Here is a 115343-nt window from a genome sequence, read left to right on the forward strand (position 1 = left end):
CGGCCATGGAGCGAGAACCAACGTGTGGAATACATACTGTGGTTCGAGCTCCGAGGCAAGCGCCGAGCGATAAGCGAGGAAAAGGCGCCAGGGACGGCGCCGACAGCTTGCCGAGGCGGACCGATTCCGACCGGACAGGAAGTCCGGGCGGAAGCGGGCCGGGCAAGGCGTCCCCCGCGAGGGGTACCCCGTGAGGCGTGCGTAGCCCGCGAAACCGTATCCCGCGAAGGCAAGGCTCTTTGGCACAGGATACGTTGCAGTAATTATGGAACGGAGAACTGAGTGGGTTTTCTGCTCGACTCGTTGAGGGACTCCCTCGCTTTGATTGCGACGGGGGATCCGGCGTTCACGCACGCGGTGTGGATGTCCCTGTACGTTTCGTTCTGGTCGATCATTTTCGCTTCACTCATCGGTATCCCGGCGGGGCTCGCGGTCGGGCTTTCGGAATTTCCGTTGAAGCGGAGCGTCATCACCGCGCTCAACAGCCTGATGGCGGTCCCGACGGTGCTGATCGGACTGTTGGTCTACGGGTTCATCAGCCGGCAGGGGCCTGCCGGGGGGCTTGGCCTCCTGTTCACCCCATCCGCAATCATCGCCGGAGACGCGTTTCTCGCCGCCCCGATCGTGGCCAACCTGGCGTTGAGCTCGGTGCGCGGCGCGCATGCCGCCATCCTTCCCACCGCGAAAACATTGGGCGCCGACCGGTTCCAGAGCCTGTTCATGCTAATGTCCGAGATCAGGTTCGGGATGATGGCCGCCGTGATCGCAGGGTTCGGCCGGGTCGTTTCCGAGGTCGGCGTTGCGATGATGCTTGGCGGGAACATCCTCGGTTACACGAGGACGATGACCACAGCCATCGCCCTGGAGACCAGCAAGGGGGAGTTCGCCCTGGGGATCGCGCTGGGGATCGTGCTTATGGGGGTCGCGCTGGCGGTGAATGTCATATTCCAGTTTCTGCAGAAGAGGTAGCTGTGGATCCTCTCTTCTTTCTGGAGGCTGTCGGAAAACGGTACGGGGACAGGGAAGTTCTTTCCGTCCCTTCGCTGGAGATCCGGGAGGGGAGCTTCCTGCTCCTCACCGGCCCGAACGGCTCGGGGAAGACCACGCTCCTTTCGATACTTGCTTTCCTGCTCCGTCCGACGGCCGGAAAGTTGTTCTACGCGGGGAGGCGCGTGGATTGGAAGGGGCGGTCCCTCGTGGCGTTGCGCCGTGAAGTGACGCTTCTCCACCAGTCGCCATACCTCTTCGAGGAAACGGTCGACTCCAATGTCGCTTACGGCCTCAATGTCAGGGGAATCGAAGGCGGGAACCGGAAAGAAAGGGTTGACGAAGCGTTGAAAATGGTAGGATTGCAAAGGTTCGGGGACCGGCGGGCACGCGCGCTGTCGGGAGGCGAAATGCAGCGGGTGGCCCTTGCGAGGGCCCTTGCGATTTCGCCCCGCGTTCTCCTTCTGGACGAGCCGCTTGCCAATGTGGACCGTGAGAGCGCGGAAGTGATCCGGGGGATCATCTCCGGATTACCCGCCCGCGGAACCACCGTTCTCATGGCTACGCACGACCCGGACCGGACAGGTGGGGGTAACGGCGGCTTCATACGCCTCGAGGAAGGGAAACTTTCCCAAGGGCGATGCGGGGCCGGCGGATTCGACGACAGGAAGATGAATGACCGAGCGGCTTCGGATGACGACATTCGACGAGGCTAAAGACCTGATCCTTTCCCGCGTCTCGCCGCTGGGGCGCGAAAGGGTCTCAATCTCCGCGGCGGCCGGCAGAGTGCTCGCCGAGGAAATCCGCGCACCGTGGGACATGCCGTATTGGGACAACTCCGCCATGGACGGCTACGCCGTCCGGAGCGTCGATTGCGCCGTGCCTTCGACGCTTACGATCACCGGATACCAGGCGGCCGGGGATGCAGTAAGCCCCAGGGTCTCCCCCGGCTGTGCCGTCAAGATAATGACCGGCTCCCCCATCCCGGAAGGGTGCGACGCCGTCGTTCCCTTCGAGGAAACGGAAGAGTCCGGTGGTTTCGTGAAGGTGCTTTCACTTGCAAAGCCGCGCGCACACATAAGGTTCCGCGGAGAAGACGTGAGGGCGGGAGACCTCGTCATCCCCGCGGGGACGGTGCTCCGCCCGCCTGAAATCAGCATGCTGGCGTCGTTCGGCAGGGCGTTCGTCTCCGCCTGCCGCCGGGCAAGGGTAGCGGTGCTCTCCACCGGCGACGAGTTGGTAGAGCTCGGCGAACCGCTTTCCCCGGGCAAGATCATCAACAGCAACACCCATTCGCTCGCCGCCGCCGTCGAGGAGGCGGGCGCCGTGCCGGTGCTTCTCGGCATCGCCCCTGACGACAAGGAAGCATTAAGGGAGAAGATCGAGGAAGGGCTCAAGGCGGATATCCTTGTCACCTCGGCCGGGGTGTCCGCGGGCGACAGGGACTTCGTCCGCGAAGTGATGTCCGAACTTTCCGTGAAGGAGGTTTTCTGGAAGGTGGGCGTCAAGCCGGGGAGTCCAACGGCTTTTGGAACGAAGGACGGCAAGCTCGTATTCTCATTGCCCGGGAACCCGGTATCTTCACTCGTTACCTTCGAGGTTTTCGTCCGGCCTGCACTCCTTAAAATGATGGGGCATCCGGATCCGCTGAAACGTCTCGTCAAAGCGACCCTGAAGGAGCCCGTCCGCAAGAAGGCGGGAAGGGTTCATTTCTTCCGCGTCCGGGTGTGTGTGGAGGACGGGGAGTATGCCGCCCTGACATCGGGAGACCAGAACACCGGCATACTGCGTACGATGGTCCAGGCCAACGGGATAGCCGTCCTTCCGGCGGATCGAACCGTCTTCGAATCGGGCGAAAAGGTTGACGTTTATCTCCTTTACCAGTCAACATCCCCTTGATTGGCCGACTGCCGGACTATCCCCGAAAAAAATTCCTTAAAAGCAGCGATTATTGATGTTTTTTGTTCCATCGGTGTAATAAGATCCAATTGAAGTTCGGCCACAGGGAGTCCGATAAGATTACCGGTCTGAATTTTTCCGAGCCGTTCCGATTCTTGCATTGAATAGTCGTAATAAATCTCAACGAAACCCGGCGTGCCGCCGCCCTGTCATTCGGCAGCAGGATAAGCAGCGATGAGCGAATTGCAGATAATGGCCGCCCGCAAGACCCGCGTAGATCGATATATCCTTCTCGCCGCCCTGGTCTGGACGGCGCTTGTCGGCTCCGCCCTTCTGTACAATGTCCGCGAATACCGGAGCGCTATCCGCGACATTGCGCGTTCGGAAGCCCGATCGAGCATCAACAAGGATCTCGTATACCACCGTTGGGCATCGACGCATGGCGGGTTGTACGTTCCCGTTACGAAAGATACTCCGCCGAATCCTTACCTGTCGGGCCGCGGCGAGCGCGACGTCCGGACGCCTTCGAACCGCCTGCTGACCCTGATAAATCCGGAGGAGATGACGCGCCAGGCCCATGAGCTGGGCCTGGAGCGGTACGGGTTCCGCGGGCACATAACGAGCCTCAAACCGATCCGCCCCGGGAACGCCCCGGATCCATGGGAGGCCGAAGCGCTCCGTGCCTGCGAACACGGCGAGGCGGAGGTAAGCTCCGTCGAAACGATCGAGGGCAAGCCCTTTCTGCGGTTGATGCGTCCCTTTGCGGCCGAGCCGCACTGCCTCGCCTGCCACGGAGGGCAGGGATACAAGGAAGGCGACATCCGCGGGGGGATCAGCGTGTCCGTTCCGCTCGAACCGTTTGAGGGCGCGATGGCGGCGCAGCTGCGGACGGAATCGACCGGATACGGTCTTATGTGGTTACTCGGACTGGCGGGCATCGGCGCGGGGGGCTTCCGCATCCGGAAACAGATTCGAGAGCGCGACAGGTCCGATGAAGCGCTGCGCGACGCGCACCAGCGGCTTACCTTCAATATCGAGCGTATGCCGATGGGGTACATCGTGTGGGGAAGCGATTTCAGGGTGCGGGAGTGGAATCCGGCGGCGGAAAAGATCTTCGGGTGGTCCGCCGAAGAGGCCGTCGGAAGGCATTCCTACGAGCTGATCGTTCCCCACGAAACCCAGCCGGTTATGGATATGGTCTGGGCGAAACTGCTGGATGGGGAAGAGCTGATACACTCCGTCACCAAAAACCTGAGGCGGGAAGGAAAGGAAATCCGGTGCGAGTGGTTCAACGCCCCCTTGCGCGGCGCTGACGGAAGCTTGATAGGCGTGATTTCCATGGTCCACGACATCACGGAGAAGGGACGGCTCGAGCAGCAGCTTCAGACTGCGCAGCGGATGGAGACGGTGGGGACGCTTGCCGGCGGCATCGCGCACGATTTCAACAACGCGCTGACGGGGATACTCGGATTCGGCCAGTTGCTGCGGTTGAAGATGGCCGGGGATCAGAAGGTGACGGGCGATCTCGACGAGATAATGCGCTGCGCCGAACGGGCCGCGACGTTGACGAGGCAGCTTCTGACATTCGCACGGCGCCAGGTGATCGAGCCTGTCAACCTGGACCTCAACGCAGCCGTCGTCGACCTCATGAAGCTCATCGGGAAACTGGCGGGGGAGAATATCGAGGTAAAGGGGGTCTTCGCCGAAGGCGTTCCCACCATCCGCGCGGACCGCGCCCAACTCGAGCAGGTGCTCGTAAACCTGTGCCTGAACGCCCGGGACGCCATGGCAGCCGGGGGTGTCCTGACGGTGAAAACCGGAGAGATCACCGTCGATGAACCGTACATCGACCGGCATCCGTACGCGAAGGCGGGACGGTATGCGTCGCTGGAAATTTCGGACACCGGGACAGGCATGGACGAAAAGACGCGCGAGCGCGTGTTCGAGCCGTTCTTCACCACGAAGGCACCGGACAAGGGGACGGGGCTCGGGCTGGCGATGGTGTACGGGATAGTGAAGCAGCACGAAGGGTTCATCCACCTGTACAGCGAACCGGGGAAGGGAACCACTTTCAAGGTATACTTTCCGGCGGTACAGGCTGCCCCGGACGCCATCAAGGAAAAAAGTGCGGAGCCGCTCCGGGGCGGGTCTGAAACGATCCTGCTGGCGGAGGACGAAGATACGATCCGGACGCTCGCGGAACGGATTCTCAGGGAGTACGGTTACACGGTGCTGACGGCACGGAACGGGGAGGAGGCGATCGAGACCTTCCGCCGGAACAGAGGAATATCGCTTGCGGTGCTGGATGTCGTCATGCCCGGAATGGGCGGCAAGGATGCCTTCGAGGCGATGCGCGCGGACAAGCAGGAGTTGAAGGCCATCTTCACGAGCGGTTACTCGGCCGACGCGGTGAAGGAATCGTTCGTCATGAAGCCCGGCATGCTTTTCCTGCCCAAGCCGTACACTCCCACCATCCTGGCCCGGAAAGTGCGGGAAGCGCTCGATTCCCCCTCGATTTGATGACCGCGCGGTTTCCGGCGGCGCGCTCCTGTACCCGCTGCCTTGTATCTATCTCCGTCTACAACGCCTCGCCATGACCCCCGGTGAGAAGAGAACCGGCTGATGCGCGTCCTTATCCAGCGCGTAAAGAGCGCCTCCGTTTCCGTGGAGGGGAAGGTCCTCGGGCAAATCGGAAAAGGGCTTCTCGTCTTCGCGGGATTCAGGCACGGAGACGATGAATCGCGCATTCGGTGGATGTGCGAGAAGATACTGCGCCTGCGTATATTCGAGGACGAGGCCGGGAAGATGAACCTTTCCGTCGCCGAAGCGGGCGGGGGGATCCTCGTCGTTTCGCAATTCACGCTCTACGGAGACGCGTCGAAGGGGAACCGCCCCTCGTTTACGGAAGCCGCCCCGCCGGAGATCGCCGAGCCTCTTTACGACGAAATGGTCCGCCTTCTTCGGGAGGTGGCACCGCTGCCCGTGGAAACCGGCGCGTTCCGCGCCGTGATGGCCGTATCGCTTGTGAACGACGGCCCGGTGACTATTCTTCTGGAGAAGTAGCGGGCTCGGCACGCCTCACGGGGTACCCCCTTGCGGGGGACGCCTTGCCCGGCCGTCCATGGCCGGGCTGCGGCTCCGTAGCTCCTTGCTCCGCCCTCCCTGGCTCTCGCTTCGTCGCTACAGGCCCCCGCAAGGGGTACCCCGTGTCGGCGGCTCGCCCGCGTTGAGGTCCGACCTTAGGACCCCCCTGCCCGTATGGGGCATCTTTTTCCGTATACAACGTTTGGTTTGTCACGCCTGCCGGTTTTGTCACCGAAAAATATTGCAAGTTCTTCTCAACTCGCATATAGTTATTAGCAGATGATAACATACGGACAGGTCGCGATCTGATGTCACTTGGCAAAGAAACAGGTCTTGAAACATTACTCGACCTGGATGGAATTACTTATCGGCTCGATAATGGTTACTGGGTGAAGTTCGAGGCGCATATCGTGCAGACAACAGAGAAAAGACCTCACGGTGTTTCGTATTCGCTTACGCTCCATGACCGTTACAACACCAGGGTCATCGGGTTTGACAATTCACACGGATGTCCGCCGCCACGTCGCAAGAAATTCGGTGGGCGAAAGATTACTTGGGATCACCGGCACCACAACGAAAAAATCGTCCCGTATGAATATGAATCGGCCGCTCAACTCATCGAAGATTTCTGGTCAGAAGTGGAAAGCATCATTGGAGGAGACGCGCCATGACACGTAAGTACATGAAGGTCGGAATTATGTCCCGCGAGGATTTCAAGAAAAGGACCATCGGCATCGCCAAAGGCGAATACAAGCCGCGCAAGGACGAGCCGAAAATCTGGTTTGAGTCCATCCAGTCGTTTGCCCAGGTGCTAAGCGACGACAACCGGCTTCTGCTACATATTATTGAAGAGCGGAAACCAAAGTCGCTCCGTGAATTGGAAGTGCTGTCCGGTCGAAAGAAAAGCAATCTATCCCGTACCTTACACACTTTGGCGGGATACGGCATAATCGATTTAGTGCGGAAAGAGACACGAGAACTGGAGCCGCATGTCAAGGCAAACCAATTCTCTTTGGAGATAGGTCTGCCCCCGGTATGTGGCTTTTGCAGGTAATGAGCAGCCTGGTCACCATACTTCCGGGGCGGTAGCGGGCGCCAAATCTCCGATTCCTAAAGCCCTGCCCGATTGGGGCAGACCTTCCAGATTTGCAACAAAATTATTGTGTAACACGTTCGTTGCACAAAGATTGGCACTACCTGCAGGAACAACCCAACCGATTGTTGAATTAAATCTAATAACGCCGTAAGATGCAGCATATTGAAATCCCGGGTGGTTTAACTCAAGCGGTTGAGGTTTTTCAGACCACCTTCTTTTTATCCACCAATCTGGCGAGGGATAAATTTGTACCGTCGCCCGCCGAAGCTCGAGGCCGACTACGCCTTGCAAGTCCTTAAGGCGGTCTTTCGGTCCGCCAGCGTCCTTGTAGGGACACTCGTTCTACTCCTGCTGCTCACCTTCAACTGGACCAGCATGAGTCTGTACGAAATGACTAAAGGAGAGTTCAGCCTTCGCCAACTTGTACCCGTCGCTCTCTTCCTGTTACTTGCTCTTGCACTCCTCCTCAAGGCCCGCAAGGTTTCCCTGCATGGAACATTCATTGTTGATGAGAAAGCCGATCCACAGAAATGCCAGGCCTTGATCGTCTTCTTGAGCCCACCAGGAATGGACAGTAAGTGGTTGGAAGGACGGCAGGCCGACGAGATCCTGAGCGGAATCCACGATGAGCTAATTCGCCAAAGGTTCGATGGGCCTTGGAGAATGCCGGTCGAGGCAATCGCTCATCATCTGGAATGGTTGGACACAGTCGTTGTTATTCCGTCGGCGGATGCCGAGAAGAGACAAACCCAGCAAGAAACGGCATCGTCGGCGCACTTGCTTGATAAGAAGAAGACTGAGCCGGGCACATGGCGCGATATGGACCTGTTCAGAAAAACGATCGAACTTCTCACCGGTAGACAAAATCGGCCCCGGATCATGACAATCGGGGAGATCGACGACAGGTGGAAGGCAGGCGTCGATTTCGAGAAGGTTGGAGATCTCATCAATGCCGTCGAGCAGGCTTACGATTGGCTCAACGAAAACGGCGCCGCCGATTACGAAATCATGGTCGATATCACCGGGGGCCAGAAGGTACCCGCGGTTGCCGGTGCCGCCATGGCCCTTGGTGTGGGGAGACGTTTTCAGTACGTAAGCCGCCGAGACTATGTGGTGCGATCTTACGATGTGACCTATAGGCCTTCCGTATGACGATTTTCGATAAGAGATGTTACGAACAGCAGTGGTGATGCCCGATGGAGAGGTTCCCATGAAAAGGGTCGAATTCATGCTTGAATTTGTCACACCCGGTTTTTTAGGGGGCGCGGACAACAAGACCACGTCGGAGTGGCGTGCCCAGTCGATTAGGGGCCAGCTTAGGTGGTGGATCCGGGCTGTGGCTGGGGGCTTTTACAAGGGAGACATCGCTAAGGTCCGCACAGTTGAGGATACCCTTTTCGGTACGACGTCCTTGTCTTCGGCGGTTCGGGTAATCCCGACAGGGCCGCCGCCGAAGGCTGTGAAGAATGGTGGTGAGTGTGTTTGGGGTAATACCATAGACGAAAATGGGCTCGCCGGGAGGTGGGGAGACTCAACCGCAGAAACGAAAGCCAGGCTCAAATTAAGAGGCAAATCAAATTCAATTTATTATCTCGGCTATGGTGTGATTGTCTGGAATAAGGAAAAGAAGTTCGTGGAATATGTCCGTAGCAGGATTGAAGCGGGCAACAGGGCCAACTTCATCTTACAAATCCAGCGGCCTGCCTCCGAGTGCTTCGAGTTGCTTGCGAAGTCAGTCCGGGCATGGCTTTTCCTGGGAGGTATCGGCGCCAAGAGCCGGAAGGGGTTCGGCTCGATGTGCTGCACGGATGTATCCAACGACATTTTGGGGTCAAAAGGCAAGTTTATTCCCTCAAACATCGGAGAGTTCAAGGAGGGACTCAAGGACATCTTGGAAGGCATACGTAATTCAGGAACCGGATCGGCTTCTGTAGAGGCTCCATGCGAGTGGTCGCATTTTTCACCTGCCTCGATGGTTTGCATCGGCAAGACATCACACAATAACTGGGTAGACGCCATGATGGCCACCGGAAGCTGGCTGATCGCTTTCCGGCGCCGCTACGGTTATCCAAACGACGCCAGAACTTGGCGCGGGAATAATATCGGACAGGATTACGATTGGGCGGCTCCGAATGGAAGCAAACGGCGCGGGAATATTCCCGATCGTTCCGGATTTGGTTTGCCGCTTCCCTTCGGGATGGGGGGTGAGACCGTCACCTGGATGAACGTCGGAGGGGGTGGTAAGGAAGTCGAGGACAATCGGAGGGCCTCGCCCCTTCTCATACATATCGCGAAGTTGGGAAAAGACTATTACCCTATTTTCACCTTCCTGCCCGCCCGCCTTGTGCCCGAAGGAGCTATGCTTGGATTCAAAAACCATTCTTCCTCCTTCACCTTCTCCGAGACGAGCAATCAACGTTCGGTCGGCCGTCATTTCCTCGATGACTTGGTGGTGAAAAAACTTGTCGAGGAGGTGCGTTGATGTCGGGCAAGCCATCACTGATGACCTTCTCCATAGGCCCCGTCCACACTTTCATCGCCCAGGCCCGTCGGGTGGCCGACCTCTGGGCGGGAAGTACCATACTTTCCCATCTCGTTTCGACGGCAATAAGGGTGCTTCTTGAGAGGGGCGGCGAGATGGTTTTCCCCTGCATCAGCGAAAAGGGACGAATTCCTACCGGCCTTCCCAACCGGTTCGTGTGCCGTATCCCCTCAACGGAGGCAGGAGACGTAGCTAAGGCCATGAAGAAATCCGTCGAGGTGGAATGGACAAGATTGTCGGTAGAGGCCGCCAGGATCCTTGCCGAAATCGGTGTGCTGGGAACGTCCACCGTTCCCGATCCATTCCAGGAACAGGTTTCGCAGGCGATCGAGGTGGCTTGGTCATGGGTCGAGCAGGATGAAGGAAACTACGCTGGTGCCTCCCGGAAGGGAGCCGCGCAATTTGCCGGAGCGCGGATGTTTCGCCCCTACACGCAAGACTCCGAAATCGGTGTCAAATGCGCCGTCTGCGGCGAAAGAACGGCACTCCCCGATGGCGTCGGGAAGAACGTCCGGGCTGCTTGGGAAAAGGCGGAAGCCGCAAGCAAAGGCAACAAACGCGAGAGGTATTTCAGGAAGGACCAGACCCGTCTTTGCCTTGTATGCGCGACGAAAAGGCTGTATCCCGTCACCGGTGGAAGCGGCAGGGACGCCTATTTTTCCGCATTCGATCGGTTCGAGCCGCAGGAAGATGGTCCAAACGGAAGGGAAGCGAGGCAGCCCTATTTCGCCGTTGTTTCCATGGACGGCGACAACATGGGGCGTGTCCTGGGATGGGATGCCTCCCGGGTTCATAACGTCGAAGGATTTCACAGGAGAGTATCCGAGATTCTTACCGCCTTTGCGGAAAGGCTTAGGACTGCGGGGTCACCGGAACTGAACCTTGCGACATTGAAATACACGCCGAAAGGGGATAAGCCCCCTCAGCTCGTTTATGCCGGTGGGGAAGACATCCTGTTCATCTGTGGTCCGCGTGACGCCCTGCCGCTGGCAAAAGCCATAAGGGAAGAATACCGCCGCTCCTTCGATGGGGATTCCGATCTCCGGGACTTGGTGAAGGACGCGGTGAACATCCGGAAGTTCACCATATCAGCTGGAATTCTCTTCGCTCACACGAAACATCCAGCGGGCCTCGTCTTCCGGGATGTCCAGGATCTGCTTTCCCGGAAGGCCAAGGATGAGGAAGGGCGCGACGCCGTGGCTATTCGGCTCGACAAGCGGGGTGGAGTTCCGGTCGAGGTTGCCTTCAAGTGGGACGGGGATGCGGGCGGTCGTGCTTGGCCCGAAGCGCTTGAAGGAATCGTGGATTGCCTGGTTGAAGGGACACTCTCATCCGGAAGGACCTTCGACCTTAGGGAGGAGGAGCGGATACTATCGGCCATTTTCCAAACACCGGAGCAATGGAATAGCTGGCTCACGGAAAAGCTGTCCCGGGGCGAAGGGAACGGTGCTATGGTCGAGCGCCTGGCGGGACTCATGGGGCCTTTCTTTATTGGCGGGAAAATAGAGGCCCTGCGCATCGCGCGCTTCCTGGGAAGGGAGGTTGGCCAATGAGCGGGGCGGGATGGAAAGCATTCTCGCTGCATCCTGACGATCTCCTATTCTTCCGCGACGGGAAACCATCCGCCAGGGGAGAAGACCATTACCTCCGCTCCCTCTTTCCACCAAATCCATCCACGTTGTACGGGGCGCTCCGCACGCGGCGTCTCATGGATGAGGGCATTTCCCTGGATGGCCTTGACGAAGTCGCCTGGAGAAGTATGGGTTCGGCTCTGCGGATGGAGTTGGGTGAATGGGGGGGATTCGGAGAGATGACGATCCGAGGGCCGTGGTTGGTCAAGGACGGGAGCGTCCTGCTCCCAGTGCCGGCGGATCTGGGTCTGGTATTCAAGGAGAAATCTGGAAAAAAACAGACGGGAATTAAGTTTGCTGAAGTGCAGATCCCGGCCTGCGAGCGCATAGAACGGATGGTCCGTTATCGGCCGGTTGACGTTGATCGCGGGCGTTGCTCTCATCCTCTTGCGCTCATGACGCCGTTCTTCTTGGAAAACGGAAAATGGGAGGAAGTGCCTGGAGACATCGAACCTGAAATGTCATCGGGCTGGTTCCTGAAACCGGAAGGAATAATCCGATGGATGGACGGGATACTTCCCGACAAGACGTCGCTTGTCCACCGGACGGATCTCTGGCTCGAAGAAATGCGGACGGGCGTGGGTCTCAAGGAATCCGAGCGGACCCATGAAGAGCATCAGCTTTATACCTTCGGACATATACGGCTCAAAACGAATGTTGCCCTCGGTTTCGAAGTCAGCGGCAGTGGGCTTGCTTTCGGCGGGCACATCCGCATCGGGGGAGAAGGGCGGACAGCAAGACTCGATGACGGCCCGCTCTTCCCGTTTACGAAGTCGATGACGGTGGAAAGAACGACACGCAGAGTTGCGGTTTGTCTCGGGACTCACTCCCTTACCCGTACCGGCGTTTATTTTCCCGGATTCTCGGAACGAATCCTGAGCGGGAGCGTGGGCGGGATCCCTTGTCGGTTGGTCGGAGCGGTCGTAAAAGGGCATGTCCTCGTCGGTGGATGGGACCTTGCCCGAAAGGAGCCAAAGTCTCTGCGCCGGGCAATCCCTGCCGGTTCCGTTTTCGTTTTCGAGACTACTGGCGAAGAAGCTTCGACGGAATCGGTGGCGGCGATCTCCGGGTGTAACTTTTCGGATGCATTTCCCGGGAACGGGAATCTGAAAAAGCAGGGATTTGGCCTCGCCTTAGCGGGGGCAAGCCTTTAACCAGGAGGAGGATATAAGGATGGGCGGAAAAACGTTCGGCCCCATCGGGGTCCTGGGTCTTTACACGGAGACGGCGCTTCATTGCGGCGCCGAGAGTGGGTTGGGATATGTTGATCTTCCCGTACAGAGGGAGCGGCACACCAACTTTCCTGTCATTCCGGGGTCCAGCATCAAGGGCGTCCTCCGGGACGAGATGAAGGGGAAACCGGGTGACACGGGGAAGCTGAGTGACGAAGAGGTGAAAAAGTTTTTCGGTTCAGAGGACGCCAAGACGCCCGGCTCCGTTTCCTTCGGCGACGGCATTGTAGCGGTTTTCCCAATACGTTCGACGGGAGTGCCGTTCCACTGGGTGACATGTCCTTTCGTCCTGGAGCGGGTCTTCCGTGCCATGGGTACCGCGTGGACGGAAAAGGGGACTCCACCGAGGGACAAGGCATGGGGCAAGGGAAATGGAGAGTTGTTGCTCGAAGAGATCCATGTGGTGAAGGATATTTCAAAAGCTGCTCTATTCAATGGCGGTAAAGGCCAGGGGCTGGGTCTTCTCCTTTCGCTTCTTCCGGCCTCCAATGAATATCAATATACCAGGGACCAGTTCCTCGACCGGCTCCTCGTGCTCAACGATGAAGACTTCGGCGAGCTTGTCGATACGGGGACGGATGTGGTGACGCGGATAAAGCTCAACGCCCTCGGGACGACGGTGAATCTCAAGGAAGGCGTGCATCCGGAAATAAGCAGGAAGGAAAACCGCGAGGGGAATATGTTTGTGGAGGAGCTTGTTCCGCCGGAATCCCTATTCGTCTGTCCTCTGCGTGCTCCCGCCGATACCGCATTCGATTCCCAAAAATTACCCGTTGTCATCCGGCTGGGGGGCGATGAGACAATCGGCCGGGGTGTCACGCGCGTGACTTTCAGATAAGGCGTTTGGAGGTTATGAGCATGATGACGAGAGAGCAGAAGCGTGCCCGGTTCGCTCTGGAAAAGATTCAATCGGTGGCAAGTGGCACTGACAAGGTTAAATACAAGACCCAGCTTCTCAAGTTGCCGGGCCGGTTGCACAGCAACGGGCTGGGGCAGACAGTGGCGTTCTACCTGTCGGCAGGTAAAGACAAGCCCGAGGCGAAGATATGCGGATGGCTTGGCGAATGGCTGAAGCCGCATGTCTATTCCAAGGAATGCTTCAAAGAAGGGAAATTGATTTGCTGGATAACCGGCGAGGGTGTGCAGGCGGGGCCAGATCTGGATCCGGAGGATTTGTACCGGAGGGCTTCGGTGGAAGCCCGTGCGCTGTCGTTATGGCTTAAACGTTTCGCGGAAGCTTTCCTGGAGGAATAGTTCATGGGACGACTGCCGTTGCCACGCAATATCGCCCGGTGGCTGGATTTATCGAATTACAGGGGTAACTTGTCGCTCCTGTTCGACAGGGGGATGGACGGCTATGGGCAGGAATGGGGGATCCGCAAGGCCGACCCAAAGAAGGGGGAAGAGGAGGGGCGAAAGAAATTCCTCACCGATTTTGTCGAATCCTTCTCGAAAGCTCCCCTGCCCGAATACGATGCTTTTATCGCCAGGAGGCATGCTTCCTTTGAATTTGGGGTTAAGGCTGGCGGTTTTTCCGCGAAAAGAGTGGAACTGAAGTCCGGGAACAGGTTGGTCATCGGGTTGGGACTTCCTCATCCCACCGAGACAGGATTCCTTTTCGACCGCCTCACAGGTTGCCCCTACCTACCGGGGTCGAGTGTGAAAGGGATGCTCCGTGCGGCCGCGGGCTTGACGGCTGAGGGGAACCTCGAAGGCGATACTGTTTTCTGGCGCTACCACCAGCGACGGATATTCGGCTCCGATAAGAGTGATCCTGCGGGTCTCGCGAAAGGGAGGATGGTGTTTTACGATGCCTTTCCCAAGAAATGGCCGCGTCTTGCGATAGATATCCTGACGCCGCACTATCCTGGGTATTACTCGGGAAAGGGGAACCCTTATCCGGGCGATTGGGAGAGCCCCCGGCCCATACCTCTCATCACTATCGAGGCCGGTGCGACGTTCGTCTTTCATATAGAGTCCATCGAACGGGAAGAGAAGGATAGAAAACAAGACGAATTAGCCGTGGAAGGTTTGCTGACCGTCGCGCTCGATTGGCTCGGGATCGGCGGCAAGAAGTCCGCCGGATACGGGATGATTTGGGAGAAAGTCGAGACTCCTGTTGCGACAGGAAATTAGAGCTCAGGGAGAACGGCTGGAATGCGGCAGGCAGTTCGGAGCCGCACTTTACATCGGAGCCCAACTCGACAATTGGACGATGGTGAAGGTATTCCAGATGAACCCGGCGACAAGGCAGTACGAATTCTGGGGTCTGTTGCAGAAATAGGGGAGACTGTCCTTGATCCTCGACCTGTCTCTCGGCAATGCTGATCTCTACAGGGGGCTGAAGATCGAAAACTTGGCCGGCAAGCTTACGTTGCTGGATCATCCCGAAAAAGCCATCTCTGTGATTGCCTCCAATCTCAAAGGAATGGAAATCGACAACAACGAAGTCGTTCTCACCGGCGGCATGGCCATATGGGTCTATCTCGTGGTTTTCCATTTTCTGCACGGGAGGACGAAGCGGATCTACTACGAGGATGGCAGGGGAAACCGAATCTTGGTTGCTGCACATGGATAAGTTCAGACCAATAAATCCGGATCAAGATTGTACCGATGACGGGCTGACGATTGAAAAGGAGAGTTGATGGGGGAGTCGTGGGATGCCCGACTTAAGTTCCAGCGCTACTTGGCCGTGCTGCGCTTCACACGGCCGGCGGTCTTCCACCACTTTCAACATGGGGCTGTAATTCGGGGTACAATCAGTTCAGCCTTAGGCGTACATTACTTCCCCCATGGACTTATCCCATTTGCCTGCGAATCTGGTCGGGTCCGATTTGAGGTCGGTGAGAAGTACCGTATCGGCATCACTGTGGTGGGCATGGCAGAAAAAGGGAGGTCCCTACCAGATCGCCTTTCGGAAGGACTTCGCCGCATCGGCCGGGAAAAGCCATCCCATAGAGGGCCTCTTCCGGTCCTCGGAGGCAACTTCAATCTACTCTCCTTCGAGCCCATACCGCCGCCCGATCTGGCAAGAGAGCAGGAGGCACTGGCTGGCCGAACTCAGATCACGCTGCGATTCCTGTCACCGTTTCGCCTCGAGCGTCCCCAGGAATTTATCGTCAAGGGAGCAAAATACCTGAACCAGGAATGCTTTCCACCGCAACAATTCCTTTCCCGCCTTTGGAATCACTTATTCAATCTGGAAAACGGTCGGTACGCGACAATAGAAGAGATAACTTCCTCCTGCTTACCCGTTCCCGCCGATGTACGCACGGATCCATTGAACCTCCAATGGATAGACATACCGGATGACGGGAAGCCGGCGAGGAAGCCGGAACAACCGAAGGGCATTACTCTGGGTGGCATTGTCGGCAGGGTTGTCTTTACCGGTTTATCCGATAACTGGAAGGAAGCTATATCTCTGGGGCGGCATCTCCACGTTGGGAAGAGCACTGCCTTTGGACAAGGGCGGTACATTATCGAGGAGGTTGCTGAAGGAGTTTCCGATCCTTTCCGACCTTCTGCCTCGTTGCTTGAAAGGGTTGCCGATCCCAACATGCTTGACAAAGCGTTGTCCCATGTCCTGAGCCGTCCCGAGGCCCCTGGAGTGGACAATGTCTCATGGAGTGATTTCGCTCTGTCCCGAAACTTCCTCCTCGAAAATCTCTCCCGGGATCTCCTGGAGGGAAGGTATAAGCCTTCTCCTCTCCTTTGGTCCGTTGAACCTAATGACAACGGGCGGTTGCATGCTTTTGCCACTCCTACCGTACGCGATCGAGTGGCCCAGCAGGCGGCGTGCGAAGTGTTGGGACCAGCGGTGGAAATTCTATTGGAAGACTGCTCCTATGCTTACAGGAAAGGTTTCTCCCGGAAGGGAGCGGCACAGGCTGTTTGGGAAGCGCACGAGGAGGGGTACCGGTTCGTTCTCGACGCCGACATCACATCACTTTTCTATTCGGTTGATTGGGAACGCCTCTTCGGCAAACTCGACGCACTTTTTCCATTCGAGCCGTTAATCGGGATCGTCAAGGAATGGATTCGGGCACCGGTCATCTTTGAGGGGAAGCATATCGAGAGGACCAGAGGGCTTCCGCTGGGGCCGGACATCTCTCCGCTCATAGCGAAACTATTTCTAAGCGAATTCGAGGATGAGCTGTTAGGGCGGGATTTCCGTATTGTCCGCCAGGACGACTTCGTCGTCCTATGCAAGGACATGGAAGCAACACGGAAGGCAAAGAAAGAATCCGAGGAAGTCCTCACGCGGTTGGGACAAAATTTAATAATTGGAAAGAAAGACGCTCGCTCATTGGACAACGAATTCCCTTTCTTGATCAACAGTATTTGCTGTTCCTCTGCGTTTGTGAACGGCATAGATACTGAAATAATTTCTCAACCGCCATGTGACTCCCTTGTCCCTTCTTCGTTATGGCTGGCGCAGGTTCCACTACAAACCGTCAAGATCTTGTCGCCTCGGAAGAGCGCTGCAACACGTCGTCTGAAAAAGAAAGAGGATAGTGTTTAACGGTATTACCGGCGATCGCGTAAACCGTTAGGTTATGCATGGAATCAGGAAGATTTTCCGGCAAACTATTTTCATAAGGATTGGCAAGAATGTTCTTTGACAAGTGAAGGACATCACGAAAGGCCGGATAGGGATTGCGACACGAATATCTCCGTTGTGTTGTCCGTGTCCGTCCCGGAGGAAATCACGAAAGGCCGGATAGGGATTGCGACAGTGCGACGTTATCGCCAATGGATGCGGATACGGAGGAGGAAATCACGAAAGGCCGGATAGGGATTGCGACTCGATAAACATTCTGGGTCGTTACCGGCGCGCACCCGAGGACATCACGAAAGGCCGGATAGGGATTGCGACTTGACCCCGATCACTTCGTTCCAGTACGGTATCCACGGTTTGAGGAAATCACGAAAGGCCGGATAGGGATTGCGACTGATCCCGTATTGCCCCCAAATCGATGGGTGGTAAGGAGGAAATCACGAAAGGCCGGATAGGGATTGCGACATATCAACCCACCATTGGAAAATATCCATGTCATTTTGAGGAAATCACGAAAGGCCGGATAGGGATTGCGACCTTCACCTCCACGGGTTTCCAATCGTACCGTTGGGCGGTCATGGAGGAAATCACGAAAGGCCGGATAGGGATTGCGACTGAAGTCCACTCCCGGATTTGGATCGAACTCGTTGTGGAGGAAATCACGAAAGGCCGGATAGGGATTGCGACGACGCGGTACGCCACTTGCCCGAGCTTCGCGGCGGGAGAGGAAATCACGAAAGGCCGGATAGGGATTGCGACCACACCTGCCCCTCCAACTCGGCAATGCGGGCGTCTTGAGGAAATCACGAAAGGCCGGATAGGGATTGCGACTTTGTGTTCCAGAGAGGAACCACACAGAGCACACAGTGTCAGAGGAAATCACGAAAGGCCGGATAGGGATTGCGACGGGCGTTAGCGGCTGTCAGCAACGCGGGACGTATTGTGAGGAAATCACGAAAGGCCGGATAGGGATTGCGACCACAATCCGCCAACCCTTCGCGTCGTAATCCGGCTTGGAGGAAATCACGAAAGGCCGGATAGGGATTGCGACGGACATCGTTCCCGGAAGGAAAGGGATAATTCCCTTGCCGGAAGCGGGTTTGTGAAGGGTGCGGAGGACATTACGAAAGGCCGGATAGGGATTGCGACATGCGTCCATCCGGCGCATCTGACCTGCGACAGAAGACAGGAGGATCAACGAAAGGTTAATAGGGATTGCGGATTTTACAGGTGATAACGTGATGTGGACGGTAGCGGCCCGGTGACTATTCTTCTGGAACGGTAGCGAGGTAGCGGTCGATGCCGTCCGCCGCGAGGCGGCCGTCGTCGATGGCGCGGACGACCAGGGACGCACCCAGCTTGGCGTCTCCGGCCGTGAAGATTCCGGGGGTTGAGGTCATCCGGTTTTCGTCCACCTGGATGTTTCCCCGCGGGTCGATCGCAAGGGAAAAGTCGTTGACCAGCGGGCCGTGCTCCACGTGGATGAAGCCCATCGCGAGCAGCACGAGGTCCGCGGGCAGTTCGAACCCGGAGCCCGGGATCTCCCGGAAGTTAGAGCGGCCGGATGCGTCGGGCGCAGACAACTCGGTCCGGACGCAGCGAAGTTTGCTTACATGCCCGCCTGTGCCCATGAATTCCTTCGTGGAAACGCTCCAGGACCGCTCGCAGCCTTCCTCCTGGGCGGAAGATGTCCGGAAGACGTTGGGCCATGTCGGCCACGGGTTCGTCGGCACCCGCTCGTCGGGGGGCTTCGGAAGTATTTCGATCTGGTGGATCGACGACGCCCCGTGGCGCCTGCTCGTCCCGATGCAGTCCGAGCCGGTGTCGCCGCCGCCGATGACCACCACGTCCTTTCCGGCTGCGTTGATTTCATCGAGGGCCGACGGTTCCCCGCCGATCCGCTTGTTCTGCTGGGTCAGAAATTCCATAGCGAAGTGGATGCCTTTGAGGTCCCGCCCCGGAACGGGAAGGTCCCTGGGAACCGCGGCGCCCGTGGCGATGAGGAGGGCGTCGTAGGTCCGGCGAAGGTACCGGGCGGAAATGTCCTTCCCCGCGTTGACGCCCGTTTCGAAGACGACCCCTTCGGCCTTCATCTGCTCCAGGCGCCTGTCGATGATCCATTTTTCGAGTTTGTAGTCCGGGATGCCGTAACGCAGCAACCCGCCGGCTTTCGGCGCCTTCTCGAATACCACCACGCCGTGCCCCTTGCGGGCGAGCTGCTGGGCTGCCGATAGCCCCGCCGGGCCCGAGCCGATTACCGCCACCTTCCTGCCTGTCTTGAACTGCGCCGGTTCCGGGACGATCCACCCCTCGTTCCATCCCCGCTCGACGATCTGCAGCTCGATGTGCTTGATCGTCACGGGAGGCATGTTGACTGCCAGGGTGCAGGCCGGCTCGCAGGGGGCGGGGCAGACCCTCCCCGTGATCTCCGGCAGGTTGCAGGTGTTGTGGAGCAGGTCGAGCGCTTTCCTCCATTGTTTACGGTAGACCGCGTCGTTCCACTCGGGGATCCGGTTTTTCACCGGGCAGCCGAGGGCGTGGCAGAAGGGGATGCCGCAATCCATGCACCGGGACGCCTGTGCCTCCAGTGTCTTGCGCGGAAGCATCCCGTCGATCTCCACGAAGTCCCTGATACGCTCGGCGACGGGGCGATAGGGAGGATTCTCGCGTGGGAATTCCAGGAAGCCGGTCTGCTTACCCACGGTACACCTCTTCGGTGGCCGAAAGGGTTTCGGCCTCGTGGAACTCTTCGAGCTGCATCCGCTCGAGGACCTTACGGTAATCGACGGGCATGACCTTGACGAAGAGCGGGAGGCGCGATTCCCAGTCATCCAGGATCATCTTCGCGCGGGCGCTGCGCGTGTAACGGAGATGGTTTTCTATCATCGTCCGGAGCTGTTTCGCATCCTCGGGCGCCCACACGCTTTCGACGTCCACCATGTCGAGGTTGCAGCGGGTGTCGAACAGCTCGGTCTCGTCGTAGACGTAGGCGATCCCTCCGCTCATCCCCGCCGCGAAGTTGACGCCCGTGCGGCCGAGAACGACGACGATGCCGCCCGTCATGTACTCGCAGCCGTGGTCGCCCACCCCCTCGACGACCGCTTTCGCCCCGCTGTTGCGCACGGCGAAGCGCTCGCCCGCCACCCCGTGCAGGTAAAGCTCGCCGCCCGTCGCCCCGTACAGGACGACGTTGCCGGCTATGATGTTCCTGTGCGGCAGGAAAGCTGCGCCGGGAGGCGGCGTGACGACGATCCGGCCGCCGGACATCCCCTTTGCGAGGTAGTCGTTCGCGTCGCCCTCGACCCGGATGGAGATTCCAGGTGCGAGGAAAGCGCCGAGGCTCTGGCCCGCCGAGCCGGTGAAGCGCAGGTCGATGGTGCCTTCCGGCAATCCCTGAGCGCCGAATCGTCTTGCAACCTCTCCGGACAGGCGGGTCCCTACCGTCCGGTGGACGTTCCGGATCGGCATCGCGATACGGACGGGCTGCCCTTTCACGAGAGCGTTCTCCGCCTGGCGTATCAGTTCGACGTCCAGCGCCGAATCGAGGTCGTGCTCCTGCGGCCGTATGCGGCGGCGCACTCCGTTCTCCGGATCGCCCGCCGGTACGAGGATCGGTGAGAGATCCACCCCTTTCGCCTTCCAGTGGTCGACGGCCTGCTGCACTTCGAGCATGTCCACCCGCCCCACCATCTCGTCCACCGTCCGGAAGCCCAACTCCGCCATGATCTCCCGGAGTTCCATGGCGACGAAGCGCAGGAAACGCTCAGGGTGCTCGGGCTTCCCGGCGAACATCGCCCGCAACGCGGGATCCTGGGTCGCCACGCCGACCGAACACGTGTTCATGTGGCATTTCCGCAGGAGGATGCAGCCAAGGGTGACCAGCACCGACGTTCCGAACCCGAACTCCTCGGCTCCCAGGAGCGCCGCGACGGCCACGTCCCGTCCCGTCTTCAGCTGCCCGTCGGTCTGTACGACGATCCGGTCGCGGAGCCGGTTGAGAATAAGCGCCTGCTGCGTCTCGGCGAGGCCGAGCTCCCAGGGGAGCCCGGAATGCTTGATGGAAGTGAGAGGCGACGCCCCCGTGCCGCCGTCGTGGCCGGAAATGAGGACCAGGTCGGACTTCGCTTTAGCGACACCCGCAGCGACCGTCCCGACACCGACCTCGGAAACGAGTTTCACGGAAACTTTCGCATCGGGATTTGCCGATTTCAGGTCGTAGATGAGCTGCGCGAGGTCTTCGATGGAGTAAATATCGTGGTGCGGCGGCGGGGAGATGAGCGTCACTCCCGGCGTCGTGTGCCGGACCCGCGCGATCTCGGCGCTGACCTTGTGGCCCGGGAGCTGGCCCCCCTCTCCGGGCTTCGCCCCTTGCGCCATCTTGATCTGCAGTTCGTCGGCGTTGATCAGATACTCGATGGTGACGCCGAAACGGCCCGAGGCGACCTGCTTTATCTTCGAGCGGAGACTGTCGCCGTTGGACAGCGGAACGTACCGCGCGGGGTCTTCCCCCCCTTCACCCGAGTTGCTCCGCCCGCCGAGCCGGTTCATCGCGATGGCGATCGTCTCGTGGGCCTCCTTGCTGATCGACCCGTACGACATGGCCGCCGTGACGAAGCGCGGGGTGATCTTCTCCACCGGCTCCACCTCGTCGATGGGCGCCGGCTTCATTTTCCGGAACCGGAAGAGGGAGCGCAGGGTAGCCCGCTGGCGGGATTGGTCGTTCACGATGGCGGAAAATTCCTTGTAGACCTTGTAGTCGTCGGTCCGCACCGCCTGCTGAAGCTTGTAGATCGCCTCCGGCGGCCACAGGTGCTTCTCTCCGCCGACCCGCGTCTGGTAAATCCCGCCGGGATCGAGGAGCCGGGCGACCGGACCGCCCTTCGGCCAGGCGCGGCGATGGCGGGCGTTCGCCTCCATCGCGATCTCGTCGAGCCCGATCCCGCCGATCCGCGATGCGGTGCCGCAGAAATACCTGTCGACGACGGCGCGCCCGATCCCCACGGCCTCGAATATCTGCGCCCCGAAATAGCTCCTGATGGTCGATATGCCCATCTTGGAAAGAATCTTAAGAAGCCCTTTCTTGACCGCGGTGACGTAGGCGTCCACCGCGTCTCCGGGCAGGAGAGGCTTTTCGAGCAGTTCCCCCTCCGCCATCGCCCGGACGGTCGAGAAGGCCACGTAAGGGCAAACGGCGTTCGCCCCGTATCCGACGAGAAGCGAATAGTGCATGACTTCCCGCGCTTCCCCCGTTTCCACGATGATCCCCGCGTGGGTACGCAAACCCCGGCGGATCAGGTGATGATGAAGCCCCGAAGTGGCCAGCACCGCAGGAATCGGCGCCCGGTCGGGGCCGATGTTCCGGTCGGTCAGCACCAGGAGGGTCGCACCTTCCGCAATGTGCTTGTCCGCCTGCACGAACATGGCGGCCAGGGCCGCCTTGAGCGAGGCTCCATCACCCTCGGCCGGGAAGAGAATGTCTATCTCGCGGGTCACCACGTCCGGGTGGGACGCGTTGCGCAGCCGGACCATGTCCTCCGGCGTGAGGATGGGGTGGGGGATCTTCAGCATCCGGTAGTGGGCAGGCGTCTCGTCGAGGAAATTCTTCTCGCGTCCGACGAAGGACCGCAGCGACATGACGAGCTCCTCGCGGAGCGGGTCGATCGGCGGGTTCGTGACCTGGGCGAAGAGCTGCTTGAAATAGTTGTAGAGCAGGTGCGGCCTGTCGGAAAGGACCGCCAGCGCCGCGTCGTCCCCCATCGAGCCGACCGGCTCCTGCCCCTGGGACGCCATCGGGGCGATTATCAGCCGCAGGTCCTCTTCCGTGTAGCCGAAGGCGTGCTGCTGCTGCATGAGAACGTCCGGATCTTCCGGATGGATCTCCGGCGGAGCGAAGAGTCCCCGCATCTCGATCTTGTTGTCCTTGACCCAGTGGCGGTACGGCCTCTGCCGTGAAATCTTCGCTTTTATCTCGTTGTCGGGGACGATCCGCTTTTCCTTGAGGTCGACGAGGAACATCTTGCCGGGCTGCAGCCGTCCGCGCTGGACGATCTCGTCCGGGTCGAAGTCGAGCACCCCCGTCTCGGAGGCGAGGACGATCAGGCCGTCCCGTGTAACCGTGTAGCGGCAAGGCCGCAGGCCGTTCCGGTCCAGCGTGCCTCCGATGTAACGGCCGTCCGTGAAAACGAGGGCCGCCGGGCCGTCCCAGGGCTCCATGAGGGCCGAATGGTACTCGTAGAACGCCCGCTTGTCCTCGCTCATCTGGTACTTGGGGCCGAACGCCTCCGGCACCATCGTCATGACCGCGTGCGGCAGCGAGCGCCCGGCCATGACGAGCAGTTCGAGCCCGTTGTCGAAGATGGCCGAATCGCTCCCCGATTCGATCAGGACAGGCCGGATTTTCTCGATGTCCGCACCGAAGAGGTCTGAGGCCATCTGGGCTTCCCGAGACCGCATCCGGTTTATGTTCCCCCGCAGCGTGTTGATCTCCCCGTTGTGCGCGAGGAACCGGAACGGATGGGCGAGATGCCACGTCGGCAGGGTGTTGGTGCTGTACCTCTGGTGGACGATGGCGAACGGACTCGCGAACAGGTCCACTTCGAGGTCCGGGTAGAATTGCGGAAGCTGGGACCCGGTGAGGAGCCCTTTGTAGACCAGCGTTCTGGAAGAAAGGCTCGAAATGTAGAACTGGCTGTAATCCGCGTCGTCCCGCCCGCCGATCGACTTCTCCGCGAGACGGCGGATCACGTAGAGTTTCCGCTCGAATGCATCGGTTCCGGCATTCCCCCTGTCGAGGAAGCATTGGGAGATCTCCGGCTTCGTGCAGCGGGACAAATCCCCCAGAAGTCCTTCGATATGAGGCACTTTTCTCCAGCCGAGTACCGGGTGCCCTTCCTCCCGTGCGATGCGTTCCAGCGTTTCGATGCAGCGCTGCGCGAGCTTTCCGTCGGAAGGGAGAAACACCATGCCGACCGCATAGCTTCCTTGCGGGGGAAGGGCGAAAGGAAGTCCGGCGAGCCGGAAGAAGGTGTCGGGAATGCGGACGAGGATGCCCGCGCCGTCGCCTGTCGACTTGTCTCCCCCGATTGCGCCCCGGTGCTCGAGATTGACGAGGATCCTGATTCCCTGTTCGACGATCGAGTGGCTCGGCTCCGCCGAAAGCGTTGCGACGAATCCGACCCCGCAGGCGTCATGCTCCAGCGAGGGGTCGTACAGGCCCCGGCGTCCGGGCGTCCCGGCCGCGTTGCGTTCGAAATAGTCGTTTCCGTCAGTCAATATGCCGGCCTCGGTATGTGAAGTTGGAATCTTTCATTATAACCGCGATATCTCCACTGCGCCGGGAAACCTCCATTTGTAGGTTGTTTGGCGACCGGGAAAGCATAATGCGGCGATTCCTTTCGACGGGAACAATGATACCACACCGGATTCCCGGCGTAGCGGATGATGACGTCAATTTTCCGCCGCACCCGTAAAATCCGGTTTTCAACACACCGGATCTCTGTTACTATTCAATTTTTTTTAGAACCAAACAGGAATCGTATGCAGCTGCTTTCCCTTTCGATCAAGCTTCGGCCAGCCTATGTCGCCAGGGATGCCGCTCCCCTCATTCGTGGGGCAAGGAAGGGAAGATGACACCGTCCGCGTCTCCGGACATCGTCGTATATATCTGCTGCAACTGCATTGCGAAGGAGGCCCGGCTTCCCCGGCAGTGGCAGGAGAACGGCGCGCACGTGCTTGTGCGGGAGATGCCTTGCAGCGGGAAAATGGACGCCCGGTATCTGTTACACGCGTTCGAGGGCGGAAGCCGCGGACTTTGCGTGGTGGCGTGTCCCAAGGGCGAGTGCCGCCTGGCCCAGGGAAATTACCGGGCGGAGATCCGCGTCGGCGTCGTCAGGCGGCTTCTCGCCGAGATCGGCGTCGAGGCGGAGAGGGTCGAATTGCTGCACGTATCCCCGAACGATCCGCCCGACCGGCTCGAGCCCGTTCTGCGTGACGCGGTGCGGCGTATCTGCTCATTGGGGGCGATAACTCCTTCAGCACTTAATTCGGCGGGCAAGGCCGACAGCGCCGGGTCCGCACCGGGCGGGTGACATGGAAACGGAAAAGACCGATTTTCAGAAGCATATAGAATCCGGGAAACCGGTCCTCCTTGCGGAATTGTCTCCTCCCAGGGGAGCCGATCCCGCCCCGTTGCGCGCCGCCGCCGGGCTCTTCGCGGGGAAGGTGCATGCAGTCGGCATCAACGACAACCGCGACGGAGTCCGCATGTCCGCCCTGGCCGCCGCGTCGCACGTTCTCGCCGAGGGGGTCGAGCCGATCCTTCACATCACGACCCGGGACCGGAACCGCATAGCGCTGGCTTCCGATTGCCTTGGCGCGCAGGCCCTGGGCGTACGCAACCTGCTCTGCGCCACGGGAACGCACCAGACCCTCGGTCCCTTCCGCCGCGCGAGGAACGTGTTCGACATCGACCCGATCCAGATGCTCGAAATGATCGAAGGGCTTGCCCGCGATGCATCGCTGTTGGGTGAGGACCGCATCGACGGAGCCGGGCCGTTCTGCCTGGGCGCGAAGGCCTCGCCGTACGAGGACCCGATGGGGCTGCAGGTCATCAGGCTTGCGAAAGCCGTTGCCGCCGGCGCGAAATTCATCATCACCCAACCGGTATACGACATCGAAAGGTTCGAATTCTGGTGGGCGGAGGCGACCCGGCGCGGCCTGCATGAAAAGGTCGCCGTCATTGCGGGAATCCGCCTGCTGGCGAACGCGGATTTCGCGCGGACATGCGCCGCAAGGCGCCCCGATCCGAAGATCCCCGCCGCGCTTCTCGAGCGCATCACGGCGCCGGGAGACCGGAAAGGTCAGCGCGACGTCGGGGTGGAGATCGCCCTCGAGACGGTCCAGCGTCTTTCCGGCCTCAAGGGTTTGCGCGGTTTCGAAGTCCGCGTCGACGAGGACACCGACCTCGCCGTCGAATTCCTGGAGAGATCGGGTCTGGAAATAGACCAGGAATGGAAATCGGCGCAGCGTGCCTGATAAATACCATATCCATACGGAACACGCCCCGCCCCGTTTCCGGCCGGTGGGGAAGTTCGGCATCGTGGATTGGCGGGAGGACTGCGCGGGCTGCCACAACTGCGTGAAGCGCGCCTGCGCCTACGGGTTTTACAAGGACGAGGCCGATACCCTGCACGGCGAGATCGGCTACCTCGATTACATCTACCAGTGCAAGGGCTGCTTAAGCTGTGTGCAGGACTGCACGAAGGGAATCCTGACCCGCGTCCTCAATCCCGAATACAACCGCATCGGTGACTCCTACTACACGCCTTCCATCGTCCTTTCCACCTGGTTCCAGGCCGATTCGGGCCGTATCCCGGTGTCGGGGGCCGGCTACGGCGGGCCGTTCACCGGTTCCGGGTTCGATTCGATGTGGACCGACATGTCGGAGATCGTGCGGCCCACGCGTGACGGCATCCACGGACGGGAGTACATAAACACTTCCGTCGACATAGGGCGGAAGAACGACCACCTGGTTTTCGTAAACGGCGAATTGGCGGCATCCCCGCCGTTGCTGGAGATCCCCCTGCCGGTGATTTTCGGGGCTCTCCCCGCCCGCTGGCTCCGCGGAGCGGCGCCGGAAGCCGTTTCCGGGGCGGCTGCCGAATTGGGATTGATGTCGGTCGTGCCCGGCAACCTGGTTCCGCGAGGCCGGTCCGTCGAATCCGAAAAGATCGTCCCCCTGCTGAACACTCCGGAATCCCTTTCCGATCCGGCATTCGCGGCCGCGGAAATGATCATCGTCCCGGACCGTCCCGACATCGGCGCCGTGCGGGCCGCGCTTAAAGACAGGAACGGGCGGCAGGTGGTCGCCATCGCCCTTAACGCCTCGGCGGGCACGGCGGAGCGGGCCGTTGCCCTGACGCGGGAAGGAGCCGAAGTCCTTTTCCTTGTTTTCGATTCCCACGGCCGGGAAACCGCTCCAGCCGGGCCGCGACATATGCGCGACGTCCTGCGCGAAGTGCACGTCGCGCTGGTCAAGGACGGGACGCGGGACCGGGTGACGCTTATAGCCTCTGGGGGGATCGCCCAGGCCGAACATATGGCAAAGGCGATCATCTGCGGAGCGGACCTGGTGACCGTCGACATACCCCTCATGATCGCATTGGAATGCCGCCTTTGCGGCGAGTGCGACCGGGGAGAGCCATGCCCGGTCGCCTTCGACGAGATCGATCCGAAGTTCGCCGCGCGGCGGATGACCAACCTGATGGGGGCCTGGCATTCGCAGCTACTTGAGCTGATGGGCGCAATGGGCATGCGGGAGGTGCGACGGATGCGCGGCGAGGTCGGCCGCTGCATGTTCTTCGAGGACCTGGAGCGGGAAATCTTCGGTCCGTTGTTCGGGACGCGAAAAAAGGAAGGTGCGAGGGCGTGAGCGCCCCCGGTGCGAAGATGGCGGAACCCGGCTCGGCGTCTCTCCGCATGCCCGAGGAATTCCTCGACCGGCGCGGTTACGCGGATGTCGCGCGGGACGTCCGGCCCGCCCTGCCCCGCTACAGGAACGAGATCGGGAGGTTCAGCGTGCATCGGGCGTCGAACTGCATCGCCTGCGGCCGCTGCGTGGAAATCTGCGCGCACGACGTCCACAAGCGGCCTGAAGGGTACCGGCCCGTCACCCGCCCGCTGGATTACCGCTGCATCGGCTTCGACTGCGCCGGCACCGGCGCATATTGCATCGACGCCTGCCCGCAGGGGGCGCTGTCGCTCGCGTCGAACCCGGCGTTCGATACCCTGGGCGACCGGCGCTGGACGCCGGACCTGATCGCGAGCACCTGGCGGATGGCAGAAACGGGTCATGCGCCGCGACACGGAATGGAATGCGAGACGGGGGGAAGCGGCGGCGGTTTCGACCGGATACGCATCAGGTTCCCGGAAGCTCCGCCCGCAGGCCTTCGCCGGGAGGACATAAGCACGAAGCTGCTGCTCAACCGCCGGAACGACTCGCGGCCGCGGCTTGCGATCGACGTCCCCTGGTACGGCGGCGGCATGTCGTTCGGCTCGACCAGCATCAACACGATCCTTAGCCGCGCCCGGACCGCCAAGGCCTGGAACACCCTGACCTGCACCGGCGAAGGGGGATACGTCGACCGGCTGATCCCGTACGCCGGGCACGTGATCACGCAGGTGGCGACGGGGCTTTTCGGCGTGCGCGAGGAGACGATCCAGCGGGCCCCCGTCGTCGAATTCAAGTACGCCCAGGGGGCCAAGCCGGGGTTGGGAGGCCATCTTCTCGGAGACAAGGTGACCCCGCCGGTCGCGGCGATGCGCGAAGCGGTAGTGGGATTCCCGCTGTTCAGCCCCTTCCCCTTCCATAGCGTCTACTCCGTGGAGGACCACAAGAAGCACATAGACTGGATCGCCCACGTCAACCCGCGCGGGTTGATCTCCGCAAAGGTCTCGACGCCGGTCGACGTGGACATGGTGGCGGTCGGGTCGTACTACGCGGGGGCGCACATCGTCCATCTCGACGGAAGCTACGGCGGCACCGGCGCTGCGCCGAACATCGCCAAGAAAAATATCGCCATGCCGATCGAATACGGGATCAGCCGGGTCCACAGGTTCCTCATGGCCGAGGGGATACGCGATTCGATCACCGTCATCGCCAGCGGCGGCATCCGCACGCCCGCCGACATCGTCAAGGCTATCGCGCTCGGCGCGGACGGAGTCGTGATAGGCACGGCCGAGCTGATCGCGGTGGGTTGCATACGCTGCGGAAACTGCGAGAGCGGCTGCGGCTGCCCGCGGGGGATCACCACCACCGCCACCGGCTACTGCGACAAGGTTTCCATCGATTGGGGGACGCAGCGGCTGGTCAACCTGTACAACGCGTGGCGGGAAATGCTGGTCGATATCCTTTATAGGCTGGGATTGGAGTCCGTCTCCGCCCTGCGCGGCCGGACCGATCTCCTTTTCCATCTCGATTACGAGCCGGGAGACGGGGAATGAACCGCACAAATCCGCCCGCCGGGAGAACCCGCATCGACCTGCCTGATGCGCTTCTCCGCGCACGCGCGGAATTCCGGCCGGAAGGTGAGTGGCGCAGGACGCCGCCCGAGGCGGAGGGGGGCTGCGGAGTCACCGGTTTCGCATGCACCGTGCCGGTCCGCGGCAAGCACATCTACGAGCCGTCGAAGCAGATGCGCAACCGGGGAAACGGCAAGGGTGGCGGCATCGCGGCCTGCGGTCTCGTGGCCGAGGACCTCGGCGTCACACCGAAAGTGTTGAGTGAGGATTACATACTCCAGGTCGCTCTTCTCGACTCGGCCGCGCGCGGCGAAGTCGAGCGGAAATACGTCGAGCCGTTCTTCGATATTGACCACGGCGGTCTCATTCCGACGGTGGACGACTACCGGGAAGTGCCGTTGCTCGAGGTCCGGCCGCCCGACGTCGCACGGTACTTCGTCCGGCCGAAGCCCTGCGCGCTCGAACGGTTCGCCGTCGAGAAGGGGTTGGAGGGCCTTTCCGAAACTGAACTCGCGGAGGAGTTCGTCTGCCGGAATTCGCTGCGGCTGAACAGGGAGTTCTACGCCTCCCTCGGAGAGAAGCGCGCCTTCGTCATGTCCCACGCCCGCAACCTGATCATCCTGAAGATCGTCGGTTACGCGGAGGCTTCGGTCCAGTACTATCGCATGGAGGATTCGCGGGCCCACGTATGGATCGCCCACCAGCGCTTCCCCACGAAAGGGCGCGTCTGGCATCCGGGCGGCGCGCACCCGTTCATCGGCATGAACGAGGCGCTGGTCCACAACGGCGACTTCGCCAACTATCACTCGGTCTGCGAATACCTCGCGCAGCGCAACATCTTCCCGCAGTTCCTTACCGACACGGAAGTATCGGTCCTTCTCTTCGACCTGCTCAACCGCGTCTACAAGTACCCGCTCGAATACATCATCGAGGCGATGGCTCCCACCACGGAATTCGATTTCGACAGGCTGCCCGAAGAGAAGCGGCGGATCTACCGGCAGATCCAGGCGATGCACATGCACGGCTCGCCCGACGGCCCCTGGTTCTTCATCATCGCCCGCAGCCTGGCGGCGGAGGGGAAGTTCCAGCTGATCGGGATCACCGACACCGCGATGCTCCGGCCCCAGGTGTTCGCGCTCCAGGAAGGGGAGGTCTCGATCGGTCTCATCTGCTCGGAGAAGCAGGCGATCGACGCGACCCTGGCGAGCCTGGCGACCGAAGACAAGCGCTTTACGCCGATCGCCGACCGGTACTGGAACGCCCGCGGAGGCAGCCATACCGACGGCGGCGCGTTCGTCATGACCGTCTCCCCGGCTGAGGGCGGGAACGGCGCGGGGTATTCGTTGTCCGTCGCCGACAAGTTCGGCACTCCGCTTTCGATCGACCGCGAAAAGGAACGCTGCGACCTTTCGGCGCCCTGTCGCCTTCCGGACGAGACGCGGAAAGAGGCCGCCCTCATCGCGCAGGCGGTCGCCGATCGCGCCCCGAAGGTCCTGTTCGAGCACCTGCGAGGCGCGGCCGCCGGATGGGACTTCGACCGGCTCCGCTGGTTCGCCGGAGAAATCGCAAAAAAAACCGCCTTCGAAGCGCCCTCCGTCGGGATCGAAGCGCTGACGCTGGCGATCGACCGCCGCTACCCGACGGGCCGCAAAAAGAGGAGCTCCGTACTGACAATCTTGCGGAACGCATTGGAGGAGATCTTCTCGGCGCAACCGCTCTTCGGGGAAGGCGCCGCGGAAGGGACCTGCCGCAGGATCACGTGGAAGACGCGGGACCGGCTGCGCGGCCCGTCGGGAGCGGAGACCACCCTGCTCATGGATGCGAGCGGTTTCGAACCCGAGGGACCCGATTGCGACGCAACGCTGGCGGTGCGGGCCTATCGACTGGGATGGCGGCATCTTGTGCACTTCAACAGCCGCGGGACGCGCTTCCACGCCGCCGGGTTCGGCCCGAAAACGGACGGGCTGCTCGTGGAGTGCTACGACAACGCCGGAGACTACCTCGCTTCCGGCATCGACGGGCTTACTGCTGTCGTCCACGGCAATGCGCAGGATCAGCTCGGCCAGATCACGAAGCGCGGCAAACTCGTCATTTTCGGCGACGTGGGGCAGACGTTCCTCTACGGCGCCAAGGGCGGCGATTTCTACGTGATGGGGAACGCCGCAGGCCGTCCGATGATAAATGCCGTCGGGAAGCCTCGCGGAGTCATCAACGGAACGGCGCTCGATTTCCTCGCCGAATCGTTCATGGCGGGTAATCCGCACGAAGGAGGCGGTTTCGCCGTCGTCAACGGCGTCCGGTTCGACGAAGACGGAAAGGTCATCCCGCTGGATACGCCGTATCCGGGGAGCAATCTGCTATCCCTGGCGTCTGGCGGCGCGATCTATATTCGCGATCCGCACCGGACGCTGGTTCCCGAACAATTGAACGGCGGGAAGTACGGGAAGCTTTCCGAGGCGGACTGGAAGTTGATCCTTCCTTATCTCAAGGAGAACGAAAGGTTGTTCGGCGTAGAGGTGGAACGGGACCTCCTGACGGTGGACGGAGCCCTGCGCGATCCCGGTGAGGTCTACCGGAAGGTCATGCCGGCCAAGGACGCCGAGGCGGAGTTGGAAATGGAAGGGTTGGGCGCGTAGCGATGGCAGACCCGATCGTCTGGAAAGCCTCCGCGTTTCTTTCGGAAGTGGAGCGGCGCAGCGGGACGAAGGTCAGCGCCTGTTTCCAGTGCCACAAGTGCTCGACCGGCTGCCCCGTAGGCCCGGACATGGATATTCTGTCGAGCCAGGTTATGCGGCTGATCCACCTCGGGCAGGAACGTAAGGCGCTCGAATCCCGGGCGATATGGCTCTGCGCCTCGTGCGAGGCATGCACCACCCGCTGCCCGATGCAGGTCGACATCGCCGCCGTCATGGATGCGCTGCGGCAGATGGCGGTGGAGATGAAAGCCCGAATTCCCGACGCGCGCGGCGAGCAGTTCAATCGTTCCTTCCTGGGGAGCGTCCGCCGCAACGGCCGGGTATTCGAGATGGGGATGATGGCCGCCTACAAACTGCGGAGCGGGGATTTCCTGAGCGACGTGGAGAAGACCGGGCAGATGCTGGCAAAGGGAAAGCTCTCGCTCCTGCCGAAGCGGAGCGGAAGCGCCGCAGAGGTGCGCGAGCTTTTCCGGCGATCCGAGGAGGAAGAGAAGAAGCGATGAAGTACGCCTTTTTCCCCGGGTGCAGCCTCGAATCGACGGGATGGGATTTCGACCAGTCCACGCGGGCGGTCTGCCGTGCATTGGGGATCGGGCTGGAGGATATACCCGGCTGGACCTGCTGCGGATCGACGCCGGCGCACGCGACGAATGCGACTTTAAGCGTAGCGCTGCCCGTGTTCAATCTCCGGAAGGCCCAGGAGATGGGATTGCCGGTTCTGACCGCGTGCGCTTCCTGCTATTCGCGCCTTCGCACCGCGAACCATGCCGTGCGAACCGATCCGGAAGAGCGGAGCCGCGCCGCGAGGGTAACCGGAAAACCGTACGACGGCGGCGTGGAGGTCCGGCACCTGCTCGACGTGCTCGTCAACGACCTCGGTATCGACGCCATCCGGGAAAAGGTTCGGCGTCCCCTGAGCGGACTCAAGGTCGCCTGCTATTACGGGTGCCTCCTTACCCGGCCGCCGGGAATCGTCGCCTTCGACGACGCGGAGCACCCGAGCGGCATGGACAGGCTGCTCGGAGCGATCGGCGCGGAAAGCGTGGAGTGGCCGTACAAGACGGAGTGCTGCGGGGCATCCTTGTCGCTTACCGGTTCGGGGGTCGCGCACCGTCTCGCTCATCGGCTCCTTTCGATGGCGCGGCAGGCAGGCGCAGAGGCGCTGGCCGTCGCCTGTCCCCTGTGCGAGAGCAACCTCGACCTGCGGCAGGCGGACGCCGTGAAGGCGCATGGACCGATACCCGAAACGCCGGTCCTGTACGTCACGCAACTCCTGGGGCTTGCCCTGGGACTGACGAAGGGGGAAGTCGGGCTCGATGCCCTGTTTGTCGGCGCCGATCGGCTTCCGGCGATCGCGGGGATCGATGCAACGGCGGCAAGGGGAGCGGCCCGATGAGCGCCGACAAGGTGAGCGCGGAAAGGAGCCGTGGAAACGTGATCCCGCTGAAGGGCGGCGAAAACGAGCCCTATGGAGCCGTCCTTGTCTGCGGTGGAGGGATCGCGGGCATCCAGGCGTCGCTCGATCTTTCCGCTTCCGGATTCCGGGTCTACCTGGTGGAAGAGAGCCCGACCATCGGCGGGGGGATGGCCCGCCTGGACAAAACGTTCCCGACGGGCGACTGCGCCACCTGCATCATTTCCCCCAAGCTCGTGGAATGCATGCGTGACTTGAACATCGAAGTCCTTACGATGTCGGACGTGGCCGCGCTGGACGGAGAGGCGGGCAGGTTCCACGCGACCGTTCGGCGGCGCCCCCGAAGCGTCATCCCCGAAAAGTGCACCGGCTGCGGCGACTGCTGGCAGAGCTGCCCCGTGACGAACGTCCCGGAGCCGACGCCGCCTTTTTCGCCGTCGCAGGCCATGGACGCCGAAGGCGCCGCCCGCCTTCAGCCGATCTTCGACCGCCACCTGAACGAGCCGGGGCCGCTGCTTCCGATCCTGCAGGACATCAACGACGATTGGGGGTATCTCCCGCGTCCGGTCCTCGAGCGGGTGGCGGGGCACCTTGCGGTGCCGCTCCCCGAGATCCTGCGCGTGGCGAGCTTCTACAATGCGTTCAAACTCGAACCGGCGGGGAGGCACACGATAGAGGTATGTCTCGGCACCGCCTGCTTCGTCCGCGGATCGGGATTGCTGCTTGAACATATCGAGCAGGAGCTGGGCATCCGCGCGGGAGGCACGGACAAGGAGCGGCGATTCACCCTGAACACGGTCCGCTGCATCGGCTGCTGCGCGCTGGCGCCGGCGATGCGGATCGACGGCGTGACCTTCGGCAGGATCCGGCTCAACATGGTGTCGAACATACTGGAGCGCTTCGAATGAGCGTCCCCGTCCGCGTCGAAAAGGACCTTGACCGGATCGGCACGGCCGGGAAAGCGGCGCTTTATCCGGAGCGGCTCAAGATCCTTGTCGGCTCCGCAACGTGCGGTATCGCGGCGGGAGCACGCGAGGTCGAAGCGGCCGCGCTGGATGCGGTAAAGGAATTCGGGCTGGACGCAGTCGTGGCGCGGACGGGATGCATCGGTTTCTGCCAGCGGGAGCCGCTGCTGGATCTGTTGCCGCCGAACGCGCCGCGGATCAGCTACGGCAACATGACGCCGAAAAGGACCCGCGACCTTATCGAGGCATATGCCACGGCCGGGGATTTGAAAACGAAGCTCGCTCTGTGCCGTATCGATGAAGAGGAGCACGTCGCTACAGGCGAACGGCATGTGTACCCCGCCTCTTCCAACGGAGCGGGCGCGATTCCCGCCTGGTCCGCCCTCGGGTTCTACCGCATGCAGCGCAGGGTGATCCTGCGGAACTGCGGCACGATCGATCCGATGGAAATCGGCGAGGCGATCGCCCGCGGAGCGTACCGCGGAGCCGCCGGGGCCATGACGCGGATGACCCCGGAGCAGGCGATAGCCGAAGTGCTGCAGTCCGGACTGCGCGGCCGCGGCGGCGCCGGTTTCCCCACGGGGCGGAAGTGGGAATCCGCCCGCCGCTCCGCATCCGATATCAAGTACGTAGTATGCAACGCCGACGAAGGCGATCCCGGCGCATTCATGGATCGGAGCGTCCTCGAGGGGGATCCGCACGCCGTCATCGAGGGAATGCTCATCGGGGCGTATGCGATCGGCGCCCGGGAGGGGATCGTCTACGTTCGCAGCGAATACCCGCTTGCGGTCACGACGATCCGGCATGCCATCTCCGAAGCGGAATCGCTGGGCCTGCTCGGCGACGACATCTTCGGCAGCGGATTTTCCTTCCGGCTCAAGGTGCGGCGGGGGGCCGGAGCGTTCGTCTGCGGAGAGGAAACGGCTCTGATCGCCTCCATCGAGGGCCGGTCGGGCGAGCCGCAGCCGCGTCCCCCGTATCCGGCGGAGAAAGGCCTCTGGGGGAAGCCGACCGTCATCAACAACGTCAAGACGTGGGCGAGCGTGGGCCCCATCCTTTCCCGCGGCGCGGCGTGGTACGCCGCCATGGGCGCCGAGCGCAACCGCGGGACGACGGTCTTCTCGCTGGTCGGGGCCGTTAAGAACACCGGGCTGGTGGAGGTTCCGCTCGGCATCTCGCTCAGGGAAATGGTCCACGAGATCGGCGGCGGGATGAGCGGAAAACGGCCGCTGAAGGCCATACAGACCGGAGGACCGTCCGGCGGCTGCCTCCCGGAGTCGCTCATCGATCTGCCGATCGATTACGAGAAGCTTGGCGAAGCAGGGTCCATGATGGGATCGGGCGGCATGATCGTGATCGACACCGGGACATGCATGGTGGACCTGGCGCGGTTTTTCCTCGCCTTCACCGCCGACGAGTCCTGCGGTAAATGCGCACCGTGCCGCGAAGGAACACGGCACATGCTGCGCATCCTCACGCGGATCTGCGAAGGCAAGGGTGATTCCGGCGACCTTGCGCTGCTGGAGCGCCTCGCGACGACGGTCCGGGCGGTTTCGCTTTGCGGGCTGGGGTCCACCGCGCCGAACCCGGTATTGACGGCGCTTGCGTATTTCCGGCCGGAGTTCGAGGCGCATATCCTCGGCAGGAAGTGCCCAGCGGGCGTCTGCCGTGACCTGATCACGCTGCGGATCGACGAGGCTGCCTGCACCGGCTGCGGGGAGTGCGTGAAGGTCTGCGCGCCGAAGGCGATCCGCGGTGAGAAGAAGCAGGCCCACGCGATCGACCCGGCTGTCTGCTCGCGGTGCGGAGCGTGCAGGAGCGTATGTCCGAAGGAGGCGGTGGTCAGTGCCTGATCCGGGCCGCATAACGATCGTCGTGGACGGCCGCACGGCTGAAGTGCCCCGGTCGGCGACGGTCCTCGATGCCGCGAGACAGGCGGGCATTTCCATCCCGACGCTCTGCCACGCGAAGGGGCTGTCCCCTTACGGCGCCTGCCGGGTCTGCGTCGTCGAGATCGAATCGCCGCGCGGCGGGCGGCTCGTCGCGTCCTGCGCCTACCCGGTCGAGGAAGGTCTCGTAGTCCGGACAGATACCGGGCTGGTGCGGTCTTCGCGCCGCACGGTGCTCGAGCTGCTGCTTGCCCAGGCCCCGCAATCGGCCGAACTTGCGGCGTTCGCCTCGGGGCTCGGGGTCGAATCCACCCCGCTGGAACGCACGGAGACCGGCAAATGCATCCTGTGCGGACTATGCGTACGCGTGTGCAACGACCTGATGGGCCGTGGGGCGATAAGCCTGTTCGGACGGGGCCCCGGGCGGAACGTGCGCACCGCCTATTCGGAGCCGACCGACCAGTGCCAGGCGTGCGGAGCCTGCGCGTTCGTCTGCCCCACAGGCGCCATCGACCTCGCAACGATCACGTCGCGCCGCCCGCGTCCTCATAAAACGAACCACGATCAGCATCTCACGGCCCGTCCCTGCATCGACCTCGCGCATCCCCAGGCCGCGCCACGCGTACCGTTCATCGACCGCGACGCCTGCGTGCATTTCCGTACGGGGGAATGCGGGCTCTGTTCCACGGTGTGCCAGGCAGGCGCCGTCGATTACGATCAGGCGGAAGAGACATTGGAGCTCAAGGTCGGCGGCGTCGTGCTGACTCCGGGCTTCGAGGCGTTCGACGCGACCCGGCGGGGCGAATTCGGTTTCGGCTTCGCGCCGAACGTGCTGACGAACGTGCAGTTCGAACGGATGCTGTCCGCTTCCGGACCCACGCGCGGACACCTCGTCCGCCCGTCCGACGGCACGGCGCCGAAACGGCTGGCGTTCATCCAGTGCGTCGGCTCGCGCGACGCCGGCTGCGACAACGACTACTGCTCCTCGGTCTGCTGCATGGCGGCAACCAAGGAGGCGATCCTCGCAAGGGAGCACGAGCCGGGGCTGGAGGTCACGGTCTTCTTCCTCGATCTGCGCGCCTTCGGCAAGGATTTCGACCGTTACTACGAGCGGGCAAGGAAGCAGCTCGGGGTCCGGTACGTCCGTTCATTCATTTCCCGCACCTACGTGATGCCGGGGACGAAGAACCTGCGTCTTGTCCACATGACGCCGGGGGGGAAGCAGAGCGAGGAAGAGTTCGACATGGTGGTTCTCTCCCTGGGTCTCGAACCCGGCGCGTCGCTTGCGGAACAGGCGAAAGCCCTGGGAGTTGCGCTCAACCGCTGGGGCTTCGCGCAGACCGGAGAGCTTGCGCCGCTGGATACGACACGTCCCGGCGTCTTCGTCGGCGGCGCTTTCCAGGAGCCCAAGGACATACCCGACACCGTCATGCAGGCGAGCGCCGCGGCCTCCCGGGCCATGTCGCTGCTGGCCCCGGCACGCGGCACGCTGGTGCGGAAGAAGAGCTATCCGCCGCAGCGCGACGTCACCGACGAGCCGCCGCGGATCGGCGTGTTCGTATGCCATTGCGGAAGCAACATCGCCTCGGTCGTCGACGTGGAGGCGGTCGTGCAACGGGCGGGGGAATTGCCGCACGTGGTGCTTGCCGAGCACAACGTCTACGCCTGCGCGTCGAACAACCAGGACCTGATCAAGGAAAAGATCGCGGCAAACGGCCTTAACCGGCTCGTCATCGCCTCGTGCACCCCGCGTACCCATGAACCGATATTCCGCGACACCATGCGGGACGCGGGGCTTAACCCGTATCTATTCGAGATGGCCAATATCCGCGACCAGTGTTCATGGGTGCACTCGGCAACCCCTGAGAAGGCAACAGCCAAGGCGGTCGACCTTGTGAGGATGGCCGTGGGGCGCGCGGCGAGGCTCTTGCCGCTGAACCAGGAGACGGTACCGGTAAGCAGCGGCGCCCTGGTCGTCGGAGGCGGAATCGCAGGCATGACCGCGGCGCTTGCTCTTGCCGAGCAGGGGTTCCGCGTTCACCTTGTGGAAAAAGCCTCCCGGCTCGGCGGCACAGTCCGTGAGATCCACCGCACGATCGGACGGGACGACGTCCAGGCGTTCCTCGACAGGACGATCCAGCGCGTGAAAGCCGGCAGGCTGATCACGGTCCATCGTTCCGCCTCCGTCGTCAAGGTGGAAGGGAACGTGGGAAGCTTCACCTCCCGGATTTTCGCGAACGGACAGAATATCGATATCCGGCACGGTGTGGTGGTGGTAGCCACCGGGGCTACGGAGAAGAAACCGGAAACCTATGGCTACGGCAGGTGCGACAGGGTGCTGACGCAGCTGGAGCTGTCGGGCCGGCTTGAACGGGGAGAGATCGACCTATCCCCCGGCTCCACGGTGGCCATGATCCAGTGCGTCGAGCAGCGAAGCGGGGAGCGGCCTTACTGCAGCCGGGTCTGCTGCGCCACCGCGGTCAAGAATGCCCTTCTCCTGAAGGAGAAGTTCCCGGATGCGCGGATCGTGGTCCTTTACCGCGACATGCGGACCTACGGATTCCGGGAGGCGGCATACCGCGAAGCGAGGGAGAAGGGGGTCCTGTTCGTCCGGTACGAGCCCGAGCGGATGCCCGAGCTGACGAACGGCGGGAAGCTCGATCTGCGTGTCTTCGAGCCGACCCTTGGGCGCGATCTCCGGATCGAGCCCGACCTGGTCATCCTGGCCGCCCCGATGGAGCCGCGCGCGGACAGGAAAGAGCTCTCCGAGCTGCTTCGGGTGCCGCTGAACGCCGACGGGTTCTTTCTGGAAGCCCACATGAAACTGCGGCCGGTCGATTTCGCGAGCGAAGGCATCTTCCTCTGCGGCACGGCACATTCTCCGAAATTCATCGGCGAGACCGTATCCCAGGCGAACGCGGTGGCGGCGCGGGCGGCGACTATCCTTTCGCACAAGCGGATGCCGGTGAGCGGGCAGATCTCGTACGTCGATCCGGACAAGTGCGTCGGGTGCATGACATGCGTCCATCTTTGCCCCTACATGGCGCCGCGGATCGGGGCCGACAACAAGGCCGAAGTGCAGGGAGTGGTTTGCATGGGATGCGGAAGTTGCGCCTCGGAGTGCCCCGCCAAGGCCATCACGCTGCGGCATTACGTGGACTTCCAGGTCCTGGCCGCGGTCAACAGCCTGCTCGGGGCTGACCCGGAAGAAAAGCCGGCGGTCCCGGCGTATCCGGACAGGGCGGGGATAGCGCCTCCGAAATGGCACAGGAGCTGAGAGCGCCGATGGCCGAAAAGGAACCCCTGATCCTCGCCTTCTGCTGCCACTACTGCGCGTATGCCGCGGCCGACCTGGCGGGCTCGATGCGCCTGCAGTACCCGGACAACGTGCGGGTCTTGAGGCTCCCCTGCACCGGGAAGGTGGAGGTGAATTACATAATGACCGCCTTCGAACGGGGAGTGGACGGTGTTATCGTGGCGGGTTGCCTGGAGGGCGGCTGCCACTACCTCGAAGGGAATTTGAGGGCGCGCCGCCGTGTCGAGCGGGCGAAAGGAATCCTGGCCGAGATCGGCCTGGAGCCGGAGCGGCTGGAAATGTTCAACCTGTCGTCGGCCGAGGGGATCAGGTTCGCGGAGATCGCGGCCGAAATGACCGCCCGGCTGAAGGGCCTGGGCCCGAGCCCGTTGCGCAACGAGGGAAGCGGCGCTGAAGAAGGCATACGGGAAATGACGCTTAAGGCGGAAAGCACACTGGCAGGAGAAAAGCATGATTGTCGCCGATCGTAAGGACATACGTGAAATACGGGAAATGATAAAGGACCATGAAAAGGTCCTTCTGGTGGGATGCGGCACCTGCGTCACCGTCTGCCTTGCCGGAGGGGAGCGCGAGGTGGGGATCCTCGGTTCCGCGCTTCGCATGTCCCTGAAGCTTGCGGGGCGGGGCGGGGTGACCGTCGACGAGTGCACCATCGAACGGCAGTGCGAAGACGCCTTCATCGACGCGCTGGCCGGGCAGGGATCGAAATACGACGCCATCGTGTCGTTCGGCTGCGGGGCGGGCGTCCAGGCGCTGGCCGGCCGCTTTCCGAAAACGGCCGTCTATCCCGGCCTGAACACCCAGTTCATCGGCATCCTGGAAGCGCAGGGGGTATGGGCGGAGAAGTGCGCCGGCTGCGGCGATTGCAGGCTCGGCGAATTCGCCGGCATCTGTCCGATCACCCGCTGCTCCAAGCGCATGTTCAACGGCCCGTGCGGCGGCTCCCGGGAAGGGAAGTGCGAGGTACGGGAGGAGAGGGACTGCGCCTGGCAGCTTATTTACGACCGCGCGAAGGAAACCGGCACGCTGGAGAAACTGGAGAAGATCGCCGCTCCGCACGACTGGTCGAAAGGTCAGGACGGCGGTCCGAGAAAGGTAATCCGCGAAGACCAGTGCATCGCGGGTCTCGGGCCGAAGGCATAAATTACCGAAATCCCCGGTCGGAGATCATCCCTATGTCTTCTTCGCGTCCAGCACTGCGCGCACCTTGCGCGCGAGGGCATCCGGCGAAAACGGCTTTTCGATGAAGGCGGTGCCGGGATCCAGGACGCCGCGGTGCACGATGGCGTTGTCGGTGTATCCCGACATGAACAGGACCTTCATATCCGGCCGGGAAAGCGCGATTTTCCGCGAGAGATCCGCTCCGCTCATCCCCGGCATCACCACGTCGCACAGCATGAGGTCGATCTTTCCTTCGTACCTGGCGGAAGTGCGCAAGGCTTCCTCCCCGTCGCCGGCGGCAAGGACGGTATAGCCGTTCATCACCAGGATCTCCAGCGCCAGCATCCGGACCGCCTCCTCGTCTTCCGCCAACAGGACCGTCTCCGTACCCTGTATCAGTTCCTTCGGTTCCGGGGCCGGTTCCGGAACGTCCGCCGTCTCCTCCACGCTCGGCAGGTAGGTCTTGAACGTCGTGCCGCGGCCGGGCTCGCTGTAGACCCATATATGGCCGCCGCTCTGCTTGACGATCCCGTAGACGGTCGACAGGCCGAGCCCCGTCCCCTTTCCCTTTTCCTTGGTGGTGAAGAAGGGTTCGAAAATCCGGGATAACGTTTCCTGGTCCATTCCGACGCCGGTATCGCTCACCGCGATCATCACGTAGGCGCCGGGATGCATTGTGGCGTGACCGCGCGCGTAAGCCTCGTCGATGTAGACATTGGCCGTTTCGATGGTCAGTTTCCCTCCCGTGGGCATGGCGTCCCGGGCGTTGACGGCCAGGTTCATGATCACCTGTCCGATCTGCCCGGGATCCGCCTTGGTCAGCCGGAGATCGGGGTCGAGGGAGGTGAAGAGGTCGATATCTTCACCGATCAGGCGTCGGAGCATCCGGTCGATGTCCCTGACGACCGCGTTCAGGTCGATGATTCTGGGTTGAAGGATCTGCCGGCGGCTGAATGCCAGCAGTTGCCGCGTCAACCCCGCGGCCCGACCGGCGACGTCACGGATCTCCTTTACATAGCCGTGCACCGGGTCGCCTTCGGCCGTCCTGGCGAAGGCGAGCTCGCTGTAGCCCGTAATCGCCGTCAGGAGGTTGTTGAAATCGTGCGCGACTCCGCCGGCAAGCCGCCCGACCGCTTCGATCTTCTGCGCCTGGCGGAGCTGCTCCTCCATCTTACGTTCTTCGGTTACGTCCCGTTTTACGGCCACGAAGTTCATCAGGCGGCCTGCGTCGTCCCGCACCGGGGAGATGATCGCATCTTCCTCGTACAGGCTTCCGTCTTTCCGCTTATTGATCAATCCGCCCGTCCAGACCTCCCCACGCTTGAGGGTTTCCCACAAATTCCTGTAGAACTCCTCGTCGTGCCTTCCGCTCTTGAGGATCCGCGGGTTGCTGCCGATGGCCTCCTGACGGCCGAACCCGGTGATCCGCTCAAAAGCCGGGTTGACGTATTGGATCGCCCCTTCGGTATCCGTGATGAATATGATCTCGGCGGTTTGTTCGACTGCAGCGGCAAGGCGTTGCAGGGCCTCTTCCGACCGCTTCCGCTGTTCGTATGCCAGGTCCAGGGCACGGCCTACGGCCGTCGCCACCCGCGACACGACGAATGCCGAGATGGCTGCGGATATCGTTGCCATCATCGCCGCAGCCAGCGCGTCGTTCGCGGAGAAATAATCCGGAACGATCCCGTGAAGCGCCTCCAGCGCAACGACCAGGAAGACCGTCAGGGGAACGAAGGCCCGCAACAATCTTGCCCGCGCGGATGGACCGACGAGGTACTTCAACGGTATGCAATCCGGTCCGGTGGCCGCGGCCACCCCTGTCCCCAGCGACACGAAACCGCAAGCGGTAAAAACCGCCACCGGAATGACTCCGCTGCCGTAGAGAAAAGGCGATCCGTACATGTATCCGAGGAGGAACGTCACTCCCGCCGCAGCGGCCAGGCTCCCCAGTACGCCTGCAAGATTCCCGGCGAACCTTATGCGGGCCTCGTTTCCTTCGCGAAGGAGAACAAGGAATATGCCGCACCCGATCATGGAAAACAGGACGCCCGTCGCCGGAGACATACGTGCTATGGGGACCCCGCCGATCATCTTTGGAACTGGATATATGAACGATTCCACCGGCAGTCGCACGCCGTTCCAGAGAGTAGTGAATGTGAGCAGACCGTAGACGGCGATCAGCCCGGAAACCGCCGACGCGAAAATCCTGCCTCCACCGCGCCAGGGCTTGATTGCGTGGACCGAAACGATCGCACCGAGCGATACCAGTGCGAAAGCGGTGAGAGGGGCGACGGGAATGTAGGCCGGGTGGGGGCTGGCAAGGAATTGCAGCCCGGGAATCCATCCGAGCAAGGCGATCAGACCGATTATGGAAGACGCGGCGCCGGACAGAAACGCTGCCCGACCGATGTGGCCGGAAACGAAATTCTCCGGAGAAAGAATAGAGCGCGATCCCACCCTCTGCCGCTCCCTGTTCTCCAGCGATTAAATTAGGGAAACTCCATGATATACATTTTAAACCGATTATTGAATTTTCGATGCAATATTAATTAATTTGTTTCCGAATTATATATTTTGGGTAAGCAGGATCGAATCGCTCCGACGCGAATTTAAAACCCATGATCATGATGTTGTCCAACGGTCTTCGAGGCAGGCGGCCTCATTCTTTTTTCCCGTTCCCGGCACCTCCCCCTGTCGGTAATTCATCTTAAAAAGGGAGAAGTATTTAGCGTCATGGGGATAATTTGGTTTTGAAGCTTTTTCTCATTGGAAAGGGGGCCGGAACATGGGCGTAGGAAGCGGTCGAAGTTTCGATTTCCTGCCGGTGAACGAGCGGGAAGGCAAACCCCGCAAGCGCGGCGTCACGGAGATGCGAGGCCCTTATTACGCGCCGGTAGGGAAACGGTACCTGCAGGACATCCTGGAAACCATGGGTTACTACATCGATATATTCAAATTCAGCGGAGGTTCCTTCAGTCTCATGCCGGAAAAGGCGGTCAGGGAGCTGATCGATACGTGTCACGAGCATGACGTACTGGTATCGACTGGCGGCTTCATCGAACGCGTGCTGACCCACGGCGGGGATGCGGTGGACCGTTACCTGGAGGAATGCAAAAGGCTGAAATTCGACGTCGTCGAGATTTCAAGCGGCTTCATTACGGTGCCCCAGGGCGATCTGCTCGGCCTGGTCCGAAAGGTCACGGACCTCGGCATGAAACCCAAGCCGGAAGTGGGGATACAGTTCGGCGCAGGGGGAGCCAGCTCGGTCGAAGAGCTCGAGGCGGAGGGCACATCGGACCCGTCGCAGGCGATCCGTGCCGCGAAGCAGTACCTGGATGCCGGCGCGCACCTGATCATGATCGAATCCGAGGGGATCACGGAAAACGTGAGGAAGTGGCGCACCGACGTGGTGGCCAAAATCGTTAACGAAATAGGTCTCGAGAAGGTGATGTTCGAAGCGGCCGACCCAGAGGTGTTCTCATGGTACATCAAGAACTTCGGGCCGGAGGTCAACCTGTTCGTCGACCACTCGCAGGTGGTGCAGCTCGAGTGCCTGCGCTCCGGAATCTGGGGGACGAAGAGCACGTGGGGCCGGGTAGTCACGTTCAAGGAAAAAGGCCGCGCCGCCGCACCTTCAAAGCCGAAGCTGGTCGCGCCCCCGGGAAAAAGCGGGAGGTGACGGAATGGCGCAGTTATCCTCCGCCGTAAGGGGCGGAGATGAAAGGGAACCGACCCGTTCCGAGCAGTTGGCATCCTTCGTCGAGCGCGCCGCCTGGGAGCACATCTCCACGGCGGCACGCGAGGCGTTGAAGATCCGCGTGCTCGATTCGCTCGGATGCGCGTTCGGAGCGATTTCCGGCCACCCGATCCGGCTCATCCGCGCCGAGGTCGAGGAGTTCGGCGGAAATCCCCTTTGCTCCCTGATCGGAGGAGGGTATTCCGCGCCCGACCGGGCGGCCTTCTTCAACGGCGCCCTTGTCCGTTACCTGGATTTCAACGACAGTTATCTCGCCAAGGGAGAGACGTGCCATCCGAGCGACAACGTGGGCGCGGTGCTTGCGGCGTCGGAGTATTCGCTGGCTTCCGGGCGGCAATTCCTTACCGCGCTGGCGGTCGCGTACCATGTGCAATGCCGCCTTTGCGACGTCGCCCCGGTGCGCGCGAGGGGTTTCGATCATACGACCCAGGGCGCCTTCGCGGCGGCGGCGGGAGTGGCGAAAGCGCTGGAGCTCGACGCGCCGAGGATCGCCAATGCCCTGGGCATTTCGGGCACGGCAAACAACGCGCTCCGGGTAACCCGTACGGGCGAGCTGTCCCACTGGAAAGGCCTTGCCTATCCGAACACGGCCGTCGACGCGCTTCGGGCGGCCTTCCTGTCGATGCGCGGGATTACGGGTCCCCGGGAAGTGTTCGAAGGGAACAAGGGGTGGTGCCAGACGATCTCGGGGGATTTCGAGATCGACTGGTCGAGGGAGAACCTGGAGAGGGTCACGCGCACGATACTGAAGAAATTCAACGCGGAAGTCCATTCCCAGTCGGCCATCGAGGGGATGATCGAGCTGATGCGGGAAACGGGGTTCCAGGGCAGGGAGATAGACCGGATCCGGATCGACATTTTCGACGTGGCGCACCTGATCATCGGCGGCGGTGCCGAAGGCGACAAGACTGTCGTCCGCACCAAGGAAGAAGCCGATCACAGCCTGCCGTACATGGTGTCCGCAGCCGCGCTCGACGGGCAGGTTATGCCCGAGCAGTACGAGCCCGAGCGGATAACGAGGGGCGATATCCAGTCGCTGCTGCGCCGCGTCACGGTCGTTCCGGACCCCGGCTTCTCCCGTCGTTTCCCCGACGAGCACGCCTGCCGGCTCACCGTCACGCTCAAGGACGGCCGGTCTTTGATAAAGGAAAAGTACGATTACGAGGGGTTCCACACTCGCCCGATGTCGTGGGCGAAGGCGGAGGAGAAGTTCCACCGGCTGGCGGAGAAGGCGGTAGACGTGTTCCGCCGGTCCGAGATCGTGGACGCGGTGCGCCGCCTGGACAACATTTCCGTCAGGAACCTTACTGCGCTCCTGGTTTGACCGGATGAGATTTGCGGACTGACGATCGGCGCCGCGCCTGCGGGGGTCAGTGTTTCAGCCTGCCACGGCCCATCGCGGCCGCGGAAAAGAACCCGCCGGCGCGGGGAAAGGATCAGTTCCGCCGCCCGGTTTTTTCCTTTGCCGACAATACCCCGCGAAAATCTTTAAGCGTTGAGGGACGCTTCCTTTTTTTACCACCAGGTATCGGAGTGAAATCCGCCAACCCGAGAATATTCTTTGCTCCTTTCACCCGTTCACGGAACTTGTAATCGGCGGTAATCAGCATCTTTCTCTCGTTTTGGGCCAGTGCAAGAAAACATGCGTCGTAGACGGTGACATTGAACGAGTATGCAAGTTTCACGGCGTTTGTCGCCAAATCCGCCGAAATGTTGCGGACGTCGAATTCCAATTGGAACACCGCTTCCACCGCTTCGTTTACCTCTTCGGAGGATAGCCCGGGATTGAATCGCAAAGCATTGGAGAGTTCGTAGAAGAGAAGGTCGGGAATCGTTATGGAATAATCTCCTTCCAGAATCCCGCGCCGAAGATCTTGCGCGTTTTCCAGGTCCGATTCGTTCCGATCACTGAACCACTTGCAGACTACCGAAGTGTCGAGGACGTATCCCGTCATTTCGAGGCGTCCCGCCATTTCCTCACTTCCGAGACTCCATCCCATGCGCCGGATTTCTTTTTCAGCCGATCCATGGCCTCGAAGGCGGCTTCTCTTCGTGCCCTCCGCCGGAGTTCTTCCGCCTTGCGGCGCCTCTCCTCGATGACCTTTTCCGCCGCTTCCCGAAGAATCAAGCTGCGGCTCTTCCTTTCCTGCTTCGCGATAACGTCGATCTCCTCCAGGATGTCCTCGGAAAAAATGACATTGATCCTCACCATTGCTACACCTCCCCATTACATACTGCATATACATCATTGCGCATTCCGGGCGATACATCAAGTTTGTTGACTACAAGCGCCCATAACGATTTCGGTTTCAAAAATGCGCTACATCGGCGGCATGCCGGAGGAAGGTGTCCTTGAGATGTGGAACCGGTTCTTCGCAAACCAGCGGTAAAAGGCGCTGGAGAGAAGGCCGGCGCCCGGCAGGCGGAACAGGGCTGCGACCAAACGATAGCGCCGAATCCGCCGCAGGATTTCAGGGATTGCCCGTTCCCCGACAAGGATATTACCGCCGGGAAGGACCAGGTGCATCGCCTGCAAGCAGGCCAACCGTTCGATCTGCGGAAACCGTTTCGCAAGATCGTCCGAATGGCAGGAGAGGAACTCGAACGCGTCCGGGTCCGAGCGGGAAGCGATCCACTCCGCCGTCTTCCGGCAGAATGCGCAATCCCCGTCGTAAATGAGAACAGCTTTTCCGGGACGCTCCATAGTTCCAGTATCGTCCCTTGGCCCGTATTCCGCACCGGGCCCCGAGCGTCTTCGGTGGATGCTCCGATCTAACAGATACGCGGTAACTGTTCTCCCACCGGGTAATCGACGGCGCGTAATCCCCCGATGACGGTCTTCATGAAAACGCCGGGAGAGCCTTTAACTACCTCTCCGATCACCGCTGCGTTCAGTCCGTATTGGGTCTTCCGAAGCGAATCCACGATCGGTTCCGCAGCGCTTCCATCCACGATCAGGAGCGCTTTTCCCTCGTTGGCGAGGTAGATCGGGTCGAAACCCAGTATTTCGCAGATGCCGCGAACCTCATCCGCCACCGGCAGCCTGCTTTCGTCGAGGACGATCCGGACTCGGGACGATTCCGCCATCTCGTTCAGGGAAACGCCCACGCCGCCCCGGGTCGGGTCCCGCATGAACCGCACGGATCCCCCGAAGGAGGAAAGAATATCAAGCAGCATCGAGGAGAGCGGAGCCACGTCCGACAGGACCTTCGCGGCGATCTCCAGCCGGTTCCTCGCGATCAGCACCGCCGCCTGGTGGTCCCCCATCGTCCCGGTGAGGATCACTCGGTCGCCGGGCCGGACGTTTTCCGGGGCGGGTCGCCAGCCGTCGTTCACGATCCCGATGCCCGACGTTGTGATGAAGATCCCGTCGGCGTTCCCCTTTTCCACGACCTTCGTATCGCCGCAGGCGATGGTGACGTTCCCTTCCTTTGCCGCCGCCTCCATGGAGTCCAGAATCGTCTCCAGCGTCTCGACGGGGAACCCTTCTTCCAGGATGAGGGAGCAGGAGATCGCAACGGGCCGGGCCCCGCAGACGGAGAGGTCATTAAGCGTCCCGCACACCGCGAGCCTTCCGATGTCCCCGCCGGGGAAGATCGCGGGGGTGATCACGTAGCCGTCGGTGGTGAAGGCGATCTCGCCGTCCAGCCGCCCGAGGAGCGCCGAATCGAACAGCGGGGAAAGGACGGGATTTTCGAACCGTTTCGCGATTACCTTCCGGATAAGCTCCCTGGTCCGTTTCCCGCCTTCTCCGTGGGATAGGAGGATTTTATCTCCCGGCATTTATTGCACCCCGTACTTGTAATATGCGGCGCAGGTCCCTTCGCTCGACACCATGCAGGGGCCGTACGGCTCGGCGGGGGTGCATGCATTGCCGAAGAGCGGGCACTCGCGCGGCGTGATCTTCCCTTTCAGCACGTCCCCGCACCGGCAGGCCGTCTTATCTTCCGTGAAGGGGATCTCCACCCCGAATTTTTTTTGCGCGTCGAACTCCGAGTATGCATCCGCGATGGCGAGCCCCGTCCCGGGAAGGACGCCGATCCCGCGCCATCCGATGTCGCTTTCCCGGAAGACCGTTGCAATGATCTCACGGGCCTTCCGGTTGCCGGAAGGCGTTGCGACGCGGGAGTATTCGTTCTCGACGACCGCCGCCCCGCGGATCTTCTGGCGTAACAGCAGGTATATCCCGTAAAGGATGTCGAGCGGCTCGAACCCGGCCACCACGCAAGGGACGCCGAACTTTTCCGCCAACGGAAGGTAGGCGTCGGAACCGATGATAGCGCTGACGTGCGCGGGGCAGAGGAACCCCTCGATCCGAACTTCGGGGTCGGAGGCCAGTGCCTCCATGGCCCGCGGTATGGTTCGGACGGATGAGAGGACCGAGAAGTTGCCGATATCCCGTACCGCCGCCGAAAGGATCGCTCCGGCGATCGAAGGTGCGGTTGTCTCGAAACCGACGCCCAGGAAGATCACCTCTTTTCCCGGGTTGCCGGCTGCGGTCTCCACCGCGTCCAGCGGGGAGTAGAGGATGCGAACGTTCACCCCGCCGCTCCGTTCCTTTTCCAGGGAGGAATGTCTTCCGGGGACGCGAAGCATGTCCCCGAAGGTGGCAAGGATCGTGTCCGGCCTTTTTCCGAGCGTGATGGCCGCGTCGATGTAGCCGTCCGGCGTCACGCAGACGGGGCAGCCCGGGCCCGATACCATCGTCACCGCCCCATCCAGGAGAGAGCGAATACCCGCGCGGGCGATGCTCACGGTGTGGGTCCCGCAGACTTCCATCAGCCGCATGGGCGGCCGCTCGCCCCAGGAGGTCCGTATGGCATCGACGACGCGCCGGGCAAGCTCCGGATCGCGGAACTCGTCGATGTATTTAAGCCGCATTTCTCACCACGCTTCTGCTGCGGCGAACCATGGTGAGAAATGCGGCTTACGTTGCATCCCGGATCTCACGGAGGTATTGGAGCGTCTTTTCCGCCTCTTCGGGGGAGAGTTTGGAGATGGCGAACCCGGCGTGGAGGATGACCCAGTCACCCTCGCGGACATCCTCGAGGAGCATGACGGAAATCTCGCGGCGCGCCCCTCCCACCTCCGCCGTCGCGCTGGTTCCCGAAATCGACATCACCCTGACCGGCACGCCCAGGCACATCGCGCAATCCTCCGGGATCGAATGTACCGCAAATTCTGCTTGTCCCACAGTCTACCAGAACCGCCGGCGGGCCACGCCCGCCTCGTGGTGTATAATTCAACGACCTACCCACCGAATTAACGGGGCATACGCGGTGAAAGTGGACATCGAACAGGAGATCCAGCGGTCGGCGGAAGACGCGGCGCGGAATATTCGCTTGTTGCTCGCGGAAAAGAAGGTATTCGCCGTGAACCTCATCTCCTCGCCCGGATCGGGGAAAACAACCCTGATCGAGCGGACGATCGAAGCGTTTCGCGGTAAGTTGCGGGTGTCGGTGATCGAGGGAGACATCGAGACCGACATCGACGCAGCCCGTATACGGAAACACGGGGTGCAGGTCCACCAGATAAATACCCGTTCCTCCTGCCACATCCCGCCGTTCCTCCTCCTTTCCGCCCTGGAGCGTATCGACCTGGACGCCACGGACCTTCTCTTCGTGGAAAACGTGGGCAACCTCGTCTGCCCCGCGGAAGTGCCGCTGGGCGAAGACCTGCGCGTCGTCGCGCTGAGCACGGCGGAAGGGGACGAAAAACCGCTGAAGTACCCGCTCGTGTTCAAGACCTCCGGCATGCTCGTCATCACGAAAACCGACCTGCTCCCCTACGTCCGGTTCGACATGGACAGGGTGAAGGCGGCGGCCCGGGCAGCCAATCCCCGTGTGGAGATCTTCGAGACATCGTCCGTCACGGGAACCGGCTTGTCCTCCTTCGTCGGCCGGGTCGGGGAGCTCTGCAGGGAAAAGACCGGATAACCTCATGCACGAGCTGGGAATCGCCAGGGACATACTGGACATCGCGGTCGCCGAAGCCGGGAAGCACGGAAGCCGCCGAATCACCCGCGTGGACATCGAAGTCGGCGTGCTGCGCGGAGTGGTTCCCGAGAACCTTGCCTTCCTCTTCGGGTATGCGGCAAAAGGGACGATTGCCGAGGGGGCGCGGCTGTCGATAGAGGAACAACCGGCACGGGTCGATTGCGGTGCGTGCGGCCCGGCCGAGGTCCGCGCGTTCATCGTGGGTTGCCCGGAATGCGGAAGCCCGACCGCAAGGATAGATGGGGGAGACGCCCTCCGGATTCTATCCATCGAAATCGACGATCCGCCGCCGCGGGAGGCCTGAATGAGCAAGGCGCGCACAAATCCGAGCACGGGTCTGCCGGGGCTGGACCGGGTGGTCCAGCGGCTCCTGCCGGGCGACAACATCGTCTGGCAGGTCGATGCCGTGGAGGACTATCTCCCGTTCGTCGCGCCGTACTGCGAGGACGCGGTCCGCAAGGGGAAGAAGCTCGTCTACTTCCGCTTCGCCCGCCACCCGGAGCTTGTGAGCGAGGAGAGCGGTGCAGAGATCCACCGCCTTAACCCGGAAGTGGGGTTCGAGACGTTCACCGCGGATATCCACAAGGTGATCGAGCGGGCGGGACGCGGAACGTTCTATCTCTTCGACTGCCTGTCCGACCTGGCGGCGGACTGGTACAGCGACCTGATGCTCGGCAACTTCTTCATGGTGACCTGCCCGTACCTATACGAGCTGGAAACGATCACCTACTTCGCTCTCCTCCGCGACCGCCATTCGTTCGAAGCGGTCTCCGCGATCCGCGACACGACGCAGCTTCTCCTGGACGTCTTCCGCCACGGAGGGAAGCTCTACGTCCACCCATTGAAGGTCCACCAACGGAATTCGCCGACGATGTACCTCCCGCACGTCCGGGAAGGGGAGGAGTTCCGGCCGCTTACGGAGAGCGCCGTCCTGTCGGAAGTGCTTGCGGAGATCACTTCGCAGCGCATCGACCCGGTCCCGCGCACGCAGGACATCTGGGACCGAAAATTCCTCCAGGCGCGGGAGATCCTGGGCGATGTGGAGGAGGGCCGCCGGACGCGCGAGGAGGCCGGGGAAACCCTGCATCGCCTCCTCCGGATGATGGTGACACGCGACGAGCGGGTGATCGCGCTGGCCTCCCGGTACCTCGACCTTTCGGATCTTCTCGCCATCCGGAAGCGGATGATCGGGACGGGGCTGATCGGGGGAAAATCGGTCGGCATGCTCCTCTCCCGGTCGATTCTCGCCCGCACGGACGGGCGTTGGCGGGAACGGATGGAGACCCATGACTCCTTCTACATCGGCTCGGACGTTTTCTATACCTACCTGGTGAGCAACGGCCTCTGGAAGGCGCGGCGGGACCAGAGAGACCCCCTCTCATTCCTCGCCGGGGCGAAAGGGGCCCGGAAGAAGATCCTTTCGGGGACGTTCCCCTCGTTTCTCCGCGGGCAGTTCCTCGCGATGCTGGAGTACTTCGGTCAGTCGCCGATCATCGTCCGGTCCAGCTCCCTCCTGGAGGACAGCTTCGGCAACGCCTTCACGGGTAAGTACGAGAGCGTGTTCTGCCCGAACCAGGGATCGCCGCAGGAGCGGCTGGAGGCCTTCCTGTCGGCCGTAAAAGCCGTGTACGCGAGCACGATGAGCGAGGAGGCCCTCCTGTACCGCGCTCACCGGGGGCTCCTCGACCGGGACGAGCAGATGGCGCTCCTCGTGCAGCGGGTGTCGGGGGCCATCCACGGCAACCTGTTCTACCCGCAGATCGCGGGAGTCGGGCTTTCCTACAATCCTTTCGCGTGGAGCGAGTACATCGATCCCCAGGCGGGGATGCTGCGGGTCGTCTTCGGCCTCGGGACGAGGGCGGTCGAGCGCACCGACGACGACTACACGCGCCTTGTCGCTCTTAATGCTCCCGACCGGCGGCCGGAAGCGGACTTCGGCGAGGTCATGGAATTCGCACAGCGCCGCGTGGACGCCCTCGACCTCTCCGCCAACCGGTTCGTCTCGCTGAACGTCGACGACGTGGTCAAGGTCAGCCCCAACCTGCCGATCGAAATGTTCGCGGCGCGCATGGAGCCGGCCGTAGGGCGGTCGAAGGCCGGCCCCCCGTCACGTTGCGTCCTGACCTTCGACCGGATGCTATCCGCCACGCCGTTCGTGTCGGACATGAAGGAGATGCTAGCCGTGTTGCGGGACGCCTACGATTATCCCGTCGATATCGAGTTCACCGCCAACTTCCTCCCGGACGGGAGCTACCGCATCAACCTCGTCCAGTGCCGCCCACTCCAGGTCAAGGAGGGGGGAGGGATCCCGGCGCCTCCCGAGACGATCGCGAAGAAGGACCGGGTGTTCGAATCCCGCGGTCCGATCGTCGGCCAGAGCTCCCACACCGCCCTCGACCGGCTGATCTACGTGGACCCCTCCGCCTATGTGAAGCTGTCGATCGGCGACCGCCACTCCGTCGCGCGGCTGGTCGGCCGGATCACGCACGTCGAGGAGCCGGGGGAGAAGAAAACCATCCTGCTGCTCGGGCCGGGCCGTTGGGGAACGAAGATGCCGTCCCTGGGCGTGCCGGTGTCGTTCGCCGAGATCGCCCCCGTCTCCGTCCTGTGCGAAATTGTCTCCATGGGGGCGATCATCGTTCCGGACGTTTCCCTGGGAACCCACTTCTTCAACGACCTCGTTGAGGCGAACATGCTCTACCTCGCGGTCTTCCCGAAGGGGAAAGAGAGCCCGCTGAACGAGGGCTTTTTCCTCCGGTCGAAGAACCGCCTCAAGGACCTGCTGCCCGAGGACGCCGAGTGGTCGGAAGTGGTGCGGGTCATCGACGTTCCGGCCGGGCGGAGCGGGCGGAAGCTCCTCCTCAATGCGAACACGCTGAAGCAGCGGGCTGTCTGCTACTTCACCTGAACCCAAGAATCGGGACGTTCCTAAGAAGTTGATCCGGTTCTCCGGTTCAATTTCCTGCGAATGTTCCTTCCTTTGACCGCCCCGGCTTCCCCCCGAGTTCTTAGGAACGTCCCGGTTCTTAGGTCGGTTCCGCGCGGCGGTACCGCACGGCCCTTCCGGCTCCGGTCCGCGTCAGCAGGTTCAGGGCGACGAGGCGGTTCAGGACCTGTTTCGCGGTTTCCCTCGAAATGCGGAGCTCCCCCGACACCATGCGGTTTGTGATTTCGCGGTGGCGTACCAGCAGCGCCAGGACGCGGGCCTGGTTTCCGGAAAGCCGGCTTTCCGGCGGATGCCCCGCAAGCAGCCCTTTCAACTCCCTCGCCTGCGCCCGCATGGCGTCCAGGAAAGCGGTCAGCCAGGGGCCCATATCGGTCGGAGGCAGGTGCCGCGACGCCTGGCTTTTCCGCAAGGCGAGGTAATACTCCGCCTTCCGTTCCGCGATGGCTTTCTCGAGTGAGGCGTACGGAAGGTAGGAATACCCGCTGCGCAGGAGCAGCAGGTTCGTGAGGAGGCGGCTCGTCCGGCCGTTTCCACCGGCGAACGGGCGGATCGCGAGAAACTCAAGAAGGAACCCGGCGACGACGAATAGCGGATGGAACTTCCCCGCGTTCAGCCGGGCGTTCGTCCAGGCGATCAGGGCGTCCATTTCACGTTCGATCGAGTCCGGCTCCGAGGGCCGCAACGCGATAGATTCCATGCTGCGCCGTGGGAAAAACGCGGAGCGGTCCGGCAAGGTACGGTAGGCCCCCCTGTGCCCCCGGTCGCCGGGCGAATACCGCAGCAGCCCGGTGTGGAATTCCAGCAGAAGCTCCCGGGAAAGCGGCCGTTGCTCCCGGCCGTCGAAGATCGCCTTGAGAATCTGCGCATACCCCGCCGCGGAATAGCGGCGCAGCTCCTCCGCCTGCGCCGGGGTCATCGCAAGCGCCGTCCCGACCCCGCGCCGCGGGAATCCGACCCAGTCGATCCCGATGGAGGCCTTCGCCGACTGCGCGATCGTCCGCTTCCGCAGGCCGGCAAGCCATGAAGGCGGGGGCTGGAATTTCCCCCTCCACCAACCCTTGCTCTCGTCGATTTCGGAGATGCCCGCGAGAAGCGCCGGCCAGGAAGGCGGCAGGACCGATCGGAGCTGGCTGTCGAGCCGTTTTTCCAGTACCAACCCCCGGAAGGTGGAATAATACCCGATTATACCCGATTGTCCCCTCTTGTCTTGACCTTAACGGGAGAACGGGTAGAGTCGGTCCGTGAGAGGCGCCCGGGGCGGCGTCAGTATAGTTGCCTGCGAAAGCAGAGGAGGGGAATCATGGCGTTGACGGAGAGACTCGAGATCATCTTTCAGGACGTCGTCAAGCGGAATCCCGGCGAGGCCGAATTCCACCAGGCGGTGAAGGAAGTGCTCGAATCCCTGGGGCCGGTCCTGGTCAAGTATCCGGAATTCACCGAGGCCAAGATCATCGAGCGGATCTGCGAACCGGAGCGGCAGACCATCTTCCGGGTGCCTTGGCAGGACGACAAGGGCGTGGTGCACATCAACCGCGGCTTCCGCGTCCAGTTCAACAGCGCCCTCGGGCCCTACAAGGGGGGCTTGAGGTTCCACCCGTCCGTCTACCTGGGGATCATCAAATTCCTGGGCTTCGAGCAGATCTTCAAGAATTCCCTGACGGGGCTGCCGATCGGCGGCGCGAAGGGCGGGTCCGACTTCGATCCCAAGGGGAAGTCCGACGGCGAGGTGATGCGGTTCTGCCAGAGCTTCATGACTGAGCTTTGGCGGATTATCGGCGAGCACACCGACGTTCCGGCGGGCGACATCGGCGTGGGGGGCCGTGAAATCGGGTTCCTCTTCGGGCAGTACAAGCGGTTGACGAACAAGTTCGAGGCGGGCGTACTCACGGGGAAGGGGCTCGTGTACGGCGGCAGCCAGGTGCGCACGGAGGCAACCGGCTACGGCTGCACTTACTTCGTGAACGAGATGCTGGCAAGCAAGAAGAACGGGTTCAAGGGGAAGAAGGTCCTCGTCTCCGGATCGGGAAACGTCGCCATCTACACGCTGGAGAAGGTGCACCAGCTCGGCGGGAAGGTCGTCGCGATGAGCGATTCGAACGGCGTGATCCACGACGACAAGGGGATCAACCTCGAAACGATCAAGCAGCTTAAGGAAGTGGAGCGCCGGCGGATCAAGGAGTACTGCGATTACCACAAGGGCTCCCGATACATCCCCAACGGCAACATATGGGACATCCCCTGCGACGTCGCGTTCCCGTCGGCCACCGAGAACGAGATCACCGGGAAGGACGCCAAGAAGCTGGTGAAGAGCGGCTGCATCGCCGTCGGCGAGGGAGCGAACATGCCGACCACTCCCGAAGGGGTGCATGTCTTCATCTCGGCGGGGATCCTCTACGGGCCGGGGAAGGCGGCCAACGCAGGCGGCGTTGCGACCTCGGGGCTCGAAATGCAGCAGAACGCCAGCCGGGAGGCCTGGGGGTTCGAAGAGACGGACATCAAGCTGCAGCAAATCATGCGGAACGTCTACGCGCTCTGCTCTGAGGCGGCGGAGGAGTTCGGAGCGCCCGGGAACTTCGTCGTTGGCGCGAACATTGCCGGCTTCATCAAGGTCGCCCGCGCCATGATCTCGCACGGGATCGTGTAACGGCGGATTTGCAAGCGGAATAAGGGCCGCGTCATCACTGCGCGGCCCTTTCTTTTGTGTCGGGGAGAGCTCCGAACCCGGTGGTAAAATGAAAAGTTAATATTGCCGGGGGGGAGCGATGACCACCATCTCACTTCTGTTCTGCTCCAACATCTTCATGACGTTCGCCTGGTACGGGCACCTGAAGGACATGAACACCAAGCCCTTGATGCTTGCCATCCTGGCGAGCTGGGGGATCGCCTTTTTCGAGTACGTCCTCCAGGTGCCCGCCAACCGCATCGGCTATCAAAGCTTTACCTTGCCGCAGCTCAAGGTGATCCAGGAAGTGATCACGATGATCGTCTTCGCCGGGTTCGTCACGTTCTACATGCGGCAGCCGCTCAAGCTCGACTACCTTTGGGGCGCTCTTTGCCTCGTAGGGGCGGCCTACTTCATGTTCCGGTCGGCGTAGCCCGCGGATATAATGTGCGCAAAGCCCGCATGAAAAGGGGAGTGCCATGCTCGTAGGCAGGCGGATGACGAAGGACCCGAAGACGGTGTCGCCGGAGGACACGCTGGCGCGGGCGGCCGGCATCATGCGGGAACTGAGGATCAACCATCTTCCGGTCGTGGAAGGGGGAAAGCTGGTCGGGATACTGACCGACACCGACCTGCGGAACGTATCACTTACGGGGGAACCGGAGGCAGGCGGGGCCAGACCGCCGGACCGACGCGTGCGCGAGGTGATGAAAACGGATGTCTGGTCGCTCACTCCCGAAGACGCGGTTGAGGACGCCCTGCTCATCATCCGGCGGAAGCGGTTCGGGGCGCTTCCGGTGCTCTCGGGGGACCGGCTTGTCGGCATCATCACCAAGATCGACCTGCTGAACGCCGTGATCGACGTCCTGAACCTGGAGGAAGTGGGGGTGCGGATCGAGGTTTCCTTCCCGCGGAGCATGGACCGGTTCGAGGAGCTTATGTCCTCCCTCGCCGGGATGTCGGTCAAGGTGCGAAGCTGCATCGTTACGCCGGACGAGGATTCGGACAGGATGACCGCGCTCATACGGCTCGACACGATCGAAGGCCAGAAGGTGATCTCCGCCTTGCGCGCAAAAGGGTTCGACGTGCCGGGAAGGGCGGAGCTTTCCTGAATAAGGTTGAGTAATACCCGGAGTTAACCCGCAATTCTCACCACGCTTCTGCTGCGGCGGCGGATACGGGCATGTCTACTGCGTTGCGCTCGGTCGGGCTCCTCGACGTAGTGTCAACTACGCCTGCGGTGCCCTCGGTCGCGACGCCTTGTAGCCATACCCGTCTCCACCGTCTCGCGACGAACCGTGGTGAGAAATGCGGGTTAACCCGCTCCAATAAGTCTACGCAGCACGTATGGCAGGATCCCGCCGTGGAGGTAGTAGCGCACCTCCTCGGGCGTGTCGATGCGTGCGACCGCCGGAAAAGATATTTCCCTTCCATCCAGGCATGCGTGCACCGTCAGCCTTTTCCGCGGAACGAGCTCTACGGCGATCCCCTCGACGGAAAAAAGTTCCTTTCCCGTAAGTCCGAGACGATCCCGGTCGGCCCCGTCCGCGTAGGTGAGCGGAAGTATGCCCATGCCGACGAGATTGCTCCGGTGGATCCTCTCGAAGCTTTCCGCCAGGACCGCCCGTACGCCGAGGAGCATCGGCCCCTTGGCCGCCCAGTCCCGTGAAGAGCCGGAGCCGTACTCCTTTCCGGCGAGCACCAGAAGGGGTACGCCTTCCCGCGCATAGCGCATTGCCGCGTCGTAGATGGTGTCCTTTTCCCCGTTCGGAAGATAAAGGGTCCATCCCCCTTCGGTTCCCGGCGCGAGGAGGTTGCGCAACCGGATATTGGCGAAGGTCCCGCGCATCATCACCTCGTGATTCCCCCGGCGGCTCCCGTAGGAATTGAAATCCTCCTTCCTCACGCCGCGCTCGAGGAGATATCGCCCGGCGGGGCCGTCCACCGCGATGTCGCCGGCCGGGGAGATGTGGTCCGTGGTAACGGAATCGCCGAGGACCGCGAGGACACGCAGCCCCGAAAGGTCTCCCCGGGGCGGGGGGGCGGCAGGCAGGTTCTCGAAGAAGGGGGGATGCTTGACGTATGTCGAGGAATCTTCCCACGCGAAGCAATCCGCCATGGGAACCGGAAGCCCTCTCCACTCCGCGTCTCCCGCGAAGACTTCCCCGTACTCCTTCCTGAACATATCCGAAGCGACGCTCGAACGGACGGTCTCTACGATCTCCGCGGGCGAGGGCCATATCTCCCGCAGGAAGACCGGCGATCCGTTCGGATCGTGTCCCACGGGGTCCCTCGACAAATCGATATCGACGGTCCCCGCGAGAGCGTAGGCTACGACCAACGGAGGAGAGGCGAGGTAGTTCGCGCGGCACAGGGGATGTATCCGCCCCTCGAAGTTCCGGTTTCCGGAAAGGACCGAAGCGACGGAGAGATCCGCCTGGCGGACCGCGTCGGCGACAGGCACGGGAAGCGGCCCGGAATTTCCGATGCAGGTGGTGCAGCCGTATCCCGCCAGGTGGAATCCCAGGGCTTCGAGGTACGGAGTCAGCCCTGCCCGGTCGAGGTACCGGGTTACGACTTTCGATCCCGGGGCGAAGCTGGTCTTGATCCACGGACGGGCACGCAGCCCCCGTTCCACCGCCTTTTTCGCCAGCAGTCCGGCCCCGATCATCACGGACGGGTTGGAGGTGTTTGTGCAGCTCGTGACAGCCGCGATCACCACCGCGCCGTCCGCGAGGTGGAACGATTCGCCGTTATGTTCCACCGGGACCGCTTCCGTCGATGCCTCTTTACCCCAGCCGGCCAGCGCGTTGCGGAACGATTCCCTGACGCCGTCAAGTTGAACACGGTCCTGCGGGCGCTTCGGCCCCGCAAGGCAGGGACGGACGTCGGAAAGGTCGAGCGCCAGCGTGTCCGAAAAGACGGGATCGGGCGTCCGGTCCGTGCGGAACATTCCCTGGAGCTTGCTGTAGTCCTCCACGATCTTCACCTGACCCGCCCGCCGTCCCGTGAACCGCAGGTAGGAAAGCGTCTCGCGGTCCACGGGGAAGAAACCGATCGTCGCCCCGTACTCGGGCGACATGTTCGAGATCGTCGCCCGGTCGGCTACCGAGAGGGATGAGAGACCCGAACCGTAGAACTCCACGAATTTCCCCACGACCCCCTTGGCGCGCAGCATCTGCGTCACGGTCAGGACGAGATCGGTCGCCGTCGCTCCCTCGGGGAGGCGTCCCGAAAGACGGAAGCCCACCACTTCCGGGATCAGCATGGAAACCGGTTGCCCGATCATCGCCGCTTCGGCTTCGATCCCGCCCACTCCCCAGCCGACGACGCCCAATCCGTTGATCATCGGGGTGTGGGAATCCGTGCCGAGAAGAGTGTCGGGGAACGCCTGGTGGACACCCTGCACCTTTGTGCGGAAAACCACCGGAGCCAGGTATTCCAGGTTCACCTGGTGGCATATGCCGGTCCCGGGCGGGACCACGCGAAGATTCCGGAAAGCCTGCTGCCCCCACCGCAGGAAGGCGTACCGTTCGCCGTTACGCTCGTACTCGCGTCCCACGTTGGCGGCGAAGGAGTCGCGCGTGCCGAACCGGTCCACCTGGACGGAATGGTCGATCACCAGGTCCGCCGGCATAAGAGGATTGACCTTTTCCGGATTCCCGCCGAGGTGCAAGGCGGCGTCGCGCATTGCCGCGAGGTCGACCAGCGCCGGCACGCCGGTGAAATCCTGCAGGAGAACGCGGGAAGGGCGGAAGGCTATTTCCCGGTCAGGTACCCTCTCCGGCGACCAGCGTGCAAGGGCCTCTATATCCCCGGCCCGGACGGTCGTCCCGTCTTCCCATCGCAGCAGGTTTTCAAGAAGGATCTTGATGGAAAAAGGCAAGCGGGATACCGGCCCGACGCCGCGTTTTTCGAGTGATTCGAGGCGGAAGATTTCGCATGGGCCCGGCCCTATCTTTCTTCGGGTCCGGCACCCGAAACTGTCTGGATGCTTTCCGGCCATCGAGGGTGCTCCCCGGATTCGGATGGTATAACGAAATGGTACCATGTGGTCGGATGCGCGGACGGCGCATTCGTTTCGCCGCCGGACGCCACGGGGGTGCTTCTGTAGATACGCTCACGCTTCTCGGCATTGCGGCTGGGCTGGCGATGGACGCGCTGGCGGTCGCTATCGCAACGGGAATCGTTCTGGGGAAGGTGTCGGGACGGCAGACGTTCCGCCTTGCCTGGCATTTCGGCCTGTTCCAGTTCATGATGCCGGTGATCGGCTGGCAGGCGGGGCTTTCCGTCGTCCGCTACTTCTCCGGCTACGGCCATTGGATGGCGTTCGGGCTCCTCGCCTTCATCGGAGGGAAAATGATCTACGATGCCTTCCGCGAAAACGGAGAGGAGGATACTCCGTCCGACCCGACGCGGGGAGTTTCCCTCGTCGTGCTTTCGGTTGCCACGAGCGTGGACGCTCTTGCGGCGGGATTGAGCCTTGGGGTGCTGCGCCTCGAGATCTGGTATCCCGCGGTGGTTATTGGGGTGGTCGCCTGCGTTTTCACGGCGGCGGGAATGCATCTCGGAGCGCCGCTGGGACGCAAGTTCGGCCGGAAGATGGAGGTCGCCGGCGGCCTCGTCCTCATCGGGATCGGCATCAGGATCCTTTTCCGGATGTGAACAGCGTGATCTCCCACGAATCCTCCCCCCTGTCGAAGCGGATGATGTACCGGTTTCCGTCCGACGCGGCGATCTTGAAATATTCGTGGTCCTCCCCCCGCCAGCGGTCCAGGACCTCCTCGACTTCGAGCCGCCGCTCCCCCAGGTAGAACGCCCTGGGAGTTTCCCGCGCGGCGTATCCCTCGTAGCAGAGAACGCGTATTTTCATCAGTTCGACGCCTCTCCGATATTTTCGCACGGACAGCCTTGCGGCTTCCCGAAAACGGCTCGCAGGTGTATCATCGCAACGTTTTTGATTTATGCTGCCATGGAGGGCAGCATGTCGTGATGCACAGGGATGTGCGAATGCCGCGGGCGCATGGATGCGCAGGAGCGGCCGGAGGCCATGGATGGCCGGGAGCGACAGCCTGCCATGGAGGGCAGCATGTCGTGATGCACAGGGATGTGCGAATGCCGCGGGCGCATGGATGCGCAGGGGCGGCAACCTGCAAATAGCGGTTTTTGTCCCGGAGGGGTTCGTTGCCGGCGTCGATCGGAACTCCGGTCCTATGGGTCGGGTTCACCCTTTTCGTTCTCGCCTTGCTTGCCGTAGACCTGCTCGTCTTCCACCGGAGGGCGCACGAGGTCCGCCCGAAGGAGGCGCTCGCCTGGACGATAGGCTGGGTTGCGCTTGCACTGTTGTTCAATGCGGCGATCTACCGTTTCTTTGGTCCGGTCCGCGGACTGGAATTCTTCACCGGCTACCTCATAGAACTGTCGCTGTCCGTGGACAACCTGTTCGTCTTCATCCTCATCTTTTCGACTTTCGGCGTTCCTCCCGCCAGTCAGCACAAGGTTCTTTACTGGGGAATTCTGGGCGCCCAGATCATGCGGGCGGTCTTCATCCTCATCGGCACCGCGCTCATCTCCGCGTTCCATTGGGTCCTGTACATCTTCGGCGCGTTCCTCCTCTTCACCGGGGCGAAGATCGTCCTTGGCCACGGCACGGAGATCCACCCGGAGAAGAACCCGGTGCTTAAGCTGTTCGGTAAGTTCATCCCCACCCTTCGCGAATTCCACGACGGAAAGCTCATAGTCAGTATCGACGGGAAACGGTACGCAACGGCCCTGCTCCCGGTTCTCGTCGTGATCGAGGCGAGCGACCTTGTTTTCGCGGTAGATTCGATTCCGGCGATCTTCGGGGTGACGCTCGATCCTTTCATCGTCTACACATCGAACATATTCGCCATCCTTGGATTGAGGGCGCTCTATTTTCTGCTGGCCCACGCGGTAGAAAACTTCCGGTACCTGAAATATGGCGTCGGATTGGTTCTTTTCTTCATAGGGGGGAAACTGTTGTCCAGCGGCTGGTATGATGTTTCGATAAAGGTGTCGTTGGCCGTCGTGGTCGCCCTCCTCGGGGTCTCCGTTCTCGCTTCGCTCCTTTTTCCTCATCGGGAGGAAGGAGCCATTGCCGGACGGGAGGCACGGGACGGGGAAGACGGTGATAAGATGGACCCGCCCCGCGGGAATTGAGGGCAGGGGCTGCCGCATTTAATCAGGTATCGCCATATTCAGCGGAATCAGGAGGCGGAACTCGTGGACCAGGGAACTCTCGCCGCGCGCGCCATCAACGCAATCCGGTTTCTGTCGGTCGATGCCGTCCAGAAAGCGAAGTCGGGGCACCCCGGAACCCCTATGGGACTTGCCCCGCTGTCCTACCTGTTGTGGACCCGCCACCTGCGATATAACCCGAAGAACCCGGACTGGCCGGGACGGGACCGTTTCGTCCTCTCCTGCGGCCACGCATCCATGCTCCTCTATTCACTCCTGCACCTGGCCGGTTTCGACCTTTCCATGGAAGACATCAGGCAGTTCCGGCAATGGGGCGGCAGAACGCCGGGGCATCCGGAAGCGGGGCACACACCCGGCGTCGAAGTGACCACCGGTCCCCTCGGGCAGGGGATCTCCAACGCGGTGGGGATGGCGCTGGCCTCCCGAATGCTCGCGCAGCGGTTCAACCGTCCGGGGTACGAGATCGTTTCCGACCGTATCGTGGCCCTTTGCTCGGACGGCGACCTGATGGAGGGCGTCGCCTCGGAGGCCGCCTCTCTGGCGGGTTTCCACCGGCTGGGCAACCTCACGGCGTTCTACGACGACAACCGGATCACTATCGAGGGATCCACCGACCTGGCGTTCCGCGAGGACGTGGCCGGACGGTTCCGGGCCTACGGCTGGAACGTGCTCTCCGTGGCAGACGGGGACGAGGACCTCGAAGGCATGTCGCGGGCGATCGAGGCGGCGTTTGCGGAGCGGGAAAAGCCCACACTCGTGATCGTGCGCACGCACATTGCGTTCGGAAGCCCCAACAAGCAGGACACTGCGGACGCCCACGGCAGCCCCCTGGGGGATGCGGAGATCGCCCTGACGAAGGAAGCGCTGGGGTGGCCGAAAGAACCGGTGTTCCACGTCCCGGAGGACGTTCTCGCCCATTTCCGGGAAGCGGTCCCCCGGGGCGAACGGTTGGAGCGGGAATGGCGGGTGAAGATGGCGGAGTACATGCGCGCCTTTCCCGATCTTGCGATGGAGTGGGAGAGGCGGAACTGGGGCGACCTGCCCGAAGGATGGGAGGTAGGGCTGCCGGCCTTCCCGCCGGATCCTGGAGGGATGGCCACCCGGAGCGCGTCGCACAAGGTTATCAACGCCATCGCCCCCCGGATCCCCGAGCTGGCCGGCGGATCGGCGGACCTCGCCCCTTCGACGAATACACTCATTACGGCGGGAGGGGATTTCCTCCCGGACGCTCCGCCGGGGGGCCGCAACTTCCACTTCGGCGTTCGCGAGCACGGGATGGGAGCGATCCTGAACGGGATCGCGCGCCACGGCGGGGTCATCCCGTACGGGGCGACCTTCCTCATCTTCTCCGATTACATGCGGCCTTCCATCCGGCTGGCCGCCCTTATGGGAATCCGTGTGATCTACGTGTTCACTCACGATTCCATCGGGCTGGGCGAAGACGGCCCGACCCATCAGCCGGTCGAACACATCGCCTCCCTGCGGGCGATGCCGAACCTTTACGTGATCCGGCCGGCCGACGCCAACGAGACCGCGGCGGCCTGGAGGATGGCGCTGGAGAGGACGGGGGGGCCGAGCGCGATCGTCCTGACCCGCCAGAAGGTGCCGGTCCTTCCGCCGGAGGCTGTTTTCCGCGGCGGCAACGTATACAGGGGCGCCTACATCTATGAAGAAGGCGCCGGGGGGAGCCCGAAGGCGATCCTGATCGCTTCGGGATCGGAGGTGCACGTGGCGCTCGGCGCGAAGAAGCTTCTCGAAGCCGGCGGGATTACGGCGCGCGTGGTCAGCTTCCCGTGCCGGGAACGGTTCGAGGAGCAGACCGAAGAATACAGGAACCTGGTGATCCCCCCTTCCATCCGCGCCCGCGTATCCGTGGAAGCGGGGAGCACCTTCGGGTGGGAAAAGTACGTCGGCGAGGAGGGAGCGTCCGTGGGAATCGACCGGTTCGGAGCCTCCGCGCCGGGAGATCGCCTGTTCCGGGAGTACGGAATCACCGCTGAGGCCGTAGCTGAACGGGTGAAGGCGCTTCTCCAGGAAACCTGAGGGAGGAAAACATCATGCAGGGGAAGAGGAATCCGCTGGTGGAGCTCGGGAAAACGGGGCAGAGCCCGTGGCTCGATTACATCCACCGGGGTCTCATCGGATCGGGGGAGCTGGCAAGGCTCGTAACGGAAGACGGCATCAAGGGAGTCACGTCGAACCCTACGATCTTCGAGAAGGCGATTTCCGGGGGGCACGATTACGACGACCAGATCCGGGCACTCGCCTCATCCGGCAGAAGCGTCCACGAAGTGTACGACGAAATCGCGACTGAAGACATCCGCAGGGCGGCGGATGTATTGCGGCCCGTGTACATATCGACCGAAGGAACCGACGGATTCGTCTCGCTGGAGGTCGACCCGGACCTGGCGTACGACACCAAAAAAACCGTCCGGCGCGCGGAGGAGCTCTTCCGGAAGGTTTCCCGGCCGAACGTCCTGATCAAGATCCCGGCGACGCGGGAAGGATTGCCCGCCATCGAGCAGACGATCGCTTCCGGCATTCCGGTCAATGTGACGCTCATCTTCTCCGTATTGCGGTACGAAGAAGTCGTCGAGGCGTATATCCGGGGGATCGAGCGCCTGGTGGCCGCGGGGGGCGATCCATCCTCGGTCGCCTCGGTGGCGTCCTTTTTCGTGTCGCGCGTGGACACCGCCGTCGACAAACTTCTCGAGGGGATCATCCCGCGCTATCCCGGATCGCCGAAGGCGGAAACCGCTGCTGCCCTTCTCGGCAAGGTGGCGGTCGCGAACGCGCGCCTGGCGTATGCCCGGTTCCGCGACATATTCTCCGCGCCGTGGTGGCGCGAGCTGGCGGAAAAGGGAGCGAGGCCGCAGCGCCCGCTCTGGGCGAGCACGGGGACGAAGAATCCGAAGTTTTCGGACGTGAAATACGTTGAGGAGCTGATCGGTCCGGACACCGTCAACACGATGCCCCCCCAAACCATGGACGCTTTCCGCGATCACGGGGTCGTCGGCGACACGCTTTCCGCCATGGAGGGAGAGGCCGCGGAGGTCCTGCGCGAGCTGGGGCTGCTCGACATAGGCATCGAGGAGATCTGCGAAAAGTTGACGAAGGACGGCGTGAACAGCTTTTCTGAATCCTTCTGCAAGCTGCTCGGGGCCATCGAGCGGAGGCTTGCGGAGGCGAGCCCCGCGTAACCGGCGAGCCGGCGGCGGCGCCGGAAGGGAGAGCGCCATGCGGATCGGGATGGTCGGCCTGGGGAAGATGGGAAGGAACATGGCCCTCCGCCTGATTCGCGGCGGTCACGAAATCGTGGCGTTCGACCGTTCCGCCGAGGCGGTACGGGAAGCATCCCGGGAAGGCGCCATCCCCGCGGCTACGCTTGCCGAAACCGCCGCGAAACTGTCCCCCCCCAGGATCGTATGGCTGATGGTGCCCGCAGGAAATCCGGTGGATGAATGCGTGGATATATTGGCCGCGCTCCTTTCGAAGGGTGACGTCGTCGTCGACGGCGGCAATTCGCTTTACAAGGATGCCCCGGGACGCGCGGAGCGGCTCGGGAACCGCGGGATCCGGTTCCTGGACTCGGGAACGAGCGGCGGGATTTGGGGACTGTCGGAAGGGTACTGCCTGATGGTCGGCGGGGACCGGGACGCGTTCGATCTCCTGTCCCCGGTGTTCACCACGCTTGCGCCGCCCGGCGGGTTCGCATACATGGGGCCGCACGGCGCCGGGCATTTCGTGAAAATGGTCCACAACGGGATCGAGTACGGGATGATGCAGGCGTACGGGGAGGGGTTCGAGCTCCTGTCGACAGCCCCCTTCCCTCTCGATCTTCCGTCGATAGCCGCCCTCTGGAGCCATGGGAGCGTCGTGCGCTCGTGGCTGCTGGAGCTTGCCGCCGCCGCGCTGGAGCGTAACCCCGATCTTTCCGGGATTTCACCGTACGTGGAAGATTCGGGGGAAGGCCGCTGGACCGTGGAACGCTCGATCGAAGCGGGCGTGCCGCTCCCCGCGATCTCCCTCTCGCTGTACATGCGATTCCTCTCAAGGCAGGAGAATTCCTTCGCGATGCGGATGATGGCGGCCCTGCGCAACGAGTTCGGCGGGCACGGCGTCAAGGCATCCGTCCCGGAGCGGGAGAAGGGATAGTCCGGTGTCGGCGGAACCGATCGCTGCCTTGGCGGGGCCGCACGCGGCTGCCGGTATCGAGCCTCCCCCTCCGGGCCTGCTCGTCATCTTCGGTGCGTCGGGAGACCTCACGAGCCGCCTCCTGGTCCCTGACCTCTACGGGCTTTTCCTTGAAGGGCTGCTTCCCGAACGTTTCTCCGTGCTGGGGGTTTCGAGGTCCGCTTACACGGACGATTCGTTCCGGGCGCGCTTGTTGGACTCCGTGCGGGAGAAGGGAGAGGGGGGCTTCGACGGCTCCGAGTGGGACGAATTCGCCGCCGGAATCCGCTACCATACGGCTGACCTCGAGGACCCCGGAAGCTACCCGGCCCTGCAGGAGCGGATCCGGTCGCTGTGCGCGGAACGGGGGATCCCGGGGAACATCATCTTCTACGCCGCCGTCGCTCCGAAGCATTACGTTTCGCTGATCCGAAGGATGGGGGACGCAATGCTGGCATATCCCTCGGAGCAACTCCCCGGCTACCGCCGCGTCGTCGTGGAGAAGCCGTTCGGGCGCGACCTCGAAAGCGCCCGGGCCCTCAACCGCGAGATCCTTTCCGTCTTCCCCGACGGGCAGGTCTACAGGATCGACCACTTCCTGGGCAAGGAAACGGTCCAGAACCTGTTCGTCTTCCGTTTCGCCAACGGGATCTTCGAGCCGCTGTGGAACCGCAACTACATCGACAACGTCCAGATCACCGTCGCCGAGTCGATCGGTGTGGAGGGGCGTGGGGACTATTACGACGAGGCGGGTGCGGTTCGCGACATGATCCAGAACCACCTGCTCCAGCTCATGGCCCTGGTGGCCATGGAGCCGCCGAGCTCGATCGCGGGAGACGACCTGAGGGGGGAAAAGCTCAAACTCCTGAAATCGATCCGGCACGTGCCTGAGGAACGCGTCGGCGAGGTGTGCGTCCGCGGCCAATATAAGGAGGGAAGGATCGACGGCAGGGAGGTGCCCGCATACCGCACGGAAAAACGCGTCTCCCCCGGATCATTCACCGAAACGTATGCAGCGATGAAGCTCACGGTCGACAACTGGCGATGGGCCGGCGTACCCTTCTATCTTCGGACGGGGAAGCGGATGGCGAGGAAGATCTCCGAAATCGCGATCCAGTTCCACCCGGCCCCTTCGCAGCTGTTCAAGGACACGGCGTGCGGCCAGCTCGAATCGAATCTGCTCGTCATCAATATCCAGCCCGAGGAAGGGATATTCCTGCGCTTCGGCGCGAAGGAGCCGGGACCGGGCGTGTGCGTGCGTCCCGTCGATTTCCATTTCACTTACAAGGAGGCGTTCGGCGCGAGAAGCACTCCCGCCTACGGGAGGCTTCTGTTGGATGTGATGCACGGCGATCCGACGCTTTTCCCGAGAGAGGAGGATGTGGAGGCATCCTGGGCGCTGCTCGAACCGTTCCTGAAGCGCTGGAAGGGAGAACCGGAGCGGGAGCTTCATTATTATTCCGCCGGGAGCTGGGGGCCGGCGGAAGCGGATGCGCTCCTGGAAGGAGGAAGGGACAGATGGCGCCGGCCTTGAGCACCGACGAGGGAAGTCCCGCAGGCAGGCTCTTCGTGGTTCCCTCCGCGGAGGAACTGGCGCGCGCCGCCGCGGGCCGGTTGTGGGGGATCGTCCGGGACCGGGCGGCGTCCCTGTCGCGCCCAGGCAGCACGACCTCACGCATCCGCGTGGCCCTCTCGGGCGGAAAGACGCCGCGGCGCACGTATGAGATCCTGTCCACGGAGCCGTACCGTTCCCGATTTCCCTGGGAACTCGTCCGCTTCTTCCAGGTGGACGAGCGCTGGGTCCCGCCGGAAGACCCGCACAGCAACCAAAGGTTGCTGCGCGAAACGATACTTTCCCGGGCTCCGGTTCCGCCGGGGCATTTCGTCTTCGTCGATACCGGGCTTGGGGAGCCGGAAGAAGGGGCTCGCAGGTACGAGGAGACGCTAAGGGCCGAGTTTCCGGATCCTCCCGGCGGATTTCCGCGCTTCGACGCGGTGCTCCTGGGGATCGGCGAGGACGGCCATACCGCGTCCCTGTTCCCGGGCGCTCCGGCCGGGGAAGGGAATGCGTGGGTCATCCCGACGGCGGCCGCCGGGGATCCGCTTGTGAGGCGCGTGACGTTGACGCTGCCTGCGATCGACGCCGCCGCGCAGGCGATCTTCATCGCGAGCGGGAAGGAGAAGGCTCGGGCGCTGCGAAGCGTTCTGTCGGGAGATCCGAAGCTTCCCGCGGCGCAGGTAAACCTGAAGCGCGGGACGGTCACTTTCCTGGCCGACGCCGACGCGGCGGGGCTCGTACGGAAGCGTGAGGGAGGAAAGGGATGATACTGGCGGGCGACGTGGGGGGGACGAAGACCAACCTGATGCTGTTCGATTACCGCGACGGCACGATGGCCCGGGGGGAGTCCCGCTCCTTCCGCAGCGGAGATTTTTCCACGCTGGAGTCGATTCTCGGTGAATTTCCCGGAGGCAGGCATCACGTGGAACTCGTTTGCGTCGGAGTGGCCGGCCCCGTGCGCGGGGGACGAAGCAAGCTGACCAACCTGACATGGGCTGTGGAGGAGGAGTCGATCCGGCGGGCATGCGGAGCGAAGCGGGCTTTCGTCATCAACGACCTTCAGGCCACGTCCTTTTCGGTGCCGTTCCTTCCGCCGGAACTGTTCGCGGTATTGCAGGACGGGAAAGCCGAGCCGGAGGGGACGGTCGCGGTGGCGGCCGCGGGCACGGGGTTGGGCGTGGGGTTCCTCGTACGTTCCGGAAAGGGATACCTTCCGTTTGCATCGGAGGGCGGCCACGGCGGTTTCGCGCCCCGGGACGTCCGCGAAGAGAAGCTGCTCGCGTATCTGAAATCAAGGCACGGGCGCGTCAGCGTGGAACGCGTGGTCTCCGGCCCGGGTCTCCATGCGCTTTACCTCTTCCTTCGGGAAACCGGAAGGGCATCCGAGCTCCCGGAAGTCGACACGCGGCTTCTCGGCGAGGATCCCCCCCGGGTGATCGCCGAGGAGGGGTTGTCGGGACGGTCGTCGATATGCCTCGAGGCGCTTCGATTTTTCGCATCGCTCTACGGATCGGTAGCAGGCGACCTCGCGCTGAATTTTTTCGCGACCGGCGGCCTGGTTCTGGGAGGCGGGATCGCGCCCGCCATCCTGCCGGTACTTTCGGAGGGATGGTTCCTGGAGTCGTTTTCCGACAAGGGACGCTTCCGCGAATTTCTTTCGGACGTTCCGGTGCGGGTGATCCTGGACGACAAGGCGGCGCTCCTGGGGGCGGCGCGCTACGCGCTTGCGGCGGCGGGTGCATGATCGATGGGCCCGGGCCGGAAACCGCTTCGGATCGTCCTCGCCTCCGACCACGGAGGGGTGGAAATGAAGGGGGATCTCCTGATGCGCCTGTCGGGCAAGGGCTTCGAGTTGCGGGACCTGGGGACGGACTCCGCGGATCCCGTCGACTACCCCGATTTCGGATTCGCGGCGGCTGCCCTCGTACGGCGCGGAGAAGCCGACCGGGCGGTCCTCATATGCCGGTCGGGGATCGGGATGGCCATCTGCGCGAACAAGTCGAAGGGAGTGCGGGCGGCCGTGGTCTCCCGTGTCGCCGACGCATCCCTCTCGCGCCGGCATAACGATGCCAATGTCCTGGTACTGGGGGCGGACGAAATCTCCATCCTGCAAGCGCGAAGGATCGTGGAAACGTGGCTATCAACTCCTTTCGACGGGGGAAGGCACCGCCGGAGAGTCGACAAGATAAAGCGCTTCGAGGAGGCGCACTGGAAGGAACGCGGTTAACCCATAAACTACAGTATTTTCATGGGGATGTCCGCCGCGCAGATCGTTTTTCCAATTTTGTGCATCTAAAATCGCGTTGAACGGCGCAGGGGTTTTGTTGACATCCCCATCCAACCCTTTTATAAAGGAAAAACAATTGTTTCGGCCGTAACCCTAATGGGGATACAGGGAGAGCCATGGGAGACACGATCCCGTTTCCGTCCCGGAACCGGGGGCAGGGGGAGGCGCACGCCAGCGAGGTCCCGCTGCTTGCCGTGCCCAGGATCGCAAGGATCTGCGCGCTCGGACTCGGGCTTGATGAGTTGCTGGAAGAGGTTTGCCGGGAGATTCTTTCCCTCTGCGGCGCGGAAGGATGTTATCTCGTTTCCTGCCGCGATCACGCATCCCGAATCGAAATCTGGAGAAGCGTCATTCCCGGCGACTGGCCGGATCTGGGCGGTCTCTACCGCCGCGAGGTCCGGCTGGGCGAGGCCGTCGAGCGGCTTCGCTCCGAGGGGGGGCAGGCGTTCGGCGATCTTGAACTTTTGCCGCCCGAGCACCCGTTCCGGCTATTGAACGATCCATCGCAGGTCCGTTCGGCCATGCTGTTCCCCTTGAGGTACGGCTCCCGCATCCTGGGAATCCTGGTCCTGCACGCATACAGCGGGAAGAAAAGCTGGAACGAAGGCGAGAGGCGGGTGATCGAGGACGTGGTTGCGCCGATCCTCTCCGCGGCGCTCGAACGCCGCCGGATGGAGGAGGAGCTGCGGGACTCGGAAGCCCGCTACCGGTTCCTGGCCGATCATGCGCTCGATTTCATATCCCTGCACGATCCGGAAGGAAAATATCTCTATGCCAGCCCGGCGGCCGGACGAATGCTGGGCTACCGGCAGGAGGAGATGATCGGGGTTCCGGCAGCCGTTTTCCTCCATCCCGACGACCGGGAAAAATTCCTCGAGGAGAACCGCAGGATCGCCGATAAAGACAGCTCCGCGGTCACGCTCCATTGCAGGCTCCGCCGAAAGGACGGGGGATATCTGGAAGTGGAAACCGTTGCGTCCGCGGTGCGCGACGAGGCGGGGGAGATCCGCATGATCCTGCGGATAACCCGCGATATCACGGAACGGAAGCGTATAGAGAACCACCTGTTCGAGAGCCAGAAGCTGGAGACCCTGGGCATGCTTGCGGGCGGAGTGGCCCACGAGTTCAACAACCTGCTGCTGGGGATCACCGGCGCGGTGGAGCTGCTCCGGCTTATGTTGGCGGGCAACGTGGATGCGGGGAAATACCTCGACATGATCGAGCGCAACGGGGAACGCGCGGTGGAACTCACTGGCCAGCTCCTGGCATATGCGCGTAAGGGGAAATACAGTCCCCAGGTCCTTCCGCTCAACTGGGCGGTGGACGAGGCCGTGCCAATCCTGAAAGCCGCCTTCCCGCCGTCGGTGGAGTTCCGGCTGGACCTGGCGGAAGACCTTCCGCCCGTGCTCGCCGACGCGGCCCAGCTCAAACAGGTCGTGATGAGCCTTTGCCTCAACGCGGGGGAGGCGATGCCCGGCGGCGGGGCACTTTCCATACGCACGCGCAGGGAGGAACGTCAGGCCGCCCGGAGCGGGAGCGGAGGCGATTCGCACCCCGTGCGATTCGCGGTGCTCGAAGTGGGCGACACCGGATGCGGGATGGACGAGAAGACCCTGGCGCGCATTTTCGAGCCGTTCTTTTCGACGAAGTTCATCGGGAGGGGGATGGGGCTGGCCGCCGTCCGGGGGATCGTCGAGATCCACGACGGGGAGATATCCGTCCGCTCGCTTCCCGGCAAGGGAACGACGTTCACCATCGCGCTGCCCGCCGCTCCCGAGACACCGGCGTACGGCGAGGAACGGGAAGACCCGGCGGACGGCCGGAACGGGACGATCCTCGTGGCGGACGACGAGGACGACGTGCGCGAGGTGGTGAGCGCCATGCTGCGCTCATTCGGATACCGTGTGATCGAGGCGCGTAACGGGGTCGAGGCGGTCGAGCTGTTCCGGGAACGCCACCGCGAAATAGCCCTTGTGCTGCTTGACCTGATGATGCCGTGGATGAACGGCGACCGCGCGTTCTCCGAAATGCGCAGGATCTGTCCGTGGGTGCGGGCGCTCCTGGCCAGCGGCTACGACGAAAGCGAACGGATACGGGAGATCGTGGCGGAAGGATTCCAGGGGTTTCTCCAAAAGCCTTTCCGCAGGGCGGAACTCGGCAGAAAGGTGGAGGAAGTCCTCGGCGGCCGCGGAAGGGGAGACGATCCCCTGATACGGAAATAGGCGCGCTCGCCGTGCGCCGCGCATTCGCACCGCTGGTGGCGCTTCTCCTTGCGTCGTGGGCCTGCGGATGTTCCCCGAGGAGCTATGCGCTGCACAAGGTGGCCGACGCGGTCTCGTCGGGAAACGAGGGGTTCGCGAACGACGACGATCCGGAACTGGTGCGCGAGTCTATCCCCTTCGCCCTCAAGGCCATGGAGTCCCTCCTGTCGGAGCAGCCGGAGCACCTCGGGCTCCTGACATCCCTTTCGAGGGGGTTCACCCAGTATTCTGCGGCGTTCGTCTGGCAGGACGCGGTGGAAACGCCCGATCCGGATGCCTCCCGCGCGGGAAGGGAAAGGGCAGGAAGATTGTACCTGCGGGCCAGGGAGTACGGGCTCAGGGGGCTTGAGGCGGGGCACCCGCGTTTCCGTGAGGAATTCGCGACCGATCCCGCCAAGGCGACATCGAAATTGGAGAAGGAGGATGTGCCCCTTCTTTTCTGGACCGGGGTTTCCTGGAGTCTGGCGATATCGACCGCGCAGGACGACCCCGGGATGCTTGCTGACCTCCCGCGCTGCGAGGCGCTCATGAGACGGGCGCTGGCGCTACGGGAGAATTTCGAGGACGGGGCGATCCATGAGTATTTCATCGCCTTCGAGGGAGGGCGTCCCGAGGCAATGGGCGGATCGGCGGAACGGGCCAGGCTGCATTTCAGGCGGGCGATGGAACTGTCCGGGGGGAAGAAAATCTCACCGCTGGTGACGCTGGCGGAGAACGTCTCCGTCCGCGCGCAGGACCGGAAGGAATTCATCGATTTGCTTGACCGTGCGCTTTCCTTCGACGCCCGCGGCGGGCCGCCGAAATACCGGTTGGCGAATCTGGTTGCGCAGCGGAAGGCGCGCTGGCTGAAAGGGAGAGCGGATGACCTGTTCCTGGAGTAGGGGATTCGTCGCAATCCATATGTTCCTTTTCGTCTTTTCGGCGGCCCCTTCCACGGCCGCGGGAGCGACGGTCATCAAGATGGCCACGCTCGCACCGGAAGGATCGTCCTGGTATAAGGTCCTGCAGACGATGGGCGAGGGGTGGAAGAAGGCGACGAACGGAGCCGTCACCCTGCGCATATATCCCGGCGGCGTGGCGGGGGATGAAGACGCGGTGATCCGCAAGATCCGCGTGGGCCAGCTCCAGGCCGCGGCGGTCACCGGCATCGGCCTTTCCTACCTCGACCGCTCTTTCTACGCGCTGCACGTCCCCATGATGTACTCCTCCGACGAGGAGTTCGATTACGTCCGGGACAGAATGGCCCCCATCCTCGAGCGCAAGCTCGAAGAGAAGGGGATGATCGTCCTCAACTGGGGAGACGCCGGTTGGGTGCATTTCTTCGCCAAGAAGCCGTTCACCCGCCCGTCGGAAGTCAAGGCGATGAAGCTCTTCGTATGGGCGGGCGACACGACCCTCATCCAGCTCTACAAGGAGACCGGGTTCAATCCCGTCCCCCTCTCTGCGATCGACATCCTTCCGGGGCTCCAGACGGGGCTCATCAATTCCTTCGACACCACTCCTTTGGCGGCCCTTGCCTTCCAGTGGTTCGGCCTCGCGCCGCACATGGCCGATCTCCGGTGGGTGCCTCTCACCGGTGCGACTATCATCGACAGGAAGGCATGGCTTTCGATTCCCGAAAATCTGCGTCCGAAGATCCTCGAGGCGTCGAGGGAAGCGGGGAAGAACCTCCGCGGCGAGATCCGCCGCCTGAACGAGGAAGCCGTGAAGGTAATGGTGAAAAACGGGCTCAAGGTCAGCCATGTCCCGCCCGCCGCCCAGGCGGAATGGCGAAAGATCGTCGAAGACGTCTATCCCAGGATCCGCGGGAAGATCATTCCCGCCGACATGTTCGACGCCGCGCGGAAGTATCGCGACGAGTATCGCGCCGCCCACCGCGGGAGGGCCGTCGGAGCCCGTTAATGCCCATTTGCCGAATGAGCGATGCAGGTTGATTGCAGGACGGTGCGGTAGTCTTGGAGGCTCCCGCCCGATCCGCGCCCGCCGTGGACATGCCCCCCTCCTCGCTTTCCGACCGCGTGGAAAACCTGGCCTCGATCCTTCTTCTCGTAGGCATGGCCGCGCTTCCGCTCCTTGAAATCGTCGGCCGCAAGCTCTGGCGCACAGGGATTCCCGGCTCGAACGCTCTCGTCCAGCACGCGACGCTCTGGATAGGCTTTCTCGGAGGGGCGATCGCCGCGCGCGACGACAGGCTTTTGTCGCTCGGACGCCTCACTGACCGATTCCCTGAACCGTACAAGGGATGGCTGGCTGGCTTCGTCGCCGCGATTTCCACCGCGATCTCCCTTCTGCTCGCATGGTCGGGGTTCCAGCTCGTGCGGGCGGAGTGGACCATCGTCCAGTACGTCGTTCCCTTCCTTCCCGTTTGGGTTGCGGAAAGCGTTATGCCCGCGGGATTTCTCGTCATCGCGTGGCGGATCGTCCGCGGAGCATCCGGAAGATGGGGGGTCCGCGCGGCCGTCACCGCCGCAGCGGGCGTGTTTTCGGCATTCATCGCGTCGGGGCTCATGCTGGAAAGCGGTCCGTTCGCCGCGGCGCTTTTGGTCCTTCTCGCCGCCGTGATCCTGGGAGCCCCGCTCTTCGCCGCGCTGGGCGGGCTCGCGGTCATCCTGTTCCGTCACGCGGACGTACCGCTCGCCTCCATCTCCGCCGAGATCTACCGCCTCGTCACTTCCCCTTCCCTTCCCACGATTCCGTTGTTCGCGTTCGCGGGATATCTGCTCACGGTGGGGAACGTCTCCCGCCGGCTCGTCAGGTTCTTCCGGGCGCTCGTGGGATGGATGCCCGGCGCGATCGCAGTGGTAACGGTCCTTGTGTGCACCTTCTTCACGACGTTCACCGGCGCTTCCGGCGTGACGATCGTGGCGCTGGGAGGGATCCTGCTGCCGGCGCTCGTCGCGGAACGGTACCCGGAGAGGTTCTCCCTGGGGCTTCTCACCGCGTCCGGGTCGCTCGGGCTTCTCTTCCCGCCGTGCCTCCCGGTCATCCTGTACGGCGTCGTGGCCGGGATCGCGGTGGACCAGATGTTCCGCGGCGGACTCCTGCCGGGAATACTCCTTTCGGCCATCATGGCGGCGTGGGCGGTCAGGACCGGGGTGCGCTCCGGCGCCACCCGCGCGCCGTTTTCCTTTGCCGAGCTTGGCAAAGCATCGTGGGAGGCGAAATGGGACCTGCTGCTCCCCGTCATCGTGCTGGTCGGGATTTTCGGGGGGTTCGCGACGATCGTGGAGACGGCGGCGCTGACGGTCCTCTACGCCTTCTGCGTGGAGGTGTTCGTCCACCGGGACATCGACCTGCGCAATCAATTTCCCACAGCGGGGGTCGAGTCGGCGCGGCTCGTCGGCGGGTTTCTCCTTCTGCTCGCGGCCGCGACGGGCCTCACGGGTTACATGGTGGATGCCGGGGTGCCGGATGCGATCTTCGACTGGGTCCGCGAAACGATCCACTCCAGGGTGGCCTTCCTCCTCGTCCTGAATTTCTTCCTGTTGCTCGTCGGGGCCACCATGCACATCTTCTCGGCGATCGTCGTCGTCGTCCCGATCATCGCGCCGCTCGCCGCCTCGTACGACATCCATCCCGTGCACCTGGGGATCATCTTCCTCGCGAACCTCGAGTTGGGGTTCCTCATGCCCCCCGTCGGGATGAACCTCTTCCTCTCCGCCTACCGGTTCGACCGGCCGTTCATGGAGGTCGCCCGCGCCACGCTTCCCTTCCTCCTCATCCTCCTCTGCGGCGTCCTCGCGATCACCTACATCCCCTGGCTCACCACGGCCCTGCTGCGGTAACGTCCAGCCCCTTTTTCTTGATGAAATCCGCCTATTTGTGTAATCCTGAACCGGGGAATTCAGGTTTTGAATTGAAGAAGAGAGGATGTCTCCCATGGATATAGCTGGCCTGATCCGGGAAAAAAGGCAAACGATCCTGGAGATCGCACGACGTCACGGCGCGAAGAACGTCCGCGTCTTCGGGTCTGTGGCCCGGAGGGAGTCGACCGAAGAGAGCGACGTGGATTTTCTGATTGAGGTGGAAGGGCCGACGTCCCCATGGTTTCCGGGAGGTTTGGTCGCCGAACTCGAAGCGCTTCTCGGCCGTCGCGTGGATGTTGTGGAGTTGGCATCTCTTCGCGAGAGCATGAAGGAAAGAATCCTCAAAGAGGCTGTTTCGCTGTGAAGGACGATCGCCTTTTTAAGGTGTTTCCCTATCTCCATGTTGCCCGCTTCTGACCGGGCCTTCAGACAGTCCCACACTAAAGTTTGCGGACGCTACAATTCGGCGTCGCGCCCCGCGTGGGCGCGTGGATTGAAACCTCACGTAGGAGTCAAGGAGCACCCGGTTATCGGGTCGCGCCCCGTTTTGGGAATTCGGGGGGAAATCTGTGGTGGAACTGGGGATTAAAAAGGTGAAATTCCCGAGATCGGCTATAAGGTCATAAGAGAAGGTACGGAGAGAGGGTAGGGAACGAAGACCCTTTGAGGGCGCACAAGCATCGTTGTGGCCTTGCCTTAAATCTGGTATCATTAGGTGGCAAAAGGTTGCATTGTTATCTTATGGAGGAGTGAAATGCCGAGCAAACAGATGGCAATCAAGCTATCCGATGTGCAGGTTATCCGTGACGTAAAACACAAGGCTAAAATCGCGGACAGGTCGATGGCCGGGCAGATCGAGCATTGGGTCAAACTTGGCCAGGCTGTCGAAGCGCTCCTTTCCACAACGGAAGTCAACACACTCAAGGAGTACCTCAAGAACTTTGTCCACCAGCCCGACGCGGAATCGGTAAAGATGAAAATCCTTTCGTCGATAAACCAATTTATATATTCGTCAGACCGAAGGTCGGTGAAAGATCGAATATTATCGCATGGAGGCCCTGTTTTTCAGTCGGACACTGAGCATCCAGGCCGGGTGATCCGGATCATGCCGGACGGCACTCGCGCATCAGGCACAATCCATGAGGGCGCTTTTGTTCCTGTAGCAACTCGTCGCGGTAGATGAAGAGCCATCCTGTTTTTCCTCCGTTTCCCGTTATATGGGCGACGGGCAAGAACAAGCCTGTATTGGTTGTAATAGCAGGCCCTAACGGGGCCGGAAAAACAACCTTTTACGAAGAACGTATAGCCCACAAAGGTTTCCCGTTCATCAATGCAGATCTCATTACAAAAGAAATGGAAGCCAAGGGAGAAAAGGTTACCGACCATGAGGCGGCAAAGATTGCCGAAACAAGACGCCGTGAGTATGTCTTGAAAAAAAGATCGTTTTGCCTTGAGACCGTTTTCTCCGATATGGTAGGGAGTAAGCGGCAGTTGTTAAATGACGCACAAAAAAATGGATTTTACTGTTTTCTTATATTTATCGGATTAGACCAGCTTGAAACTTCACGGGCACGCGTATTTCAGCGGGTGAGCGAAGGAGGGCACAATGTTCCCGATCAAAAACTGAAGGAACGATTTCCCCGAACTTTTGACAACCTTCGCAAGGCAATTGGCTTTGTTGATCAGACCATCCTTATAGACAACAGTTCCTTCGACAACCCATATCGGCTGATTGCCACATGTGTTTCGGGACAGGTGGTGCAGTTGTTTCCGCCTATACCTATCTGGGCGCGCGATGTTTTGCCGCTCGGATGGAAAGTTCTTTAAAACGCATGGCGCTCCCGATGTCTACGGTGTACATCGGCGAGGCGAAGGGGAGGAAATACTGGCGCATCTTCGTCGCGCGCATGATTTCCATGCCTTCGAAATCGGTCCTGGTGGCGGTTTTACCCTGACTCCAATCCTGGATAGCGGGCCGTGACTGCGTAATCCGTCAGCTCGACGGCGGAGACGACTTCTTCCGGAACGGAGGTCTCCGGCAAGAGCCGGTCAAGAAGGAGCCTTAGATAGTGGGTTAGTGGAGGGGCGACGCCAACATGGCGTCTCAAACATCACTTCTTCCAGAACGGGTGTCCGGGAAAGGGCCTGGAAGCCGCATGGGGGAAGTAATGCCCGCTCAGGTTACGACTGGATCCGCTATTGCACTACGATTCGGCGCCGGGAAACGCCAGGTATTCCACGGCGGTGCAGACCCGTATCGCCGGCTTGCGGTAGTGCTTGATGTTGCGTGTGATGAGAACGGGCACCTTTGCGGCAAGCGCCGCGTGGTACTGGAGGGCGTCCTCGAAATCGGTGAAACCGGCGTTCAATGCGGCGGATACGGTCTCGCCGCCGACGGGCAACACCGTGACCACCTCTCGCAGCAGTTTAAGGATTTCGATGGCCCGGCGCCCGGAGGTTTCCTTACGCAATATGTAATGCAGGTTGGCGAAAGACAACGACGAAACACATGCTTTCAGCGTTCCACGCTCGGCCATGGAAAAGAGCCGTGCGGCAGGAAAATAAAAAGGTTCCCGGCGCGCAAGGAGGTCCAGCACGACATCCGTGTCGACGAAGACCGCCTTCTTCACCTGTATTTATCCGCAAGGTAGTCCGCGTATCCCTTCTTTTTCCCCTTGCGAACGGCGACGGCGGGGATTACTCCGGACAGCGCGGCCACCTTATTGGTGATGTCGCCGCCGTCGGCCGATGTGCGCGTAATATCCCGCAGATACCCTTCGACGAGTTTGGACAGGCTCTTGTGCTGTTTGCGGGAAAAATGCTTGGCCCGCTCGATCACGTTCTTCTCGACGCTCAGGGTTAGTTTGGAAGACATTTCCGTTTCCTCCTGATACGTGATAATTTTACGATACATTACGTACTTCGGCATTGCAACAGCCAGGCGGGCCATAACGGGGTGTGCATCCAGGGCGGTCCGTGGTATATTTGCTGAATCCCGGACCTAAACCAGGCATCTTTCCCGTAAAAACACAGGAGATGGAAATGCTGAAGAAGGAAGAGTGCGTGCTGTACAGCGGAGGAGCCAAGGGCGCGGAGCAGGAGTTCGGAGCCCAGGCGGAAAAGTACGGAATCGAAGAGGTCAACTTCACGTTCGACGGGCACGGGACGGTGCGCACCCGGGGCCTTCGGACGCTTTCCCCCGAGGAACTCAAGAGCGGCGACGTGAGCCTTGCCTATGTATCGAATCTGATGCACCGCACCTACACCGACGCCATGTTCATCCGCAAGGTGCTCCAGACCCTTTGGTTCCAGGTGAACGCCGGGCAGGAGATCTACGTCGTCGGCAAGATCCTGGAAGACGGCACGGTGCGCGGCGGCACGGGCTGGGGGGCCGAGTTCGCAAAAATTTGCAACAAGCCGATCTTCGTCTTCGACCAGGATAAAAACGCCTGGTTCGCCTGGGGGGAAACCCGGTGGATGGAGGTCGTGGATCCCGGCAACCTGCGGATCGGCCACTCCCGATTCACCGGAACCGGAACGAGGTTCCTTGAAGAAAACGGACGCCGGGCCATCCGGGAACTTTTCGAGCGCTCCTTCAAGTAATACGACCGCTACGATAAACGGCATGAGACCTTCCGACATACGCAACGTTGCGATCATCGCCCACGTCGACCACGGAAAGACCACTCTCGTCGATGCGATGCTCAAGCAGAGCGGCATTTTCCGCGTGAACCAGGACGTTCCCGACCGCGTGATGGACTCCATCGACCTGGAGCGGGAGAAGGGGATCACGATCATGGCGAAGAACACCGCCGTGGTCTACCGCGGGGTGAAGATCAATATCGTGGACACACCGGGCCACGCGGACTTCGGCGGCGAGGTGGAGCGCACCCTTAAGATGGTCGATGGCGTGCTCCTGCTGGTCGACGCATCCGAGGGGCCTCTTCCCCAGACCCGGTTCGTGCTGAAAAAAGCGCTGGAAGAGGAATTACCGGTGATCCTCGCCGTGAACAAGATCGACCGGCCCGACGCGCGTATCGACGAAGTGATAAACGAGGTCTACGACCTCTTCATCGACCTCGACGCGACGGAGGAGCAGCTCGAGTTCCCGATCCTGTTCACTAACGCGCGCGCCGGGACGGCCCGGGAAAAGGATAAAGCGGAGGGGCACGACCTTCGCCCGCTCTTCGACCGGATCCTCACCCACATTCCGCCGCCGTCGGGGGACCCGTCCGGACCGCTTCAGTTCCTCGTTACCAACCTGGACTACAGCGATTACGTCGGACGGCTGGCCGTGGGGAGGGTCTTTTCGGGTACTCTCCGGGCCGCGGAGACGGTTACCGCCTGCGGGAAGAACGGCGCGCTGGACCGGATAAAGGTGGCCCTCCTTTACGGGTACGAGGGGCTCTCGCGCAAGGAGATTCCGGAGGCGGGCGCGGGGGACATCGTGGCCGTGGCGGGGGCGGAGAGCATCACCATAGGGGACACGCTTTCCGACCTGGAGACTCCGCGTCCTCTCCCGCGGATCGCCGTAGACGAGCCGACGGTCTCGATGGTCTTCTCCATCAACACTTCCCCCGTGGCAGGCAGGGAGGGCAAGTTCGTGACCTCCCGGCAATTGAGGGACCGCCTCGAAAAGGAACTTCTCTCGAATGTCTCATTAAGGATCGACTTTTCGGGAACGGATGCTTTCACGGTCATGGGGCGCGGAGAGCTTCAGCTTGCGATCCTTATCGAGATGATGCGGCGCGAGGGATTCGAGCTGTCGGTCTCCCGGCCGGAGGTGGTGACCAGGACCGAGAACGGCGTCCTGAAGGAGCCGGTTGAGATGCTCTTCGTCGATGTTCCGGAAAGCTACCTCGGGGCGGTCACGCAGGGGCTCGGGGCCAGGAAGGCGAAGATGACGAAGATGGTGAATCCCGGGCAGGGCAGGGTGCGCCTGGAATACAGGATCCCTTCGCGCGGGCTTATCGGGTTCCGCTCGGAGTTCCTTACGGAGACGCGCGGTACGGGGCTTCTGAACCATCTCTTCGACGGATACGATCCCTGGCTCGGACCGATTCCAGAGAGGATAAACGGGGCGCTGGTGGCCGACCGTACGGGGCGGTCGACCGCCTACGCGATCTTCCACCTTCAGTCGCGCGGCGCCTTCTTCATCGGTGAGGGGACGCAGGTCTACGAGGGGATGGTCGTCGGCGAGAACTCCAGGCCGGTGGATATCGACATCAACGTTACGAAGGAAAAGAAGCTCACCAACATCCGCGCGGCGGGCGCCGACGAGGCGCTGCGGCTTGTTCCTCCGCGCATCCTCTCGCTGGAAAGCTCGCTGGAGTTCATCAACGACGACGAGCTGGTGGAAGTTACGCCCCACTCGCTGCGCCTTCGGAAAAAAATCCTCGAAGCGTCGCGCCGTCCGAAGCGGAAGGAAAATTAAGGTGGCAACTTCGGATTCCGTCGCGCATACTTATTAGAACGGTATTTTGAGCAAGGAGCATCCGATATGCCGAAAGCCGCACCGGTAAAGCGGAAGCACAATGCGTCCGGCGCGCTTGCACGAGCGCTGAAGTTCGAGAAACAGGGGAAAAGGTTTTTCTCCAACGCGGCGGCCAAAGCGTCCGATCCGTTCGCGAGGCAGGTCTTCGAACTCCTCGCCGTCCTGGAAGACAAGCACTGCCAGGATATCCTTGCGATCGACGCGAAGCTGGAGCAGGACGGGAAATTTCCGGCCGTGTCCACCGCGTCGAGCGAGGTGAGGATGAGGATGTTCCAGCGGGAAACCGCCAGGCTCCGCAAGGAGAAGACGGTCACGGGAGACGCGGCGGCGGCCATGCGCAAGGCCCTGGGCTTCGAGGCGGAAGGGCGCGAAATGTACCGCAGGATGGCCGACAGGGCGGCGCATCCCATGGAGAAGAAGTTCTTCCGGCTCCTGTCCGCGGAGGAAGCGGCGCATTTCGAAGTTGTTTACGAGTATCTTGAATTTCTGGAGGCGACCGGCCTCCGTATGGGGGAGTAGAGGGCGATCGGGGGTTGGGGGGCAATCCCCGTTTGCCGGGAAAATTGCCGAATAACGCATTAATTCCTCTTTTCATCTTTTCAACGAGGGTCCGATGGGAAATACACGCTTGACCTGTCTCTGCCTCTTCGCGGCGATCGCGATGTCTTTCCTTCATGCCGTACCCGCGGGAGCCGCGCACCAGGCGGAAGAACGGAAAGCCCGGACGGAGGCGCAGGCCGCGCAGCAGTTTCCGGTTCCGCCGCCGCCTTTCACGCCCGGCATCTTCCCGTGTTCCGAGTGCCACAAGGAAATCAAGCCGAACCCCAGGCGCAGGGAACTCAAGGACGAACACACCGGCATCGTCCTGAACCATGCACAGGGGCAGCGCTGGTGCCTCGACTGCCACGATATCGGCAACCGGGACAAGCTACGGCTGGTCTCCGGGGAAAAGATAAGCTTCTCGGAGTCGTACCGGCTGTGCGGACAGTGCCATGGTGACAAGTACCGCGACTGGAAGGTCGGCGTCCACGGCAAGCGGTCCGGACAGTGGGACGGGAAGAAGGAATACCTGCTGTGCGCGCACTGCCACAACCCGCATGACCCGCGGTACAAGCCCATTCAGCCGATGCCTCCCCCGGTCCGTCCGGAGAGGACACGGTGAAGAGGGGCAGCCCGAATTCGCCGCCTGCGCCTCCGGCGCAGCGCTTCAGGAATTACAGGAGAGGATGACATGCCGGACAAGGAAACGCGCGAGCAGAAGGTCTTTCGTCTTTCGCGGAGGAAAGCGCTTAAAAGCCTGGCCGCGGCCGCCGGAGCGCTTGCCCTCCCCGGGAAGGACGCGTCCGCCTCGTTCTGGGAGTCTTTCTTCCAGAAGAACTTCCGCGAACTGCGCAAGGACGAGTTGCAGAAGATCCTTGCCCGCATGGAAAGGGAATACAGCGCTCAGTACGGCAAGCCCGTCAAGGTGAAGGCCACGCCTCCTCGCGAGGGCGTCCAGTACGGGTACGCGCTCGACCTCTCGCGGTGCATCGGCTGCCGGCGCTGCGTCTACGGCTGCGTCAAGGAGAACAACCAGTCCCGCGATCCGCAGATCCACTGGATCCGCGTCCTTCAGCTTAACAAGGAGAAGGGGGTGGACCTGGAGGAGGCGGAGCAGTACTACAACCCGGCCAAGGTGCCGGAACCGGGACATTTCTACATGCCCGTCCAGTGCCACATGTGCAAGAACCCTCCGTGCACGAAGGTGTGCCCGGTCCAGGCCACGTGGACGGAGAGCGACGGGCTCGTCGTGGTGGATTACAACTGGTGCATCGGCTGCCGTTACTGCATGGCTGCGTGCCCGTACGGAGCGCGCCACTTCAACTGGAAAAAGCCGGGCCTTCCCGCCGCGGAGCTCAACCCCGACACGCACATCCTCGGGAACCGCCCCCGTCCGGTCGGCGTTGTGGAGAAGTGCACCTTCTGCATCCAGCGGACGAGGGAGAACCCGGGGCGCTACCCGGCGTGCGTCGAGGCGTGCCCGGTGGGTGCCCGCAAGTTCGGGAACCTGCTGGATCCGGACAGCGAGATCCGGTACATCATCGAAAACAAGCGGGTGTTCATCCTGAAGGAGGACCTCAACACCCAGCCGAAGTTCTTCTACTTCTACGCGACGTGAGAGTCAGGGGCGGACGATGAAAATGATCTGGGAATTTTTCAAGGGGACGCTGGTCCTCGTTTTCCGGGGGAGCAAGGCATATTACGCATGGGTGTTGGGCCTCCTGCTGCTGATGGCGGCCGGAGCGGCCGCATACGTTTACCAGATCCAGGCCGGGCTGATCGTCACCGCGATGCGGGACCAGGTATCCTGGGGGTTCTACATCTCCAACTTCACGTTCCTCGTCGGCGTGGCTGCCGCGGCCGTCCTGTTAGTCATTCCCGCGTACGTATATCACTGGAAGCCGATCAAGGAGATCGCCGTCCTGGGCGAGATGCTGGCCGTTTCCGCCATGGTGATGTGCCTCCTGTTCGTAACCGTCGACATCGGGCGTCCCGAGCGCTTCTGGCACCTCATACCCAAGATCGGCATTCTCAACTTCCCGCAGTCGCTCCTCGCATGGGACGTTGTGGTGCTGAACACGTACCTTGTCCTGAACCTGGTTATCGCCGTCTTCATCCTCTACAACCTGTACCACCGGCGGGAGCCGAACAAATCCTTCACGACGCCGCTGATCCTGTTCTCCATCCCCGCCGCCGTTTCGATCCACACGGTTACGGCGTTCCTCTACAACGGCCTGGGCGCGCGCCCCTTCTGGAACGCCTCGATTCTCGCGCCCCGGTTCCTTGCGTCGGCCTTCTGCTCCGGCCCTGCGTTCATGATCATGCTCTTCCAGGTGATCCGGAAGTACACCAAGACGGAAATCAAGGACGAGGCGATCTTCAAGGTCGCCGAGCTCATCGCCTATTCCATGTTCCTGAACCTCTTCCTGCTGGGCGCCGAGGTGTTCAAGGAGTACTACTCGGACACGATCCACCTTGCGCCCATGAAGTACCTCTTCCAGGGGCTTCACGGGCATTCGTCGCTTGTGCCCTACATCTGGACCGCCATGATCTTCAACGTGACCGCGTTCATCCTCTTCCTTATCCCGAAGACCAGGGAAAACTTCGTCACGCTCAATATCGGGTGCGTGCTCATATTCATCGGCGTTTACATCGAAAAGGGCATGGGGCTCGTGATCCCGGGGCTGGCGCCCGACGTCCTGGGAGAGATCTACGATTATTCCCCGACGGGCATCGAGTTCCTGGTGACGATTGGAATCTGGGCCACCGGGCTCTTCGTGTACACGATGCTCCTCCGGGTTGCGATTCCGATCCTCAACGGGGACTTCCACGTCGGGGAGGACGGCGTAACGCCGGTGATCGCCGACCAGATGTTCATTCTCCAGCGGCCGGAAAGCCGGGGTTGATTCCGATTCCGATTGAGGCGATAGCGGGTCCCATTTCCGTTGACATCGCCGCGTGCTCTTTATAGAATTCTTAAGCTTTTTTCCAGGCCCACGACAACCCGGGGGGGCGGGTGGGCCAAGGGTCGCGTAGAGCCGTATTTCAGATGACTATTTCCACATCTCCGGCGAATCCCGATACCTCCGCATCATTTCCCATAGTTTCCGGGAGGAAGAACGCGCAATGAAAAATTTCCTGTCGAAAATGCCGGATGCCCTGGTCAGGCTGCTGGTCGTCTTCCTGGCCTTCGGCATCATCGGGGCGTTCGTCGTCATCGTGCTGATCCCGAAGCCGATGAAGGACGTAAAAATCCAGTGGGCGGACTCCACGAAGAGGGAACAGGCAAAACCGGTCAAGTATGCCGGCTTCCATGCCTGCGCGGAGTGCCACGACAAGCTCTACGAGAAGAAGAAGACGGGGTACCACAAGGACCTTTCCTGCGAGACGTGCCACGGGCCGGCCAAGGCGCATACCGAGGACCCGGACAAGGTAAAACCGTCCATCCCGAAGGAGCGTGCCTACTGCGTCCTGTGCCATGCATACAATCCTTCACGTCCCAGAGGCTTCCCTCAGATAAACCCGGTGGCCCACAACCCGCTGAAGCCCTGCGCGTCGTGCCACAACCCGCACGACCCGAAGCCGCCGACGACTCCGAAGGAGTGCTCCGCGTGCCACGGAGAGATCGCCCGTACGAAAGCGGTGTCCCACCACGTGGCCCTGGAATGCACGACGTGCCACCAGGCGCCCCGGCAGCACAAGATCGCCCCGCGGAGCGTGAAGCCGTCGAAGCCGCAGAGCAGGGAGTTCTGCGGAAAGTGCCACGCCAAGGACGCGAAGGACAGGATGGCGAAGAACGCCCCGAGAGTGGACCTGGCGACGCACGGTGAGAAATACGTGTGCTGGCAATGCCATTATCCCCATTCGCCGGAGGTGGAAGAATGAACGGCAGGCGGAATTTTCTGAGGAACACTCTGGCGTTCCTCGTCTCCGGCACCGCGATCGGAGGGGGGATATTGAAGCTCTTCCCATCGAGCGCGCTGGCGAAAGAAGCCCCGCGGAAGGGGAAGTGGTACGGGTTCGGCGTCTCGGTGGACAAGTGCATCGGCTGCGGCCGCTGCATGGAGGCGTGCAAGGTGGAGAACGACGTCCCTCGTGAGCCGTTCTTCTTCCGTACGTGGGTCGAGCGTTACATCATTCGGAAGGACGGAGAGGCGGTCGTCAAGGCGATCAATCCGAACGCGGAGCCTATGGCCGCCGATACTTCCGGCGACCGCAGCATCCTGCGAAGCTTCTTCGTCCCGAAGCTTTGCAACCAGTGCGCGGATCCTCCGTGTGCCCAGGTCTGCCCCGTCGGGGCGACCTTCCAGACGGCGGACGGAGTCGTCCTCGTCAACGAAAAGACGTGCGTCGGCTGCCGGTATTGCATACAGGCTTGCCCGTACGGCGCGCGATATCTTCATCCGGTTACGCGGACGGCGGACAAGTGCACCTTCTGCTATCACCGGATCTCGCAGGACCTGCTTCCCGCATGCGTCGAGGTCTGTCCGACCCAGGCCCGGATTTTCGGGGACCTGAACAGCAGCGCAAGCCCCCTGTCGAGGTTCCGGCGGATGAACAAGATCCACGTGCTGAAACCGGCTCTCAACACGGAGCCGAAAGCCTACTACGCAGGTCTTGACGGAGAGGTCCGATGAACCAGGAGCTGCTGCACACCCTGAAGGAGATCATGCCCCAGATCACGGGTTACATCTACCCGAACGAGATCGAGGTCCACTGGGGGCTGCTCATCGTCGTCTACCCGTACATCACCGGAATCGTCGCCGGGGCGTTCATCCTGGCGTCGCTAGTCAAGGTTTTCAACGTCAAGGAGGTCCAGCCGCTCTACCGGCTGTCTCTCCTGACGGCCTTGTCCTATCTCCTCGTCGCCCCGCTGCCGCTGCTGTCGCACCTGGGCCACCCGGAGCGGTGCTTCGAAATGTTCCTGACGCCGCAGCCGTCTTCGGCCATGGCGATGTTCGGTTTCGTCTACGCCTGGTACCTTATGGCGGTGCTTCTCATCGAGATCTGGTTCGTCTATCGCGTCGACATGATCGTTTGGGCGGAAGGCGGGTCGGGCCCTATGAAATGGATCCACAAGGTCCTGTCGCTCTTTTCCAGGGACCGTAGCGAAAGCGCCGTCACCTTCGACCACAAGGCCTTGAAGACGATCACCATCATCGGCATCCCGTCGGCCTTCCTGCTGCACGGATACGTCGGTTTCATATTCGGATCCGTCAAGGCGAACCCGTGGTGGAGCAGCGTGCTGATGCCGATCGCCTTCCTCTTTTCGGCCATCGTGTCGGGGGTCGCGCTGGTGATCCTCTTGTACATGGTCATAACGCCGCTCACAGGCGGGAAGATCAACATGAAGTGCGTCGACAAGGCGGTCGATTTCCTCTTCTACGCCGTCATCGTCGACTTCACGCTGGAGTTCGTCGATTTCATCCATCGCATCTACCAGAGCGAGGAGGAGATCAAGATCCTCTCGGAAATGGTCATGAGCAAGCTCTTCATGAGCCTCGTCATCATACAGGTCCTGCTGGGGATGATCCTTCCCCTCGGGATCATCGGCGCGACCAAGATCTTCAAGAGACGGTTCACCCTGAACGAGGACTTGCGGAAAATGCTCTACTTCATTTCCGTGCTCCTGATCCAGTTCGGCATTTTCACGATGCGGTGGAACGTCGTCATAGGCGGGCAGATGTTCTCCAAGAGCTTCCGGGGACTTACGACATACAAGATGGAGGTGACCGGGATAGAGGGTCTCCTCTATACGCTGGTGCTTCTGTGCCTGCCGTTGGTCATACTCACGGTGCTGATGAAGATCCTGCCTCCATGGAAAGAGATGAGGGAAGAGGACAAGAGCCTCGAAGGCGGAACGCCGGGTTCCCTGCCCGCGCCGGGTGCATAACATCCGCTCCCGGAAATAGCCTGTCGAATTACGGAACGGCCGGGACCTCCCGGCCGTTTTTATCTGATCGGGATAAACGTCTCGCGGATGCCGTGGTCGGTGACGTCTATCCGGTAGAACCCGTACTTCTGGAAGGGAACCAGAGGGGCGCCCGCGCCGCCGGATACGATCACCTTCGTCCCGTTCCAATCGTCGACCAGGTGCATGTGCTCGTGGCTGCAGAGGAGCAGGTCCACCTTGTGGCGCGAGAGGATCTTCAGCAGTTTCATGCTCTGGTCGCGGTAGCCGTTTTTCGTCCCGTGCGGGAAGATGTTGTCGGTGTGCGGGGGGAAGTGCATCGAGACGACCAGGCGGGAGATCCCGTTCTTTTTTTTCGGATGCGCGGCGAGCTCCCGGTCGAGCCATTCAAGGGTGTTGTCGGCGAACGTTCCGCCCCCGTTGTCCACGACGACGAACCGGGCGTCCTTGTGGGTGAACGCGTAGGATGTTCCAGCGAGGCCGAAGAACCGGGTGAACTCCTCCCGCGTGCTTCGGTACAGCTCGTGGTTCCCGATCGCTATATATAACGGTTTATGGAATCCGGCCGTCTTCGCTTTAAACGCTTCCCACGACTTCTTCCCCCCCGGATGCTCGAGGTCCCCCGTGTGAATGAGGAACTCCATCCCGGAGTCGCGCACGGTCGCGAGTATCCTGGGAAAGATTCCGTTCTTGTCGTCCCTGCTGTCGCCGCACACGGCGAACGACCACCCGAAGGCCGCCGAAGCCCACAGCAGCCCGGCCAACATCAAGGCAAACCCGAACCGTAAACGCGTTGTCATTCGATCCTCCCGTAAACGCTCCGCTTGAGCTGCGGCGATCACTCCATTCGCCGCAGTTCGGGGTATTTCGCGTAGACTGCGAGCCCCGCCGCGAGGCTCGCGGCGGCCGTGGCGGCCAGCGCAACGGTCGCTGAAGTCGCGGCGGCGAGAAATCCGAGGAGCAGGCTCCCCAGCCGCATCATGCCGAGGAAGAGGGACACGTAGATCGCCAGTACCCTTCCCCGCAGGTGATCCGGCACGAGCGACTGGAGCAGAGAGTTCGCAGGTGCGTTCTGGAGAACGAAGGCGAACCCGATGGCGGTCAGGAGCGCGACGGACAGGACCAGGTTGCGGGAGAAAGCGAAGGCGATGAGCAAAAGGGGAAACGACAGGCTTCCCGCGGTCAGCGCCATCCCCTTGCGCCGTACGGCCCAGCCGGTCGCCACGTACAATGAACCGAGCACGGCCCCGACCCCCGCTGCGGACATGAGGAGCCCGTACATGCCTGCGCCCCCGCCGAAGGTTTCCTTCGCGAAGATCGGGACGAGAACGTGGTACGGCATCGCCAGGAGCGCCGCGAATGAGATGAGCGTGACAACCGCCATCGGCGCGCGATGCGCCCCGATGTAGCGGACGCCGCCGAGGATATCGTCCCCGAGCTTCCCTTCGGAGTGCGTGCGGTGGATGAGCGCGGCATCCATGAGGAAAAGCCCGCCAAGCACCGCGATGAAGCTCACCCCGTTCAGGAAGAAGGCCCCGGAAAGGCCGACGTACGCGACGAGGATCCCGGCCGCCGCCGGCCCGATCACCCGCGCGCCGTGGAAGATGCCCGCGTTGAGCGCGATGGCGTTGGACAGGTCTTCCTTCCCCACCAGTTCCACGACGAACGCCTGCCGCGCGGGAGTGTCGAGCGCCTGCGTGGCGCCGAGCAGGAAGGCAAGGACGAGCACATGCCACACCTGCACGACCCCCGTCCAGCAAAGACCGGCAAGAACGAACGCCAGGACCATCATCGCGCCCTGCATCAGGAAGATGATCCTGCGCTTCGAGAACCGGTCGGCGATTGCGCCCGCATAGAGCGTCAACGGCACAAGGGGAATGGCGCCCACGAAGTTCACGAGCCCCAGGTCCAGCGCCGATCCGGTCAACTGGTACACCAGCCAGTTCTGGGCGATCGTCTGCATCCACGTCCCGACGAGGGAGGTGAGCTGCCCGTAGAACCAGAGCCGGAAGTTGCGGTGCCGCAGCGCCCGGAAGGTGGACGCGAGCATGCGCGCTATCCCGAAAGTCGCAGGTACAGCGCGCCCAGCGGAGGGAGAGTCAGGCTCACGGACCAGGGACGGCCGTTCCACGGAACGGCCTCCGCGTTCGCGCCGCCCACGTTGCCCATGTTGCTGCCGCCGTAATAGGCGGAATCGCTGTTGAACGCCTCGAGGTACAAGCCGGGGGCGGGAACGCCCACCCTGTAATCCTTCCGGACGACGGGAGTGAAATTGTACACGCATACCATGAAATCGTCGGGGGATTTCGCCCGCCGCAGGAAACAGATAATGCTGTTGTCCACGTCGTGGAAGTCGATCCACTCGAACCCCTCGGGGCGGAAGTCGACTTCGTGCAGGGCGGGCACGGACACGTGGAGGCGGTTCAGGTCCCGCACCAGCGCCTGCAGTCCTTTATGCGTATCCCACTGGAGAAGGTCCCACGAAAGCTGCCCGTCGTGGTTCCATTCCACCCACTGGCCGAAATCCCCCCCCATGAAGAGCAGCTTCTTTCCCGGGTGTGCGTACATGTAGGAATACAGGAGGCGCAGGTTCGCGAACCTCTGCCACAGGTCCCCGGGCATCTTGTCCAGCATCGCGCGTTTATGATGGACGACCTCGTCGTGGGAGAAGGGGAGGACGAAGTTCTCGTGGAAGGCGTAGAGCAGTGCGAAGGTGAGCGTCCCGAAGTGGAATTTCCGGTGGACCGGCTCCTTCTCCATGTATTCCAGCATGTCGTGCATCCATCCCATGTTCCACTTGAAGGTGAACCCCAACCCGCCGACGTAGACCGGGCGCGACACCATCGGCCATGCGGTCGATTCCTCCGCGATCGTCACCGCCCCCGGATGCTTCTCGTGTACGAGCTCGTTCATCCGCTTCAGGAGCGAGATGGCTTCCAGGTTCTCCCTCCCCCCGAACTCGTTGGGAATCCAGGCGCCGTTGTCCCTGGAATAGTCGAGGTAGAGCATCGAGGCCACCGCATCCACCCGGAGGCCGTCGATGTGGTACTTCTCGAGCCAGAAGAGAGCGCTGGAGAGAAGGAAATTCCGCACCTCGCGCCGCCCGTAGTTGAATATGAGCGTTCCCCAGTCGCTGTGCTCCCCTTTCCGCGGGTCGGCATGTTCATAAAGATGGGTTCCGTCGAACCGTGCCAGCCCGTGCGCGTCCTTCGGGAAATGGGCCGGCACCCAGTCGAGGAGCACCCCGATTCCCGCTTGATGGCACCTGTCCACGAATTCCATGAAGTCCCCGGGAAGGCCGAACCTCGCGGTGGGGGCGAAGTGTCCGAGCGTCTGGTACCCCCAGGAGCCGTCGAAGGGGTGTTCGGTGACCGGCAGCAGCTCGATGTGCGTATATCCCATTTCGCGGACGTAGGTGATGAGTTCATCCGCCAGCTCCCGGTAGGTGAGGTACCTGTAATTCTCTTCCTCCTTCCGCTTCCACGAGCCCAGGTGGACTTCGTAGACCGTCATCGGCGCTTCCACCGGGTTTCGGGAGGCACGTGCGGCGAGCCACTCGGAGTCGCCCCATGTGTAGCCGTCTATATTCCAGACGATCGATCCGGTGCGGGGCGGCGGTTCGAAGCGGAGGGCGAATGGGTCGGACTTGAGAAACACTTCTCCCGCTACGCGCGCCCGGATCTCGTACTTGTAGATTTCCCCCTCCGCCAGCCCCGGAATGAAAATCTCCCAGACGCCGCAGTCGCCGCGGTTTCTCATCGGGTGGGCCCGGCCGTCCCAGTGGTTGAAGTTGCCCACAACGGAGACGCGCTCGGCGTTAGGGGCCCAGACGGCGAAGGAGACGCCTGAAACGGCTCCCATCCGGAAAATATGGCTGCCGAGCTTGTTGTACTGGTCGAGGTGCGTCCCTTCGGACAGCAGGTGGATATCGAACTCCGTCAGGATGCAGCCGAAGGAGTACGGATCGTCCTGGATCCAGCGGTATCCCTCGCGGTCGACGATTTCGATCCGGTACGGGAAGGGCTCGGCGACGCCTGGAAAAACCGCCTCGAACACGCCTTCCGGGTGGAGGCGCTTCATTTCCGCCGGGGGCTGCCCCCCTTCGCCTGAAACCGTCACGAACGCCTGCGAGGCGCGCGGCAGGATGGCGCGGATGGCCAGCGCTTTCTGTTCTCCGACGTGAACGACATGAGGACCGAGAACCGAGAAAGGGTCCCAGTGCCTCGCGTCGGCCAGAAGCTCGACGTCTTTTCTGCGTATCGTTCGCGGCATGCCGGAAGTGTGAAGGGAAACTATTGGCGGACCTTGAAGAACGTCTCTCCGATGTCCTTCCCGCCCCCCATGCTTTCAACCGATGCGACGACGCGGTATTTCCCCGCCGGGGCATCGGCGGGCAGCGTGATGGGGACGATGCTCTTCCACGTCCCGCCTTCCCGCGCGATCTCGATCGAGGTTTTTCCGACGGAAGACCCGTTGACGAGAATTTCCCGTGTTTCCCTGACGAGGACCTGCTGTTCGGCGGAAGGGACGAGGACGGCGTACGTCAGGTTTATGTTGATCGTCTCTCCGGGAGCCAGGACCGCCGGGTTGGACCGGACGGACTCGATCTTGAGCCGGATCCCCTGGGAGGGGGAGTATGCGTATTCCCTGCTCGTCTGGGCGAGCGTTTTCTCCTGCTGGTCGAGATGGTGGCCGATAGCTCCCCCCGCAAGTCCGCCGAGAAGTCCCCCGACCACGGCGCCGCGCTTTCCCCCGATGAGCCCGCCGACCACGGCTCCGCCCACGACGCCCGCGCCCGCCCCGATCGTCGTTTTTGGATTTTCCCGTATCGTACGGCCGGTTTCCGCGCACCCGTGGAGGATCGTTGCCAGGAAAACGGCGGCGATCGCCGTGCACAGGATCTTCCGCATTGATAACCTCCCCGGAGCGTTTGACGTCCTCATCGGATTATATATTCATCTCCGGCCCGCCTCCATCGCGAAATAGCGCGGCGAAGGCCCGTTCCGCTTCGCGGCGTGCACGGGCACATCCCCGAAACCGTACCGCGACAGGATCCCCCTGACGGTAGAGACGGCAAGCGCCGGCGTGTTGTGATCCGCGCTCAAGTGGCAAAGGACCACCGCCCGCGGCAGTTTCCGGCTTTCCTGGAACGTACGCACGAGAAATTTCCCCGCCTGCTCGTTGGAAAGATGGCCCACGTCGGAATCCACACGCGCCCGGTCGACATGGTTCCGGTGGCTCGAGGCGAGCATCGACGGGTCGTAGTTAGATTCGATGAGGATTATGTCGCTGTCGACGAACCGCTCGAAGAGACCATTCCCGCCGGTCCCGAGGTCGGTGGCCATGGAGACGCGCGCTTCGCGGTCCCCCGAGCGGGCCTCGATGCGGAAACCGCATGTGAGACCCTCGGCGTCATGCGGGACGGCGAACGGATGAACCTCGATGCTCCCGACGGCGAACGGCTCGCCGCCGAAGGTCCTAAGGGGGCCGGAGGCGGGAGACCGGGAAAGGATCCTGCGGGAATACGCTCTTACGTTTTTCTCGTGGATAAGGATCGGCACGTCGTGCCGGGCGCAGCATGCGACCGCGGAAGGGTGTATGTGGTCTCCGTGAAGATGAGATACGAGGACGGCGTCGATATCGTCCCAATCGAATCCCGCCTCGGACAGCGCTGCCGAAAGCGCGCGCTGGGATGGCAGGCCCGCGTCCACCAGGAACGCAGTTCCCGCGTGCTCCACCAGCGTCAGGTTCCCGGAGCTGCCGCTTCGCAGCGGTCTCACGGAGAAATCACTCAACGGATAACAGCTCCAGCCCGGTGCGGGCGTCCGGCTCACGCGAAGCCGACATACCGTCGACCTGGAGGATCAGCGCTTCCACCACGAGGTACACTTCCCCTTCCTTGCGGATGCACCCGGTCAGCGGCTCGTTGCCGCGGCCCAGCGAGGCGTGAAGGTGAAGGGACGGGGCGCCGTCCTTACGGGCGACGCTTCCCATTCCGACGATCTCGTGCGGCTGCGGGAACCCCGTCCAGACGGGCACGGGAGGCAGGCTCTCCTCCCGTGGACCGGTGACCATGCTTCCCTTCGTCACGGCTCCAAGAAGAAAGAACCAGCCGGCAAGGATCCCTTCCTTCGCGCACAATTCCGTGAGGGCTGGGACGATCGGCTCCCCGTGGTCGATCCGCGCCAGCAGCACCTTCCCGATCGTTCCAGCCCGGTATTTCATCGGCCGGCCCGCAGGGTCACGGCGCGTACCGGGTGAAGATAAAGTCGTGGTCCTTCACGTTAGCCTGGTGGCACGGGAAACAGGAATTGTGGGCCGCCTCGTCCGCGGGTTTTCCGTCGATGAACCGCCCGAATCCCCAGCCGCCGGTTGCCGCGTATTTCTTCGAGTTTTTCACCATGAATTCGATCCGCGGGGCGACGCCGGGGACCCACGCTCCCGCGAACTCCTTCATCGGCTCGCGTTTCCAGGCAAGCTTCGCAATCATGGCCCCGTCGGGGAAGGGAAGCGTCTTTCCGCGGAACGCCTTCATGGCGATTTCGTTCCCGAGGACCGCCCGGAGTTCGTCCTTGTTGTCGGTGCGGTGGGAGACAGCGATGAGCTGCCAGTTCCTGTATCCGCCGGGGATGCCTACGCCGAAAACGGGTGACACCGGCCCGGCGGGGGAAGCCGCCTTCTTCCTGCCGCTTTCCCCGAGGGCGGGAGCGGCGAATGATACGGCCAGCGCGAGGAACGACGAGAACAGCACGCACGTCGAACGGGACATCTTCATGACATCCTCCTTTCCTCGCCCACCCCGGGGATATTATGCGCGTATTATACCAAGTTCACCCGGCTTCTCCCGAATCATCGCCGGGACGCCCCGCGCCGATGAGATATAATTCCCCGCCATGGGGTACATCCTTATACATCGGCGGCGGAAGTGAGCCCCCGCACACTGTCGCTCCTCGTTCTCGCCTTCGTCCTTTTCTACTTTTCGGCGCTCGGAACGATGCCGCTGATGGAGCCGGACGAAGGAAGATACTCCGAGATCCCCCGCGAGATGCTTCTTTCGGGCGATTTCGTGACGCCGCGCCTGAACGGCTTCGTCTACCTGGAAAAGCCCCCTCTCTTCTACTGGGGGAACGCGCTCTGCCTGCGCCTTTTCGGCGAGAACGAGTTCGCGGCACGGTCGTTCACCGCGGCGGTTTCGGTGGCGGGGATCCTGTTGACGTACTGGATGGGCTCCTGTTTCGCGGGCTGGCGCACGGGTCTTTTCTCGGCGATCGTTCTGTCCACTTCCCTCTATTACTACGTCATCGGCCGGCTCAACACGCTCGACATGACTCTTGCGGTAACGCTATTCCTCGCGATCTTCCCCGCCTACCTCTATCTTTCGGGTAAACGGGAGAGCCGCCTTTATCTCGTCGTCTCGTACGGAGCAGCGGGGTTGGCGTTTCTCACGAAGGGTCTCGTGGGGGCGGTGTTTCCCGCCGCGATAATCGTGAGCTGGCTCGCGCTTTCGCGCAGGCACCGGGAGATTCCGCGTGCGATCTCCCTGCCCGGCATCCTCCTGTTTCTCGCCGTCGCTCTTCCCTGGCTTGCGGCCGTCCAGAGGAATAATCCCGACTTCCTGTGGTTCTTCTTCGTGCACGAGCAGATCCTGCGGTACACCACGAAGATCCACCGCCACGTGCAGCCGTTCTGGTATTTCATCCCGGTCGTCATCGGGGGGTTCGCTCCGTGGATCGCGTTTCTGCGCAGGGTCTTCCTCGCCGTGAGGGACGCGCGTGAAAGATTTCTCCCGAGGGAGGACCTGTTGTTCCTCCTCTCCTGGGTCCTGTTCATCTTTCTGTTCTTCTCCTTCTCGGGATCGAAGCTGCCGACCTACCTGGCGCCGCTCTTCCCTCCGCTGGCCGTGCTGTTCGGGAGGGGCCTCGACCTGTGGGCGGAACGGGAAGACGGATCGACGCGCTGCCGGTCTCCGCTGGGGCTCGCGGCGCTTCTTGCCGCCGCGATCTTTCTGCTCCCTTCATTTTCCAAACACCGCCTCGATCCTGCGGAGTGGACTTCCCTTGCTGCTTTGCCGATCGTACTGATCCTGCTTTGGGGGACCGTTCCCCTTTTCATCCGGCGGCTTTCCGCCGAGCGCGTGATCCTTCTCTCGTTTCTCCTGCTGGCGCTCTTCCTGACCTCGTTGAACCGTCCCGCCGCGAGGCACATCGGATCGTACAAGTCGGTGAAGGAAATGGCGGCCGTCCTCGCCTCCGACATGAGGCCGGGAGACGTCGTTGCGCAGTACCGTACGTACCGGCACGGGATTCCCTTCTATACGAAACGGCGCGCGGTCCTCGTGGAGGAGGCGGGTGAGCTGGAATTCGGCATTACCCGGGCGAAAGACCGCGGGGAGTATTTCCTCGACGCGGCGGGGTTCCAGCGGCTTTGGGGATCGGGCGCCAGGGTGTTTTGCGTCTTCAAGCGCGACGCGATGCCGCTCATCCTGGAGAAGTTCCCCGGCCATCGGTTGCTCTACCGGTCCGATGCGGGTATCCTCATTGTGAACCGTCCCTGACGAAAACGACAAGGCGCGCGAGGCATACCGTTTGGAAATCCGAAAAGATTTTCTCCCCCTTTCACGTCCCTGGCTCGACGACGATGAAATCGACGCCGTAGCGGCATCGATCCGGTCCGGGTGGATCACCAGCGGGCCGAGGGTCGCGGAACTCGAAGCGCAGTTCCGCGACCTGTCCGGAGCGGCGCATGCGGTTGCGGTTTCGTCCGCCACCGCGGGTATGCATATCGTTCTTGCCGCTCTCGGCATCGGCGACGGGGACGAGGTCGTCACTCCCTCGATGACGTTCGCCTCCACGGTGAACCAGATCGCGCTGAGGGGCGCCCGGCCCGTCTTCGCGGACAGCGACTACGGGTCCCTGCAGGTATCGCCCGACGGGATGGAGCGCGCGATCACCCGGCGGACTAAGGCGGTCGTTCCGGTGCACTTCGCCGGGGCCCCGGCCGACCTGGATCCGATCCGCGCCGCGGCCGGCAGGGCGGGCATACCGGTGATCGAGGACGCCGCCCATGCCGTGGGAACCCGGTATAAGGGGAAACATGCCGGAGGCTACGGCGACATCGCCATCTTTTCCTTCCACCCCATCAAGAACATCACGACCGGCGAAGGCGGGATGGTGACCTGCAACGACGGCGCCCTGGCCGGGAAGCTCCGGCTTCTGCGGTTCCACGGGATCGAGCGCGACGCGTGGAAGCGGTACGGCAAGGGGGGCACTCCCCATTACGACATCCGCGAGCCGGGATACAAGTACAACCTCCCCGACCTCCAGGCGGCGATGGGAGTGGTCCAGATGCAAAAACTCGATCTGATGAACCGGCGGCGCGCGGCTCTTGCGGCGCGCTATCTCGACGGGCTTGCCGGGGTCCGGGGGATCGACCTGCCGGAATCCCCGGGCTATCCGCACGAGCATGCCTGGCACCTGTTCATAGTCAAGGTCACGTCGATGGACCGGGATGCGTTCCTGGCGCGGCTTGCGGATTACAACGTCGGGACCGGGCTGCATTTCCCCCCCTGCCACCTTCTGTCCTACGTGAGGGAACGGTTCGGAACGAAGGAAGGGGACTTCCCCGGATGCGAACGTGCCGGCGCCCGCATCCTCTCCCTCCCGCTGTACCCCGGGATGGCCGACGCCGACGCCGACTACGTCTGCGCGGCGATCCGCGAGATCCTTTCGGAAATTCCCGCGTGATCTCCGTCGTCATCCCCGTCTACAACGAGGAGAAGAACCTCTCCCTGCTCATGGACAGGATGGAGGCCGCGCTTCAGCCGATGGGCCGCCCCTTCGAGATCATCTTCGTCGACGACGGAAGCCGCGACCGTTCGCTCGAGGTCCTCTCGGGATTCGTGGGGCGGCGGGGAGTGCGCGTCGTGGAGCTGACGCGGAATTACGGGCAGCACTCCGCCGTCATGTCGGGTTTTTCCATCGTGCGCGGAAAGATCGTCGTTACGCTCGATGCGGACCTTCAGAACCCCCCGGAGGAAATCCCCTCGATGATCCGCGTCATGGAGGAGGGGAACTACGAGGTCGTCGGGACGGTACGGCGGATGCGGCGCGACTCGCTTTTGCGCACGATCCCGTCGCGCATCGTAAACGCGATGACGCGGAAGATCACCGGCGTCCGCATGACGGACTGGGGCTGCATGCTGCGCGCCTACCGCCGGGAGGTCGTCGACCGGATGGTGGAGAGCCAGGAATATTCCACTTTCATCCCCGCGCTTGCGACCCTTTACGCGAAACGGATGACGGAGATCCCGGTCGCCCATGAGGAACGGCACGGCGGCATCTCGAACTACACCCTGCCGAAACTGCTCAGCCTCCAGTTCGACCTGCTCACCTCCTTTTCCGAATTCCCGCTCAAGGTCCTGCTGTACCTCGGCACCGTGCTTTCGCTCGGCGGCATCGCGCTCGGCTTCATGCTCGGCGTCATGCGCCTTGTCTACGGCGCGGCGTGGGCGGAGTACGGCGTCTTCACCCTGTTCGCCATACTGTTCTTCTTCGTCGGCGGGCTATTCTTCGCCCTCGGGATCATGGGACAGTACGTGGGGCGCATCTACCACGAGGTCCGTAAACGGCCGAGGTTCACCATACGGAAGGTCCACGGGGAGTGAGGCGGTTGCGCGCGATCGCCTTCGCCTATCACAACGTGGGGATCATCGGCGTCCGTGCGCTCCTTTCGCACGGGTTCGAAGTGCCTATGGTTTTTTCGCATGCCGACGACCCGGAAGAAACCATCTGGTTCGGTTCGGTGGCGGAGTTCTGCCGGGAGAACGGGATTCCGGTCCACCTCCCCGAAAGAGTGAACGACCCCCCCTGGCCGGAGACGATCCGCGCCGCCGAGCCCGATCTTCTCTTCTCCTTCTATTACCGCTCGATGCTGGGGAAGGAGATCCTTTCGGCTCCCGGGCTGTGCGGAATGAACATGCACGGCTCGCTCCTGCCGAAATACCGGGGGCGGGCCCCGGTCAACTGGGTGCTGGTGAACGGCGAAACGGAGACCGGCATGACCCTGCATGTGATGGCCGAAAAGCCGGACGCGGGGGATATCGTGGCGCAGGAGCCGGTGCCGATCTCGTTCGAGGACACGGCGTTCACGCTGTACGGAAAGATGGAGGGGGCGGCGGAGCGCCTGCTGGCGGGCATCCTGCCGAGGATCGCCGGTGGGGATATACCGAGGCGGCGCAACGAGATAGAGAAGGGGAGCTACTACGGCGGGCGAAGGCCGGAGGACGGGCGGATCGACTGGAGCCGCCCGGCGGTTGAAATATACAACCTCGTACGCGCGGTCACCCGTCCTTACCCGGGCGCCTTCTCGACGCTGGGCGGGGAGAAGTGCTACATATGGCGCGCCAGGCCCGTGCCGGCGGAAGGCTTCCCCGAAGCGCCCGCGCCGGGTAAGATGACGGTCGCGGGGGGAACCTCGCTGCAAACGGCGAGCGGATGCCTTACGACGGTGCGCACGCCTGCGCGCGTCCTGGTCGGCACCGGATCGGGCCTTCTGCAGATCGAGGAGGCGGAGTGGAACCGCAGGAAGGCGGAGGGGGAGGCGATCGCGGCCCTCTTCGGGAAGGCGATAAAGGGAGGATTCGAATGAAGGTACTGATTCTCGGAGTCAACGGCTTCATCGGGCATCATTTGACCGCGCGCATCCTTGCGGACACCGGCTGGAAGGTGTACGGGATGGACCTTTCGGCGGAGCGCCTCGGGGCAATGGTCGACCATCCGAGGTTCGAGTTCGTCGAAGGGGACATCTCCATCAACAAGGAGTGGATCGAGTATCACATCAAGAAAGCCGACGTGGTGCTGCCCCTCGTCGCCATCGCTACTCCGAAGGTTTACGTGGAGCGTCCCCTCTCGGTCTTCGAGCTGGACTTCGAGGAGAACCTCCGGATCGTGCGCCAGGCCCACCGTTACGGCAAGCGGGTCGTCTTCCCTTCCACATCCGAAGTGTACGGCATGTGCCAGGACGCCGAGTTCGACGAGGAGAATTCCCCGCTGGTCCTGGGCCCCATCTCCAGGGACCGGTGGATCTACTCCTGCAGCAAGCAGCTGCTGGACCGGGTCATCTGGGCCTACGGGCGGCAGGGGCTTTCGTTCACCCTGTTCCGGCCGTTCAACTGGATCGGCCCCCGGCTCGACTCTATCGAAACGGCGAAGGAAGGCAGCTCGCGCGTGGTGACCCAGTTCATCGCCAACCTGTTCCTCGGCGAGCCCATCCAGCTCGTGGACGGCGGCATGCAGCGCCGCTGTTTCACTTACGTCGACGACGGGATCGCCGGGCTTATGAAAATCCTCGAGAACCGCGGGGGGTGCGCCTCCGGAAGGATCTACAACATCGGGAACCCGAAGAACGACTGCTCGGTCCGCGACCTGGCCCGCATCCTCCGGGACCTTTTCGCGAAGCATCCCTTCGCCAGGGGGAGAAAGATTCCGGGAATCGTGGGGGTGAGCTCGGACCAGTTCTACGGGAAGGGATACCAGGACATTCAAACCCGAACGCCGTCGATTGCGAGGGCGAAGGAGTTCCTCGGCTGGAGCCCGAAGGTGGGGCTCCGGGACGCGTTGAAGCGGACGCTCGACGCTTTCCTCGAAGAAAACGCGCCTCCGAAGCGCCGCGCCGCGGCCGGACGGGGAAGAAACCAAGTATAGCTGCGGGTAGATGGCCGGCGAGCGGATACTGGCTCTCAAGATCGACGTCGACACGCGGCGCGGGATGGAGGCGGGGGTTCCCGCGCTCCTTGCGGCGCTGTCGGCCGCCTCGGTCCGCGCCACCTTCTTTCTCTCCTTCGGCCCGGACAACTCGGGAAAAGCGGTCTACCGGCTCCTCCGCAATCCCCGGTTCCTCGCCAAGATGGTGCGAACGAACGCTCCGGGGCTTTACGGGTGGAGGACCGCCCTCTACGGAACGCTTCTTCCCGCCCCGATGATCGCAGCCGCGTTCCCGGAGTTGTGCAGGGAGATCGAGGCGCAGGGACACGAGGTCGAGTTCCACGCATGGGACCACCGCACCTGGCAGGACGCCTTGCCGCGCAAGGAAGAGGGATGGATCCGGGAGTGGTTCGACCGGGGGCTTGCCGCCTACCGTGATTGCCTCGGCCACGCGCCCAGGGCTTTCGCAGCTCCTGCATGGCTGCTTACCGAGCGGGCGGTCGCTGTCCTTTCGGAATATCCTTGGGAATACCTGAGTTGCACGCGCGCCCCGGTTCCCTTCGTTCTTGCGGGTACGGGGAAGCTCGAAGTCCCCTCCGACCTGCCCTGCCTGGAGGAATCGGGAGGCGCAAAGGGGGCCGGAGCGGTACTTTCGGCGCTTTCGACGGGGGGAATCCACGTCCTGCCCGCGCATGCGGAAGCCGAGGGTGGAATCTGGGGGGACGCTTTGGCGGAGATTTTACGTGGTGCGGCGGAGCTGGGATACCGGATCGTCCCCCTTTCCGGGATCGCGGCAGCCTTAAGGGATCGGAAATTGCCCGAGCGTCCCTTCCGTTTGTCCCTGCTGCCCGGCAGGGGGTCCCCCTGCGCGGTATGAAGGGAAGGGTAATTTTTACTTCACCGCCCGGAAATATTGGAGTAATATTATTGCTTTGAACGGGGGGGAACGTTGAGACTGCCGACTCTTACCATAGGTAAATTCACGGCGCGCATCCCGATCGTGCAGGGGGGGATGTCCGTCCGCGTTTCGACGTCCTCGCTCGCGGCAGCGGTGGCGGAATGCGGGGGAATCGGGACGATCGGGGGCTCCGGCATCCCTGTGGACGAGCTCCGGGAGGACATCCGCAAGGCGAAGCGGATGACCCAGGGGATCGTCGCCGTCAACATCATGTTCGCCATCCGTGAGTTCATGGAAGCCGTCAAGGCCTCCATCGAGGCCGGTGTGGACATGATAGTCACAGGGGCGGGATTCTCCCGCGATATCTTCAAGGTCGGCAAGGACCATAACGTACCCATCGTCTCCATCGTTTCCTCTCCCGAGTTCGGCAAGCTCGCGGAGCGCAGCGGGGCCGACGCGATCGTGGTTGAGGCCAAGGAAGCCGGAGGCCACCTCGGCACCGACAGGGCTCTGCGCGAGCTGTTTCCCGAGGTCCGGAAGGTGGTGAAGAAGGTTCCGCTCATCGCCGCGGGGGGGATCACGGACGGATACGAAGTCGGCGAAATGATGAGCCGGTACGGCGCGGACGGCGTGCAGATGGCGACGCGTTTCGTCCTCACCAGGGAATGCGATGTCTCCGAAGCCTTCAAGCAGACCTATCTGAACGCCAGGCAGGAGGACGTCGTCCTGGTCGATTCACCGGTCGGGCTGCCGGGCCGGGCGATCCGGAACCGGTTCCTTCGCCGGCTTCACGGCGGGGAAAGCGTCTACGACGGCCAGTGCAAAAGGGGCTGCCTGAAAAAATGCAGCCATTCCTTCTGCATCATCGACCGGCTCGAAATGTCCCGCGGGGGAGACGTTGAGGAAGGGCTTGTGTTTTCCGGGGAGAACGTCTGGAAGATTTCCGATATTCCCTCGGTCCGCGAACTGGTCGACCGCCTCGTCGCCGAGGCGGAAAGCGTCTACGCCCCCGTCCCTGCCTGATCCGGGAGTTTCTGTCTGTATGTAACGTCCACGTTCACGCAGATTCCCATCTCCACGTCGCTTCCCATGCCTTGGTAAGGCTGGACGTTGGTCATTACCCATCGTATGTCTCCCGCCGCGGTGCGTATCTCCCATTTGAGGTTGAAGAACGATTCCCCGCGGAACACCTGCGTCACGATGTCGCGCACCTTCGTCTCGCTATCGCGCCTTTCCAACAGGTCGAGGATCGATTTCCCCTCGGCTTTTTCCCGGTCGTAGCCGAAGATCCTGCGGCAGTGCCGGTTCCACCAGAATCGATCCCCGGGAGAGAGCGGCCCCGACATCGATGCCCTTTCCACCCAGTCCCGCAAGCAACTCCTCCCCGTCCTCCGCGCCGCAGAGGAGGACGCATTTTTCTCCGCGGGACAATCCGCTACGGAAATAGGGGGCAAGTGCGGCGAGGCGGTCCTTCGCATCCTTGTGGAAGAGACAGACGTGGTCGTGCGGAGAGAGCTCTTCGATGGATTCGGGGAAAGGATTATCCATGGGGGAAATGCTCCTCCTCCGGGATCGTCCCTGCGGTCCCGCGATGTCCACGAAACGGGAATACAGTATGCAGTATACAAAAAACCGGGTCCCGTGCCAGGTTTATTTCGGAATTTTCGTTCAGTATCGGGTTACGGTCCCGCGGGGGAACAGGAAGGCAAGGACAAGGGTGGCGGCCGCGCACATCCCCCCGGCGAGGGCGAACCCGGCGGAAAAGCCGGATCGGGAAATCACCGCGCCGAGTGTCGCGGCTGATACCGCGAACCCCCCGTAAATGCAGGTGTTATAGCCGCCCATGGCCAGGCCCCTGATGCGTGTGGGGACCGCCTCGGAAATCAGCGCGCCGATCGCGGTGAAGGTCGCCGCCATGCTTCCGCCCACTACAAGGAAGATGAAATAAAGCGGAACAAGGCGGGTGGCCTGACCTACTGCGCCTATGGCAAGCGAGAACAGCAGATTTCCGCCGACGATGAAGGGAACCCGTTTCCCCAGCCGGTCGGAAAAGTGCCCGATGGGGATCCTGAAGAGGGCGTTGGCCGCCGCCTGGCAGGTGAAGATGAAACCGGTGTGGACCACCGGGATCCCGGAATCGCGGGCGTACAGCGGGAAAAATGCGAAGAGGGATCCCCATGCATAGGTGGAGAAAAAGGTCGCGAGCCAGCAGGCAAGCACCGCGCGGTTGTTCGCTATCTCGCGGAAATCCGCGGCCAGGTCCCGCGTGGGCGGGACGAGGACGGGAGGCGGAGCCGGCATCTTCGGCCCGCCGAGAAGAACTCCCGCGGCGATAATGGCCGCGGACACGGAAAATGCATACATGAAGCCGCCGCCGCCGATGACCCCGCCGAGCCCCGGCCCCGCTGCCATTCCGAGATAGAGGGCGGAGGTGTACCACCCGTAGGCCCTTCCGAGAAAGGGAGTCGGGGATACGTCCCCGACGTAGGACATCATGGCCGGCGAGAAGCATGCGAGTCCTACCCCGGAAAAAAGGTAGATGGCCCCGACCTGGAAAGGAGTGCGGGCGAAGAGGAGAAAGAGCGAGGTCAGGGCCGATATCGCCATTCCCGCGAGGATAAGGCGCCTCCGCCCGAGCCGGTCGGAAACAAGACCGAGGGGGAGCGATAGAAACGTCGCCGCAAGCATGAAGCCGGCGTTTATCATCCCCACCTGGAACGTCGAGGCGCCGAGCTCCCCCGCGAAAAGCGGAACGAGAGGCAGGCGCATGTAGGCGCCGAGGTACAGGACGAAGGTCAGCGCGCATGCGATGAGGATTGGAACGGGGATCGAGGGACCGTTCCGCCCGGAAGGAGAATGGGCAGCATGGGATGTTTCCGCCATGGGTGGTACTATAACGGCATATGAGCTCTCGTTGGACCTTTCTTTCGAATCGCATCCTGCGATGACGGACCTCTGGCTTGTCCGGCATGGAGAGGCGGTGCCGGAGGACGTCGATCCCGCCCGCCCGCTTACCGCGGAAGGGAGCCGGGCGATCTCCGCGGCGGCTTACGTCATTGCAGGCAGGATGGGCAATCCCGATCTCGTCGCCGCAAGCGGGAAACGCAGGGCTCGCCAGACTGCCGAGATTTTCGCGGCTGCCGCCGGATATCCCGGGGAAAATATAGTCGAAACGCCCGCCCTTTCCCCCGGGGCTTCGCCGGAAGCGTTTCTTTCGTTCCTCGAGGAGCACAAGGATAAGGGAACCGTCCTTTGCGCCGGGCACCTCCCGTCGATCGCCCTTTTCGCTTCCTTCCTGCTTTCCTCCGGAGATCCGATAAGGCTTGCCTTCGGACCCGGGACGGCATGCCACATCCGCCTTTCCGGCATCCGCCGCGGGGCAGGGGAATTGGCCCTTCTTTTATAGATCAATCCGCGCGTTTTTCTGCAATAATTGGTCGGTCCGAACTCTATATTACATTATATTGTAATTTATTAGTTCTGTTTATTCCCTTATCATTGTGAGCCGATGACGTAGGTGGCGGCATTTTCTCCTTTCTATGCATAATCAACGAAAGGGTATTGACATGCATTGTTCCTTTTGAAATGATCAATGGCATATCAATACAGGAGGTTTCGAATGGATAAGCGGGTTGTAATAGAGTTGACGGCGGAAATAGTTTCCTCTCACGCGTCGGTAAATGAAATGAGCAGGGAAGATCTCCTCGACGAAATTCAGGCGGTGTTTACGAAGTTAAGCTCTCTTGCCGGCGCAGAGGTGACGGAGGAAGCGGGTCCCGCGGAAGTAAAGCCTGCCGTCCCCGTGAATAAGGCATTCGGCGCCGACAAGGTCTTTTGTCTGGAATGCGGCAAGGGGTTTACGACGCTGAAAAAACACCTTGCCATAAGCCACAACCTGTCTCCGAAGGATTATAGAAAGAAATTCAATATTCCCGCCAAAACCCCGCTCGTGGCAAGGAACTATTCCGAATCCAAGAAGAAAATCGCGCAGAAACTCGGCCTCGCGGCGAAACTCGCCGAGGGCCGCAAAAAGCGCGCAAAAAAATAATCAAGGGGACGGTCCTGTGAGAGGCTGAAAGTTCAACTGGTATTCCAACCGGGTTGGATGTTTCAGCGGTAGATCCCAGGACCGTCCCGGTTTTTCCGGATGACCGCCCTTTTTTTCTGAAACGACCTCCTTCATTCCTGCATATAGATGTACGAAGGATTCCTGCACGAAAAATTCGATCGTTGCATTACCAACGCCGGAGCGAAAGGGGATGAGGAGATGGCATACGCCGCCAGGAACTACGAAAAGCTCATCGGAATGGAAGGGTTCAGCGAAACTCTTCTGAAAAACCACTTCACCCTGTATCAGGGTTACGTGACCAACACGAACAAGCTCCTGGACAACCTGGGCGGGATGCTCGCCGACGGGAAGACCGGCACGCCGGAGTACGCGGAGCTGAAGCGCCGTCTTGGGTGGGAGTTCAACGGAATGCGCCTCCACGAGTATTACTTCGAAAACCTCGGCGGAAAGGGCGGGATCGATGCCGGGGGCCGCCTCGGAAAGGCCCTCGCCGCGGAGTTCGGAAACGTCGAAAAGTGGGAGGCGGATTTCCGCGCCGCGGGAGCGATGCGCGGGATAGGCTGGGTCGTATTGTACCAGGACACCGTCGGAGGGCGATTTATCAACCAGTGGGTCAACGAGCACGATGTCGGGAATCCAGCGGGCGCGACGCCGATCCTCGTGATGGACGTCTTCGAGCACGCCTTCATGATCGACTACGGCCTGAAGCGGGCGGACTACATCGCATCCTTCTTCAAGAACATCGACTGGAAAGCGGCGGAGGGCCGCCTGAAATAGTTTTTTGACTCACGGCCGGGTTCGATTCGGGCTATTCTGGGATTTGCACATGGATTACTATTCCCAGGGAAGCCTGGTCGCCGCGATAGTGGCCATTGCGATCGCGGGGTACCTGCGCGTTTGGGCGAGGAACGACAGGGAAGCGCTCGCCTTCGCGGACCTGTCGTTCCTCATTTTCCTTTGGTGCCTCCCCGAATATCTCTGGAAGACGCTGGGGTCCGATTTCTGGCACCGCGTTTCCCTCGCCGGCGTAATGTTCATCCCTCCATTCGCGTTGCGGTACAGCGGGACCGCCGTGAGGACGCGGCCGAAATGGTTTCGTGCGGCCATGGTCTCCGGAATGTGGATAAGTGGAGTGTTCCTGCTGACCATCTTCAGCGATCGGCTCCTCGCCTCTCCATGGTGGAACTACGCGGCGCTTCTTTATGTTTATCCGTGGCTGGGGCTTTGCCTGCACATCGTCGTGCGGTACGGTTTCCGCGCGAACCCGTCTTCCGTCGAACGGAAGAAATTCCAGTTCCTTCTGGTGGGGGGAGGGATCGCGAGCCTCGTCGCTCCGCTGAATTTTCTTCCCGGGACGGGGGTCTACTTCCCCCCCCTTGCGGCGTTCGCCATACTGCTCTTCTTCTATTTCATGGCGACCGGGATACTGCACCTCCACTTCTTCGAGTTTCCCGACATCGTGGGGAGAGGGATCATACTGGTGATCCAGGTTTTCGCCTTCGCCGTCATCTTCGGCGTGCTGGAGGTGGCCTCCGGACGGAAGTTCTGGTTCCCCCTGGCCGGGGTCTTCCTGATCTCCTTTTTCCTGCTGACGTTCTATCCCGTCCTGATGCGGAAGCTGGGCGGGATCTCGTCCGACCTGCTTGTGCGGGAGTCGCGGGCGGTCCAAGCCCGGCTCGGGGACCTGGCGAAGCGGCTCGCCGAGTGTTCCTCCCTGTCCGAGGTCGCGGCCACGGTGGAGGAGGGGCTTGCGCAGATCCCGTTCGTCGCCCGGGCGTCGCTGTGGATTCGTCCGGAGGGCGGAACGGACGAAGGGGTCGGATCGCTGCCGGTCCGCCCGGACGAGTACCTTCGCGCCTTCCAAAGGTTCGCGGGCAGGTTTCCGACGCTGCGCTTCATGGAGCACGGCGGTTCCCGCGCGGCGGACGTGGCGATATGGGACGATTCCCGGGACGCTTCGTTTCCTGTTTTTTTGAGAGGGGAGTTCGTGGGTGCGGTGCTCTTCCACTGGAAGGAAAAAACACCGTCGGTCCGCGAGATGGAGCTTCTCCTTCCCTTCCTCGAAGGGATCGGGCTCGCCGTCGAGAATCTCCGTCAGAAGCAGCGGATCCGGCGAAGGGAACATTTCGCCACCGTCGGAGAGCTGGCGGCGGGGCTGGCCCACGAGGTGCGCACCCCTGCGGGCGTGATCAAGGGGGCGGCCCAGTTCCTTTCCAGGGAGGCGGCGCCGAAGGACCGGGAGTTCCTCGACATCATCGTCGAAGAGGCGGACAGGCTGAACGGAGTAGTGACCGAATTCCTCGAATACGCCCGTCCGGTGGACCGGACTCCGGCGCGCATATCCCTGCGGGAGCCGGTGGAACGGGCAATGGTCCGCCTGCTCCGCGAAAGGGAAGGCAGGATGTCGCGCATCAAACACGGAGTGCACTTCGCCGAGCCGGTCCCCACGGTGAACGCGGACCCGGCCGAGATCGAGCGGGTCGTCTTCAATCTGCTGACAAACGCCGTGGAGGCGATGCAGGAAGGAGGGGACCTCGCCGTGCGTGTCCAGGCCGGCGGAATGGAAGCGCGGATTTCAGTGGAAGACACCGGGACGGGAATCTCCGAAGAGGAGCGGCCCCAGATCTTCCGCCCGTTCTTCACCACCCGCGAACGCGGGGTGGGTATGGGGCTTGCCATATGCCGCCGGATCGTGGAAGAGAACGGCGGATCCATCGCCGTGGAAAGTTCCCCCGGCAAGGGAAGCCGGTTTATCATAAAGCTCCCGGGGGGATGAGCCGTTGAGCGGAAAAATCCTGATCGCCGAAGACGACCGAAACCTTCGCCGCGTGCTGCGGGCGATGCTGGTGCGGGAAGGATACGACGTCGCGGAGGCGGCAGACGGCGAAGCCGCCGCCGCGTGGCTTGCCGGCCACTCCGCGGACGCGCTGGTGTCCGACATCCGGATGCCGAAGATGGACGGACTGGCCCTCTTCCGGCATTGCCTGGAACGGCACCCTTCCCTTCCCGTGATCCTGGTCACCGCCTACGGGACGATCGGGGACGCGGTGAACGCGATCCGCGCCGGGGCCTTCGACTACATCACCAAGCCGTTCGACGAGGCGGAATTATTGCGCATCGTCGGAAACGCCGTCCGTACCGCGGCCGCCGACGAGGGGGCGGCCGGCGTCGGCGAATCGGCGGAGGAGTGGTTCGGCATGGTGGGACGCTCCCCGGTGTGGCTCGAGGTCCGCAAGGTGATCGAGAAGGCGGCCACCTCACCCTTCCCCGTCCTTATCACGGGTGAGACGGGGACGGGAAAGGAGCTGGTCGCGCGGGCCATCCACCGGATCAGCGGGCGCAGGGACGGTCCGTTCATAAAGGTCAACGGTGCGGCGATCCCGCCGACGCTGTGGGAGGCGGAAGTCTTCGGCTACGAGAAGGGGGCCTTCACGGGCGCGGCGTACTCGAAGCCCGGACGGTTCGAACTGGCCGACGGAGGAACGTTCTTCCTCGACGAGGTCGGCGAGGTGCCGCTGCCCATGCAGGGGAAGCTCCTGAGGGTGCTCCAGGACCGGGAATTCGAGCGTGTCGGCGGGGTGAAGACTCTCACGGCGGACGCGCGGCTCATCTGCGCTTCCAACAGGGACCTGAAAAAGAGGATGGAGGCGGGCAAGTTCAGGGAGGACCTTTTTTACCGTATAAACGGAATACCGGTGCAACTCCCTCCCCTGCGGATGCGGCGGGAGGACCTGCGCCCCCTGGCGGAATATTTTCTGCAGAGAACCGGGGCAGAAATGGGGCTCGGACGCAAAAAGCTCACTGCCGAATCGGAGGAGATCCTCGAACGCTACCCTTGGCCGGGCAACATCCGGGAACTGGAGAACGCCGTCGGAAGGGCCGTCGCCCTGTCGGAGGGAGAAGAGATAACCCCGCCCGATCTCTGCCTTGCGTTGGCCGATCTCGAGGGAGAGAATGCCTCTCCGGAGGAAGTGCGCTTCCACGAGTCCGTCCGCGAGCACAAGCGCGCCATTATCAGGCGCGCGATCCGCAGCGCAGGAGGCAACAAGACGAAAGCCGCGGAAACCCTGGGCCTTACGCCCACCTACCTGTCGCGATTGATCAGGCTCCTCGATGTGGAATCGAAGGAAGCCTGAAACCTTATTGCGCGTCTTCGGCCCTGGCGAGGTCCTTTTCTACCGCGGAGGCGAGGGAAAGCAGCTCGTCGGGAGTCGTGGCGAACATGTTGTTCGTTTCCCCCGCGGCGGGGTAGATCGACGCGAAACGGCGCAGCGAGAGATCCTGGTAGAGGGGAATTCCGGCGGGAAGAGCCACCGGCGATACGGCCCCCACCTTGAAACCGGTGTGCGTCGTCACGTCCTCGGGGCCCGCGAGACGGACCCTGCGACCTCCGCGCAGCGCCTTTACCTTTTTGAAATCCACGCGCCTGTCGCCTGAAATCACGACGACCACGGGCGATTCGTCGACCATGAGAAGGATCGTCTTCGCTATCTGTCCGACTTCCACGCCGAGCGATTGCGCCGCCAGCCCGGAATTGTGCGTCGATTCGTCGAAGGTGCGGATCTCCTTCGAAAGCCCACGGGCCTCGAAGAACGCCCTTATCTCGTTCGCCCCGCGCGCTTCGATCAAGGATTCCGCCTCCCGAACGGGTGCACCCGGAAATTCGGGTTTTTCGGCATCATGCTGCTAAAATAGCATAACCCGCAATGATGAATTGCGGGTTCATCTACAGGCGGGGGAGGAGGAGCGGGGATGATCCACGTATTCGATGTGGCGTTCATCGCAGGGACTCACGGGGCGCCTGTATGCGGGGCCGTCCCTGTGAAGGCGTTGCCTGAAAGGGCGGAGGAGATCGAGGGCATTCTTCCCGGCGCGCGGTCGGTGGTCGTTCTCGCCGCCCCGCACTCGCGCAGCGCCATCGGGTCGCGGAACGCGCAGGTCGCCCAGTACGACACGATACACGCTTACAATGAGACGGCAAGGGCGGCGCACACCGTGGCTTTGTGGCTGGAAAGAAAGGGCCACAGGGCGGTCGCGGTGCCCGCCTTCATCCCGATCGACATGTCGCCGCCGAAATACGGGATGCGTGGGGCGGTGGACTGGCGTGGCGCCGCAGTGGCCGCGGGGATCGGCAGTTACGGAGAGAACGGCCTGCTGGTCACAGGGGAGTTCGGTCCGGCGGTCCGCCTCGGCGGCGTGGTGACCGATGCGGATATTTCGGAAGGGAAGCCGCTTTCGGAACCGTTGTGCACGCACTGCATGCGTTGCGTCGAGGCTTGCCCGGCGGGTGCGCTCACCGGAAACGGAGCGATCGACAAACGGAAGTGCGGGGACTTGATCTTCTCGGGCGGATACCGGGCATGGCGGGATTACCTTGTCGGCCTCATCGAGGCGACCCCGGAAAAACGGAAGGAGATGACCGCGAGCCGGATTTCCCTCGACCTATGGCAGAACTTCATGACGGGAAACTACTATTACTGCTTCGCCTGCCAGGCGGCGTGCCCTGTTGGGAAGCGCGTAAATGACGATGCCGTCGTCATGAATGCCGATGCCTGAGAGCGGCGGGGAATTTCTCGGAGTAATCCTCGACTCCCTTTCCAGCGGGGTCCTCGCGATCGACCGGGCCGCCAGGATCATCGCCTTCAACGACGCCGCCGCGCGGATCCTGGGAGTGCCCAGGGAGAAGGCGCTGGGGAAGGACCTGCTTTCGATCGTCCCCAATTCCGGGCTGGTCAACGTCCTGCGGACCGGGGTGCCGGAAGTGGGGCGCCCGCAGGCGATCGGGCACAGGACGGTCATGACGAACCGGTCCCCCATCTTCCGGAACGGCTCGCTGGCGGGAGCCGTTTCGATATTCCAGGACATCACGGAGACGGAAAAGATCTCCCGGGAGCTCGACTCCACGAAAGTGCTCGTTCACACACTGGAGGAGGTCCTTGCGGGGGCGGGCGAATGGATGGTGGTCGTGGACGCTTCGGGCGTTATCACGATGATCAGCGAGGCGTACGCGGAATTCAACGGCGTCAGCGTCGCCGGGGCCATCGGGAAGCACGTGACGGAGGTCATCGAGAACACGCGGATGCACGTGGTGGCGCGGTCCGGTTCGGCCGAGATGGGGGAAACGCAGACGATCCGCGGCCGGGACGTCATCGTGAACCGCATCCCGCTGAAGGACGGCGACCGCGTCGTCGGGGCTTACGGACGGGTAGTCTTCAAGGACGTGGAGCAGCTCAGGCAGCTTGCGGGGAAGCTGAACATCCTCGAGTCGAAGGTGAAGTACTACGAGGAGGAGCTGACGCACCTGCGGGGGGCGAAGTACACCTTCGAGAGCATCGTCGGCAAGGGGCCTTCCATAGCGGCGGCGAAGGAAGAGGCGCGCCGGGCCTCCCGCACCGATTCGACGGTCCTTCTGCGGGGCGAGACCGGCACGGGGAAAGAGTTGTTCGCACACGCGATCCACGCGGCGGGGCAGCGGAGGAGCGGGCCGTTCATCAAGCTTAACTGCGCCGCCGTCCCTGCGGAGCTGCTGGAATCCGAGCTTTTCGGTTACGAGGAAGGGGCGTTCACCGGGGCGAGGAAAGGAGGGAAGGCCGGGAAGTTCGAGCTGGCCCAAGGTGGGACGCTGTTCCTGGATGAGATCGGCGACATGCCGATGCCGATGCAGGCAAAGCTGTTGCGCGTACTCCAGGAAAGGGAGGTGGAGCGCGTCGGAGGGACTTCCTCGCGGGATGTAGACATACGGATCATCGCGGCGACGGGCCGGCACCTCGAAGAGCTGGTGGGAGAGGGGGTGTTCCGAACCGACCTCTATTACCGGATCAACGTGATCCCCGTACACATTCCGCCGTTGCGCGACCGGAGAGAAGACATCCCGGAGCTCGCGGAGCATTTCCTTGCCAAAATTTCTTCGGACTCCGGCGAGCCCGGAAGGCGCCTTTCCGCGGAGGTGCTTGAAATCCTTTGCTCCTATTCATGGCCGGGAAACATACGTGAACTGCAGAACGTCCTCGAGCGGGCCGTCGCGATGTCCCGCGGAAACCTGCTCCTCCCCGAACACCTGCCGCCGCACCTGCTTCGGGCCGTTCCTGACGCGGGGAGGGCGGCACTTTCAGGGACGCTTGCCTCCGCCAAGGCCGAGACGGAGCGTAAGGCGATCCTGGCCGCGCTCAAGGCAACCGGCGGTAACAAGACGAAGGCCGCAGTCCTTCTCGGGATCCATCGAGTCAAATTGTATGAAAAAATGAAGCGCCACGGCATCCCCCCCTCCCTGGAACACTGACTCCCGTTAATTGGGATATATTGTGTAACTATTTAGTTATATGTTCTGTTTTAGGTACACATTCCTCTTCCCGCAAATAAACGAATGTTTTCCGATGGAGGAGTTGAAAGGCTGTGAAAAATGTAATGCTAATGGTACACTTATATCCTCTTGCGGTTGGTTGACAAAAAAATTGAAGGAGTAGAAAAACACTTTATTTATCGGTTATATACAATGCAACTTTTTTGGTCGCCGCCATGTGGCATCTGCATTGCAGCACGTTGTTTTACACGTTGATATTTTGTGGAACGACATTTATAACGACATTTATGCGGAGCGTCATGCACCTTGTATAAAGTCGGGGACTCGGCGGAATTCACGAAGGTCTTCAGCGAGGAGGACGTCTTTCTCTTCGCCGGGATCACCGGAGACCGCAACCCGGTCCACATTTCGAAGGAGTTCGCCGCCTCCACCCGGTTCAAGGAAAGGATAGTTCACGGCATCCTGACCGCGGGGTTGATATCGGCCGTGATAGGGACGAAACTTCCCGGCCCCGGCTGCATTTACCTGTTCCAGTCGCTCACCTTCCTTGCCCCGGTGAAAATCGGTGACGAGATCACCGCGCGGGCGGAAATAATGGAAGTGATCTCGGAGAAGCGGCTGCGGATCCGGACGCAATGCTTCAACCAGAGTAAGGAAATGGTGCTCGACGGCGAGGCGGTGGTCGTCCCGCCGAGGCCGCCCCGGAGCGAAGACAAGGATGTCCGCGCGAAATCGGAAGGGCTCGTAACCTGACCGGCTTTCATGGCTCATACGGCAGCGGGAATCATCCTGTAGAAAACGGAAAAAAAGAAGGAGGGGAGAAGATGAAGAAGGCATTCGGAATCGGATTGCTGGTGTCGTTGTTCGCCGTCTCGTCGTTCGCCGCGGACACGATCAAGCTGGGGGGGATGCTCCCCTTGTCGGGAAGAGCGGCCGACCTCGGGATTACCTGCAAGCAGGGGGCGGAACTCGCGGTCAAGGAGATAAACGCGAAAGGCGGGGTTCTCGGGAAGAATCTCGAGCTCCTGATGGCCGACTCCAAGGCAAACGTCCAGGAGCTTGTTTCCCTGTCCAAGCGCTACATCCAGAAAGACCAGGTGAACTTCCTCTTCGGCGTGGTGAGTTCCGCGGGGGCGCTTGCCGTGGGCGAAGTGGCGAAGGCGGAGAAGGTGATCTTCATGGACACGGTGGCATCCACGGACACCCTTACCAAGGAGAAGTGGAACAGGTACACGTTCCGGGCGGGAACCTGCAATTCGCAGGAAGCCAACTCCCTGGCCATGTACGCGGCCAGGAACAAGAAGCTCATGAAGTTCTACAACATCGGCCCGGACTACGAATACGGCCGGACGATGTGGGAGCTGTTCAAGGCGCGGACGAAGCAGATGAACCCTAATGCCCAATTCATCGGCGAACAGTGGCCGAAACTCTTCATCCCCGACTACACCTCATACATCAATGCTATCCTCCAGGCCAAGCCTGACGCCGTTTTCTGCACCCTGTGGGGCGGCGACCTCGTGGCGTTCATCAAGCAGGCGAAGCCGTACGGCCTTTTCGACAAGATGAAGTGGATAATCGCCACGGGCGGGGACATCACCGTCTCGAAGGCGCTGGGCAAGGACATGCCCGCCGGGTTGATCGTCGATCAGCGGTACTATTTCCACTGGCCGGCCACCAAACGCAACCAGGAATTCGTGAAGGCGTACCTCGCGGCCTACAAGGATTATCCGAGCGCCTGGGCGGCCGAAGGGTATGACGGCGTATACTTCCTCGCCGAAGCGATCAGGAAAGCCGGATCCCTGAACACGGACAAGGTCATCGCGGCCCTCGAAGGCCTGGCTCTCGACCTGCCGCGCGGCAAGGCGACGCTGCGGAAAGAGGACCACCAGCTCTCCAGCGATTTCATGGTCGGCGAGACTGTGTTCGACAAGTCGTATCCGTTCGCGATCGTCGGCAAGGCGGAAGTGTTCCCCGCCGCGAAGGTGCTCTATTCGATCGACGAGTGGAAGAAGGCGCAGGCGGGAAACAAGTAACGGGCATGCTGCCGCAAACGGGGCCTGCCGCATGGGCAGGCCCCCGTGCGGCGGCCGGGCCGGAATAACATCAACAGGCTGCGGAGAACATGGATCTTTCATTCCTGATCGTTCAGCTGTTGAGCGCACTGCGGCAGGCCGCGTTCCTTTTCCTGATTTCGTCGGGCCTTACGCTGGTGTTCGGGGTGCTGAACATCCTCAATTTCGCCCACGGCGCCCTCTACATGCTGGGCGCCTACTTCA

At 62.1% G+C, this 115343-nt stretch carries 102 protein-coding genes and 1 CRISPR repeat array (1 of these 103 running past the window's edge); of the genes, 78 read left to right on the forward strand and 24 right to left on the reverse strand.

Annotated features, from left to right (window positions below):
* The first annotated feature begins 282 nt into the window (after positions 1-282).
* The 16 genes from HY896_10560 (at position 283) to cas6 (ending at position 16993) form a co-directional block, all read left to right on the forward strand.
* On the forward strand, positions 283-969 hold the full coding sequence (locus HY896_10560; protein MBI5576788.1) for an ABC transporter permease: 687 nt from the start codon (positions 283-285) through the stop codon (positions 967-969).
* Positions 970-971: 2 nt separating this feature from the next.
* On the forward strand, positions 972-1703 hold the full coding sequence (locus tag HY896_10565; protein MBI5576789.1) for an ABC transporter ATP-binding protein: 732 nt from the start codon (positions 972-974) through the stop codon (positions 1701-1703).
* A complete protein-coding gene (locus HY896_10570) occupies positions 1681-2886 on the forward strand; it encodes a molybdopterin molybdotransferase MoeA (protein ID MBI5576790.1) in 1206 nt (401 codons plus the stop codon). The genes HY896_10565 and HY896_10570 overlap by 23 nt, the downstream gene beginning before the upstream one ends.
* Before the next feature lie 234 nt (positions 2887-3120).
* Complete coding sequence (locus HY896_10575; GenBank protein ID MBI5576791.1) at positions 3121-5406, forward strand: DUF3365 domain-containing protein; 2286 nt, start codon at positions 3121-3123, stop codon at positions 5404-5406.
* A 102-nt stretch (positions 5407-5508) separates the two neighbouring features.
* The gene (locus HY896_10580; GenBank protein ID MBI5576792.1) at positions 5509-5949 is read left to right on the forward strand and encodes a D-tyrosyl-tRNA(Tyr) deacylase; all 441 of its coding nucleotides are present in this window, start codon (positions 5509-5511) and stop codon (positions 5947-5949) included.
* 329 nt (positions 5950-6278) lie between these two features.
* A complete protein-coding gene (locus HY896_10585; GenBank protein ID MBI5576793.1) occupies positions 6279-6641 on the forward strand; it encodes a hypothetical protein in 363 nt (120 codons plus the stop codon).
* The gene (locus HY896_10590; protein ID MBI5576794.1) at positions 6638-7024 is read left to right on the forward strand and encodes a transcriptional regulator; all 387 of its coding nucleotides are present in this window, start codon (positions 6638-6640) and stop codon (positions 7022-7024) included. The genes HY896_10585 and HY896_10590 overlap by 4 nt, the downstream gene beginning before the upstream one ends.
* A 288-nt stretch (positions 7025-7312) precedes the next feature.
* Positions 7313-8218 (forward strand): hypothetical protein, encoded by a 906-nt coding sequence (locus tag HY896_10595; protein ID MBI5576795.1) that lies wholly within the window; start codon positions 7313-7315, stop codon positions 8216-8218.
* Positions 8219-8276: 58 nt separating this feature from the next.
* Positions 8277-9548, forward strand: a complete 1272-nt coding sequence (cmr1, locus tag HY896_10600) for a type III-B CRISPR module RAMP protein Cmr1 (GenBank protein ID MBI5576796.1) — start codon at positions 8277-8279, stop codon at positions 9546-9548.
* A complete protein-coding gene (locus tag HY896_10605; protein MBI5576797.1) occupies positions 9548-11161 on the forward strand; it encodes a hypothetical protein in 1614 nt (537 codons plus the stop codon). Before cmr1 ends, HY896_10605 begins: the two co-directional genes overlap by 1 nt.
* On the forward strand, positions 11158-12393 hold the full coding sequence (locus tag HY896_10610) for a hypothetical protein (protein MBI5576798.1): 1236 nt from the start codon (positions 11158-11160) through the stop codon (positions 12391-12393). Before HY896_10605 ends, HY896_10610 begins: the two co-directional genes overlap by 4 nt.
* A gap of 19 nt (positions 12394-12412) precedes the next feature.
* Positions 12413-13309, forward strand: coding sequence for a type III-B CRISPR module RAMP protein Cmr4 (gene cmr4 / locus HY896_10615; GenBank protein MBI5576799.1), 897 nt, complete (start codon positions 12413-12415; stop codon positions 13307-13309).
* A gap of 20 nt (positions 13310-13329) precedes the next feature.
* Positions 13330-13725: a type III-B CRISPR module-associated protein Cmr5 gene (gene cmr5 / locus HY896_10620; GenBank protein ID MBI5576800.1), complete on the forward strand. Its 396-nt coding sequence runs from the start codon at positions 13330-13332 to the stop codon at positions 13723-13725.
* 3 nt (positions 13726-13728) lie between these two features.
* Complete coding sequence (gene cmr6 / locus HY896_10625; GenBank protein ID MBI5576801.1) at positions 13729-14607, forward strand: type III-B CRISPR module RAMP protein Cmr6; 879 nt, start codon at positions 13729-13731, stop codon at positions 14605-14607.
* A 160-nt stretch (positions 14608-14767) separates the two neighbouring features.
* On the forward strand, positions 14768-15049 hold the full coding sequence (locus HY896_10630) for a hypothetical protein (GenBank protein ID MBI5576802.1): 282 nt from the start codon (positions 14768-14770) through the stop codon (positions 15047-15049).
* Between the two features lie 66 nt (positions 15050-15115).
* Positions 15116-16993, forward strand: coding sequence for a CRISPR system precrRNA processing endoribonuclease RAMP protein Cas6 (gene cas6 / locus HY896_10635; protein MBI5576803.1), 1878 nt, complete (start codon positions 15116-15118; stop codon positions 16991-16993).
* A gap of 106 nt (positions 16994-17099) precedes the next feature.
* A CRISPR array of direct repeats spans positions 17100-18178; the repeat unit is 35 nt; unit sequence GAGGAAATCACGAAAGGCCGGATAGGGATTGCGAC.
* A 116-nt stretch (positions 18179-18294) separates the two neighbouring features.
* On the opposite strand, the gene HY896_10640 is transcribed toward cas6, so the two are convergent.
* Entirely contained in the window at positions 18295-19731 is a 1437-nt protein-coding gene (locus tag HY896_10640; GenBank protein MBI5576804.1) for a glutamate synthase subunit beta, read from the reverse strand.
* The gene (gene gltB / locus HY896_10645) at positions 19724-24301 is read right to left on the reverse strand and encodes a glutamate synthase large subunit (protein MBI5576805.1); all 4578 of its coding nucleotides are present in this window, start codon (positions 24299-24301) and stop codon (positions 19724-19726) included. Before gltB ends, HY896_10640 begins: the two co-directional genes overlap by 8 nt.
* A 353-nt stretch (positions 24302-24654) precedes the next feature.
* On the opposite strand from gltB, the gene HY896_10650 reads away from it, so the two are divergent.
* Genes HY896_10650 through HY896_10705 form a run of 12 tightly spaced genes read left to right on the forward strand, consistent with a single transcriptional unit; the run spans position 24655 to position 40470 of the window.
* Entirely contained in the window at positions 24655-25116 is a 462-nt protein-coding gene (locus tag HY896_10650; protein MBI5576806.1) for a hydrogenase iron-sulfur subunit, read from the forward strand.
* A gap of 1 nt (position 25117) precedes the next feature.
* Positions 25118-26062, forward strand: coding sequence for a methylenetetrahydrofolate reductase (locus HY896_10655; protein ID MBI5576807.1), 945 nt, complete (start codon positions 25118-25120; stop codon positions 26060-26062).
* The gene (locus HY896_10660) at positions 26055-27458 is read left to right on the forward strand and encodes a hypothetical protein (protein MBI5576808.1); all 1404 of its coding nucleotides are present in this window, start codon (positions 26055-26057) and stop codon (positions 27456-27458) included. Before HY896_10655 ends, HY896_10660 begins: the two co-directional genes overlap by 8 nt.
* A gap of 47 nt (positions 27459-27505) precedes the next feature.
* Positions 27506-29029, forward strand: a complete 1524-nt coding sequence (locus tag HY896_10665) for an alpha-hydroxy-acid oxidizing protein (protein ID MBI5576809.1) — start codon at positions 27506-27508, stop codon at positions 29027-29029.
* Positions 29026-31683: a glutamate synthase gene (locus HY896_10670; protein MBI5576810.1), complete on the forward strand. Its 2658-nt coding sequence runs from the start codon at positions 29026-29028 to the stop codon at positions 31681-31683. Before HY896_10665 ends, HY896_10670 begins: the two co-directional genes overlap by 4 nt.
* Before the next feature lie 2 nt (positions 31684-31685).
* Positions 31686-32246: a 4Fe-4S dicluster domain-containing protein gene (locus HY896_10675; protein MBI5576811.1), complete on the forward strand. Its 561-nt coding sequence runs from the start codon at positions 31686-31688 to the stop codon at positions 32244-32246.
* Positions 32243-33139 (forward strand): CoB--CoM heterodisulfide reductase iron-sulfur subunit B family protein, encoded by an 897-nt coding sequence (locus tag HY896_10680; GenBank protein MBI5576812.1) that lies wholly within the window; start codon positions 32243-32245, stop codon positions 33137-33139. The genes HY896_10675 and HY896_10680 overlap by 4 nt, the downstream gene beginning before the upstream one ends.
* Positions 33136-34065 carry an NAD(P)H-dependent oxidoreductase subunit E gene (locus HY896_10685; protein MBI5576813.1) on the forward strand — a complete coding sequence of 310 codons (930 nt, stop codon included), beginning with the start codon at positions 33136-33138 and terminating at the stop codon, positions 34063-34065. Before HY896_10680 ends, HY896_10685 begins: the two co-directional genes overlap by 4 nt.
* Positions 34062-35975 carry an NADH-quinone oxidoreductase subunit NuoF gene (locus tag HY896_10690; GenBank protein MBI5576814.1) on the forward strand — a complete coding sequence of 638 codons (1914 nt, stop codon included), beginning with the start codon at positions 34062-34064 and terminating at the stop codon, positions 35973-35975. The genes HY896_10685 and HY896_10690 overlap by 4 nt, the downstream gene beginning before the upstream one ends.
* Positions 35968-39288: an FAD-dependent oxidoreductase gene (locus tag HY896_10695; GenBank protein ID MBI5576815.1), complete on the forward strand. Its 3321-nt coding sequence runs from the start codon at positions 35968-35970 to the stop codon at positions 39286-39288. The genes HY896_10690 and HY896_10695 overlap by 8 nt, the downstream gene beginning before the upstream one ends.
* Positions 39289-39296: 8 nt before the next feature.
* On the forward strand, positions 39297-39797 hold the full coding sequence (locus HY896_10700) for a hydrogenase iron-sulfur subunit (GenBank protein MBI5576816.1): 501 nt from the start codon (positions 39297-39299) through the stop codon (positions 39795-39797).
* The gene (locus HY896_10705; GenBank protein MBI5576817.1) at positions 39778-40470 is read left to right on the forward strand and encodes a methylenetetrahydrofolate reductase C-terminal domain-containing protein; all 693 of its coding nucleotides are present in this window, start codon (positions 39778-39780) and stop codon (positions 40468-40470) included. The genes HY896_10700 and HY896_10705 overlap by 20 nt, the downstream gene beginning before the upstream one ends.
* Before the next feature lie 30 nt (positions 40471-40500).
* Here the strand turns inward: HY896_10705 and HY896_10710 are convergent, their stop codons facing one another.
* Positions 40501-42945 (reverse strand): PAS domain S-box protein, encoded by a 2445-nt coding sequence (locus HY896_10710; GenBank protein ID MBI5576818.1) that lies wholly within the window; start codon positions 42943-42945, stop codon positions 40501-40503.
* Positions 42946-43273: 328 nt separating this feature from the next.
* On the opposite strand from HY896_10710, the gene HY896_10715 reads away from it, so the two are divergent.
* Entirely contained in the window at positions 43274-44167 is an 894-nt protein-coding gene (locus tag HY896_10715) for a phosphosulfolactate synthase (GenBank protein MBI5576819.1), read from the forward strand.
* A 4-nt stretch (positions 44168-44171) separates the two neighbouring features.
* Positions 44172-45569 (forward strand): MmgE/PrpD family protein, encoded by a 1398-nt coding sequence (locus tag HY896_10720; GenBank protein ID MBI5576820.1) that lies wholly within the window; start codon positions 44172-44174, stop codon positions 45567-45569.
* A 112-nt stretch (positions 45570-45681) separates the two neighbouring features.
* On the opposite strand, the gene HY896_10725 is transcribed toward HY896_10720, so the two are convergent.
* The 6 genes from HY896_10725 to HY896_10750 form a co-directional block, all read right to left on the reverse strand.
* Positions 45682-46218 (reverse strand): type II toxin-antitoxin system VapC family toxin, encoded by a 537-nt coding sequence (locus tag HY896_10725; protein MBI5576821.1) that lies wholly within the window; start codon positions 46216-46218, stop codon positions 45682-45684.
* Positions 46197-46457: a ribbon-helix-helix protein, CopG family gene (locus HY896_10730; GenBank protein MBI5576822.1), complete on the reverse strand. Its 261-nt coding sequence runs from the start codon at positions 46455-46457 to the stop codon at positions 46197-46199. Before HY896_10730 ends, HY896_10725 begins: the two co-directional genes overlap by 22 nt.
* 108 nt (positions 46458-46565) lie before the next feature.
* Complete coding sequence (locus HY896_10735) at positions 46566-46949, reverse strand: DUF393 domain-containing protein (GenBank protein MBI5576823.1); 384 nt, start codon at positions 46947-46949, stop codon at positions 46566-46568.
* A gap of 68 nt (positions 46950-47017) precedes the next feature.
* Positions 47018-48028 (reverse strand): hydrogenase expression/formation protein HypE, encoded by a 1011-nt coding sequence (gene hypE / locus HY896_10740; GenBank protein MBI5576824.1) that lies wholly within the window; start codon positions 48026-48028, stop codon positions 47018-47020.
* The gene (gene hypD, locus HY896_10745; GenBank protein ID MBI5576825.1) at positions 48029-49126 is read right to left on the reverse strand and encodes a hydrogenase formation protein HypD; all 1098 of its coding nucleotides are present in this window, start codon (positions 49124-49126) and stop codon (positions 48029-48031) included.
* A gap of 46 nt (positions 49127-49172) precedes the next feature.
* Positions 49173-49391, reverse strand: a complete 219-nt coding sequence (locus HY896_10750) for a HypC/HybG/HupF family hydrogenase formation chaperone (GenBank protein MBI5576826.1) — start codon at positions 49389-49391, stop codon at positions 49173-49175.
* On the opposite strand from HY896_10750, the gene hypB reads away from it, so the two are divergent.
* The 3 genes from hypB to HY896_10765 are packed head-to-tail and all read left to right on the forward strand — an operon-like array spanning position 49300 to position 53149.
* Positions 49300-50181, forward strand: a complete 882-nt coding sequence (gene hypB, locus HY896_10755) for a hydrogenase nickel incorporation protein HypB (GenBank protein ID MBI5576827.1) — start codon at positions 49300-49302, stop codon at positions 50179-50181. The two genes, HY896_10750 and hypB, sit on opposite strands and share 92 nt — an antisense overlap.
* A gap of 4 nt (positions 50182-50185) precedes the next feature.
* Entirely contained in the window at positions 50186-50545 is a 360-nt protein-coding gene (gene hypA / locus HY896_10760; GenBank protein MBI5576828.1) for a hydrogenase maturation nickel metallochaperone HypA, read from the forward strand.
* Positions 50546-53149: a pyruvate, phosphate dikinase gene (locus HY896_10765; protein MBI5576829.1), complete on the forward strand. Its 2604-nt coding sequence runs from the start codon at positions 50546-50548 to the stop codon at positions 53147-53149. It begins immediately after the preceding gene.
* Between the two features lie 118 nt (positions 53150-53267).
* On the opposite strand, the gene HY896_10770 is transcribed toward HY896_10765, so the two are convergent.
* A complete protein-coding gene (locus tag HY896_10770) occupies positions 53268-54344 on the reverse strand; it encodes a Fic family protein (protein ID MBI5576830.1) in 1077 nt (358 codons plus the stop codon).
* Between the two features lie 144 nt (positions 54345-54488).
* On the opposite strand from HY896_10770, the gene gdhA reads away from it, so the two are divergent.
* The 3 genes from gdhA to HY896_10785 all read left to right on the forward strand — a co-directional run bounded on the left by gdhA (position 54489) and on the right by HY896_10785 (position 56962).
* Entirely contained in the window at positions 54489-55832 is a 1344-nt protein-coding gene (gdhA, locus tag HY896_10775) for an NADP-specific glutamate dehydrogenase (GenBank protein ID MBI5576831.1), read from the forward strand.
* A 118-nt stretch (positions 55833-55950) separates the two neighbouring features.
* Entirely contained in the window at positions 55951-56283 is a 333-nt protein-coding gene (locus HY896_10780; GenBank protein MBI5576832.1) for a DMT family protein, read from the forward strand.
* 46 nt (positions 56284-56329) lie between these two features.
* Entirely contained in the window at positions 56330-56962 is a 633-nt protein-coding gene (locus HY896_10785; protein MBI5576833.1) for a CBS domain-containing protein, read from the forward strand.
* Positions 56963-57165: 203 nt separating this feature from the next.
* Here the strand turns inward: HY896_10785 and acnA are convergent, their stop codons facing one another.
* Positions 57166-59856 (reverse strand): aconitate hydratase AcnA, encoded by a 2691-nt coding sequence (acnA, locus tag HY896_10790; protein MBI5576834.1) that lies wholly within the window; start codon positions 59854-59856, stop codon positions 57166-57168.
* Positions 59857-59909: 53 nt separating this feature from the next.
* On the opposite strand from acnA, the gene HY896_10795 reads away from it, so the two are divergent.
* A complete protein-coding gene (locus HY896_10795; GenBank protein MBI5576835.1) occupies positions 59910-60515 on the forward strand; it encodes a manganese efflux pump in 606 nt (201 codons plus the stop codon).
* On the opposite strand, the gene HY896_10800 is transcribed toward HY896_10795, so the two are convergent.
* Positions 60493-60723, reverse strand: coding sequence for a hypothetical protein (locus HY896_10800; GenBank protein MBI5576836.1), 231 nt, complete (start codon positions 60721-60723; stop codon positions 60493-60495). The genes HY896_10795 and HY896_10800 overlap by 23 nt on opposite strands.
* 323 nt (positions 60724-61046) lie before the next feature.
* On the opposite strand from HY896_10800, the gene HY896_10805 reads away from it, so the two are divergent.
* The 15 genes from HY896_10805 to HY896_10875 all read left to right on the forward strand — a co-directional run bounded on the left by HY896_10805 (position 61047) and on the right by HY896_10875 (position 77981).
* Entirely contained in the window at positions 61047-62030 is a 984-nt protein-coding gene (locus HY896_10805; GenBank protein ID MBI5576837.1) for a TerC family protein, read from the forward strand.
* A gap of 63 nt (positions 62031-62093) precedes the next feature.
* Positions 62094-64112 carry a transketolase gene (tkt, locus tag HY896_10810; GenBank protein MBI5576838.1) on the forward strand — a complete coding sequence of 673 codons (2019 nt, stop codon included), beginning with the start codon at positions 62094-62096 and terminating at the stop codon, positions 64110-64112.
* Positions 64113-64126: 14 nt separating this feature from the next.
* Positions 64127-65269 (forward strand): transaldolase, encoded by a 1143-nt coding sequence (tal, locus tag HY896_10815; GenBank protein ID MBI5576839.1) that lies wholly within the window; start codon positions 64127-64129, stop codon positions 65267-65269.
* 37 nt (positions 65270-65306) lie between these two features.
* Complete coding sequence (gnd, locus tag HY896_10820) at positions 65307-66224, forward strand: decarboxylating 6-phosphogluconate dehydrogenase (protein MBI5576840.1); 918 nt, start codon at positions 65307-65309, stop codon at positions 66222-66224.
* 19 nt (positions 66225-66243) lie between these two features.
* Positions 66244-67776 (forward strand): glucose-6-phosphate dehydrogenase, encoded by a 1533-nt coding sequence (gene zwf / locus HY896_10825; GenBank protein ID MBI5576841.1) that lies wholly within the window; start codon positions 66244-66246, stop codon positions 67774-67776.
* On the forward strand, positions 67761-68567 hold the full coding sequence (gene pgl / locus HY896_10830) for a 6-phosphogluconolactonase (protein ID MBI5576842.1): 807 nt from the start codon (positions 67761-67763) through the stop codon (positions 68565-68567). Before zwf ends, pgl begins: the two co-directional genes overlap by 16 nt.
* Positions 68564-69544 carry a glucokinase gene (gene glk / locus HY896_10835; GenBank protein ID MBI5576843.1) on the forward strand — a complete coding sequence of 327 codons (981 nt, stop codon included), beginning with the start codon at positions 68564-68566 and terminating at the stop codon, positions 69542-69544. Before pgl ends, glk begins: the two co-directional genes overlap by 4 nt.
* Before the next feature lie 3 nt (positions 69545-69547).
* Positions 69548-70027 (forward strand): RpiB/LacA/LacB family sugar-phosphate isomerase, encoded by a 480-nt coding sequence (locus HY896_10840; protein MBI5576844.1) that lies wholly within the window; start codon positions 69548-69550, stop codon positions 70025-70027.
* 176 nt (positions 70028-70203) lie between these two features.
* A complete protein-coding gene (locus HY896_10845) occupies positions 70204-72309 on the forward strand; it encodes a PAS domain S-box protein (protein ID MBI5576845.1) in 2106 nt (701 codons plus the stop codon).
* Positions 72310-72398: 89 nt separating this feature from the next.
* Entirely contained in the window at positions 72399-73229 is an 831-nt protein-coding gene (locus tag HY896_10850) for a hypothetical protein (GenBank protein ID MBI5576846.1), read from the forward strand.
* Positions 73210-74250, forward strand: a complete 1041-nt coding sequence (dctP, locus tag HY896_10855) for a TRAP transporter substrate-binding protein DctP (protein ID MBI5576847.1) — start codon at positions 73210-73212, stop codon at positions 74248-74250. The genes HY896_10850 and dctP overlap by 20 nt, the downstream gene beginning before the upstream one ends.
* Before the next feature lie 53 nt (positions 74251-74303).
* Positions 74304-76133 carry a TRAP transporter large permease subunit gene (locus HY896_10860; GenBank protein ID MBI5576848.1) on the forward strand — a complete coding sequence of 610 codons (1830 nt, stop codon included), beginning with the start codon at positions 74304-74306 and terminating at the stop codon, positions 76131-76133.
* A 94-nt stretch (positions 76134-76227) separates the two neighbouring features.
* A complete protein-coding gene (locus HY896_10865; GenBank protein MBI5576849.1) occupies positions 76228-76518 on the forward strand; it encodes a nucleotidyltransferase domain-containing protein in 291 nt (96 codons plus the stop codon).
* Positions 76519-76908: 390 nt separating this feature from the next.
* Positions 76909-77337 carry a hypothetical protein gene (locus HY896_10870; protein ID MBI5576850.1) on the forward strand — a complete coding sequence of 143 codons (429 nt, stop codon included), beginning with the start codon at positions 76909-76911 and terminating at the stop codon, positions 77335-77337.
* Positions 77334-77981 carry a zeta toxin family protein gene (locus tag HY896_10875; protein MBI5576851.1) on the forward strand — a complete coding sequence of 216 codons (648 nt, stop codon included), beginning with the start codon at positions 77334-77336 and terminating at the stop codon, positions 77979-77981. Before HY896_10870 ends, HY896_10875 begins: the two co-directional genes overlap by 4 nt.
* 377 nt (positions 77982-78358) lie before the next feature.
* Here HY896_10875 and HY896_10880 read toward each other — a convergent pair whose 3' ends face one another.
* Both HY896_10880 and HY896_10885 read right to left on the reverse strand, forming a co-directional pair.
* Positions 78359-78784 carry a PIN domain-containing protein gene (locus tag HY896_10880; protein MBI5576852.1) on the reverse strand — a complete coding sequence of 142 codons (426 nt, stop codon included), beginning with the start codon at positions 78782-78784 and terminating at the stop codon, positions 78359-78361.
* Complete coding sequence (locus HY896_10885) at positions 78781-79029, reverse strand: hypothetical protein (GenBank protein ID MBI5576853.1); 249 nt, start codon at positions 79027-79029, stop codon at positions 78781-78783. The genes HY896_10880 and HY896_10885 overlap by 4 nt, the downstream gene beginning before the upstream one ends.
* Positions 79030-79196: 167 nt before the next feature.
* Between HY896_10885 and HY896_10890 the strand changes: the two genes are divergently transcribed.
* The 9 genes from HY896_10890 (at position 79197) to nrfD (HY896_10930) (ending at position 88081) form a co-directional block, all read left to right on the forward strand.
* Positions 79197-79757: a hypothetical protein gene (locus tag HY896_10890; GenBank protein MBI5576854.1), complete on the forward strand. Its 561-nt coding sequence runs from the start codon at positions 79197-79199 to the stop codon at positions 79755-79757.
* A 22-nt stretch (positions 79758-79779) separates the two neighbouring features.
* Positions 79780-81588: a translational GTPase TypA gene (typA, locus tag HY896_10895; GenBank protein ID MBI5576855.1), complete on the forward strand. Its 1809-nt coding sequence runs from the start codon at positions 79780-79782 to the stop codon at positions 81586-81588.
* A 66-nt stretch (positions 81589-81654) separates the two neighbouring features.
* A complete protein-coding gene (locus HY896_10900) occupies positions 81655-82167 on the forward strand; it encodes a ferritin family protein (protein ID MBI5576856.1) in 513 nt (170 codons plus the stop codon).
* Positions 82168-82261: 94 nt separating this feature from the next.
* Positions 82262-82810, forward strand: a complete 549-nt coding sequence (locus HY896_10905) for a hypothetical protein (protein ID MBI5576857.1) — start codon at positions 82262-82264, stop codon at positions 82808-82810.
* Between the two features lie 69 nt (positions 82811-82879).
* Positions 82880-83806 carry a 4Fe-4S dicluster domain-containing protein gene (locus HY896_10910; GenBank protein ID MBI5576858.1) on the forward strand — a complete coding sequence of 309 codons (927 nt, stop codon included), beginning with the start codon at positions 82880-82882 and terminating at the stop codon, positions 83804-83806.
* 16 nt (positions 83807-83822) lie between these two features.
* A complete protein-coding gene (nrfD, locus tag HY896_10915) occupies positions 83823-85094 on the forward strand; it encodes a polysulfide reductase NrfD (protein ID MBI5576859.1) in 1272 nt (423 codons plus the stop codon).
* 220 nt (positions 85095-85314) lie between these two features.
* Positions 85315-86073, forward strand: a complete 759-nt coding sequence (locus HY896_10920) for a hypothetical protein (protein MBI5576860.1) — start codon at positions 85315-85317, stop codon at positions 86071-86073.
* Positions 86037-86825 (forward strand): 4Fe-4S dicluster domain-containing protein, encoded by a 789-nt coding sequence (locus HY896_10925; GenBank protein MBI5576861.1) that lies wholly within the window; start codon positions 86037-86039, stop codon positions 86823-86825. The genes HY896_10920 and HY896_10925 overlap by 37 nt, the downstream gene beginning before the upstream one ends.
* On the forward strand, positions 86822-88081 hold the full coding sequence (gene nrfD, locus HY896_10930) for a polysulfide reductase NrfD (protein MBI5576862.1): 1260 nt from the start codon (positions 86822-86824) through the stop codon (positions 88079-88081). Before HY896_10925 ends, nrfD (HY896_10930) begins: the two co-directional genes overlap by 4 nt.
* A 59-nt stretch (positions 88082-88140) precedes the next feature.
* Here the strand turns inward: nrfD (HY896_10930) and HY896_10935 are convergent, their stop codons facing one another.
* From HY896_10935 to HY896_10965, 7 genes are read right to left on the reverse strand one after another with little or no spacing between them, the layout of a single operon-like run.
* Positions 88141-88899 carry a metallophosphoesterase gene (locus HY896_10935; GenBank protein MBI5576863.1) on the reverse strand — a complete coding sequence of 253 codons (759 nt, stop codon included), beginning with the start codon at positions 88897-88899 and terminating at the stop codon, positions 88141-88143.
* 38 nt (positions 88900-88937) lie between these two features.
* On the reverse strand, positions 88938-90149 hold the full coding sequence (locus tag HY896_10940) for an MFS transporter (GenBank protein ID MBI5576864.1): 1212 nt from the start codon (positions 90147-90149) through the stop codon (positions 88938-88940).
* 5 nt (positions 90150-90154) lie between these two features.
* Complete coding sequence (gene glgB / locus HY896_10945; GenBank protein ID MBI5576865.1) at positions 90155-92371, reverse strand: 1,4-alpha-glucan branching protein GlgB; 2217 nt, start codon at positions 92369-92371, stop codon at positions 90155-90157.
* 20 nt (positions 92372-92391) lie between these two features.
* Positions 92392-93009: a hypothetical protein gene (locus HY896_10950; protein MBI5576866.1), complete on the reverse strand. Its 618-nt coding sequence runs from the start codon at positions 93007-93009 to the stop codon at positions 92392-92394.
* 45 nt (positions 93010-93054) lie between these two features.
* Positions 93055-93894, reverse strand: coding sequence for an MBL fold metallo-hydrolase (locus HY896_10955; protein ID MBI5576867.1), 840 nt, complete (start codon positions 93892-93894; stop codon positions 93055-93057).
* The gene (locus tag HY896_10960; GenBank protein MBI5576868.1) at positions 93887-94324 is read right to left on the reverse strand and encodes a DUF296 domain-containing protein; all 438 of its coding nucleotides are present in this window, start codon (positions 94322-94324) and stop codon (positions 93887-93889) included. Before HY896_10960 ends, HY896_10955 begins: the two co-directional genes overlap by 8 nt.
* Positions 94325-94340: 16 nt before the next feature.
* Complete coding sequence (locus tag HY896_10965) at positions 94341-94868, reverse strand: cytochrome P460 family protein (protein ID MBI5576869.1); 528 nt, start codon at positions 94866-94868, stop codon at positions 94341-94343.
* Between the two features lie 156 nt (positions 94869-95024).
* On the opposite strand from HY896_10965, the gene HY896_10970 reads away from it, so the two are divergent.
* The 7 genes from HY896_10970 (at position 95025) to HY896_11000 (ending at position 102721) form a co-directional block, all read left to right on the forward strand.
* Positions 95025-96653, forward strand: a complete 1629-nt coding sequence (locus HY896_10970; GenBank protein MBI5576870.1) for a glycosyltransferase family 39 protein — start codon at positions 95025-95027, stop codon at positions 96651-96653.
* A gap of 37 nt (positions 96654-96690) precedes the next feature.
* Complete coding sequence (locus HY896_10975) at positions 96691-97842, forward strand: aminotransferase class I/II-fold pyridoxal phosphate-dependent enzyme (GenBank protein ID MBI5576871.1); 1152 nt, start codon at positions 96691-96693, stop codon at positions 97840-97842.
* The gene (locus HY896_10980; protein ID MBI5576872.1) at positions 97725-98762 is read left to right on the forward strand and encodes a glycosyltransferase; all 1038 of its coding nucleotides are present in this window, start codon (positions 97725-97727) and stop codon (positions 98760-98762) included. Before HY896_10975 ends, HY896_10980 begins: the two co-directional genes overlap by 118 nt.
* Entirely contained in the window at positions 98759-99745 is a 987-nt protein-coding gene (locus HY896_10985) for a formyltransferase (GenBank protein MBI5576873.1), read from the forward strand. Before HY896_10980 ends, HY896_10985 begins: the two co-directional genes overlap by 4 nt.
* A complete protein-coding gene (locus HY896_10990) occupies positions 99742-100800 on the forward strand; it encodes a bifunctional UDP-4-keto-pentose/UDP-xylose synthase (protein ID MBI5576874.1) in 1059 nt (352 codons plus the stop codon). Before HY896_10985 ends, HY896_10990 begins: the two co-directional genes overlap by 4 nt.
* A gap of 10 nt (positions 100801-100810) precedes the next feature.
* Positions 100811-101677, forward strand: a complete 867-nt coding sequence (locus tag HY896_10995; protein MBI5576875.1) for a polysaccharide deacetylase family protein — start codon at positions 100811-100813, stop codon at positions 101675-101677.
* A gap of 72 nt (positions 101678-101749) precedes the next feature.
* The gene (locus HY896_11000) at positions 101750-102721 is read left to right on the forward strand and encodes a nitronate monooxygenase (GenBank protein MBI5576876.1); all 972 of its coding nucleotides are present in this window, start codon (positions 101750-101752) and stop codon (positions 102719-102721) included.
* On the opposite strand, the gene HY896_11005 is transcribed toward HY896_11000, so the two are convergent.
* A complete protein-coding gene (locus tag HY896_11005; protein ID MBI5576877.1) occupies positions 102700-103071 on the reverse strand; it encodes a PAS domain-containing protein in 372 nt (123 codons plus the stop codon). The genes HY896_11000 and HY896_11005 overlap by 22 nt on opposite strands.
* 295 nt (positions 103072-103366) lie before the next feature.
* Positions 103367-104581: an MFS transporter gene (locus HY896_11010; GenBank protein ID MBI5576878.1), complete on the reverse strand. Its 1215-nt coding sequence runs from the start codon at positions 104579-104581 to the stop codon at positions 103367-103369.
* Between the two features lie 31 nt (positions 104582-104612).
* Here HY896_11010 and HY896_11015 point away from each other — a divergent pair, with 31 nt between their 5' ends.
* The 5 genes from HY896_11015 to HY896_11035 all read left to right on the forward strand — a co-directional run bounded on the left by HY896_11015 (position 104613) and on the right by HY896_11035 (position 109903).
* Positions 104613-105104 carry a histidine phosphatase family protein gene (locus tag HY896_11015; GenBank protein ID MBI5576879.1) on the forward strand — a complete coding sequence of 164 codons (492 nt, stop codon included), beginning with the start codon at positions 104613-104615 and terminating at the stop codon, positions 105102-105104.
* Positions 105105-105317: 213 nt separating this feature from the next.
* The gene (locus HY896_11020; GenBank protein ID MBI5576880.1) at positions 105318-105746 is read left to right on the forward strand and encodes a MucR family transcriptional regulator; all 429 of its coding nucleotides are present in this window, start codon (positions 105318-105320) and stop codon (positions 105744-105746) included.
* A 219-nt stretch (positions 105747-105965) separates the two neighbouring features.
* Positions 105966-106544, forward strand: coding sequence for a superoxide dismutase (locus HY896_11025; protein MBI5576881.1), 579 nt, complete (start codon positions 105966-105968; stop codon positions 106542-106544).
* A gap of 49 nt (positions 106545-106593) precedes the next feature.
* Positions 106594-108543 (forward strand): hypothetical protein, encoded by a 1950-nt coding sequence (locus HY896_11030; protein ID MBI5576882.1) that lies wholly within the window; start codon positions 106594-106596, stop codon positions 108541-108543.
* 4 nt (positions 108544-108547) lie between these two features.
* Positions 108548-109903, forward strand: coding sequence for a sigma-54-dependent Fis family transcriptional regulator (locus HY896_11035; protein MBI5576883.1), 1356 nt, complete (start codon positions 108548-108550; stop codon positions 109901-109903).
* Positions 109904-109907: 4 nt separating this feature from the next.
* Here the strand turns inward: HY896_11035 and HY896_11040 are convergent, their stop codons facing one another.
* The gene (locus tag HY896_11040) at positions 109908-110396 is read right to left on the reverse strand and encodes a YbaK/EbsC family protein (protein MBI5576884.1); all 489 of its coding nucleotides are present in this window, start codon (positions 110394-110396) and stop codon (positions 109908-109910) included.
* A gap of 123 nt (positions 110397-110519) precedes the next feature.
* On the opposite strand from HY896_11040, the gene HY896_11045 reads away from it, so the two are divergent.
* From HY896_11045 to HY896_11065, 5 genes are all read left to right on the forward strand, one after another.
* Positions 110520-111323, forward strand: coding sequence for an epoxyqueuosine reductase (locus tag HY896_11045; GenBank protein ID MBI5576885.1), 804 nt, complete (start codon positions 110520-110522; stop codon positions 111321-111323).
* Positions 111316-113046, forward strand: coding sequence for a sigma 54-interacting transcriptional regulator (locus HY896_11050; protein ID MBI5576886.1), 1731 nt, complete (start codon positions 111316-111318; stop codon positions 113044-113046). Before HY896_11045 ends, HY896_11050 begins: the two co-directional genes overlap by 8 nt.
* A 327-nt stretch (positions 113047-113373) precedes the next feature.
* Positions 113374-113820, forward strand: a complete 447-nt coding sequence (locus tag HY896_11055; protein MBI5576887.1) for a MaoC family dehydratase — start codon at positions 113374-113376, stop codon at positions 113818-113820.
* A 71-nt stretch (positions 113821-113891) separates the two neighbouring features.
* Positions 113892-115100 carry an ABC transporter substrate-binding protein gene (locus tag HY896_11060; GenBank protein ID MBI5576888.1) on the forward strand — a complete coding sequence of 403 codons (1209 nt, stop codon included), beginning with the start codon at positions 113892-113894 and terminating at the stop codon, positions 115098-115100.
* An 89-nt stretch (positions 115101-115189) separates the two neighbouring features.
* A protein-coding gene (locus HY896_11065; protein MBI5576889.1) for an ABC transporter permease crosses the window boundary here: on the forward strand, positions 115190-115343 show its 5' portion. It continues 1778 nt past the right edge of the window; the window shows 154 of its 1932 coding nt (coding positions 1-154); its start codon is at positions 115190-115192; its stop codon lies beyond the right edge, outside the window.

It is taken from the genome of Deltaproteobacteria bacterium, assembly GCA_016218975.1.
GTDB lineage: Bacteria > Desulfobacterota > Deferrimicrobia > Deferrimicrobiales > Deferrimicrobiaceae > JAENIX01.

Excerpts from the sequence above, each read along its gene's own strand:
- HY896_10570 (MBI5576790.1), top strand. The coding sequence starts at position 1,681 with ATGACGACATTCGACGAGGCTAAAGACCTGATCCTTTCCCGCGTCTCG.
- HY896_10575 (MBI5576791.1), top strand. The coding sequence starts at position 3,121 with ATGAGCGAATTGCAGATAATGGCCGCCCGCAAGACCCGCGTAGATCGA.
- HY896_10580 (MBI5576792.1), top strand. The coding sequence starts at position 5,509 with ATGCGCGTCCTTATCCAGCGCGTAAAGAGCGCCTCCGTTTCCGTGGAG.
- HY896_10585 (MBI5576793.1), top strand. The coding sequence starts at position 6,279 with ATGTCACTTGGCAAAGAAACAGGTCTTGAAACATTACTCGACCTGGAT.
- HY896_10590 (MBI5576794.1), top strand. The coding sequence starts at position 6,638 with ATGACACGTAAGTACATGAAGGTCGGAATTATGTCCCGCGAGGATTTC.
- cmr1 (MBI5576796.1), top strand. The coding sequence starts at position 8,277 with ATGAAAAGGGTCGAATTCATGCTTGAATTTGTCACACCCGGTTTTTTA.
- HY896_10605 (MBI5576797.1), top strand. The coding sequence starts at position 9,548 with ATGTCGGGCAAGCCATCACTGATGACCTTCTCCATAGGCCCCGTCCAC.
- HY896_10610 (MBI5576798.1), top strand. The coding sequence starts at position 11,158 with ATGAGCGGGGCGGGATGGAAAGCATTCTCGCTGCATCCTGACGATCTC.
- cmr4 (MBI5576799.1), top strand. The coding sequence starts at position 12,413 with ATGGGCGGAAAAACGTTCGGCCCCATCGGGGTCCTGGGTCTTTACACG.
- cmr5 (MBI5576800.1), top strand. The coding sequence starts at position 13,330 with ATGATGACGAGAGAGCAGAAGCGTGCCCGGTTCGCTCTGGAAAAGATT.
- cmr6 (MBI5576801.1), top strand. The coding sequence starts at position 13,729 with ATGGGACGACTGCCGTTGCCACGCAATATCGCCCGGTGGCTGGATTTA.
- cas6 (MBI5576803.1), top strand. The coding sequence starts at position 15,116 with ATGGGGGAGTCGTGGGATGCCCGACTTAAGTTCCAGCGCTACTTGGCC.
- HY896_10650 (MBI5576806.1), top strand. The coding sequence starts at position 24,655 with ATGACACCGTCCGCGTCTCCGGACATCGTCGTATATATCTGCTGCAAC.
- HY896_10655 (MBI5576807.1), top strand. The coding sequence starts at position 25,118 with ATGGAAACGGAAAAGACCGATTTTCAGAAGCATATAGAATCCGGGAAA.
- HY896_10665 (MBI5576809.1), top strand. The coding sequence starts at position 27,506 with ATGCCCGAGGAATTCCTCGACCGGCGCGGTTACGCGGATGTCGCGCGG.
- HY896_10670 (MBI5576810.1), top strand. The coding sequence starts at position 29,026 with ATGAACCGCACAAATCCGCCCGCCGGGAGAACCCGCATCGACCTGCCT.
- HY896_10675 (MBI5576811.1), top strand. The coding sequence starts at position 31,686 with ATGGCAGACCCGATCGTCTGGAAAGCCTCCGCGTTTCTTTCGGAAGTG.
- HY896_10680 (MBI5576812.1), top strand. The coding sequence starts at position 32,243 with ATGAAGTACGCCTTTTTCCCCGGGTGCAGCCTCGAATCGACGGGATGG.
- HY896_10685 (MBI5576813.1), top strand. The coding sequence starts at position 33,136 with ATGAGCGCCGACAAGGTGAGCGCGGAAAGGAGCCGTGGAAACGTGATC.
- HY896_10690 (MBI5576814.1), top strand. The coding sequence starts at position 34,062 with ATGAGCGTCCCCGTCCGCGTCGAAAAGGACCTTGACCGGATCGGCACG.
- HY896_10700 (MBI5576816.1), top strand. The coding sequence starts at position 39,297 with ATGGCCGAAAAGGAACCCCTGATCCTCGCCTTCTGCTGCCACTACTGC.
- HY896_10705 (MBI5576817.1), top strand. The coding sequence starts at position 39,778 with ATGATTGTCGCCGATCGTAAGGACATACGTGAAATACGGGAAATGATA.
- HY896_10715 (MBI5576819.1), top strand. The coding sequence starts at position 43,274 with ATGGGCGTAGGAAGCGGTCGAAGTTTCGATTTCCTGCCGGTGAACGAG.
- HY896_10720 (MBI5576820.1), top strand. The coding sequence starts at position 44,172 with ATGGCGCAGTTATCCTCCGCCGTAAGGGGCGGAGATGAAAGGGAACCG.
- HY896_10725 (MBI5576821.1), bottom strand. The coding sequence starts at position 46,218 with ATGGCGGGACGCCTCGAAATGACGGGATACGTCCTCGACACTTCGGTA.
- HY896_10730 (MBI5576822.1), bottom strand. The coding sequence starts at position 46,457 with ATGGTGAGGATCAATGTCATTTTTTCCGAGGACATCCTGGAGGAGATC.
- HY896_10735 (MBI5576823.1), bottom strand. The coding sequence starts at position 46,949 with ATGGAGCGTCCCGGAAAAGCTGTTCTCATTTACGACGGGGATTGCGCA.
- hypE (MBI5576824.1), bottom strand. The coding sequence starts at position 48,028 with ATGCCGGGAGATAAAATCCTCCTATCCCACGGAGAAGGCGGGAAACGG.
- hypD (MBI5576825.1), bottom strand. The coding sequence starts at position 49,126 with ATGCGGCTTAAATACATCGACGAGTTCCGCGATCCGGAGCTTGCCCGG.
- hypB (MBI5576827.1), top strand. The coding sequence starts at position 49,300 with ATGACGGAAATCTCGCGGCGCGCCCCTCCCACCTCCGCCGTCGCGCTG.
- HY896_10750 (MBI5576826.1), bottom strand. The coding sequence starts at position 49,391 with ATGTGCCTGGGCGTGCCGGTCAGGGTGATGTCGATTTCGGGAACCAGC.
- hypA (MBI5576828.1), top strand. The coding sequence starts at position 50,186 with ATGCACGAGCTGGGAATCGCCAGGGACATACTGGACATCGCGGTCGCC.
- HY896_10765 (MBI5576829.1), top strand. The coding sequence starts at position 50,546 with ATGAGCAAGGCGCGCACAAATCCGAGCACGGGTCTGCCGGGGCTGGAC.
- gdhA (MBI5576831.1), top strand. The coding sequence starts at position 54,489 with ATGGCGTTGACGGAGAGACTCGAGATCATCTTTCAGGACGTCGTCAAG.
- HY896_10780 (MBI5576832.1), top strand. The coding sequence starts at position 55,951 with ATGACCACCATCTCACTTCTGTTCTGCTCCAACATCTTCATGACGTTC.
- HY896_10785 (MBI5576833.1), top strand. The coding sequence starts at position 56,330 with ATGCTCGTAGGCAGGCGGATGACGAAGGACCCGAAGACGGTGTCGCCG.
- acnA (MBI5576834.1), bottom strand. The coding sequence starts at position 59,856 with ATGGCCGGAAAGCATCCAGACAGTTTCGGGTGCCGGACCCGAAGAAAG.
- HY896_10795 (MBI5576835.1), top strand. The coding sequence starts at position 59,910 with ATGCGCGGACGGCGCATTCGTTTCGCCGCCGGACGCCACGGGGGTGCT.
- HY896_10800 (MBI5576836.1), bottom strand. The coding sequence starts at position 60,723 with ATGAAAATACGCGTTCTCTGCTACGAGGGATACGCCGCGCGGGAAACT.
- tal (MBI5576839.1), top strand. The coding sequence starts at position 64,127 with ATGCAGGGGAAGAGGAATCCGCTGGTGGAGCTCGGGAAAACGGGGCAG.
- gnd (MBI5576840.1), top strand. The coding sequence starts at position 65,307 with ATGCGGATCGGGATGGTCGGCCTGGGGAAGATGGGAAGGAACATGGCC.
- pgl (MBI5576842.1), top strand. The coding sequence starts at position 67,761 with ATGGCGCCGGCCTTGAGCACCGACGAGGGAAGTCCCGCAGGCAGGCTC.
- glk (MBI5576843.1), top strand. The coding sequence starts at position 68,564 with ATGATACTGGCGGGCGACGTGGGGGGGACGAAGACCAACCTGATGCTG.
- HY896_10840 (MBI5576844.1), top strand. The coding sequence starts at position 69,548 with ATGGGCCCGGGCCGGAAACCGCTTCGGATCGTCCTCGCCTCCGACCAC.
- HY896_10845 (MBI5576845.1), top strand. The coding sequence starts at position 70,204 with ATGGGAGACACGATCCCGTTTCCGTCCCGGAACCGGGGGCAGGGGGAG.
- dctP (MBI5576847.1), top strand. The coding sequence starts at position 73,210 with ATGACCTGTTCCTGGAGTAGGGGATTCGTCGCAATCCATATGTTCCTT.
- HY896_10865 (MBI5576849.1), top strand. The coding sequence starts at position 76,228 with ATGGATATAGCTGGCCTGATCCGGGAAAAAAGGCAAACGATCCTGGAG.
- HY896_10870 (MBI5576850.1), top strand. The coding sequence starts at position 76,909 with ATGCCGAGCAAACAGATGGCAATCAAGCTATCCGATGTGCAGGTTATC.
- HY896_10875 (MBI5576851.1), top strand. The coding sequence starts at position 77,334 with ATGAAGAGCCATCCTGTTTTTCCTCCGTTTCCCGTTATATGGGCGACG.
- HY896_10885 (MBI5576853.1), bottom strand. The coding sequence starts at position 79,029 with ATGTCTTCCAAACTAACCCTGAGCGTCGAGAAGAACGTGATCGAGCGG.
- HY896_10890 (MBI5576854.1), top strand. The coding sequence starts at position 79,197 with ATGCTGAAGAAGGAAGAGTGCGTGCTGTACAGCGGAGGAGCCAAGGGC.
- typA (MBI5576855.1), top strand. The coding sequence starts at position 79,780 with ATGAGACCTTCCGACATACGCAACGTTGCGATCATCGCCCACGTCGAC.
- HY896_10900 (MBI5576856.1), top strand. The coding sequence starts at position 81,655 with ATGCCGAAAGCCGCACCGGTAAAGCGGAAGCACAATGCGTCCGGCGCG.
- HY896_10905 (MBI5576857.1), top strand. The coding sequence starts at position 82,262 with ATGGGAAATACACGCTTGACCTGTCTCTGCCTCTTCGCGGCGATCGCG.
- HY896_10910 (MBI5576858.1), top strand. The coding sequence starts at position 82,880 with ATGCCGGACAAGGAAACGCGCGAGCAGAAGGTCTTTCGTCTTTCGCGG.
- nrfD (MBI5576859.1), top strand. The coding sequence starts at position 83,823 with ATGAAAATGATCTGGGAATTTTTCAAGGGGACGCTGGTCCTCGTTTTC.
- HY896_10920 (MBI5576860.1), top strand. The coding sequence starts at position 85,315 with ATGAAAAATTTCCTGTCGAAAATGCCGGATGCCCTGGTCAGGCTGCTG.
- HY896_10925 (MBI5576861.1), top strand. The coding sequence starts at position 86,037 with ATGCCATTATCCCCATTCGCCGGAGGTGGAAGAATGAACGGCAGGCGG.
- nrfD (MBI5576862.1), top strand. The coding sequence starts at position 86,822 with ATGAACCAGGAGCTGCTGCACACCCTGAAGGAGATCATGCCCCAGATC.
- HY896_10935 (MBI5576863.1), bottom strand. The coding sequence starts at position 88,899 with ATGACAACGCGTTTACGGTTCGGGTTTGCCTTGATGTTGGCCGGGCTG.
- HY896_10940 (MBI5576864.1), bottom strand. The coding sequence starts at position 90,149 with ATGCTCGCGTCCACCTTCCGGGCGCTGCGGCACCGCAACTTCCGGCTC.
- glgB (MBI5576865.1), bottom strand. The coding sequence starts at position 92,371 with ATGCCGCGAACGATACGCAGAAAAGACGTCGAGCTTCTGGCCGACGCG.
- HY896_10950 (MBI5576866.1), bottom strand. The coding sequence starts at position 93,009 with ATGCGGAAGATCCTGTGCACGGCGATCGCCGCCGTTTTCCTGGCAACG.
- HY896_10960 (MBI5576868.1), bottom strand. The coding sequence starts at position 94,324 with ATGAAATACCGGGCTGGAACGATCGGGAAGGTGCTGCTGGCGCGGATC.
- HY896_10965 (MBI5576869.1), bottom strand. The coding sequence starts at position 94,868 with ATGTCCCGTTCGACGTGCGTGCTGTTCTCGTCGTTCCTCGCGCTGGCC.
- HY896_10980 (MBI5576872.1), top strand. The coding sequence starts at position 97,725 with ATGCGAACGTGCCGGCGCCCGCATCCTCTCCCTCCCGCTGTACCCCGG.
- HY896_10990 (MBI5576874.1), top strand. The coding sequence starts at position 99,742 with ATGAAGGTACTGATTCTCGGAGTCAACGGCTTCATCGGGCATCATTTG.
- HY896_10995 (MBI5576875.1), top strand. The coding sequence starts at position 100,811 with ATGGCCGGCGAGCGGATACTGGCTCTCAAGATCGACGTCGACACGCGG.
- HY896_11010 (MBI5576878.1), bottom strand. The coding sequence starts at position 104,581 with ATGGCGGAAACATCCCATGCTGCCCATTCTCCTTCCGGGCGGAACGGT.
- HY896_11020 (MBI5576880.1), top strand. The coding sequence starts at position 105,318 with ATGGATAAGCGGGTTGTAATAGAGTTGACGGCGGAAATAGTTTCCTCT.
- HY896_11025 (MBI5576881.1), top strand. The coding sequence starts at position 105,966 with ATGGCATACGCCGCCAGGAACTACGAAAAGCTCATCGGAATGGAAGGG.
- HY896_11030 (MBI5576882.1), top strand. The coding sequence starts at position 106,594 with ATGGATTACTATTCCCAGGGAAGCCTGGTCGCCGCGATAGTGGCCATT.
- HY896_11045 (MBI5576885.1), top strand. The coding sequence starts at position 110,520 with ATGATCCACGTATTCGATGTGGCGTTCATCGCAGGGACTCACGGGGCG.
- HY896_11050 (MBI5576886.1), top strand. The coding sequence starts at position 111,316 with ATGCCTGAGAGCGGCGGGGAATTTCTCGGAGTAATCCTCGACTCCCTT.
- HY896_11060 (MBI5576888.1), top strand. The coding sequence starts at position 113,892 with ATGAAGAAGGCATTCGGAATCGGATTGCTGGTGTCGTTGTTCGCCGTC.